Source organism: Bradyrhizobium sp. HKCCYLS1011, from assembly GCF_051167795.1.
Taxonomy (GTDB): Bacteria; Pseudomonadota; Alphaproteobacteria; order Rhizobiales; family Xanthobacteraceae; genus Bradyrhizobium.
The window spans coordinates 567,338-682,680 of record NZ_JBNPTT010000004.1; the positions used below are offsets into that span (position 1 = coordinate 567,338).

Annotated in this window: 98 protein-coding genes and 1 pseudogene (2 of these 99 running past the window's edge); 49 read left to right on the plus strand and 50 right to left on the minus strand. The window is 63.9% G+C overall.

The window, feature by feature from the left end; genetic code table 11:
• Both ACQR1W_RS15660 and ACQR1W_RS15665 read right to left on the minus strand, forming a co-directional pair.
• Positions 1–29, minus strand: the start of a protein-coding gene (locus ACQR1W_RS15660; protein WP_434851593.1) for a sugar ABC transporter ATP-binding protein. The gene continues 1,522 nt to the left of window position 1, outside the view; 29 of the gene's 1,551 nt are visible here — the first part of the coding sequence; it begins with the start codon at positions 27–29; its stop codon lies beyond the left edge, outside the window.
• The gene (locus tag ACQR1W_RS15665) at positions 26–877 is read right to left on the minus strand and encodes a DeoR/GlpR family DNA-binding transcription regulator (protein ID WP_434851594.1); all 852 of its coding nucleotides are present in this window, start codon (positions 875–877) and stop codon (positions 26–28) included. Before ACQR1W_RS15665 ends, ACQR1W_RS15660 begins: the two co-directional genes overlap by 4 nt.
• A gap of 145 nt (positions 878–1,022) precedes the next feature.
• Here ACQR1W_RS15665 and ACQR1W_RS15670 point away from each other — a divergent pair, with 145 nt between their 5' ends.
• Together ACQR1W_RS15670 and rhaI are read left to right on the plus strand one after the other, a co-directional pair.
• Positions 1,023–3,119 carry a bifunctional rhamnulose-1-phosphate aldolase/short-chain dehydrogenase gene (locus tag ACQR1W_RS15670; RefSeq protein ID WP_434851595.1) on the plus strand — a complete coding sequence of 699 codons (2,097 nt, stop codon included), beginning with the start codon at positions 1,023–1,025 and terminating at the stop codon, positions 3,117–3,119.
• The gene (gene rhaI / locus ACQR1W_RS15675) at positions 3,116–4,414 is read left to right on the plus strand and encodes an L-rhamnose catabolism isomerase (protein WP_434851596.1); all 1,299 of its coding nucleotides are present in this window, start codon (positions 3,116–3,118) and stop codon (positions 4,412–4,414) included. Before ACQR1W_RS15670 ends, rhaI begins: the two co-directional genes overlap by 4 nt.
• Here the strand turns inward: rhaI and ACQR1W_RS15680 are convergent.
• From ACQR1W_RS15680 to mdcA, 7 genes are read right to left on the minus strand one after another with little or no spacing between them, the layout of a single operon-like run.
• Positions 4,411–5,340, minus strand: a complete 930-nt coding sequence (locus ACQR1W_RS15680) for an acyltransferase domain-containing protein (RefSeq protein ID WP_434851597.1) — start codon at positions 5,338–5,340, stop codon at positions 4,411–4,413. The two genes, rhaI and ACQR1W_RS15680, sit on opposite strands and share 4 nt — an antisense overlap.
• Positions 5,340–6,188 carry a triphosphoribosyl-dephospho-CoA synthase MdcB gene (mdcB, locus tag ACQR1W_RS15685; RefSeq protein ID WP_434851598.1) on the minus strand — a complete coding sequence of 283 codons (849 nt, stop codon included), beginning with the start codon at positions 6,186–6,188 and terminating at the stop codon, positions 5,340–5,342. Before mdcB ends, ACQR1W_RS15680 begins: the two co-directional genes overlap by 1 nt.
• Positions 6,185–6,832: a malonate decarboxylase holo-[acyl-carrier-protein] synthase gene (mdcG, locus tag ACQR1W_RS15690; protein WP_434851599.1), complete on the minus strand. Its 648-nt coding sequence runs from the start codon at positions 6,830–6,832 to the stop codon at positions 6,185–6,187. The genes mdcB and mdcG overlap by 4 nt, the downstream gene beginning before the upstream one ends.
• Entirely contained in the window at positions 6,825–7,565 is a 741-nt protein-coding gene (mdcE, locus tag ACQR1W_RS15695; protein ID WP_434851600.1) for a biotin-independent malonate decarboxylase subunit gamma, read from the minus strand. The genes mdcG and mdcE overlap by 8 nt, the downstream gene beginning before the upstream one ends.
• Complete coding sequence (locus ACQR1W_RS15700; protein WP_434851601.1) at positions 7,552–8,469, minus strand: biotin-independent malonate decarboxylase subunit beta; 918 nt, start codon at positions 8,467–8,469, stop codon at positions 7,552–7,554. The genes mdcE and ACQR1W_RS15700 overlap by 14 nt, the downstream gene beginning before the upstream one ends.
• Complete coding sequence (gene mdcC, locus ACQR1W_RS15705) at positions 8,466–8,783, minus strand: malonate decarboxylase acyl carrier protein (protein WP_434851602.1); 318 nt, start codon at positions 8,781–8,783, stop codon at positions 8,466–8,468. Before mdcC ends, ACQR1W_RS15700 begins: the two co-directional genes overlap by 4 nt.
• A gap of 10 nt (positions 8,784–8,793) precedes the next feature.
• Positions 8,794–10,440 carry a malonate decarboxylase subunit alpha gene (gene mdcA, locus ACQR1W_RS15710; RefSeq protein ID WP_434851603.1) on the minus strand — a complete coding sequence of 549 codons (1,647 nt, stop codon included), beginning with the start codon at positions 10,438–10,440 and terminating at the stop codon, positions 8,794–8,796.
• A 190-nt stretch (positions 10,441–10,630) separates the two neighbouring features.
• Between mdcA and madL the strand changes: the two genes are divergently transcribed.
• The 12 genes from madL (at position 10,631) to ACQR1W_RS15770 (ending at position 22,105) form a co-directional block, all read left to right on the plus strand.
• The gene (gene madL, locus ACQR1W_RS15715; protein ID WP_434851604.1) at positions 10,631–11,071 is read left to right on the plus strand and encodes a malonate transporter subunit MadL; all 441 of its coding nucleotides are present in this window, start codon (positions 10,631–10,633) and stop codon (positions 11,069–11,071) included.
• Positions 11,068–11,832 carry a malonate transporter subunit MadM gene (gene madM / locus ACQR1W_RS15720; RefSeq protein WP_434851605.1) on the plus strand — a complete coding sequence of 255 codons (765 nt, stop codon included), beginning with the start codon at positions 11,068–11,070 and terminating at the stop codon, positions 11,830–11,832. The genes madL and madM overlap by 4 nt, the downstream gene beginning before the upstream one ends.
• Positions 11,833–12,528, plus strand: coding sequence for a GntR family transcriptional regulator (locus ACQR1W_RS15725; protein WP_434851606.1), 696 nt, complete (start codon positions 11,833–11,835; stop codon positions 12,526–12,528).
• 215 nt (positions 12,529–12,743) lie between these two features.
• A complete protein-coding gene (locus tag ACQR1W_RS15730; RefSeq protein WP_434851607.1) occupies positions 12,744–13,166 on the plus strand; it encodes a hypothetical protein in 423 nt (140 codons plus the stop codon).
• Positions 13,167–13,525: 359 nt separating this feature from the next.
• Positions 13,526–15,301, plus strand: a complete 1,776-nt coding sequence (locus ACQR1W_RS15735; protein WP_434851608.1) for a thiamine pyrophosphate-requiring protein — start codon at positions 13,526–13,528, stop codon at positions 15,299–15,301.
• Positions 15,301–16,398: an enolase C-terminal domain-like protein gene (locus tag ACQR1W_RS15740; protein ID WP_434851609.1), complete on the plus strand. Its 1,098-nt coding sequence runs from the start codon at positions 15,301–15,303 to the stop codon at positions 16,396–16,398. Before ACQR1W_RS15735 ends, ACQR1W_RS15740 begins: the two co-directional genes overlap by 1 nt.
• A gap of 8 nt (positions 16,399–16,406) precedes the next feature.
• Entirely contained in the window at positions 16,407–17,378 is a 972-nt protein-coding gene (locus ACQR1W_RS15745; protein ID WP_434851610.1) for a hypothetical protein, read from the plus strand.
• Positions 17,371–18,039: a gluconate 2-dehydrogenase subunit 3 family protein gene (locus tag ACQR1W_RS15750; protein WP_434851611.1), complete on the plus strand. Its 669-nt coding sequence runs from the start codon at positions 17,371–17,373 to the stop codon at positions 18,037–18,039. Before ACQR1W_RS15745 ends, ACQR1W_RS15750 begins: the two co-directional genes overlap by 8 nt.
• Positions 18,029–19,732: a GMC family oxidoreductase gene (locus tag ACQR1W_RS15755; protein ID WP_434851612.1), complete on the plus strand. Its 1,704-nt coding sequence runs from the start codon at positions 18,029–18,031 to the stop codon at positions 19,730–19,732. Before ACQR1W_RS15750 ends, ACQR1W_RS15755 begins: the two co-directional genes overlap by 11 nt.
• 27 nt (positions 19,733–19,759) lie before the next feature.
• Positions 19,760–20,140, plus strand: a complete 381-nt coding sequence (locus tag ACQR1W_RS15760; protein ID WP_434851613.1) for a sensory rhodopsin transducer — start codon at positions 19,760–19,762, stop codon at positions 20,138–20,140.
• A 155-nt stretch (positions 20,141–20,295) separates the two neighbouring features.
• The gene (locus ACQR1W_RS15765) at positions 20,296–21,093 is read left to right on the plus strand and encodes a Crp/Fnr family transcriptional regulator (protein WP_434851614.1); all 798 of its coding nucleotides are present in this window, start codon (positions 20,296–20,298) and stop codon (positions 21,091–21,093) included.
• Between the two features lie 79 nt (positions 21,094–21,172).
• Positions 21,173–22,105, plus strand: coding sequence for a c-type cytochrome (locus ACQR1W_RS15770; RefSeq protein ID WP_434851615.1), 933 nt, complete (start codon positions 21,173–21,175; stop codon positions 22,103–22,105).
• A gap of 6 nt (positions 22,106–22,111) precedes the next feature.
• Here the strand turns inward: ACQR1W_RS15770 and ACQR1W_RS15775 are convergent, their stop codons facing one another.
• The 8 genes from ACQR1W_RS15775 to ACQR1W_RS15810 are packed head-to-tail and all read right to left on the minus strand — an operon-like array spanning position 22,112 to position 28,972.
• The gene (locus ACQR1W_RS15775) at positions 22,112–22,513 is read right to left on the minus strand and encodes a c-type cytochrome (RefSeq protein ID WP_434851616.1); all 402 of its coding nucleotides are present in this window, start codon (positions 22,511–22,513) and stop codon (positions 22,112–22,114) included.
• Positions 22,503–23,396, minus strand: coding sequence for a cytochrome c oxidase assembly protein (locus ACQR1W_RS15780; protein ID WP_434851617.1), 894 nt, complete (start codon positions 23,394–23,396; stop codon positions 22,503–22,505). Before ACQR1W_RS15780 ends, ACQR1W_RS15775 begins: the two co-directional genes overlap by 11 nt.
• On the minus strand, positions 23,384–23,719 hold the full coding sequence (locus tag ACQR1W_RS15785) for a hypothetical protein (protein ID WP_434851618.1): 336 nt from the start codon (positions 23,717–23,719) through the stop codon (positions 23,384–23,386). Before ACQR1W_RS15785 ends, ACQR1W_RS15780 begins: the two co-directional genes overlap by 13 nt.
• A complete protein-coding gene (locus ACQR1W_RS15790; protein ID WP_434851619.1) occupies positions 23,716–24,318 on the minus strand; it encodes a cytochrome c oxidase subunit 3 in 603 nt (200 codons plus the stop codon). Before ACQR1W_RS15790 ends, ACQR1W_RS15785 begins: the two co-directional genes overlap by 4 nt.
• Positions 24,315–26,228: a cytochrome c oxidase subunit I gene (gene ctaD, locus ACQR1W_RS15795; protein WP_434851620.1), complete on the minus strand. Its 1,914-nt coding sequence runs from the start codon at positions 26,226–26,228 to the stop codon at positions 24,315–24,317. Before ctaD ends, ACQR1W_RS15790 begins: the two co-directional genes overlap by 4 nt.
• The gene (coxB, locus tag ACQR1W_RS15800; protein WP_434851855.1) at positions 26,225–27,193 is read right to left on the minus strand and encodes a cytochrome c oxidase subunit II; all 969 of its coding nucleotides are present in this window, start codon (positions 27,191–27,193) and stop codon (positions 26,225–26,227) included. The genes ctaD and coxB (ACQR1W_RS15800) overlap by 4 nt, the downstream gene beginning before the upstream one ends.
• Positions 27,194–27,231: 38 nt before the next feature.
• Complete coding sequence (locus ACQR1W_RS15805; RefSeq protein ID WP_434851621.1) at positions 27,232–27,792, minus strand: c-type cytochrome; 561 nt, start codon at positions 27,790–27,792, stop codon at positions 27,232–27,234.
• Between the two features lie 49 nt (positions 27,793–27,841).
• A complete protein-coding gene (locus ACQR1W_RS15810) occupies positions 27,842–28,972 on the minus strand; it encodes a DUF305 domain-containing protein (RefSeq protein ID WP_434851622.1) in 1,131 nt (376 codons plus the stop codon).
• 107 nt (positions 28,973–29,079) lie between these two features.
• Between ACQR1W_RS15810 and ACQR1W_RS15815 the strand changes: the two genes are divergently transcribed.
• Positions 29,080–29,895, plus strand: a complete 816-nt coding sequence (locus tag ACQR1W_RS15815; protein ID WP_434851623.1) for an SDR family NAD(P)-dependent oxidoreductase — start codon at positions 29,080–29,082, stop codon at positions 29,893–29,895.
• 4 nt (positions 29,896–29,899) lie between these two features.
• On the opposite strand, the gene ACQR1W_RS15820 is transcribed toward ACQR1W_RS15815, so the two are convergent.
• The 8 genes and pseudogenes from ACQR1W_RS15820 to ACQR1W_RS15855 all read right to left on the minus strand — a co-directional run bounded on the left by ACQR1W_RS15820 (position 29,900) and on the right by ACQR1W_RS15855 (position 38,330).
• The gene (locus ACQR1W_RS15820) at positions 29,900–30,880 is read right to left on the minus strand and encodes a cytochrome c oxidase assembly protein (protein ID WP_434851624.1); all 981 of its coding nucleotides are present in this window, start codon (positions 30,878–30,880) and stop codon (positions 29,900–29,902) included.
• Positions 30,871–31,311, minus strand: coding sequence for a hypothetical protein (locus tag ACQR1W_RS15825; protein WP_434851625.1), 441 nt, complete (start codon positions 31,309–31,311; stop codon positions 30,871–30,873). Before ACQR1W_RS15825 ends, ACQR1W_RS15820 begins: the two co-directional genes overlap by 10 nt.
• Positions 31,304–31,915: a cytochrome c oxidase subunit 3 gene (locus ACQR1W_RS15830; protein ID WP_434851626.1), complete on the minus strand. Its 612-nt coding sequence runs from the start codon at positions 31,913–31,915 to the stop codon at positions 31,304–31,306. The genes ACQR1W_RS15825 and ACQR1W_RS15830 overlap by 8 nt, the downstream gene beginning before the upstream one ends.
• Complete coding sequence (locus ACQR1W_RS15835) at positions 31,915–33,852, minus strand: cytochrome c oxidase subunit I (RefSeq protein ID WP_434851627.1); 1,938 nt, start codon at positions 33,850–33,852, stop codon at positions 31,915–31,917. The genes ACQR1W_RS15830 and ACQR1W_RS15835 overlap by 1 nt, the downstream gene beginning before the upstream one ends.
• Positions 33,853–33,860: 8 nt before the next feature.
• The gene (gene coxB / locus ACQR1W_RS15840) at positions 33,861–34,808 is read right to left on the minus strand and encodes a cytochrome c oxidase subunit II (RefSeq protein ID WP_434851628.1); all 948 of its coding nucleotides are present in this window, start codon (positions 34,806–34,808) and stop codon (positions 33,861–33,863) included.
• A gap of 162 nt (positions 34,809–34,970) precedes the next feature.
• A complete protein-coding gene (locus ACQR1W_RS15845; protein ID WP_434851629.1) occupies positions 34,971–35,597 on the minus strand; it encodes a c-type cytochrome in 627 nt (208 codons plus the stop codon).
• A gap of 1 nt (position 35,598) precedes the next feature.
• A pseudogene (locus ACQR1W_RS15850) lies at positions 35,599–36,451 on the minus strand (substrate-binding domain-containing protein).
• Entirely contained in the window at positions 36,435–38,330 is a 1,896-nt protein-coding gene (locus tag ACQR1W_RS15855; protein ID WP_434851630.1) for a PQQ-dependent dehydrogenase, methanol/ethanol family, read from the minus strand. Before ACQR1W_RS15855 ends, ACQR1W_RS15850 begins: the two are co-directional and overlap by 17 nt.
• 307 nt (positions 38,331–38,637) lie before the next feature.
• On the opposite strand from ACQR1W_RS15855, the gene ACQR1W_RS15860 reads away from it, so the two are divergent.
• Entirely contained in the window at positions 38,638–40,398 is a 1,761-nt protein-coding gene (locus ACQR1W_RS15860; protein ID WP_434851631.1) for an SDR family oxidoreductase, read from the plus strand.
• Positions 40,399–40,516: 118 nt separating this feature from the next.
• Here the strand turns inward: ACQR1W_RS15860 and ACQR1W_RS15865 are convergent, their stop codons facing one another.
• From ACQR1W_RS15865 to ACQR1W_RS15940, 16 genes are all read right to left on the minus strand, one after another.
• Complete coding sequence (locus ACQR1W_RS15865) at positions 40,517–41,071, minus strand: DUF4142 domain-containing protein (RefSeq protein ID WP_434851632.1); 555 nt, start codon at positions 41,069–41,071, stop codon at positions 40,517–40,519.
• 184 nt (positions 41,072–41,255) lie between these two features.
• Complete coding sequence (locus ACQR1W_RS15870) at positions 41,256–42,320, minus strand: UDP-glucuronic acid decarboxylase family protein (protein ID WP_434851633.1); 1,065 nt, start codon at positions 42,318–42,320, stop codon at positions 41,256–41,258.
• Positions 42,317–43,450 (minus strand): CgeB family protein, encoded by a 1,134-nt coding sequence (locus tag ACQR1W_RS15875; protein ID WP_434851634.1) that lies wholly within the window; start codon positions 43,448–43,450, stop codon positions 42,317–42,319. Before ACQR1W_RS15875 ends, ACQR1W_RS15870 begins: the two co-directional genes overlap by 4 nt.
• Positions 43,447–44,535, minus strand: a complete 1,089-nt coding sequence (locus ACQR1W_RS15880; RefSeq protein ID WP_434851635.1) for a CgeB family protein — start codon at positions 44,533–44,535, stop codon at positions 43,447–43,449. Before ACQR1W_RS15880 ends, ACQR1W_RS15875 begins: the two co-directional genes overlap by 4 nt.
• Positions 44,532–45,665, minus strand: a complete 1,134-nt coding sequence (locus ACQR1W_RS15885) for a CgeB family protein (protein WP_434851636.1) — start codon at positions 45,663–45,665, stop codon at positions 44,532–44,534. Before ACQR1W_RS15885 ends, ACQR1W_RS15880 begins: the two co-directional genes overlap by 4 nt.
• Positions 45,662–46,765 carry a glycosyltransferase family 4 protein gene (locus ACQR1W_RS15890; protein ID WP_434851637.1) on the minus strand — a complete coding sequence of 368 codons (1,104 nt, stop codon included), beginning with the start codon at positions 46,763–46,765 and terminating at the stop codon, positions 45,662–45,664. Before ACQR1W_RS15890 ends, ACQR1W_RS15885 begins: the two co-directional genes overlap by 4 nt.
• Positions 46,762–48,048, minus strand: a complete 1,287-nt coding sequence (locus ACQR1W_RS15895) for a TIGR04295 family B12-binding domain-containing radical SAM protein (protein WP_434851638.1) — start codon at positions 48,046–48,048, stop codon at positions 46,762–46,764. The genes ACQR1W_RS15890 and ACQR1W_RS15895 overlap by 4 nt, the downstream gene beginning before the upstream one ends.
• Positions 48,045–49,115 carry an SDR family NAD(P)-dependent oxidoreductase gene (locus ACQR1W_RS15900; RefSeq protein WP_434851639.1) on the minus strand — a complete coding sequence of 357 codons (1,071 nt, stop codon included), beginning with the start codon at positions 49,113–49,115 and terminating at the stop codon, positions 48,045–48,047. The genes ACQR1W_RS15895 and ACQR1W_RS15900 overlap by 4 nt, the downstream gene beginning before the upstream one ends.
• Entirely contained in the window at positions 49,112–50,224 is a 1,113-nt protein-coding gene (locus ACQR1W_RS15905; RefSeq protein ID WP_434851640.1) for an NAD-dependent epimerase/dehydratase family protein, read from the minus strand. Before ACQR1W_RS15905 ends, ACQR1W_RS15900 begins: the two co-directional genes overlap by 4 nt.
• A gap of 234 nt (positions 50,225–50,458) precedes the next feature.
• Positions 50,459–51,667 carry a phosphopentomutase gene (locus ACQR1W_RS15910; RefSeq protein ID WP_434851641.1) on the minus strand — a complete coding sequence of 403 codons (1,209 nt, stop codon included), beginning with the start codon at positions 51,665–51,667 and terminating at the stop codon, positions 50,459–50,461.
• A complete protein-coding gene (locus ACQR1W_RS15915) occupies positions 51,655–52,596 on the minus strand; it encodes a beta-xylosidase (protein WP_434851642.1) in 942 nt (313 codons plus the stop codon). Before ACQR1W_RS15915 ends, ACQR1W_RS15910 begins: the two co-directional genes overlap by 13 nt.
• The gene (locus ACQR1W_RS15920) at positions 52,593–53,360 is read right to left on the minus strand and encodes a TIGR04290 family methyltransferase (protein ID WP_434851643.1); all 768 of its coding nucleotides are present in this window, start codon (positions 53,358–53,360) and stop codon (positions 52,593–52,595) included. Before ACQR1W_RS15920 ends, ACQR1W_RS15915 begins: the two co-directional genes overlap by 4 nt.
• Entirely contained in the window at positions 53,357–54,166 is an 810-nt protein-coding gene (locus ACQR1W_RS15925) for a nucleotidyltransferase family protein (protein ID WP_434851644.1), read from the minus strand. The genes ACQR1W_RS15920 and ACQR1W_RS15925 overlap by 4 nt, the downstream gene beginning before the upstream one ends.
• 2 nt (positions 54,167–54,168) lie before the next feature.
• Positions 54,169–55,272 (minus strand): CgeB family protein, encoded by a 1,104-nt coding sequence (locus ACQR1W_RS15930; RefSeq protein WP_434851645.1) that lies wholly within the window; start codon positions 55,270–55,272, stop codon positions 54,169–54,171.
• Positions 55,269–55,865 (minus strand): histidine phosphatase family protein, encoded by a 597-nt coding sequence (locus ACQR1W_RS15935; RefSeq protein WP_434851646.1) that lies wholly within the window; start codon positions 55,863–55,865, stop codon positions 55,269–55,271. Before ACQR1W_RS15935 ends, ACQR1W_RS15930 begins: the two co-directional genes overlap by 4 nt.
• Positions 55,866–55,873: 8 nt before the next feature.
• Positions 55,874–56,968: an inositol-3-phosphate synthase gene (locus ACQR1W_RS15940; protein WP_434851647.1), complete on the minus strand. Its 1,095-nt coding sequence runs from the start codon at positions 56,966–56,968 to the stop codon at positions 55,874–55,876.
• Between the two features lie 584 nt (positions 56,969–57,552).
• On the opposite strand from ACQR1W_RS15940, the gene ACQR1W_RS15945 reads away from it, so the two are divergent.
• Positions 57,553–58,275 (plus strand): hypothetical protein, encoded by a 723-nt coding sequence (locus ACQR1W_RS15945; RefSeq protein ID WP_434851648.1) that lies wholly within the window; start codon positions 57,553–57,555, stop codon positions 58,273–58,275.
• Positions 58,276–58,283: 8 nt separating this feature from the next.
• Here the strand turns inward: ACQR1W_RS15945 and ACQR1W_RS15950 are convergent, their stop codons facing one another.
• Positions 58,284–59,147 carry a Crp/Fnr family transcriptional regulator gene (locus ACQR1W_RS15950; protein WP_434851649.1) on the minus strand — a complete coding sequence of 288 codons (864 nt, stop codon included), beginning with the start codon at positions 59,145–59,147 and terminating at the stop codon, positions 58,284–58,286.
• Between the two features lie 110 nt (positions 59,148–59,257).
• On the opposite strand from ACQR1W_RS15950, the gene ACQR1W_RS15955 reads away from it, so the two are divergent.
• Positions 59,258–59,461 carry a hypothetical protein gene (locus tag ACQR1W_RS15955; protein WP_434851650.1) on the plus strand — a complete coding sequence of 68 codons (204 nt, stop codon included), beginning with the start codon at positions 59,258–59,260 and terminating at the stop codon, positions 59,459–59,461.
• Between the two features lie 315 nt (positions 59,462–59,776).
• On the opposite strand, the gene ACQR1W_RS15960 is transcribed toward ACQR1W_RS15955, so the two are convergent.
• On the minus strand, positions 59,777–61,084 hold the full coding sequence (locus tag ACQR1W_RS15960; protein ID WP_434851651.1) for an MFS transporter: 1,308 nt from the start codon (positions 61,082–61,084) through the stop codon (positions 59,777–59,779).
• A gap of 164 nt (positions 61,085–61,248) precedes the next feature.
• Here ACQR1W_RS15960 and cyoA point away from each other — a divergent pair, with 164 nt between their 5' ends.
• The 19 genes from cyoA to ACQR1W_RS16055 all read left to right on the plus strand — a co-directional run bounded on the left by cyoA (position 61,249) and on the right by ACQR1W_RS16055 (position 86,148).
• Positions 61,249–62,424 carry a ubiquinol oxidase subunit II gene (cyoA, locus tag ACQR1W_RS15965; protein WP_434851856.1) on the plus strand — a complete coding sequence of 392 codons (1,176 nt, stop codon included), beginning with the start codon at positions 61,249–61,251 and terminating at the stop codon, positions 62,422–62,424.
• A 9-nt stretch (positions 62,425–62,433) separates the two neighbouring features.
• Positions 62,434–64,440 carry a cytochrome o ubiquinol oxidase subunit I gene (cyoB, locus tag ACQR1W_RS15970; protein ID WP_434851652.1) on the plus strand — a complete coding sequence of 669 codons (2,007 nt, stop codon included), beginning with the start codon at positions 62,434–62,436 and terminating at the stop codon, positions 64,438–64,440.
• Positions 64,437–65,066 (plus strand): cytochrome o ubiquinol oxidase subunit III, encoded by a 630-nt coding sequence (gene cyoC, locus ACQR1W_RS15975; protein WP_434851653.1) that lies wholly within the window; start codon positions 64,437–64,439, stop codon positions 65,064–65,066. The genes cyoB and cyoC overlap by 4 nt, the downstream gene beginning before the upstream one ends.
• Positions 65,063–65,449 (plus strand): cytochrome o ubiquinol oxidase subunit IV, encoded by a 387-nt coding sequence (gene cyoD / locus ACQR1W_RS15980; protein ID WP_434851654.1) that lies wholly within the window; start codon positions 65,063–65,065, stop codon positions 65,447–65,449. Before cyoC ends, cyoD begins: the two co-directional genes overlap by 4 nt.
• A complete protein-coding gene (locus tag ACQR1W_RS15985) occupies positions 65,446–66,243 on the plus strand; it encodes an SURF1 family protein (protein ID WP_434851655.1) in 798 nt (265 codons plus the stop codon). The genes cyoD and ACQR1W_RS15985 overlap by 4 nt, the downstream gene beginning before the upstream one ends.
• A gap of 101 nt (positions 66,244–66,344) precedes the next feature.
• Complete coding sequence (locus tag ACQR1W_RS15990) at positions 66,345–67,688, plus strand: ATP-binding protein (RefSeq protein WP_434851656.1); 1,344 nt, start codon at positions 66,345–66,347, stop codon at positions 67,686–67,688.
• Positions 67,678–68,211: a response regulator transcription factor gene (locus ACQR1W_RS15995; protein ID WP_035983749.1), complete on the plus strand. Its 534-nt coding sequence runs from the start codon at positions 67,678–67,680 to the stop codon at positions 68,209–68,211. The genes ACQR1W_RS15990 and ACQR1W_RS15995 overlap by 11 nt, the downstream gene beginning before the upstream one ends.
• Before the next feature lie 126 nt (positions 68,212–68,337).
• The gene (locus tag ACQR1W_RS16000; protein ID WP_434851657.1) at positions 68,338–69,561 is read left to right on the plus strand and encodes a cytochrome P450; all 1,224 of its coding nucleotides are present in this window, start codon (positions 68,338–68,340) and stop codon (positions 69,559–69,561) included.
• Positions 69,562–70,032: 471 nt separating this feature from the next.
• Positions 70,033–72,900, plus strand: coding sequence for an ATP-binding protein (locus tag ACQR1W_RS16005; protein ID WP_434851658.1), 2,868 nt, complete (start codon positions 70,033–70,035; stop codon positions 72,898–72,900).
• Positions 72,901–73,226: 326 nt separating this feature from the next.
• Positions 73,227–73,643, plus strand: coding sequence for a winged helix-turn-helix domain-containing protein (locus tag ACQR1W_RS16010; RefSeq protein WP_434851659.1), 417 nt, complete (start codon positions 73,227–73,229; stop codon positions 73,641–73,643).
• Positions 73,644–73,979: 336 nt separating this feature from the next.
• Positions 73,980–75,134 carry a glycosyltransferase gene (locus ACQR1W_RS16015; RefSeq protein WP_434851660.1) on the plus strand — a complete coding sequence of 385 codons (1,155 nt, stop codon included), beginning with the start codon at positions 73,980–73,982 and terminating at the stop codon, positions 75,132–75,134.
• Between the two features lie 43 nt (positions 75,135–75,177).
• Positions 75,178–77,430, plus strand: a complete 2,253-nt coding sequence (locus ACQR1W_RS16020) for a polysaccharide biosynthesis tyrosine autokinase (RefSeq protein WP_434851661.1) — start codon at positions 75,178–75,180, stop codon at positions 77,428–77,430.
• Positions 77,427–78,584, plus strand: a complete 1,158-nt coding sequence (locus ACQR1W_RS16025) for a glycosyltransferase family 4 protein (RefSeq protein ID WP_434851662.1) — start codon at positions 77,427–77,429, stop codon at positions 78,582–78,584. The genes ACQR1W_RS16020 and ACQR1W_RS16025 overlap by 4 nt, the downstream gene beginning before the upstream one ends.
• A complete protein-coding gene (locus ACQR1W_RS16030; protein ID WP_434851663.1) occupies positions 78,581–79,960 on the plus strand; it encodes an O-antigen ligase family protein in 1,380 nt (459 codons plus the stop codon). Before ACQR1W_RS16025 ends, ACQR1W_RS16030 begins: the two co-directional genes overlap by 4 nt.
• Positions 79,957–81,477, plus strand: coding sequence for a lipid II flippase MurJ (locus tag ACQR1W_RS16035; protein ID WP_434851664.1), 1,521 nt, complete (start codon positions 79,957–79,959; stop codon positions 81,475–81,477). Before ACQR1W_RS16030 ends, ACQR1W_RS16035 begins: the two co-directional genes overlap by 4 nt.
• A complete protein-coding gene (locus ACQR1W_RS16040) occupies positions 81,474–82,496 on the plus strand; it encodes a polysaccharide deacetylase family protein (protein ID WP_434851665.1) in 1,023 nt (340 codons plus the stop codon). The genes ACQR1W_RS16035 and ACQR1W_RS16040 overlap by 4 nt, the downstream gene beginning before the upstream one ends.
• A complete protein-coding gene (locus tag ACQR1W_RS16045; RefSeq protein WP_434851666.1) occupies positions 82,489–83,679 on the plus strand; it encodes a glycosyltransferase in 1,191 nt (396 codons plus the stop codon). Before ACQR1W_RS16040 ends, ACQR1W_RS16045 begins: the two co-directional genes overlap by 8 nt.
• A gap of 127 nt (positions 83,680–83,806) precedes the next feature.
• A complete protein-coding gene (locus ACQR1W_RS16050; protein ID WP_434851857.1) occupies positions 83,807–85,054 on the plus strand; it encodes a hypothetical protein in 1,248 nt (415 codons plus the stop codon).
• A gap of 191 nt (positions 85,055–85,245) precedes the next feature.
• Positions 85,246–86,148, plus strand: a complete 903-nt coding sequence (locus tag ACQR1W_RS16055; protein WP_434851667.1) for an acyl-CoA acyltransferase — start codon at positions 85,246–85,248, stop codon at positions 86,146–86,148.
• 31 nt (positions 86,149–86,179) lie between these two features.
• Here ACQR1W_RS16055 and ACQR1W_RS16060 read toward each other — a convergent pair whose 3' ends face one another.
• Both ACQR1W_RS16060 and ACQR1W_RS16065 read right to left on the minus strand, forming a co-directional pair.
• Positions 86,180–87,196 (minus strand): adenylate/guanylate cyclase domain-containing protein, encoded by a 1,017-nt coding sequence (locus tag ACQR1W_RS16060; protein WP_434851668.1) that lies wholly within the window; start codon positions 87,194–87,196, stop codon positions 86,180–86,182.
• A gap of 230 nt (positions 87,197–87,426) precedes the next feature.
• Positions 87,427–88,701 (minus strand): DUF2130 domain-containing protein, encoded by a 1,275-nt coding sequence (locus ACQR1W_RS16065; protein WP_434851669.1) that lies wholly within the window; start codon positions 88,699–88,701, stop codon positions 87,427–87,429.
• 266 nt (positions 88,702–88,967) lie between these two features.
• On the opposite strand from ACQR1W_RS16065, the gene ACQR1W_RS16070 reads away from it, so the two are divergent.
• From ACQR1W_RS16070 to ACQR1W_RS16080, 3 genes are all read left to right on the plus strand, one after another.
• The gene (locus ACQR1W_RS16070) at positions 88,968–89,960 is read left to right on the plus strand and encodes an NAD-dependent epimerase/dehydratase family protein (protein ID WP_434851670.1); all 993 of its coding nucleotides are present in this window, start codon (positions 88,968–88,970) and stop codon (positions 89,958–89,960) included.
• A gap of 127 nt (positions 89,961–90,087) precedes the next feature.
• Entirely contained in the window at positions 90,088–90,348 is a 261-nt protein-coding gene (locus tag ACQR1W_RS16075; RefSeq protein WP_008973765.1) for a hypothetical protein, read from the plus strand.
• A gap of 603 nt (positions 90,349–90,951) precedes the next feature.
• Positions 90,952–91,209 (plus strand): hypothetical protein, encoded by a 258-nt coding sequence (locus tag ACQR1W_RS16080; RefSeq protein ID WP_434851671.1) that lies wholly within the window; start codon positions 90,952–90,954, stop codon positions 91,207–91,209.
• Positions 91,210–91,221: 12 nt separating this feature from the next.
• Here the strand turns inward: ACQR1W_RS16080 and ACQR1W_RS16085 are convergent, their stop codons facing one another.
• Entirely contained in the window at positions 91,222–91,479 is a 258-nt protein-coding gene (locus ACQR1W_RS16085) for a hypothetical protein (protein ID WP_434851672.1), read from the minus strand.
• Between the two features lie 124 nt (positions 91,480–91,603).
• Here ACQR1W_RS16085 and ACQR1W_RS16090 point away from each other — a divergent pair, with 124 nt between their 5' ends.
• Positions 91,604–91,951, plus strand: coding sequence for a DUF7677 family protein (locus tag ACQR1W_RS16090; protein ID WP_434851673.1), 348 nt, complete (start codon positions 91,604–91,606; stop codon positions 91,949–91,951).
• A gap of 112 nt (positions 91,952–92,063) precedes the next feature.
• Here the strand turns inward: ACQR1W_RS16090 and ACQR1W_RS16095 are convergent, their stop codons facing one another.
• On the minus strand, positions 92,064–92,618 hold the full coding sequence (locus ACQR1W_RS16095; RefSeq protein ID WP_434851674.1) for a hypothetical protein: 555 nt from the start codon (positions 92,616–92,618) through the stop codon (positions 92,064–92,066).
• Between the two features lie 495 nt (positions 92,619–93,113).
• On the opposite strand from ACQR1W_RS16095, the gene ACQR1W_RS16100 reads away from it, so the two are divergent.
• The 6 genes from ACQR1W_RS16100 (at position 93,114) to ACQR1W_RS16125 (ending at position 100,172) form a co-directional block, all read left to right on the plus strand.
• Positions 93,114–94,550, plus strand: coding sequence for an IS1182 family transposase (locus ACQR1W_RS16100; protein ID WP_434851675.1), 1,437 nt, complete (start codon positions 93,114–93,116; stop codon positions 94,548–94,550).
• Positions 94,551–94,791: 241 nt separating this feature from the next.
• Complete coding sequence (locus tag ACQR1W_RS16105; RefSeq protein ID WP_434851676.1) at positions 94,792–95,091, plus strand: hypothetical protein; 300 nt, start codon at positions 94,792–94,794, stop codon at positions 95,089–95,091.
• Between the two features lie 1,496 nt (positions 95,092–96,587).
• Complete coding sequence (locus ACQR1W_RS16110; RefSeq protein WP_434851677.1) at positions 96,588–97,457, plus strand: secretin and TonB N-terminal domain-containing protein; 870 nt, start codon at positions 96,588–96,590, stop codon at positions 97,455–97,457.
• Positions 97,454–98,182: an energy transducer TonB gene (locus ACQR1W_RS16115; protein WP_434851678.1), complete on the plus strand. Its 729-nt coding sequence runs from the start codon at positions 97,454–97,456 to the stop codon at positions 98,180–98,182. Before ACQR1W_RS16110 ends, ACQR1W_RS16115 begins: the two co-directional genes overlap by 4 nt.
• A 186-nt stretch (positions 98,183–98,368) precedes the next feature.
• Complete coding sequence (locus ACQR1W_RS16120) at positions 98,369–98,911, plus strand: RNA polymerase sigma factor (protein ID WP_008973756.1); 543 nt, start codon at positions 98,369–98,371, stop codon at positions 98,909–98,911.
• Positions 98,912–99,176: 265 nt separating this feature from the next.
• Positions 99,177–100,172, plus strand: coding sequence for a FecR family protein (locus tag ACQR1W_RS16125; protein ID WP_434851679.1), 996 nt, complete (start codon positions 99,177–99,179; stop codon positions 100,170–100,172).
• A 34-nt stretch (positions 100,173–100,206) separates the two neighbouring features.
• On the opposite strand, the gene ACQR1W_RS16130 is transcribed toward ACQR1W_RS16125, so the two are convergent.
• The 3 genes from ACQR1W_RS16130 to ACQR1W_RS16140 are packed head-to-tail and all read right to left on the minus strand — an operon-like array spanning position 100,207 to position 105,276.
• Complete coding sequence (locus ACQR1W_RS16130) at positions 100,207–100,872, minus strand: hypothetical protein (protein ID WP_434851680.1); 666 nt, start codon at positions 100,870–100,872, stop codon at positions 100,207–100,209.
• Positions 100,873–100,884: 12 nt separating this feature from the next.
• Positions 100,885–103,245, minus strand: coding sequence for a type II secretion system secretin GspD (gene gspD / locus ACQR1W_RS16135; protein WP_434851681.1), 2,361 nt, complete (start codon positions 103,243–103,245; stop codon positions 100,885–100,887).
• 48 nt (positions 103,246–103,293) lie between these two features.
• Positions 103,294–105,276, minus strand: a complete 1,983-nt coding sequence (locus ACQR1W_RS16140) for a hypothetical protein (protein WP_434851682.1) — start codon at positions 105,274–105,276, stop codon at positions 103,294–103,296.
• Positions 105,277–105,745: 469 nt separating this feature from the next.
• On the opposite strand from ACQR1W_RS16140, the gene ACQR1W_RS16145 reads away from it, so the two are divergent.
• The gene (locus ACQR1W_RS16145; protein ID WP_434851683.1) at positions 105,746–106,270 is read left to right on the plus strand and encodes a hypothetical protein; all 525 of its coding nucleotides are present in this window, start codon (positions 105,746–105,748) and stop codon (positions 106,268–106,270) included.
• Between the two features lie 394 nt (positions 106,271–106,664).
• Positions 106,665–115,343, plus strand: the 5' portion of a protein-coding gene (locus ACQR1W_RS16150; RefSeq protein ID WP_434851684.1) for a filamentous haemagglutinin family protein. It continues 3,483 nt past the right edge of the window; 8,679 of the gene's 12,162 nt are visible here — the first part of the coding sequence; it begins with the start codon at positions 106,665–106,667; its stop codon lies off the right edge, out of view.

The following is a 115,343-nucleotide window of genomic DNA, read 5'->3' on the forward strand; positions in this document are numbered from 1 at the left end:
TCCCGGTGCATCTCCGTCGCCATCGTCATGCGGCCGCGTTGGATTCGGCGGCCGCGTCGACCACGATCACCTCCACGCCGTGTTGGCGCAGCATGTCGATGGCCGTATGCGGCGCCCCAGAATCGGTGACGAGCGCGTGAATGCGCGAGAGCGGGCAGACTACGAGACTGCCACGTGCGGCGAATTTGGAGGAATCGGCGAGCACGATCAGCTTCTCGGCGCGCTTGAGCAGCTTCGATTCGGCGCGGGCGAGCAGGGGATCGCCCTCGATCACGCCGAGCGGACCGATCGAGATCGCACTCATGAACATGCGCGTCGCCGAGTAGTGCTGGATTGCGTCCTCCTCGAACGGCGAGACGATGACGCCCTGCTCGCGATAGATCTCGCCACCCGGCAGAGCGACGCGGCATTTCGAGTGGTGGATCAGGATCTCGGCGAGCGGATATGAATTGGTCAGCACCTTCAGCCGCCGGTCGCGCAGATAGTCGCCCATCTGGTAGGTCGTGGTGCCGCCATTGATAATGATGGTGTCGCCATCGGCGCAGAGGGCGACTGCTGCCTTGGCGATGGTGCGCTTGGCATCGATGTTGAGTGTCTGGCTGACATCGAACGAGCGCGTCGCAAGCGTGACGATATCGCCTGGCGTCGGGTGCGGGGCGGCTAGCGCCTCGAGCCCGCCGCGCACCCTGCTGGCCACGCCCTGTGCGGCGAGGCTCGCGAAGTCGCGCCTCACGGAAGCTTCGGAGGCACCGGTCGCGCGACACGCATCCGCGATGCGCACCAGAGACCGCTCCCGCAACAGCGTCTTGATGACCTGCCAGCGTTCCCGCTCGTGCACGCCGTCATCCTCCCATTTTCTTTTCAGCAAGTAGGTCATGCGTTCGGCAACCGGTCAACTACAAACTTTCATGATCGATCAATATCGCGCTGCATCAATCAAGTTCCGATCTCGCAGCTCGCCGGAGTGATTGACCATGATCGAATGAGTGACATAAGCTGAAAGAAAAACAGGGAGGTTCCCAATGAGAGAGGCTTCGGTCGCGCCTTTGCCCAATCTGTGGGACGACACCGTCGCCGCCGCGCTCGATGAGCCCGGCCAACTGCTGTACCGGTCGAACCTGCTCGGAGCCGATCTGCGCATCACCAATTTCGGCGGCGGCAACACCTCGGCCAAGATCGAGATGGCGGACCCGCTGACGCGCGAGCAGGTTCGCGTGCTCTGGGTCAAGGGTTCCGGCGGCGATCTCGGCTCGATGAAGCGCGACGGCTTTGCAACCCTGTATCTCGATCGGCTGGAGAGTTTGAAACGCCTCTATCGCGGCATCGCGCACGAGGACGAGATGGTGGCATTGTTCAACCATTGCACCTTCGATCTCAATCCGCGCGCGACCTCGATCGATACGCCGCTGCACGCGTTCGTGCCGCGCCGTCATGTCGATCACGTCCATGCCGATGCCGTGATTGCGATCGCGGCCTCAGTCGACGCCGAGCGGCTCACGCGCGAGATATTTCGTGGTCAGCTCGGCTTCTTGCCCTGGCAACGGCCGGGATTCGACCTCGGCCTCAAGCTCGGTGAGATGGCCGCGCGCCATCCGGAATTGGTCGGTGTGGTGCTGGGGGGCCACGGACTCTTCACCTGGGCAGAGACGTCCAAGGCCTGTTATGAGCTGACGCTGCGCGTGATTCAGCAGGCGGCCGACTGGCTCGCTGCGCATGAGCAGCGACCGTCCTTCGGCGGCGCCAAGGTCGAGACGGTCTCGCCGGAGAAGCGCCGCATGGTCGCGGCCCGCATCATGCCGCTGATCCGCGGCAGGATCTCCGGCGACGAACGCAAGATCGGCCATTTCACCGATGCGCCGGACGTGCTGGAATTCGTCAACTCCAACGCGATGGCCACGCTTGCGCCGCTCGGAACATCCTGTCCGGATCATTTCCTGCGCACCAAGATCAGGCCGCTGGTGCTGCCCTATGATCCCGCGCGTGACAATCTCGACGAGGTGATCGCCGGGCTCGACGACGGTCTTGCCGCCTACCGGGCCGACTACGCCGGCTATTACCAACGCTGCAATCATCCGGATTCGCCCTCGATGCGCGATCCCAACGCGGTCGTGTACCTCATGCCAGGGATCGGCATGTTCACCTTCGCCAGAGACAAGGCCACCGCGCGCATCGCCGCCGAGTTCTATGTGAACGCGATCAATGTCATGCGCGGCGCCTCGGGCGTCAGCACCTATGTCGGCCTGGCCGAGCAGGAGGCCTTCAACATCGAGTATTGGCTGCTGGAGGAGGCAAAACTTCAGCGCATGCCCAAGCCGAAGTCGCTCGCGGGGCGCATCGCTTATGTGACCGGCGGGGCCGGCGGCATCGGTGAGGCGACCGTGCGGCGGTTGCTTAGTGAGGGTGCCTGCGTCGTCATCGCCGATATCGATGAGAAGGCGCTGGACGAGCGCGTCGCGGCGATCGTCAAGCGTCACGGCCGCGACGCGGCGATCGGCGTGAAGCTCGACGTGACCGATGAGGCCGCGGTGATCGCCTCGTTCGAAGAGACAATGCGTGCCTTCGGCGGTGTCGACATCGTCGTCTCCAATGCCGGCATCGCCTCGGCCTCGCCGGTCGAGGACACCAGTCTCGGGCTTTGGCAGCAGAACATGGATATCCTTGCGACCGGCTATTTCCTGGTCTCGCGCGAGGCGTTCCGGCTGATGCAGCAGCAGAAGATCGGCGGCGCGATCGTTTTCGTCGCCTCGAAGAACGGGCTCGCCGCGTCGGCGGGTGCTTCGGCCTACTGCGCCGCCAAAGCGTCGGAGATTCATCTCGCCCGTTGCCTGGCGCTGGAAGGCGCGGCGCATGGCATCCGCGTCAACACGGTCAACCCCGATGCGGTGCTGCGTGGCTCGAAAATCTGGGAAGGCGAGTGGCGCCGGCAGCGCGCGGCTTCCAACAAGGTGTCGGAGGATCAGCTTGAAGAGGTCTACCGCGAGCGGTCGATGCTGAAGCGGTCGGTGTTCCCCGAGGACATCGCCGAAGGTGTCTACTTCTTCGCCTCCGACCTTTCGGCCAAATCGACCGGCAACATCCTGAACGTCGATGCCGGCAACGCCCAGGCCTTCACGCGATGAGCGCGCCGTTTTCGATCAGCGCGGATTTCGTCGCAGAGCGCAATGCCCAGCTCGAAAGCGCGACATTGGAGGATTATCACGCGCTTGCGCGCAACCTGGCCCGGCGCGGGGTCGACACTGAGGCCATCGTCGACAAGGTCATGGCGTTCGGGGTCGCGATTCCGACCTGGGGAGTCGGCACCGGCGGCACGCGTTTCGCCCGTTTTCCCGGCCCGGGTGAACCACGCAACGTGTTCGAGAAGATCGACGATTGTGCCGTGATCCAGCAGCTGGCCCGCGCGACGCCGACCATCTCGCCGCACTTTCCGTGGGACAAGGTCGACGACTACGGGGCCTTGCGCGAGAAGGCCGGAGCCCATGGGCTGGCCTTCGATGCGGTCAATTCCAACACCTTTCAGGATCAGCCGAGGCAGCAGCTGTCCTACAAGTTCGGCTCGTTGTCGCATACGGACCGCGCGGTGCGCGACCAGGCTGTTGCTCACAACATCGACTGTATCGAGATCGGCCGCAAGCTCGGCTCGAGGGCGCTGACTGTCTGGATCGCCGACGGATCGAACTTTGCCGGCCAGTCGAACCTGACCGGCGCCTTGGACCGCTATCTTGATGCGATGGCTGAGATCGTCGCGGCGCTGCCCGAGGACTGGCGCGTGTTCATCGAGCACAAGCTGTATGAGCCGGCGTTCTATTCGACCGTGATCTCCGATTGGGGGACGAGCTTCGCCGTCGCTCAGGAACTCGGGCCCAAGGCGCATTGCCTCGTTGATCTCGGACACCACGCGCCCAACGTGAACATCGAACAGATCGTTGCCCGGCTGATCCGCTTTCAGAAGCTCGCCGGCTTCCATTTCAACGATTCGAAATATGGCGATGATGATCTCGACAGCGGTTCGGTCGAGCCGTTCCGGCTGTTCCTGGTGTTCAACGAGCTGGTCGATGCCGAGCGCCGCAAAGCGGCGGGCTTCGCTCCGGCCTACATGATCGACCAGTCCCACAATGTGACCGATCCGATCGAGAGCCTGATTCAATCGGCGATGGAGCTGCAGCGGGCCTATGCGCAGGCCCTGCTGGTCGACCGCACGGCGCTCGAGGCGGCGCAGACGGCGAACGATGCGCTCGGCGCGCATCTCGCATTGAAACACGCCTTCACGACCGACGTCTCACCGCTGCTCGCGGTCTCCCGTCTGCGTGCCGGCGGTGCGATCGCGCCGATCCAGGCCTATCGCGCGTCCGGCTATCGCGCCCAAAAGGCGAAGGAGCGTCCCAATATGGTCGGCAGTTCCGCCGGTATCGTCTAGGCCCGCTCTTCGGAGGCGACCCAGTTTCGCAAGCCATCCAGTGTGCGAAACGCATCCGCAGCATAGCACCGAATGGACGGAGCAAAGGCCTGCATCATGTCTGCAAGCGCATGTCCCGGTCCCAAGTCCAGCACCCTGGTTACGCCCAACTCTGCCAGGGCTTCCAGAGTCGCGCACCAATCGACCGGTCGCGCGATCTGGCGTGCGAGCTTTGCTGTTGCTTGGTTTGCAGAAAAGATGCGCTCGCCATCGCCCCCGGCAAGCAAAGTTCGTCGACTATCGACGGCTGTGCGTTGGCTGGCATCGAGCGCCTGTTGCAGCGGTTCGCAAGCCCGCTCAAGTCGAGACGTGTGCGAGGCCACTCTCACGGCGAGAAGGCCGGTGCGCGCGGCGCCTTCCGCTGCGGCCGCATCGCAAAGATCGATCACATCCTGCTCCGCGCCTCCGACCACGAAGAGCTGATCCGGATTCTTGATCGCGATCTCGCAGCGGTGTTTTTCAAGCAGTCGTTCCAGCCTGCTCCGGTCGAGCCCGCGGACATAACCTAGTCGGCTATCGGGTCCTGCCACTCGTTCCATGAGCCGGGCGCGAACATCCGTCAGTCGCAAGGCCTCTTCCGCCGTCCATATTCCTGCAATGCTCCACGCGGCCATTTCGCCGACGCTGTAGCCTGTGACGGCGGTCTGTTCGGCAAGCAGATCGGCAATGCAGACATGGATTGCCAAAGCTGACGTCACGGTCAGGACCTGGCTCGGTTGGTTCAGGGAGAGTTCGTCCGCGCTTCGCTGGCGGACAAACTCCCGCGGATCTTGTCCAAGATAGCCGGCAGCCGCGGCAAAGACCGGCTCTGCGGCGGGTTGACCTGCGATCAGATCGAAGATCTGTTGCGAAAGGGTCCCTTGTCCGCCGCAGAGCAGTGCAAGCATCAGTGATCCAGCCTATCGACAAACAGGGTCATGGCAAGCAGATCCGCTGAGCCGCCCGGGCTCAGATTGCGCGCCACGAATCCGCGATGGATGGCGACGGCTCGCTTGTGCCACCCGGGAGATCCGACGCCGCCCGTGGCAAGGAAATCAGATGTGCTGTCTTGCGCAAACCGCAATCCCTCCGCTCCGCCCCGATGCAAAAGGTTGGTGTCGGTGACATTGGCGATCAGCGTTATGCAGGCCTGAACGCGAATGGCTTCCTCGTTACCAGGAGCGAGCTTCCGCCCAACATGCAGAGCGGGAAGGCCGATGTCATAGACCGATGGAAAGCCGTGGGCCGCCTCCGCCCTGGCGCCGCCGGCGCCATAGCGGCGCGACGCCACGGCGCCATGGCTGCGAAGCGAGATCGGACCGGACAGGATGGCCTCACCCCAATGTTGTGACACCAAGGCGCCAAGCGGCTTGCGAATTCCGAGGGCGCTCCGACGTCCGGCTGCGGCGCAAAGCAGACCCAGTCCGAAGATCGCGCCGCGATGCGTGTTCACGCCGGAGGTCGCAGCCAACATCGCGCGCTCCGCAGCAACCCCGATCGCACGCAACCGGTTCATGCCGGCGCCTTCGGCGCCCGCGACCGCCAGATCCCGGAAATAGGGTGTCAGGGTGTCTGCACTTCGGCACAGCAGTTCGGCATCCATGTCGCTGTGCGAGCCGTTGTCGATATGGCTCACGAGCCCCGGTTTCGGATAGGTCTCGACTTCGAGCTTCAAGCAAAGCGATGCCAGATCGGCGAGCTGCTCCGCATGGAGCTCGGATCCCGGCAGCGATTGCCATCTCAGCGCAACGGTCATGGAAGCAGACCGCCGAGAAATGCCGCCTTGGTCATGGTGTGGACGACGGTCGGCGCTTTCACGAGCACCTCATCGCCGTCATCGCCCGCCAGCTCGCGCCATTGCACACCGCCCGCCGCCGCAACGATTTCGCCGTCCAGCCGCATCGGCGCGTGTTGGGCAATCTCGGCAATGCGGGAGGGCAGGGTGTTGGCCTGCATGAGTGCCGACACTGGCCAGAGCAGATCGAGGTCCGAGCCTTGCGACAGATACGGCAGGCCGGTGAGATATTGCCAGGCCAGGCTGCCGAAGGTGCGGGTCTCCGGGCAAAGCTCGAGAAGGCGATCGATCGTTGCTCGCCAGGCTGAGGGGGCTGCTGCTGCCGCCTCCGCCAGCAACGGCGGCGGCTTGTGTTCGATGATTTCGCTCGCAGCGAGCGCGATCGCGATGCGCCGCTTGCCGTGCGCGGGCGGCAGCGGCAAACCGAGCGGAATGGTTCCTGCGGTATCGCTGCAACCTGGCCGACGAACAATCAGCGGATGGCCGGCACGCGCCCAGCCCTCGATGACCGGCTCCTTGGCGAGCTCGTGATGCCGGATCATCACCGCATTCCATGCCGCTATCGACGCCTTCACCATCGTATGGCGTTCGAGAGCCTCAACCATGTTGTGACGCCTGCCGTGAGCTCGTTGCGAGTGCGACCACGCGATCAGCGATATCGGCCGCCTTGCGACGTCCGCCTCGTTCGGCCCCGAGTCGGCCGCGATCGTCCTGTGTCGCAGGCCGCTCCAGCACGGCCGCAAGCTGCGGCGCCAATGGCGCATCTGCGTCCCACACGACGTGAATGCCGCCGGTCCGCACCATGTTGTCGAGCCCCGGCGCGAACACCGGCGTCGCTTCCGCCTTGGCCTTCAGGACATCGATCGGAAGCTTGGTCACCCGCGCCATCGAGGGCAGATCCATCACCGCGGGATGCGCACCGGGAAGCGCCACCAGCGTGCCGGTGGCAAGGGCCGTGGCGATGAAGGCACCGGCCGCGCTGCCTCCGTAGAGCAGGCCGATCGTTCGATGTCCCTCCGCTTCCGCCAGCAGCAACGCCTTGGCCAGGTGAGACAGGTACTCGCTCAAGCCGAGCAGCTCGTCGCGCCGGCTCATCCGTTGACTGGCGGAATCCACCAGGAACAGGATCGGAGCCCGGTCGCCAGATCCGATGATCTCGATCACATGCCCTGCAAGCGCGATCGCTTCGTCGACGCCGAGAGGCTGACCGTGCGTGATGCCGAGCACATGGATCGGCCCTCCATCAGGCAGGATCGCCTGTCCGGTGATCGTCGCGCCGGTGGTTTCGATCTCACAGCCGTTCGGGAACAGTCCGGCCAAGATGTCATCGAGCGTCATCGGCATTCTCCCGTTTGTCAGCCGCGCGCCGCACAAACTCCTCGGTTGGAAGTCCAGGAATTTCCGTCGGATTCTCGATGCCGAGGGTTTGCCAGACGTCGATGGCATCGTTGGCGTGGGAAAAGCGCGTCAGACGCCGTTCAAGGCGCTGCTGCTCTGCCGTGAGAAGAGGGAGATCGTAGCGCCCGTTGATCTGGAATGCGCCGATCGCAGCCTGGCGAAACGCCTGCGCCTCATCGTCAACGAATCTGTCGGCGCCGCCGATCAGGTAGCGGTGCTTGCCGCCCATGGTGCGCCAGACCAGAGCGCGGTCGCGCGAGTCGAATTCCTCGACGCCCTTGTTGGTTTCGATGACCTCGGGGCCGCTGACACTGATGCGGCCTTGCTCCGAGATGATCAGACACGAACAGGTGCCGGCGATCAGGCTGCCGCCGCCATAGCATCCGGCGCGGCCGCCGATCAGTCCGACGACCTTGATCCCCGCTCGCCGGGCCTCGATCCCCGCGCGCATGATCTCGGCGATCGCGAGCTCGCCGGCATTGGCTTCCTGAAGACGCACGCCGCCGGTGTCGAACAGGACCAGTACGTCCTCCTTGAGCCTACGAGCCGCGCGCAACAGCCCGGTGAGCTTCGCCCCGTGCACCTCGCCGAAGGCGCCTCCCATGAAGCGTCCCTCCTGCGCGGCGACCAGCACCGATGATCCTTCGAGGCGGCCGCGGCCGATGACGATGCCGTCGTCAAACTGCTCCGGAAGATCGAAGATCGAAAGATGCGGACTGGCTTCGCGCTGCTCCGGCCCGATGAATTCGCAGAAGCTGCCGCGATCGAGCAGCGCCTCGATGCGCTGCCGGGCGCTCGCTTCATACCAGCTCAGTGAAGCCGCATTGGTTTGGGCGGTGGTCATGCTTCGGGCTCCTCGATCATGCGAACGCCTTGCGCAAGCCGTAGCGCCACCGTGTCGGGGCGGGCTCCGCCGTCGTTGATGGAAATGCGCAAGCCGCCGGCAGGGCGGCGGGCGACGAAGTCGCGGACCACGGCTTCCCATACGGCGCCGAACCCATGCGCGGCCGTGGCGATCTCGATCGTGCAGAGATCCGACGGCGCGGCTCGTTCCAGCAAGACCTCCAGGTTGCCCGAGGCAACGACGCCAACGATCGCCTGCTTGCGACTGCCGCCCGCGGATGTCGGCGCGTCCAGTTTGAAGCTGAGCTTCTCCATGCGAAACTCCTCACCAGTTACGGAAGCGGCTGGGGGGCCGATAAAGTCCGCCGGATGCCAGCATGAGATCCTTGATCGAGCGCGCCGCCAGCAGGCGGCGATCGGCATCGAGCGGATCAATGCCGAGATCTTCGGGCCGCCGGATCACGCCGCGCTCACGCAAGCGCTCGACCATTTTGGGATCGCGGGCTCGGCCGATATCGGTATATCCCGCAACGCCGCGGATCGCCTGCTCGCGCTCGTCGGTGTTGCGGCAAAGGAGCAGATTGGCGATTCCCTCTTCGGTGACGATGTGGGTGACGTCGTCGGCGTAGACCATGACCGGCGCGAGATCGAGATTGAGCTCGCGCGCCAGCGCGAGCGCATCCAGTTGTTCGACGAACAGCGGTACATTGTTGTCACCGAAGGTCTCACCGATCTGCACGACGAGCTTGCGGCCGCGGCGAAGCGCAGCGTTGGCGTCGGGCGCAGCCTCGGCACCCGCTTTGAGCCAGGGTTCGCTCGGGTGCCGGCGGCCGCGCGGATCAGAGCCCATGTTGGGCGCACCGCCGAAGCCGGCGATACGATTCGTCGTCACTGTCGAGCTGTGGCCTTCGAGGTCGATCTGGAGCGTGGATCCGATGAACATGTCGCAGGCGTAGAGGCCTGCCGTCTGACAGAAGGCGCGGTTGGAGCGCAGCGATCCGTCCGGCCCGGTGAAGAACATGTCCGATCGCGCCGCGACGTAGTCCTCCATGCCGACTTCCGATCCGAAGCAGTGGATCTGGTCGACCCAGCCGGATTCGATCGCGGGTATCAGCGTCGGGTGCGGATTGAGTGCGAAATGCGTGCAGACCTTGCCCTTGAGCCCGAGCCTCTCGCCATACGTCGGCAGCAGGAGCTCGATGGCGGCCGTGTTGAATCCGATGCCGTGGTTGAGCCGGCGAACGCCATAAGGCGCATAGATGCCCTTGATCGCGAGCATCGCGGTCAGGATCTGCGTCTCGGTGATGGCGGCAGGGTCGCGTGTGAACAGCGGCTCGACATAGAATGGCTTGCCAGCTTCGACCACGAAATGCACGAGGTCGCCGGGAATATCGACTCGTGGCACCTTGTCGACGACCTCGGTGACCTGCGCCACGACGAGGCCATTCTTGTAGCTGGTCGCCTCGACGACCGTCGGGGTGTCTTCGGTATTGGGTCCCGTATAGAGGTTGCCATCCTTGTCGGCACTCACTGCCGCGATCAGGGCGACATGCGGTGTGAGATCGATGAAATAGCGGGCGAACAGCTCCAGGTAGGTATGCACGGCTCCGAGCTCGATCTTGCGGCCGAACAGCATGCGCGCGATGCGGGCCGACTGCGGGCCTGAGTAGGAGAAATCCAGCCGTCGCGCGATGCCCTTGTCGAAGACGTCGAGATGCGCTGATAGCACCACGCCCGACTGGACCATGTGCAGGTCGTGAACCTCGCGGGGATCGAGCGCCGCGAGCGCCGAGGCGAGGATATCGGCCTGCTTCTGGTTATCGCCCTCGAGGCATACCCGGTCGCCGCTTCGGATCACCGCCTTCAGAAATGCGGGAAGGGCGGGGATCGGAACGATCTTCCCCTTGGCGTGCCGCTGTCCCGCGGCCAAGCGCTCCCTCAATGCCGTCCTTTGCATACCCCAATGGCCCATGTTCGCTCCTTGGCATGCCGGAAGTTCATTCGCTGGCTTCTTCGTATGCGTATTGCATTCGTTTGTCAATTAATGTATGCGTTGTTCCTGTAATAAGCATAAACCGCATACATAGGAGGAAATAAAAGATGCTGATGCATACAAAGCGTCCCGCCCCCGCTGGCGGCCAACTCGCAGAGAGGGGGCGGCCGTGACCATCTCCGGAGTGGCATTGCTTGCAATCTGCACCTTGCTCGGAGTTTGGCTGGGCGACCTGCTCGGGGTGGTGCTCGGCGTCAAAGCCAATGTCGGCGGCGTCGGCATCGCGATGATCTTCTTGATCGCAGCGCGGCTCTGCCTGGTGCGACGCGGCCTGCTCAGTCACGGGCTCAAGACCGGAGTCGAGTTCTGGGGCAGCTTCTACATCCCGATCGTGGTCGCGATGGCCGCACAGCAAAACGTGGTGGCCGCAGTCAAGGGCGGGCCGATCGTGATCATCGCGGGAGTAGGCTCTGTCGCGGTGTGTTTTGCGATGGTGGCCCTCATTGGCCGGCTCAGCGGTCCTGTCGAGACGATCGACGAGATTGAAGCGCGCGAGGCCGAGGAACTCGTCCGTCCCGTGCTCGGGCTCAAGTCCGGGAGGATCGGATGAACATGATGTCTCACGTGCTTGCCGCTAATACGCTTCTCACCGCGTTTGCCGCAGTGGGAATCCTGATGTGGATCTCCGGAGCGATCTCGAAATACCTTACGCTCGGGCGCATTCACGGATCGGCGATTGCGATCATGTTGGGCCTCGCGCTGGCCTTCTTCGGCGGCGTCGCGACCGGTGGCGAGAAGGGCGTGGCCGACCTGCCGGCGCTGGCCGGGATCGGCCTGATGGGAGGCGCGATGCTGCGAGACTTTGCCATCGTGGCCACGGCCTTCGAGGTCGATGTCGTTCATGCGCGCAAGGCCGGCCTGATCGGTGCGGTCGCGCTCGGGTTGGGAACGGTCGTTCCGTTCATTCTGGGCGTGTTCGTCGCCTTGGCGTTTGGCTACACCGACGCCGTCTCGCTGACGACGATCGGGGCCGGCGCGGTCACCTACATCGTAGGGCCGGTCACGGGTGCGGCGATCGGAGCGTCGTCGCCGGTTATTGCGCTGTCGATCGCGACCGGTGTATTCAAGGCGGTGATCGTCATGATCGGCACGCCGTTCGTCGCGAAGATGATCGGCCTCAACAATCCACGCAGCGCGATGGTGTTCGGCGGCTTGATGGGGACGGTCAGTGGCGTATCCGGAGGGCTGGCCGCAACCGATCGACGTCTGGTGCCTTACGGTGCATTGACCGCGACGTTTCATACCGGCTTGGGATGTCTGGTCGCACCGTCCGTCCTCTACTTCACGGTACGCGCAATCACGGGGAGCTGAATGGCAGGTCTGTTCAAAGTCGCAGCTGAAGCCGAAGACGATGGGGGACTGCTCTCCGATCGTATCCGAAACGCGCTCACGGACGAGATCGCGTCAGGCTCACTGGTTGCCGGCTCGGCTCTGGAAGAGCAACAGCTTGCGGATCGGTTTGGTGCCTCCCGCACGCCCGTGCGGGAGGCGCTTCGACAACTCGTGGTCAGCGGGTTGGTCGAAGTCCGAGGACGCCGCGGCGTGGTCGTTGCCCGGATGACGCCCGAGCGCATCATGGACATGTTCGAGACCAGCGCCGAAGTGGAGGCCATGTGCGTCAGGCTCGCGACCTATCGCATGACGCCGCTCGAGCGCAGTCATCTGATCGAACTTCATGAGGCCTCGCTGAAGATGGTCGAGGCGAACGACGTCGATGCCTATGACGCGTTCAACCGCGAGTTCCACGAAGCCATTTACCGGGCGACGCACAATTCGTTCCTTGCCGAGCAGGCGCAGGACGTTCGCGCCCGGCTTAGTGCCTTTCGCCGAACCCAGCTGCGCCAAGGCGACCGCATCCGTCGGTCGCGGGAGGAGCATGACGCGATCATGCAGGCGATCGCCGAGGGCGATGGCGAGGCCGCCGCGCGCCGCATGCGCGCTCACATGTTGAACGCGGCCGCCGCGCTCAGGCGCTACATCGACGATCGCTTCGGCCGAGAGGGATAGCGTCTGGCGGCCGCACCGCTATTTTCCATTCCGCATCACGCTCATCGTTTGTCGTTTTTCTATCGCGTTGGTTCTCGCGCTGACCATGTTCCAGTGGATTACTGAGCCGTCCGTCGGCGTACAAAGTTCGGCGCATCTGTTCGCGCGCGCGAGGAACGTTGCAGCGGGCTTCCTCGCTATAGGTCTGTAGTCTCCCAAGACGAAAGGACTTTCAGATGAGAAACGTGCTTGTGACCGCCTGCGCTATCGCGGCCTTTGCGGTCTCCGCCCCGACATTCGCCCAGGGTACGGGCCAAGCCACCACCCAGGGTATGGGGCAAACCACACCCCAAGGTACGGGGCAAGCCACGACCGGCGCGCAGAGCTCAGCGCAGCAATCGGGGCAGTCGGCGCAGAAGCTTGCGGCGGCGCAACAGATTCAACAGGATCTGAAGAATGCCGGCTTCACCGACGTCAAGGTGGTCGCCGAATCGTTCGTAGTTCAAGCCAAGACGAAGGATGGCAATCCGATCCTCATGACCATCGGGCCACATGGGATGTCGATGTTCGAGGCGACCCAGACGACGGGCTCGAACGCGGGAAACGCGTCTCACGCCACGACGGGCAGCAGCTCGGCGGCGCAAACTCCGTCGAAATGAACCGACGGTTCCGGCCGAAACGGACGGACGTTTGTGCTTGGCCGCCGTTTCCTTGCGCGAGCCCGTGACTGAGCATGCCTGCTTATCGGTGCGATCGGCGCCGATGAGCCTTTTCATCTCATCGCCGTTCGGATGAACGGTGTTCCAGCAGCTTTGAGTGATGAGCTGAGTTGGCGCATTGGCGCGCCGGTTCGGAAGATGCGGCTATCTCCTGTCGCGGAATTACGCCGCGGCAGCAATCATCTTCGCGATGCTGTTAGTTCGCCACGTCAATCTAAACAAACATTAAGGGCGCAACAATTGGCGCGGTCGCACGTTGGCTCGAGAGAGCAGCGATGCGGCTATCGAGGATCACGCCTATGAACGTCAGCGAATTCGTTTGGCACCGATTGTCCGAATGGGGATTGAACCGCGTCTACGGATATCCGGGCGACGGTGTGGGCGGACTGGACGTCGCCCTCGAGAAGGCCAAGGACACCATGACCTATGTCCAGGTACGGCACGAGGAGATGGCGGCCTTCATGGCCTCGGCACATGCCAAGTTCACCGGCCAGGTCGGATTGTGCTACGCGACATCCGGGCCCGGCGCGATCCATCTGCTCAACGGGCTCTATGACGCCAAAATGGATCATGTGCCGGTGGTCGCGCTGGTCGGCCAGGCCGCCAGAACATCGATCGGCGCCAGCTACCAGCAGGAAGTCGACCTCAAGACCCTTTTCAAGGACGTCGCCGAATATGTCGAACAGGCGAGCGTGCCGGAGCAGGTCCGGCATTTGATCGATCGCGCGGTCCGCATCGCGCATAGCAAGCGTGTGGTCACCTGCGTCATCCTGCCCAAGGATGTCCAGGAGCTCGACTACGAGGATCCGCCGCTGGCGCATGGTGCGACCCACACCGGCGTCGGCTATGCCGGGCCCGCGCAGCTTCCCGATCAGGCGCAGCTGCGCGCAGCGGCGGACGTTCTCAACAGCGGCCGCAAGGTCGCCATGCTGGTTGGCGCGGGGACGCTGGAGGCAACCGATGAGGTCATCGCTGTTGCAGAGCGGCTGCAGGCCGGCGTGGCCAAGGCGCTGCTCGGCAAGGCCGCGGTGCCGGACGATCTCCCCTTCGTGACCGGCTCGATCGGTTTGCTCGGCACCAAGCCGAGTTGGGACCTGATGAAGAACTGCGACACCTTCCTGATGGTCGGGTCGGCTTTTCCCTATAGCGAATTTCTGCCGAAGCCGGGCTCCGCGCGCGGCGTCCAGATCGATATCGACAGTAGCAGGCTTAGCCTGCGCTATCCGATGGAGGTCAACCTCGTGGGCGACAGTGCGACGACATTGCGCGCGCTGCTCCCGCTGCTCGAGCAGAAACAGGACCGGAGCTGGCGCCAGGAGATCGAGGAAGGCGTGCGAGACTGGTGGAAGACGCTCGAACGCCGCGCGATGGATTCGGCCGAGCCGCTCAACCCGCAGCGAGTGTTCTGGGAGCTGTCGCCGCGTCTGCCCGACAACGCGATCCTCACCGCCGACTCCGGATCGGTCGCCAACTGGTATGCGCGCGATCTGAAGATGCGGCGCGGCATGAAGGCCTCGCTCTCCGGCGGCCTGGCATCGCTCGGCGCCGGCACGCCTTATGCGTTGGCCGGCAAGATGGCCTATCCGGAGCGGACCGTGATTGCCTGCATGGGCGACGGCGCCATGCAGATGAATGGCCTCAACGTGATGATCACGATCGCCAAATACTGGAAGGAGTGGTCCAATCCCCGTCTGATCGTGCTCGTTCTCAACAACCGCGATCTCAACCAGGTCACCTGGGAAGAGCGCATCCAGCTGGGCTCGGGCAAGACGCTGTCGACGCAAAGCATCCCGGATTTTCCTTACCACCGTTACGCCGAGCTGCTCGGCTTGAAGGGCATCTTTGTCGATAATCCCGATCGCGTCGGCGCGGCGTGGGACGAGGCGCTCGCCGCAGATCGTCCGGTGATTCTGGAGGCCTATACAGACCCGAATGTGCCGCCATTGCCGCCGCATATCACGCTCAAAGAGGCCAAGAATTTCATCAGCATGATTCCGTCCGAGCCTGAGCTGACTAGCGTGCTGAAGAACAGCGCCAAGGAACTGGTGACCAGCGTTCTGCCCGGGAAAGACTGATGCCGACGGCTGTTCCAATCGGGAGAGTGCGCGCCCGGGCCTTCGAAATTCCAACCGATGCGCCCGAGGCTGACGGCACCATGCGGTGGAATTCGACCACGCTGATGCTGGTCGAGATCGCCGGCGGCGGCAAGGTCGGCACCGGCTATACCTATTCGCATCGCTGCATCGCCGGGCTGATCGAAGAGAAGCTCGGGCCATTGGTCGAAGGTCGCGATGCGTTCGCTCCGGAGGCAGCGTGGCTGACGATGCAGCAGGCGGTGCGCAACATCGGACGGGAGGGTCTGGCCGCGACGGCAATTTCGGCGGTCGACACCGCGCTTTACGATCTCAAGGCGCGGCTGTTGGATCTGCCCCTGGTCTCGCTGCTGGGGAGCTATCGCACCGAGGTGCCGATCTATGGCAGCGGCGGCTTCACCAGCTATTCGGACGAACAACTGCGCCAGCAACTCGCTGGCTGGGTGGCGGAGCAGGGCTGTCGGTATGTCAAGATGAAGGTCGGCTCCCAGCCGGACCGTGATCCGCATCGCGCCGAGGTCGCAAGGCGTGCGATCGGCGATCGGGCTCAGCTGTTCGTCGATGCGAACGGCGCTTGCACGGTCAAGCTGGCGCTTCAGCTCGCGGAGGTGTTTGCTGAACTCCGAGTGAGCTGGTTCGAAGAGCCGGTCTCATCCGACGATCTCGCAGGCTTGCGACGTGTTCGCGGGCGCGCTCCTGACGGCATGGAGGTGGCAGCCGGAGAATATGCCTATACGGCCGATTACGTCCGGACGATGCTCGACGCAGGAGCCGTGGACGTTCAGCAGGCGGACGTCACACGCTGCGGCGGTGTCACAGGCTTCCGGCAGATTGCGGCGCTGTGCGACGCCTTCCATATCGATATGTCCGGCCATTGCGCGCCGTCACTGCATCTGCATGCGGCGTGCGCGGCGCCACGTTTGCGGCATCTCGAATGGTTTCACGACCACGTGCGCATCGAGCATATGCTGTTCGACGGTGCCCCTGAGCCGAAGCACGGGGTGATCAGTCCTGACCTGTCCCGCCCGGGCCATGGGTTGACGTTCAAACATGCCGATGCGGCGCGGTACGCGGTGTGAGTAACGATATGAGCAGAGCAGTCGAGCGTGATGTGCTTGCCGGGGCCGGTATTGCGCTGTCGGTGCTGGCCGCAGCTGCGGTCCTGGCCCCAAAGGCCGGCAATTCGCGAATTCACTCACAAAGGATGCGGACGCTGCCAAAGTCCGGTCCGCAGCCGCGAACCGCAGTGCGGGCCGCGCGCCGGCTGAATGGCGCTGCGGGAATGCTGGCCGCTTCGGTGCTCGCCGACAGCAGCGTCGAACATTACCGAGGCTCATTCAAGAACCGGGCGATGTACACGCCGCTCGTCGTCTCGGCCCTGACCTTGGCGACGAGCCTGCACGGCACATCGGATATGCAGCCGCTTGCGCACAGGCTGCGCGACAGCTGTTATGTGCTTGCTGCGGCAACGGGCCTAGCGGGGACCGGCTTCCATTTCTACAATGTCACCAAGAAGGTTGGCGGCTTCAGCTGGCAGAACCTGTTCTATGGCGCGCCGCTCGGCGCGCCAATGGCGATCCTGCTGTCGGGGCTGCTCGGCTTTTGCTCGGAACGCGTGCGGGAAACCGCTCGGTCACGACGACCGGAGGTGTTCGGCCTGCCGGCCGCGCGCACCATTGCGGCGGTGACCGGGGTAGGGCTGCTCGGCACGAGCGGCGAGGCCGGGCTCTTGCATTTCCGTGGCGCATTCCACAATCCGTTCATGGCCGTTCCGGTGACGCTGCCTCCGATCGGCGCCGCGCTGCTGTTCGATGCGGCTGCGCGCGGCCAAGGCCGAGCACATCCGTTCACCCGCGCTTGGATGTGGCTGCTGACGGCAATGGGGCTCATCGGCGTTGGCTTCCATGCCTATGGCGTCTCCCGCAACATGGGCGGCTGGCGCAATTGGACCCAGAACGTGTTGAACGGGCCGCCATTGCCGGCCCCGCCGAGCTTCACCGGGCTTGCCTTGGCAGGGCTTGCTGCGCTCGGTCTGATGAGGGAGCATCGAGATGCATGACCGGTCGCGCAATCCCACCACTCAGGATCGGTATCCAGACTACGACGTGCTCGCCAAGCGAAATGGGCCGTCGTGGAACGACAAGACGCGTGAGGTCATCGCGCGGCGTCTCTCAATCGATTCGCAACCGCTTTTCTTCGCTGCGGACGAGTTCGAAACCTTGACTGCGGTCGCGGTGCGGATCGTGCCGCAGCCGGCCTCGCGGCCCCAGATTCCGGTGGCAGCGCTCATCGATCGCAAGCTGCACGAGGGCGTGTCCGACGGCTATCGCGTTGCCGGAATGCCGCGCGAGCGCGAGGCGTGGCGGCGTGGCTTGCACGCGCTCGACGCCGAAGCACGCCTCGCCTTCAGTGAACGCTTCGCCGGACTGTCTGACGCGCAGCAGGACGAACTGCTGCATCGTGCGGAAGCTGGACAGCTCAACGCGCCGGAATGGGGCAGCATGCGTTGCGGCGACTTCTTCAAGCGTCGTCTGCTGCATGACATCGTGCTCTCCTACTACTCGCATCCCATCGCCTGGAACGAAATCGGATGGGGCGGCCCGGCAAGCCCGCGCGGCTATGTGCGGCTCGACTACAATGAGCGTGACCCGTGGGAAGCGGCTGAAGCCAGGCCGGGGTACGAGGCTAAGGCCGCCAGGACCAATCGCCATGTCCGATGATCCGCTGCATATGCCGCGCGCGCGGCAAGGCCGGGCCCCCGACGTGTTCCGCCTCGGCGGCTGGGTGCCAATGCGAGAATACCGGAATGACGAGCCGGTCGACTTCGTGATCGTCGGCACCGGTGCCGGCGGCGGCACGCTGGCCTGCAAGCTCGCCGAATACGGTTTCACCGTCGTCGCCTTCGATGCCGGTCCGTACTTCCGCCCACTTGAGGATTTCGCGTCTGACGAAGCCGAGCAGACGAAGCTGTACTGGACCGATGATCGCATCGTGGACGGCGCCAATCCGTTGCAGCTTGGCAGCAACAACAGCGGCAAGGCGGTGGGCGGTTCGACGGTCCATTTCGCCATGGTGTCGCTGCGCTTCCGGCCAGAATGGTTCAAGTCACGCACTGTGCTCGGCTATGGCGCCGACTGGCCGCTCGATTGGCGCGAGATGTGGGACTACTACACCGAGGTCGAGCAGGCGCTCAAGATCTCGGGTCCCGTGACCTATCCGTGGGGACCGCCGCGGCCGCGCTATCCGTATCGCGCGCATCCGCTCAATGCCGCCGCGCGCGCGCTTGCGAAAGGCTGCGAGGCGCTCGGCATCAACTGGACCGAAACGCCGCTCGCCACGATTTCAGCTCCGCGCGGGCTTGCGCATCCTTGCGTCTATCGCGGCTTCTGCGTCACGGGCTGTTCGACCAATGCCAAGCAGAGCGCTTTGGTGACGTGGATTCCGCGCGCGCTCGCAGCGGGCGCGGAAATCCGCGATCTCGCCATGGTCGGGCGCATCGAGGTCGATGACAACGGTCTCGTCTCAGGCGTTCACTACCATCGCAACAACGGCTGGCATTTCCAGCGCGCGCGCAATGTGGTGGTTGCAGGCTACGCCATCGAGACGCCGCGGCTGTTGTTGAATTCGGCGACCGACCGGTATCGCGACGGCCTAGCCAACAGCTCAGGCCTGGTCGGCAAGAACCTGATGACGCAGTCCAACCAGGCAGTCTGGGGCGTTATGGACGACGAGATCCGTTCCTACAAGGGCCCGCCTTCGCTCGCGATCACCGAGCACTGGAACTACGCCGACAGGGGCAAGGACTTCTTCGGCGGCTACGCCTATATGAGCCAAGGCCCTCTGCCGCAACTCTGGGCCAACACCCAGGCCAGCGCGCACGGATTGTGGGGCGGGCAGTTGGTCGAGGAGATGAAGAACTACAACCACGTCGTCGGCCTGAAGATCGTCGGCGAGATGCTGCCGCTGGAGACGAACAGCGTCACGCTGGCGGACGAGGTGGACCAATATGGCCTGCGCGTCCCGCGCGTCACCTATTCCTGGTGCGACAATGACAAGCGGCTGATCGATCATTCGCTCAAATTCATGAGCCGGGCGCTGCAGGCCGCCGGTGCAAAGGATCTCTGGATCCAGGAGGATGACACCTGTCATCTCAACGGCACCGCCAGGATGGGAGACGATCCCGGAACCAGCGTCGTCAACGCGGACTGCCGCAGCTGGGACATTCCGAACCTGTGGATCTGCGACGGATCGGTGTTCCCGACCGTCGGTGGAGTCAATCCGTCGCTGACGATCCAGGCCATCGCCTGCCGCACCGCGGATCGGATTCGTGTGTTGGCGCGCCGAGGCGAGCTCAATCGTTCGGCCCGCAGAAGCTCCGCGCTGATATCGGCGACCACGGATGCAACACCATGATGAGAGGGCAGGCAGTGGAGGCGTGAGATGCAAGCGGTCGGATGCACAGTGTGGGCGATCCCGGAGGGGTACATTCCAAGTGGCAGCGTCAGCCAGGCGCATGACCTTGTCTCGCATGAGGCGGCCTGCTTCCTGAACGCGGGCGACCGGGACGCCGAGATCAAGATCACGCTGTTCTTTCGCGACCGCGAACCGATCGGCCCTTATCGGCTGACAGTTCCGAGCCGGCGGACCGTTCACATGCGCTTCAACGACCTGACCGATCCGGCGCCAGTGCCACGCGACACCAGTTACGCCTCTCTGATCGAGGCGAGCGCCCCGGTGGTGGTTCAGCATACGAGGCTGGACTCGCGCCAGCCCGCCATGGCCTTGCTGTCGACCGTCGCATACCCGGTCGCTCAGTCCTGAGTCGTTGGTCTCGCGCTGTCCGGCCCTCGCGGCGATGCGACAGAAGGAACCGAATCTGAAGCCAAAGCTTAATTTTAGGGGACTTCAGCGTCGCCCCGATCTGCGCTTGCGACCGCAGATGCGTCAGAGTGGTGATCGTGGGGAGCGTGCTTGAGATGACGAAAGCTCAGTCGGCAACCGTGCATCCGCGCCACGGCCAGCTGGTCGTGCCGGGTGTAGCCACTGCCGCCGTGCGCAACAGATTGCTGCAACTCGTGCCCGCGCGAGAGCTTGCCGTGGTCCTGCAGGCCGCAGAGAGGGTCGAACTCAAGCCACGTCAGGTGCTGCATCATTGGCGGTTGCCGATGGATTACGTCTATTTCGTCGAAAGCGGTCTGGTTTCGGTTTCGGCCAAGGTCGATGACGGGCGCTTCATCGAAGCCTGGCTGATCGGCGCCGAGGGGATGGTCGGTGCGCCATACCTGCTGGCCCCGGACGACACCAGCCCACCGCATCGTCGCGTGGTGCAAGTGGGCGGGACGGCACTGCGAATACGGACCGCCGCTTTCACCGCAATCATGGAAAATCTCCCGGCACTTCGTGAGGTGCTGCTGCGCTACATCAACGTCGTCCTGTTGCAGACCTCGCAGGCTGGCGCGTGCAACTCGTTGCATTCGGTGAAGCAGCGGTTGGCCCGCTGGCTGCTTCTGGCCGAACGCGCGTTGGACTCGCCCGAATTGCCGCTAACGCATGCCGTTCTCGCCCAGCTGCTTGGTGTTCGCCGCGCCAGCGTCAGCGAAGGCCTCGATGCGTTCGAGCGGGAAGGCGGCATCGTCAACGCGCGGGCGGCGATCAGGATTACGGACCAGGCCATGCTGGAGAAGGCCGCGTGTTCCTGCTTCGGTTTGATCCAGCGCGAATATGATCGGCAGATCGGAGGTTTTTCTTCAAAGCATGCGGGTGAGACCCGTTAGGCGAGCGTGCTAGTTCCTCTCTGGAACAGCTGGCTCCAAAGTGCGTTTGGCTCGGGAGCGTCAGGAGAGTACGGGCCACATGCGAAGCTGGAGATATCGGCTGGTCTGGCTGGTCGGCGCGGGTTGTGTGGCCGTCATCGTGGCCGCCGCGATCGCCTGGTGGACTGCAGCTCCGAGGCCCGCCTTCTCGTCCGACGCGACGTCCCTGTTCGATCAGGCCGGCGATGCCAAACGCGGTGAGCAGGTGTTTCTAGCAGGCGACTGCTCGTCCTGCCACGCCTCGCCCGGGCAGCCGGATCGGCTCCGGCTCGGCGGCGGGCTCGCGCTCGAATCGGCCTTTGGAACGTTCCGTGCCCCGAACATTTCGAGTGATCCCAAGGACGGCATCGGCGCCTGGACCGTCAAAGATCTCGCCAATGCCTTGTTGAGCGGCGTCTCGCCGGCCGGCAGCCACTATTATCCGGTGTTTCCCTATCCGAGCTTTGCGCATCTCACTGTCGAAGACGTCGCCGATCTGAGGGCGTACCTGCGGACCCTGCCGCCTGTCGCTGGCCGGGCCCCACCGCATGATCTGCATCTGCTCTACCGGGTCCGACGCTTCGTCGGGTTCTGGAAGCTGCTTTATTTCAGGCCGGGAGAGATCAAGCCCGATCCGGCGCGCGATGAGCAGTGGAATCGCGGGCGTTATCTGGTGGAGGCGGCAGGTCATTGCGCCGAATGCCACTCCACGCGCGATCTGTTCGGCGGCATCAAGAACAAGACCCGCTTTGCCGGGGGAGTGGATCCGGTCGGCACCGGCTTTTATCCGAACATCACGCCGGAGCACATTGGCAACTGGTCGCGAGCCGACATCGCTGAAGTGCTGATCTCAGGCAACACGCCCGATCATATCCGGGTCGGATCGTCGATGGCCGACGTCGTCAGCAACACTTCGAAGCTGCCACCAGAGGACCGGGAGGCGATTGCGACCTACATCAAGTCGTTACCGGCCCGGCCGACCGAGAAGCCGTGAGTCTGCTTATTGTGAATAGAGATAGGCGGCGACGTCGCGTGCCTCGGCCTCGGTGATGCCGGTTGCCGGCATCGCGGTGCGTGGCGAGAATGTCTGCGGCGATACCATCCACTGCACGAGATTGTCAGGCGAGTTGTTGGCTACGCCGCCGATATAGACGCGGCGGACGAGGCCGGTGAGCGGCGGCCCCACTTCGCCGTCGGCGCCGGCCAGACCTGGAATGGTGTGGCAGCCGCCGCAGCCGTAACGGCGCATGATCTCAGGCGCGTGCGTCGGATTGCCTCCGGTCATTGCGCGCGCGATCTGCTCGGTCTTCTGGCGGGACGACCAGGCCATGGTGCTGCCGACGGCAGTCGCCACGCAGGCCACCACGACGACGGCGCCGAGCCACATCGGTCTAGACAGCATTGAGGGCATCGACTTGCCTCGCTTTCTCGCTGGAGCGTCGGATCCACAGGGCCAGTAGCGTCAGTGCCGCGCCGGCGTAGATCGTGCCGGCCGGCACCCACATGATGATCCCGGCGAGCTGCTGGTCCTCGAGCGGTGTAAGGCCCCAGTCTGCTGCCGTCGCGGTCTGCACGCCATAGAGCACGCGCGGCGCGAGCGCCATCAACGCGCCCAGCACGCTGGTGTGAAACATGGTGACAATGACGTGCCAGGCGGTTTGCCCGGTCGGGCTGCGCCAGAGCACGGCCCACCAGAACAGCACGGCAGTCGCAAAGAAGCTCACATGCTGCAGCCGGTGCAGCGTGACGTTCTCGACGGCAGCATCGAACAGGATCGGCGCATGCCAGACCCAGATCGCGATGCCGTGGAGCAGGGTGGCCGTGCCACCGCTGGCAAGCGCGCTCCAGGTGGCACGCACCGGCGGACTGCGCAGCAGCGCGCCGGCCTGCCGCCGCGTGCGGCGTGGGAGCGCCCACAGCATCACGCCGACAGGCCGGGCCACGACGATCAGCGGCGCCGAGACCGCCATCAAGATCTCATGCTCGATCATGTGAAAGGTGAAGAGATGCTCGCCCAGCCAATGCAGGGGCGAGACCAGCGCAATCGCGAGGCTCACCCACCCCGACCAGAAGGCGAGCGCGCGCCAGCTTGCACGACGACGCTTGCGCCGCCTGGATAGAACCAGGCTTCCCGCAGCGTAGAATCCCGCGATTGAAAGCAGCGGTGTGAGGATCCAGGGATCGAACGTCCACGATGCGCTAAGTTCGTCCTTCGCAGCGCCATGCGCGAGCGCTGTGCCGCTCCAGGCGGCGGCAAAGAGCGCTATGGCAATCAGCGTTCGCATCCGCTCAGCACCAGCGATGCGGCGCCTTGCAACGCGACCGCAAAGGCAAACACGAGCGCGGAGAGCGCGCTCAAGCGCGAGGCAAACGGCAAGCTTCGATCGTCGCCGATCGACGGGCGGCTGTCGAGGCGCCAGGAGATCGCAGCAGAGCCAAGCACGATGAGCATGCCGGCGAAGGAGATGACGGCCGAGGGCCGCGTCGCCGCGATGCAGTCACGCGTCGAGAGGATATCGCCGAGCTGGGTATTTGCAGCCCAGATCACCCCGCCGATCACCATGCCGGCCCACGCCATCAATTTGGCCGATGTGCTTGGTAGTCTCATAGCCGTGCCAGCCAATAGATGCAGCCATAGATGGGAAGCCAGGTGGCGACGACAAAGTTCCAATACATCGCATTGTCCTCGACATCGCCGAAGCGACGCGGATTGTCGGCGTGCCGGCTGAACATCAGCGCCGCCAACACCAGCGTGTCGATCAGATCGGTCAGGATATGCGTGGTGTGCAGCCCGAGCAGGGTCCAGACGATCGAGCCATAGGCATTGGTATCCCATTGGACGTTGAGCGCGGGGAACTCGAAGGCGCGGACGATTAGCGGCACGATGCCGAGCACCGACATGATGATCATGCCGATCTGCACCTTGGGCAAATCCTGCTGCCTGGCCCAGCGCGAGATCAGCACATTTGGAATCACGCTGATGAGCAGGATCACCGTCAGCAGCGTTCCCGGCAGCAGGTCCGGCGGCGGCGCGTTGAGCGGCCAGATCGGCGCCAGGCTCATCAAATAGAGATAGACGGCGATGACGATGGCGAATCCCGTGCCTTCGATCAGCATGAAGCCGAGCGTGCCCCACCAGGTGACGCTGGCGCTGCCAAGCCCGTGGAGTGGCAGCTTGGAGAGATCGAGAACGACGCGCTCCCTCATGCCTCGTCCTCCGGCGTGCCGCTCGGCCAGAACCAGCCGATCAGGGTGATCGCGACCGGGATCGAGCCCCACACGACGGCCCATGGCGAGAAGATCGACCAGATCAGCATGATGCTGGTGGCGATCGCCGTGAGCAACGGCCAAATCGAGTTCTGCGGCGAGGACTCGCGTGCCTGCGGCTCCGCGATGGTGATGGTAGTGATCACGATCTCGCGCCGGTCGCTATGGAGGCCGCTCGCGACATTGAGCGATCCCGGCTGATCCCATAGGGGGTTGGCGCTACCGACGACCGGGATATGCGCGAAATTATAGGCGGGCGGAGGCGAGCTCGTCGCCCATTCCAAGGTCGGCGCGTCCCAAGGATTGTCGCCGGCCGGATTGCCGGATCGTGCGCTGATGATGGCGTCGATGAAGAAGATCAGGAAGCCGGCGGCAAGGATCAGCGCGCTCGCGCTGACGAACAGGTTGAGCCCATGCCAGGGCAAATCCGGCTGGTAAGTGTAGATGCGCCGCGGCATTCCTTCGAGGCCGAGGATGTGCATGGGGAAGAAGGTGAGGTGGAAGCCGATGAAGATCAGCCAGAACGCCCACCTGCCGCGGTGCTCGCTCATCATGCGGCCGGTGAATTTCGGAAACCAGTAATAGACGGCGCCGAGCAGCGGGAACACCGCGCCGCCGATCAGCACGTAATGGAAGTGAGCGACAACGAAATAAGTGTCATGAACCTGAGTGTCGAACGGCACAGAGGCCACCATGACCCCCGTCAGCCCGCCGATCACGAAGGTGACGATGAAGCCGATGACGAACAACAGCGGCGTCTTGAACACCGGCCTGCCGTCCCAGAGCGTGGCGATCCAGCAGAAGATCTGGATGCCGGCCGGAATCGCGATCGCCATACTGGAGGCGGTGAAGAAGCTCTCGCCAAGTCGCGGCAGGCCGGTCACGAACATGTGGTGGACCCACAGGCCGAAGGCGAGGATGCCGGTCGCAATCAACGCCATGACGAGGGCGAGATAACCGAACACCGGACGTCGGGCGAATGTCGCGATCAGGGTCGACACCATGCCGACCGCCGGCAGGAAGATGATGTAGACTTCGGGGTGGCCGAAGAACCAGAACAGATGCTGCCACAGCAGCACGTCGCCGCCTTCCGCCGGATTGAAGAAATGGGTGCCGACCAGACGATCCAGGATCAGGCTCGTGCTCGCCACCATGATCGCGGGCATCGCCATGATGACGACGAAGGAGGTGACCAGCATCGACCACACGAACAGCGGGATGCGGTCGAGCGACATGCCGGGTGCGCGCTGCTTGAACACGGTGACGACGATTTCGACCGCGACCGCCAGTGCGGCGAGCTCGGTGAAGGTGATCATCTGCGCCCAGATGTCGGCGCGCTTGCCCGGCGCATATTGCGGGCCTGACAGCGGTACATAGGCAAACCAGCCGACATCGGGGCCCATGTCGAGTGCGAAGGAGATCCACAGCAGCAGGCCGCCGGCGAGGAAGATCCAGTAGGAGAATGCGTTGAGCCGCGGGAAGGCGATGTTGCGGGTGCCGACCATCAGCGGCACCAGATAAACGCCCATCGCCTCCATCACCGGCACCGCGAACAGGAACATCATGTTCGCGCCGTGCATCGTGAACACCTGGTTGAAGCGATCAGGCCCCAGCACGCGCGCTTCCGGCTGCGCGAGTTGCAGCCGCATCAGCAGCGCCAGCACGCCGCCGAGCAAGAGGAAGACGAACGCCGAGACGATGTAGCGGCGGCCGATGATCTTGTGGTCGACCGTCGTCAGCGCGCCCCACAGCCCGCGTTCCGTCTTCCAGGTCTGCGCCAGCGCGGAGGCGAGCTTCTTGCCATCGAGCTCCGTGTCCAGTGTTTCCGCGCGCGCTATTGTCTCGGTCATTTCAGGCTCGCCAGATAGGCCGATATCGCGCGCAGCTCGTCTGATGTGAGCGGCACCAGCGGCATGTTGTTGCCCGGCTTCAACGTCTGCGGATCGGCGATCCAGGCCGCGAGCGAGCCGCGCGTGGTCTCGAACAGGCCGGCGCCGATGGTCTTGCGACTGCCGACATGGGTCAAATCTGGGCCGCTCGTGCCTGTTGCCTTTGTCCCGCGGATGCTATGGCAGGCGGCGCACGGTTTCGACATGAACGCATCGCGGCCGGCGGCGATTTCCTCGTCGGACGCCTGTGCCGCAGGCGCGCGCTGCGCGGCGGCCCACCGTTCGAATTCCTGCGGCTCATCGGCGATGACGAAGAAGGACATGTGCGCATGCTGCATGCCGCAGAACTCCGCACATTGACCGCGATAGATCCCGGGGCGCTCGGCGCGGATCGTGATCTCGTTGATCCGTCCGGGAATGAGATCCTGTTTGCCGGCGAGGCTCGGCACCCAGAAGGAATGGATCACGTCATCGCCTTCCAGAACCAGGTGCACGTTGCGTCCGGCCGGGATGTGGATCTCGTTCGCGGTATCGAACGCCTGCTTCGGATCGGGCCCGAGATATTGCACGCCCCACCACCATTGCATGCCGCTGATGCGGATGGTGAGATCGTCGTTGCCGGCGACACTGAGCGCGCGAGTAGTGGAGAAGCTCGCGAGCGTGAAGATGGAGATGATCACCACGGTCAGCCCGACGCAGGCGCTGACGATGCGGCCCATGCGGCGCTCGCGCTCGGGAATGAGCTCCATCGGTGCTCGCCAAGCGGCACGCCGGCGCGACAATGCGTAGATCATGGCCACCATCACCAGCGCCCAGGCGATCGAGCACACCGCGACGATGAAGATGATCAGATGCTTCAGGCTGATCGCAGACGCCCCATGCGCCTGCAAGGCAGACTGCCAGTTCTCGCAGCCGGCGAGCGACATCGCCGTGAGCAGAGGCAGGAGCCGCGGAACGCGCCGGATCACGGCGTCGGCCCTTGATCGGGATGAACGGGGGTAGGACCCTGGTCGAACAGGATCGCAGCCGGCGCGCGATTTTCGGACGGGCGCACCTGCTTGTCGTCGTTCCGGGAGGGCGCCGCGGTCTTGGCCGAGTAGGCGCCGATGGTCTGAACATAGCCGGCAAGCTGCCAGATCTCGTCGGTCGTCATCTTGTTCTTGAATGCCGGCATGCCATGCGGGCGACCATCTCGGATCGAAGCGAAGATCGAGACCATCTCCGGGCCGTAGTACCACCAGCCGTCAAGGAAAGATGGACCGATGCCGCCTTGGCCGTCGCCATGGCAACCTTTGCAGCCGAACCAGGTGTAAAGCCGCTTGCCCTCGCTGAGATTGTAGGCGTTTGTCTCGAAAGATCTGTCGAGCGCGAAGTAAACCTGCGGCGGCGCACCGGCGATGCGGTTCTGCATCAGCGCGATCCTGTCCAACGCAGCCGCGACCGGAGGATCGAGCCTCAGCTCGCGCTTCTCCCGCTCACATCCTCCCAACGTCACGATGCAGATCAACAGCACGACCATTCGCATGGTGCGATCCTGAAACGGAACGTACAATCTTTGAACAGCCCATGGGTTCCTACCGGGTTCCAGGTTGATCCATTCCGTTCACATTGTCGGAGACCATGTTGCTGATCGCGGCGCGGACCGCCTCGACGCCGCTGACCCCGTGCATCAGTGCGATCTCGCCTTGCTGTTCGTGGCGGATCGCATGCGCCATGATGCGCAGCCTGAGGTCACCGTGGCTGTGCCATTCCTGATCGGCCATCAGCACCGCGCCCTGGTGATGAAGGCTCATCAGTCGGATGAAGACGGCATCGAACTGCTCAGGCGCGGTGGTGTGCGCCTCCTGCATCTGCGCTTGCGTCAGATAGCCCGGCATGTCCGCCCGTTCCTGCGCGCTGCAGTCCGGCATCAGCGTGCCGAACCAGCTTTGCCACCAATTGTCGAAGATGCGGTTCTCGCCCGCTTGGCTCGCGACCATCAGGCGCGCAAGCGATTGCAGAGAGGGATCGCGTGCGCGTTCAATGCCGAGCTGCGCCAGCACGATGCCCTGGCGGTGATGCGTCGTCATATGGCGGATGTAGTCCTGGTCCGCCACGCGATCCGTTCCAAACCACGGGAACTCGCGCCCCGCTGCGTCGAGGCCAGCCACCGCACCGAGCATCGCGACCACGGCGAGACCACCGAGAGCCCAGGCCTTGGCGAAGCGAACCTCAGGCGATCGCGGTGCGGCGCCGAGCGGGAACCGCAACCATGCGAACAGCGGATACATCGCGGCGGACGAGGCGTGGACGAGCAAGCCGATCCAATAAGGCTGCTGCAGAGTGAAGATCGGCTGAAAGAACGGAAACAAAGGCACCAACAGCAACCATTCGGTTGCCGAGGTGAAAATGGCCCATGGCATCGCGACCGCGAAGATCGTGAGTGGCCGAAGCTCTGCAGTCCAGCGGCCGAACAGGCCGAAGAACACCAGCGCCCAGGAGAAGTCGGCCCATTGATGGAAAGCGATCCCGCCTGCGATCGCACCCCAGCTCGGCTCTGCCGTGATGACGCCGTCGCACAACGGAATGGCGGCCACCGTCATCCAATCGACCGCGGCATCGCGCCCGATTCGCGCCGCAGCGAGCTGGCTGACCAGCGTGGAGAAGGTGCTGCTGACCAACCCGAGCTTGGCGGCCGCGATCCAGTTCGATTGTGCTGACGGCATGTCGATGACAACGGATCAGTTCGGAACCAGAGCTCCAAGCCGACATGCATCAAAACGTTCCGATGCGCAGCCGTCAGGAACGATCGCGAGCGGCGGCGATTGCACCGATGTTTGCTAACAGTCACAAGGAGAATGTCGTGGCATCACAAGGTCAATTCGCAATCGTCACCGGTGCGTCGACCGGTATCGGTCTGGAACTGGCGCGCTGTTGCGCCGAAGACGGTTTCGACCTCCTGATCGTTGCCGACGAGCCGGAGATCGAGCAAGCGGCAGCATCGTTGCGCGCAAACGGAGCAAGCGTCGTGGCGATCCAGGCCGACCTCGCGACCTCCGAAGGTGTCGAGAAGCTCTATGCCGCCACGCAGGGGCGGCCGGTCGACGCCCTGCTCGCAAATGCAGGCCGCGGCCTTGGACGCGCGTTCCTCGACCAGGATCTCGGCGAGATCCGTCGGGTCATCGATACCAATGTCACGGGCACAGTGGAGCTGATCCACAAGTTCGGCAACGACATGCGCCGCCGCAATGCAGGCCGCATCCTCATCACGGGCTCGATTGCGGGCTTTACGCCCGGTTCGTTCCAGGCGATCTACAACGGCACCAAAGCATTCCTCAACTCATTCTCCTTCGCGATCCGTGAAGAACTGAGTGACACCAAGATCACCGTCACCTGCCTGATGCCCGGCGCCACCGAAACCGAGTTCTTCCGCCGCGCCGACATGATGGACACCAAGATCGGCACCGAGAAAAAGGACGATGCCGGCAACGTGGCGCGGCAGGGCTTTGATGCGATGATGGCGGGCGAGGGCGACGTGGTGACCGGCTTGAAGAACAAGGTCCAGTCGTCGATTGCGAATGTGACGCCGGCCGCTGCACTCGCCAAGCAGCATCGCAGCCAGGCCGAGCCCGGAACGGCGAAGCATTAGCGGATCATCGAGGCAGCGAATGCGGCGACGCGCTGGCCGCGTCGCTTGCGCGCTGCTGCAGCTCGGCCGCTCGCAGGACACGAAACTCCGCTTCCTTCAGCCAACCCAAGAACACCAGCGCGGCGGCAAGTAAATAGGCGCCACCGGCGGGAATCCACATGATGAGGCCTGCGAGCTGCTGATCCTCCATCAGAGTCAGGCCCCATTTCATCACGCCAGCGGCATGAGCTGGATAGAGCGGGCGTGGCGCGAAGATCATCAATGCGCCTGGCAAGCCGCTCAGCACCGCGGTTGACACGATCAGCAGCAGGGTCGGCCCGTGCGCCAGGCGTCGCGCGTGCTGATGGGGCGGCAGCACGATCGACCAGAACATCAGCGATGTCACGAAGAAGCTCAGGTGCTCGACGATGTGTACGGCATTGTCATCAAGCGCCCATTGGTACGGTCCGGGCGCGTGCCAGAACACGAATGCGCCTGTGAACAGGACCCAGACCAGGAGCGGATGCATCAGCATATGGTAGGCGCGGCCGAAGCCGAGCGTGATCCACAGCCGCACGATACGCTTCCGCGCCAGGCGCGGGAACGCACGCAGGAAAATGGCTGGGCAGTTGCTCCAGACCAGCAGCGGTGGTGCCGCCAGCATCAGCAGGAGATGTTGGATCATGTGCACCGAGAACAGGTCCTCGCTGATCTCGTCGATGGGCGAATTCAGTGCCAGCAACAGGATCACGATGCCGCCGGCAAATGCGATGGTGCGCGCAGGTGAGAGCAGCTCGGTTTTGTTCTCGCGCATTGCGCTGACAATGCCGAGAGCGTACCAGCCGGTGGCCAGCGCGATCGGAATGATCGTCGACCCATCCAGGCTCCAGCCGGCCGCCGCCAGCCGTTCCGGAAAGCCTGGCGCAGCGCCTGAACTATGCGCCATGGCTGGTATCGGCAGCGCCATCGCGACCAGCGGCAGACCTGCGCGCAGGTTCAGCTGCATGTCTTTAATATCCAGAGCGCCGCGCTGTCGGATGCGACGGTCAGAAAGAACAGGCTGCCAATCAGCAGCGCCCAGATCGCCAGGAAGCGCGTGCGGTCTTCGCCGGTTTCGACCATGGGCGATTCATGTTGGGCCATTTCCCGGATACTGGCCTGCCAGGCGCGGTAGGCGAACACGATTGCGGCCAGCGATATTGCAAGGCTGAGGACGTCGATCGCGGTCAGCAGCGCCCAAAGTCCTTCCGGCCATGTCGGCGATTGTGGCACGTCGCCGGGATAGCAGCTGCGGCTTGCCAGCGCGTAGTTCGTGATCAGGTGCAGCGCCCAGCCGATCGGTGGCGCGAACAGAGCGGCGAGCAGCCAGCCCATGCTGACGCGGTCGCGGTGCGGGGCGGGATGTCCGGCGTGCCGGAGTGAGGCTTCCTCAGCCATGGCGCAGCCCCAGATATGGCGTGATGTAGAGGCTGAAGAACACGACCAGCCAGACCGCATCGACGAAGTGCCAGTAGATGGCGCCGATCGAGATCGGCGCGTCGCGGCCGGGACCGAAATAGCCGAGCGCCGACCAGAGCGTGAGCGGCAGCAGCATGATCAGGCCGAGCACGACATGGCCCATGTGGAAGCCGGTCACGACGAAGAAGATCGAGCCGTAAGGACCTGAATTGAGGCTGAACGATTTCGCCTTCCACTCGAACACCTGGATGGTGACGAAGATCACGCCGAGGATGAAACCGATGCCCATGCCGGCGGCCTGCTTCCAGCGCGCGCCCTCGCGCCCGCCGCGCTCGCCGAACCACACGGCGACGCTTGAGACCAGCAGGATGACCGTATTGGGCGCCGCGAGCTTGAACGTCGGCATTTCCGCCGGCCACATCTCCCCGCGGGGCTGCACGGCTACATAGAAGTAGGCGAACAGGAGGTAAGCAAACAGCGACGCTTCAGTGATGATGCCCGCGATCATGCCCCACCAGCCGACGGTGCAGGAGGTGACGCTGCCGATCGGCAGATCATCACGGGATGTGGCGACGATCGTCATCAGGGCCTCCGTTCGGCAAGCTTGGCCCGCGGCCACAGCCAGATCAGCTGAAAGATGAGGCCGACAACGAGGGAAGCGATCACCAGCCACCACAGCTTGGCGATCAGGCCGGCGAACAGGATGGTGAGTGCTAGCGCCTGCAACAGCGGCATCAGCGAATCCTCCGGCATTCTCAGGATCGCTTCCGGCTGGGCATCCAGCGTTGTCGTTGCCAGCGTCTCCTTGCCGAGATCGAGTGGAAAGCCCTTGCCGAGATCGGAATGGTACGGCGATTCATTGAGCCGCGTTTCCCACAGCGGGGTGCGAGTCGCCAGCGTCGGCAGGACGACGTAGTTGTAGGGCGGGGGCGGCGACGGCGTGGTCCATTCGAGCGTCGCCGCGTCCCAGGGATTAGGCCCGGACTCCTGGCCATGCCTGAGGCTGAGCACGACATTGATCATGAAGAGCAGGAAGCCGACCGCAAAAACATAGCTGCCGATCGTCGTGATCAGATTGATGGTGTCGAGCCCCATGCCCTCGGGGAAGGTATAGATGCGGCGCGGCATGCCCAGCAGGCCGCTGATGTGCATCGGGAAGAAGCCGACATTGAAGCCGATGAACATGAACCAGAAATTCCAGCGGCCGAGCCGCTCGTCGAGCAGCTTGCCGAACATTTTTGGAAACCAAAAATAGCTCGCGCCCATCACCGGAAACAGGTTCCAGCCGATCAGCACGTAATGGATATGGGCCACGACGAAATAGGTATCGGTCAGCTGCCAATCGACCGGGACCGAGCCGGTCATGAAGCCGGAGACGCCGCCGATCACGAAAACGACGATGAAGCCGGCGAAGAACAGGAAGGCGGTGTTGAAGACGGGGCGTCCGGTCCAGATCGTGCCGAGCCAGGCGAAGGCCGAGACCGCGCTTGGAATAACGATAAGGATCGACACTGCGCTGAAGAACGACAGCGCCAGTCCGGGCAGTCCCGTCGCGAACATGTGGTGCAGCCAGACGCCGAAGCCGAGTACCATGGTCAGCACGGTCGCCAGCGCCACCGCAGTGTAGCCGACCAGAGGACGGCGACATAAAATCGGCAACGCTTCCGACACCATACTGATCGCCGGCAGCACGATCACGTAGACCCAGGGATGCCCCCACATCCAGAACAGGTGCTGCCATAGCAGCGGCTGCCCGGTCGGGGGTCGATAGAAATGCGTTGCGAACTGACGGTCCATCCACAACAGGAAAAACGCCAGCGTGACGCTCGGCATCGCGAACAGGTTGCCGACCGAGATCGTCAGCGTGCCCCAGCTCAGAATCGGCAGCCGGTTGATCGACATGCCCGGTGCGCGCATGTGCAGGAGGGTGACAACGAAATTCAGCGATCCAAGCGTGGTCGAAATTCCCAAGAGAATGTTCGACAGCGCATAGAAATCGATGTTGAGACCCGGATTGAACGGACGCGAGGCGTAAGGCACGTAGTTGAACCAGCCAGCGTTCGGCGCTTCCCCGATCGCGAACCCCACGTAGAGATAGATGCCGGAAAAGAGAAACAGCCAGTACGTAAAGGCGTTCAGCCGCGGCATCGCCATGTCTCGGGTGCCGATGACCAGCGGCTGCAGGAACACGCTGAAGCCGGTCAGGATCGGGAAGGCGTACCACAGGATCATGGTCGCGCCGTGCATCGTGAACAGCTCGTTGTACTGCTCGGGCGTCAGCAACGTCTCGTTTGGTTGCGTGATCTGGAGCCGAAAGATCAACGCCTCGATTCCACCCACGATCAGGAAGATGAAGGATGTGACGATGTAACGGAGCCCGATCTCCTTGTGATCGACGGAGGACAGCCAGCCGATCACGCCCGGCTTTGTTTCCCATAATGCGTTGAGCTTCTCGGCGAGCGGCGACGCATAGTCGCGTACAGCGACCCGGGGAACGCGATCATATTCCGTCGCGGTCATGCCTGCTCCTACTTTAGCGTCTCGACATATTGCCGGATCAGCGTCAATTGCGGCCCGGAGAGATCGAGGCGCGGCATCAGGTTGCCAGGCTTGGTGTGCTGAGGATCGGCAATCCAGGCGGCGAGATTGCCGCGATTGTTCGGCAAGGTCGCTGCACCGATCGCGCGCCGGCTCATGATGTGGGTGAGATCAGGCCCGACAATGCCGCCGGCGATGGTCCCGCGGACCCGGTGGCAGATGCCGCAGCGACTGTCGAACAGCGTCTCGCCCTGCTGGAGGGCGGCACCGGACGTTGCTGGCGCCGATTGAAGCTGTTGCTGGCGCCACTGCTCGAATTCGTCCGTCGAGGACGCCACCACCTCGAAGGCCATGTGCGCGTGCTGCTGTCCGCAGTACTCGCCGCATTGGCCGCGGTAGACGCCCTCCCGATCGGCCTGCAGCCAGGTCTGGTTTTCCTGCCCGGGGATCATGTCCGTCTTGCCGGCGAGCTTCGGCACCCAGAACGAATGAATGACGTCGTCGCCGCGCAGCTTGACCTCGACCACCTTGCCGACAGGGATATGGATTTCATTCGCGGTGGTGAATTCATCGGAAGGCGTGTCGGCGAGATAGCGCACTTCCCACCACCATTGGTGACCGGTGATCAGGAGCCGCACGGCCGCGGGGCCAGGTTGCGGTCCGGTCCTGGCGAGGGTGGCGAAGGTCCAGAAGGTGGTGATCAGCAGCACGACGGTCGTGATGCCGACGCCGACATAGATCCACGATATGCCGCCTTGCGGTCGGGCGATCGCAGCCATTCCGGGAAGCGCCGGCGGCGGGAGGTCGCGGCGACGAAATATGCCGACCAGCAGCAGGGCTGTCACGATGAGGATCACCAGCACGGAGACCGCGGTCGAAAACCAGGCCAGGTGCGCGATGGAGTCGGCGCGGGCGCCGTGGGTAATCAGATAGTCCAAGGGCGTTTCGGCCGAAGCGGCCTTGGTCGGCAGCAGGAGGCAAGGCAGCGCAAGCGCGAGGATCGACCGCCTAGCCGCGATGTCGCGACCTTGGGCCGTCCTCTGGGTCGGCTGTATTTGTTCTCCACTCGACACCGCGCACTCCGATGGCTTGCGCATTTGCTATGGTTTTTGGCCTTGCTTGAAGGTCGTGGTTGCCGCCCATGGATCAGGTGTGGCGGCCTTTTCCGCAGGGATTTGTTCGACGGCCGGCGACAACGGTGACGCCGAGAAAGTGCGTCCCCAGTCGGTGGTGGGCTCGTTGCTGATCTTGCCGATGTAGGTGACGAGATCCCAGATCACCGTGTCGGGCAGGGCGGCGCCCCAAGCTGGCATGCCGTTCGGACGGCCCTGATAGATCGACAGATAGATGTTGGCGGGCTGCGACCCGTAGATGAAGAAGCTGTTGCTGAGCGCGGGACCCATGCCGCCGCCGCCGGCCGGTGCATGACAACCGACGCAGTTGAACTGGATGAAATAGCGCATGCCGCGCTCGGCCGACTTCGGATCGCCTTGCGCCGGGTTCTTGATATCGGGCACATTGCGGACCCCGTTCGGGGAGAGATGGCTGACCGGCACCTGCATGAATCGTCCCGGCTCGCCACCGCCGATCGTCGCACCCACGTCGGGTTGTGGCTGTACAGATGGCACCTGCGCTCCCTCCGACGGTGGCTGTTGCTGCGCCAGCGCGGCGCCGCCGACCGCAGCGAGTGTGAGGACAATCAGCGCAGTTCGACCGCTTGCATCCATCTTAGCGTCCCCCGGATGCGGCCTGCGCCTCGTCGACGAGCGGAACGCCAAATTCACGCAGCAGTGCTGCAATCTCGAGGCGATTTCCGTCGATGAATGCCTGCAGCTGATCGCGTAACGTGTCGTCGCCTTTGCGCACGCCCATCGCGATCGCGAACTGGAACCGTTGCGGCGCAAAAGCGGCCGGCATCATCGATCGGCGTGATCGTCAGCGGAACGGCGGACTGCTTGGCGAAATAGCCGGCCAGCGGTCCCCAGGCTGCGGCGACATCGATATCGCCATCGGTAACCGCTTCGATCAAGCGCGCCGGCGGATTGGGCTCGCGGTAGTCCCCATAGATCGGGAAGCCCCTGACATTATCGATAATTCCTTCTTGCCCCAGCGCATGCGCTGGTGGCGGATTGTTGCCGTCGTCGCCGATCAAATGCACGCCGATCGTGAGCGAGCGCAATCTCGGATCATCGAGCCCGCTGAGATCGAGGTGCCGGTCGGCGCGGCTGACGAGGACATAGGTCGAGCGGTAATAGGGCTGGGTGGTCTCAACCAGGTCATAGTGTGCAGGCACGCCCATCACGACGTCGCAAAGTCCGGCTTTGAGCGTGTGCCGGATGAAGCCGCGCCGCTGCGCAAACCAAGTGTAGCTGACGGTCTTGCCGATGCGCTGCGCGATCATCTCGGCGAGCTTGTTTTCGAAGCCTTGGCTCGCCTGATTGGAAAACGGCAGGTTGTTCGGATCGGCGCACACACGAAGCTCGTCGGGGGCCGTTTGCGCACGCACAGGGACTGGGACGACGGTCGCAAGCGCCGCCGCGAGTGCGAGCAAGAAGGCCCATGATTCAGTGCGAAGGCGCATTGGTCGTGCCTTGCTTAGTCGTACCTTGCGGGTTGGCGCCATCAGTGCCGGGCGCAAGCCTGAACACCAGAAGCTCGCTGCCACCGGCGGTATAGAACGGCAGATCCTGGGTGGCGCCGGTGAAACCGAGTGCACCGTTGCGCACCCGCGGATCGACTTCGGCGTTGGCGACCACGCCGGGCCAGCCGCCGACGCCGGAGAGGATCGCGATATATTGCTGTCCGTCGGTGCCGCGATAAGAGACCGGCTGGCCGATGAAGCCGGAGCCGGCGCGGAATTGCCAGAGCACCTCGCCTGTTTTCGCGTTCACCGCCTTGAACACGCGATCCATCGTGCCGTAGAACGCGACGTCGCCGGCGGTCACCAGCGCACCGGACCACACCGGAAGCTTCTCGTGGATTTCCCAGGCCTTTTTGCGGGCGATCGGATCCCAGGCCATGAACTCGCCGCGATAGCCGCCGGGGCCGGCATACATGTCGACATCGGCGCCGACGAACGGCGTGCCTGCGATGTAGCCGACCTCCGATGCCTTGAAGTCCATGCAAAGATGCTGATGCGGCACGTATAGCAGTTTCGTGCGCGGTGACCACGCCGTCGGCTGCCAGTCCTTGGCGCCCGGGGCGCTCGGGCAGATGTTCTCGATCGTCTTGCCAAGAACCGGAGTCTTGTCCTCATTCGGGATGATCTTGCCCGTCTTGAGATCGACGCCCTTGGAGGCGTTGACGAACTCATAAGCATCGGCCGAGAGCACTTCGCCGCTGGTGCGATCGATCACATACATGTAGCCGTTGCGGCCGGGATGGATCAGAACCTTGCGCGGCGCGCCGTTGATGTCGAGATCGACCAGCACGTTCTCATTGATCTCGTCATGGTCGAACAGATCGTGCGGGTTGACCTGGTAGGCCCATTTGGCACGGCCCGTGTCGATGTCGCGGGCGAAGATCGTGGTGCTCCAGAGATTGTCGCCGCTGCGCTGATTGGCGTTCCACGGGCTCGGATTGGCCGTGCCGTAATAGATCATGTTCAGCGCAGGATCGTAGGAAATCCAACCCCACATCGTGCCGCCGCCGACCTGCCAGCGATCGGCGGGCCAGGTCTTCACGCCGAGATCCTTGCCTTTGAGACTGTCATAGAACGGTTTGAAATCGTCGCCGATCAGGACATCCTTGTCGGGGCCGGTGGCATAGGCGCGCCAGGCGATCGCTCCGGTGCTCTCGTCGAGCGCAATCACCCAGCCGCGAACACCGAGCTCGCCGCCGCTGTTGCCGACCAGAACCTTTCCCTTGGCGACCACCGGCGCCATGGTGATGGTCTCGCCCTTGTTGATCTCGCCGAGCTTCGTGTGCCACAGCTCCTTGCCAGTCTTGGCATCGATGGCGACGGTGTGGTCGTCGAGGGTGTTGAGGAAGACCTTGCCGTTGTCGAAGGCGAGCCCGCGGTTGACGACGTCACAACAGGCCACCCCCGCTGCCGCCGGCTCCGGCTTCGGCGCATAGGACCATTTCAACTCGCCGCTGGTGGCATCGAGCGCGAACACGCGGTTCGGATAGGGCCCGGCATAGGGCCCTACGACATACATGGTGCCGTCGACGATGATTGGTGCCGCTTCCTGGCCGCGATCGGCTCCGACCGAAAACGTCCAGGCGAGCTGCAACTGTGAGGCGTTGGAGATGTTGATCTGATCGAGATCGCTGTATCGGGTGTTGGCGTAATCGTGCGCCGGCATCGGCCATTGCGCAGGGTCCTTCATGCGCTCGGCCAGATCACTGGTACCGGCTGCAGGCGATTGCTGTGCATCACATGGATGAAGCGGCGAGATCGTACCGGCGATCGCGACGAGACTGATGGCCAGGGACGTGCGACGCGCCAGTGCTAACATAGATGAATCGTTCCGCGACAATTGGCACGCGGGCGTGAAGTGACTTAGGCCCGGCGACCTGCGACGTACAAACGTCGGTGCGGAGGTTGGTTCCTAATAGCCTGGGAGCGCCATCTGTCCGGGACCGTACGGTTGCTGACGCGCGCGAGATCACACATGGGACGAGATCACATGGGATCAGCGGCGCGGATCCGATGTCGGCCTATTCGGCACCTGCGATGGTGCGGGAAGCGACCAAGACGGCCTTGAAACCAAGCCCTCGCAAACGGGTTCTCTGCGGAAACATCCAGCGGCAGCGGACGGGTCCATGCATAGCAAACAAGAGCAGGTGAAGCCGGTGGCGGAGGGCGTCTGGATTGTCGACGCCGGGCGCATTCATGCGGCCGGCCTGCCGCTTCCGGTTCGGATGACCGTGATCCGACTGAAGAGCGGCGACCTGCTGTTGCATTCGCCGACCCAATATTCCGATGACTTGCGGCGAGAGCTCGAGCGGCTCGGCCCGATCAAATATCTGGTGGCTCCCAACATCGCCCATTGGATGTTCCTGCCGGAGTGGCAGGCCGCACTCCCGATTGCGAAATTGTTCGCCGCGCCTGGGCTCGCCGAGCGGGCCCAGGTGCGCCGCTCCGGGCTGCGGATCGATCATGAGCTCGGCGAGAGGAGCCCCGATGAGTGGGCCGAGGATATCGAGCTCGTTCTGGTCAGTACGCTGTTGTTTTCGGAGGTAGAGCTCTTTCATAAGCCGAGCCGGACCTTGGTCCTGACGGACCTCGTGCAGAACCTGGCGCCGGAGGGGCTGTCGCCATTGTCCCGTGCAGCGGCAAGCCTGCTTGGGATCACGGCGCCCAATGGCAAGGCGCCGGCCTATCTGCGGCTGCTGTTGCGTTTGGGAGGCCGCCCGGTCGAAACCGCGGTGTCGCGGCTGATCGAGCTCGCGCCAGAGCGCGTGATCTTCGCGCATGGCCGGTGGTTCGAAAGCGGCGGCACCGAGCAGCTCCGTCGCTCATTGGCCTGGCTGAGGCGTTCCACAGGCGCGCGCGTTGCGTTGCCTGCTTCGCGGGAGCTGAGCGCGGTGCGCGTCGTGGTGACGGGCGCCTCCAGCGGCATCGGCCGCGCGACCGCGCTGGCGCTCGCGCGCAGAGCCGCACGCGTTGCGCTCGCCGCCCGGCGCGCCGATGTGCTCAACGACGTCGCGGCCGAATGCGATGCGCTGGGTGGGCATGCGCTTGCCGTGCCGACCGATGTCACGGATGCACAAGCCGTGCAGCGGCTGGCGGATGCCGCGGAGAAGGCGTTCGGCGGCATCGACGTCTGGATCAACAATGCCGGGACGGGCGTATTCGGCGCCTTTAGCGAGGCCGACATCGCCTTGCACCGGCGGACGATCGAGGTGAATCTCTTGGGAACGATGAATGGCGCCTATGCCGCGCTTCCGATCTTCCAACGCCAGCGGCGCGGCATCCTGATCAACAATATTTCACTCGGTGGCTGGGCGCCGACGCCGTTCGCAGCCGCCTATACGGCGAGCAAGTTTGGCCTGCGTGGCTTCTCGGCGAGTCTGCGCCAGGAGCTGACAGCACATCCGGACATTCACGTCTGCAGCGTGTTTCCGGCGATGGTCGACACGCCTGGCTTCGTCCATGGCGCCAACATGTCCGGTCGTCACCTCGATCCAGGGCCGCTGTTGTATCGCCCCGACGACGTGGCCGAGACCTTCCTGCAGCTGATCCGGTCCCCACGCGACGAGGTCGCGGTGGGATGGCCGGCGCGTCTGGGACAAATTTCATATGCGCTGGCGCGAGGACCGACCGAGCGTCTGATGGGAGCCGGCTTCCGCTTCCTGCTGGCGCGCGCGAGACCTGCGCCGCGCAGCGAGGGCGCACTGCTTGCGCCCGTGCCGGCAGGCAAATCCGCCAGCGGCGGATGGCTGGCACGCAAGCGGCTGCCGCCGGCCGACCAGTTGAGCAAGATCGGACTCGTCCTTGGCATCGTCGTTGTTGCATTCACTGGATTAGCCATGGCGCGCGGGCCGAGCCGCCGCTCGCGCCATCGACACCGGCGCGCCTGAGCCGCGGTTCTCTTCGCCCGTCATGCGTCATTCTCGTCGACCTCGACACCGTGCGGCTTCATCAAACGAAAAATGCCGGCGAGAACGCCGGCATTTTTGATCCGATCGTCCGGGTGCTTTATTTGTTGGACTGGCCCACGCTCGGCGCCTTGTTCAATTCTTGCGCCATGTCCAGGTGATGCCGCAGCGTCGGCAGCGTTTTGCCGGCCCAGTCCTTCAGCTCGGCGTCGTCGCCGCCTTTGGCATAGCGCTCGAACAGGGAGACCGCATCCTTGTGCGCACTGACCTGGTCGGAAGCGAAATCCGAGCTGAAATCTTTGCCGGTCTCGCCCTTGAGCTTGTCGAGCTTGCTCTGATGCGAGCTGTCGAGCGCGGTCGGCAGTTCGGCCTTGACCTTGCCGGAAGTGACCATGCTCTTCAGTTCGGTGCTGGTCTTGGTGTGGTCGGTGACCATCTGCCTCGCGAAGGTCTTCTCCTGCGCGTTGCCTTTCTCTTCGCCCAGCTTGTTCGATTCGATCTCGAACATGTCGCTGATTGCGACCTCCTTGATGAAATCGGCGGTCGACGGCGCCACGCCGAGTGCGGAATTGACGCCGGTCTTTTCTCCTACCGATTGAGCAAGAGCAGGACCTGCAAGGAGAATGCAGCCCGCAACAATCATCAAGCGCTTCATGATGTGGTCCCTCCGGGTTTTCACTGCCGGCCCACTGAAATCGCCGGCCGTAGTCCGCACTCCAACCATTGGCGGAGAGCGTTTGTTCCTACAGCGTTGGTTCCAACCTCCGGGGATGGCGTTCGCGACCGGGAACTAGTCGCGGACCCACAACGTGGTCCGCGCGCTCGACGCCGTAGTTGCATCATCGCATCTCCGCCGCGGCGGTGCTGATTGGACGCCGGACCTGCTTCCGGCGCGCCGGCGCGGCGCTCGGCTTCGAGTCCTGCGCTGCCAGCGACAATGTGAAATAGGCGATGGTTGCCTCGATGCCCTTTTCGATCGGAATGGACGGTTGCCAGCCGAGCACCTGGCGCGCCGCCTCGATGGTGGGCTTGCGACGCTTGGGATCATCCGCCGGCAGAGACTTGAACTGCAAGGGTGAGTTCGACTTGGTCCGTGCCAGCACTTCGCGCGCGATCGCTTCGATGGTCATCTCCTGCGGATTGCCGAGATTGAAGGGGCCGGTGACCGCGGCAGGGCTCTCCATCAGCATTTCGAGGCCGCGGATCAGGTCGTCGACGAAGCAGAAGCTGCGCGTCTGCTGCCCGGAGCCATAGACCGTGATCGGCTCGCCGCGCAGCGCCTGCACGATGAAATTGGAGACGACGCGCCCGTCGTTTTCGAGCATCCGCGGCCCGTAGGTGTTGAAGATCCGGGCGACCTTGACCTCGAGCCCATGGAGCCGGTGGTAGTCGAAGATCACGGCCTCGGCCGCGCGCTTTCCCTCATCATAGCAGGCGCGAGGTCCGATCGGATTGACATGGCCGACATAGGATTCCGGCTGCGGATGCACTTCGGGATCGCCATAGACTTCGCTTGTCGACGCCTGCAGGAAGCGGGCGCTCTTTTGCCGCGCCAACTCCAGCATGTTGATGGTTCCGACCACGCAGGTGCGCATCGTGCCAACTGGGTCCGCCTGGTAGTGCGGTGGTGAGGCGGGGCAGGCGAGATTGTAGATGCGATCGATTGAGCCTTGAAGTCGCAGGGGTTCGCGGATGTCATGCTCAATGAAGAAGAAATTGCGGTGATTCAACAGTGGACGGACGTTACGGACCGAACCGGTATAGAGATTATCGACGCAGATCACCTCGTCGCCATGCTGCAGCAGGGAATCGCAGAGATGGGAGCCGATGAATCCAGCGCCGCCGGCGACGATGACGCGGCGAGCTCGCCGATTGAAGGAGAGGGCCGGTTTCTGCATATTCATGAGCTGACCTGCATCTCTGCAACTTGAAGATGGCGACTTGCGACGCGCGGGTCGGATGGGCGACGCTCGTTCTTGGCTTCGAGGACGTAGGATTCGAGCTGGCGGGCGCGATGGTCGGGCGTGTGCTCCCGCAGGATCCGTTTTCGTGCCCGCTCCGCGATATCGCGCCGCGTGTCCTCTGGCATGTCGCGCAGGATCTCGATAACGTCCTCCGGCTTGGAGACCAAAAGGAGCTCGCTGCGCGGTGTGAAGATGGTTTCGATCCCCGGCCAGCGGTCGGAGATGATCGGTGTTCCGCAGGCGGCGGCCTCGAAGAGCCGGACGCTCGGCGAAAATCCGAGCGCGCGCATGTCGCTGCGGGTGAGGTTGAGTGTAAATCGCTGCGCTGCGTAGAAGGCGGCATGGTCCTGCGGCGGCACGTGATCGATACGATGCACATTGGCGGGCCATGCGATCTCAGCAGGATACTGTGCACCGGCAACGACGAATTCATCGGAGGTACGCGTCCGGGCCGGCCCGAGCAGAAGCGCCTCCAATTCCGGCTGCCGGTCGGCACTATAGGTTCCGAGATAGCCGAGTGCCCACCGCGGCTCGGCCGGTTGGGGCCGATACAGATCGATATCGGCACTACAGTAGAGCGCGCGCGCGAGCGGACTTCCATAGATGTCTTGAATCATGCCGGGCACCGGCCCGCCCGAAAAGGACAAATAAAGGTCGAAGCGCGGAATCATCTTCGCCGAGAGATAGTCCAAGCCCTTGTCGAGGCCGGCGAGCGTCACGGGCGTGTCGATGTCATAGAAGGCGGTGATTCCGCGGGCTTGCGAGGTGACCCATTCGGCGATCGCGATCCCGTCAGGGACGTAGGAGCCGATCATCACGAGATCGGCGTCGCGGATGTCGGAACCGAACCGGCGCGGGATATCCTGCAGCGAACTATAGAGCTTTACGTTCCAGTTCTTCGGCGGCTTCAGATCACGATGCGCGCGATACCAGGGCACGTCGCGTTCGAGGAAGGTGACCCGATGTCCGCGCCTGGCGAGGGCTTCGATCAGCGCTCGATAGGTGGTGGCATGTCCATTCCCCCATGAGGAGGTCACCGACAGTCCGATAACGACGACGTCAAGTTTCATTCCGCGGCCTCTGTCTTCGTGCTGATGCCTTCGATCAAATGGCTGAACTGGAGCGCGCGATGGCGATAGGTGTGATGTGCCAGAATGCGCTTGCGCGCACGCTCGGCGATTGCGCGGGCCCGGTCGAGCGCGAGCGCGGCGAGATGCTCGGCCACCTCATCGCCGCTGGCTGCGACAAGGACTTCCTGGCCTGGTTCGAGAAATGAATCGATGCCGACCCAGGCATCGGTGATCAGGCAGGCGCCGCCGCCGGCTGCTTCGAAGACGCGGGTCGGCGGCGAGAAGCCGTAGCGCGCCATGCTGTCCCGGTTGACGTTCAAGGTCGCAAGACCGGAGGCGAAGAACGCATTGTGGTCGCCGGTACCGACATGTCCGACCTTGCGCACATTCGACGGCGTCCCCTTCGACTCCCAGCCCGATCCGCCCAGCACGAATTGCCGTTCGGGCATGCGTGCGGCGACGTCGAGAAAGAACTGCTCGATGCGGGCTTCGCGATCCGGCAGCCGGTTAGCTAGCAAGCCGAGATCGCAGCCGAGCTTGTCGACCGGCGTGACCGGGAAGTGAGTCTGCGGATCAAGCGCGTTGTAGATGGGCACGCAGTCGCGCGCGCCGACGCCCCTGTAGGCGGTGACGACGGGATCACCGCCGCCATAGGTCAGCACCAAGTCGTAGCGCGGAATGGCGCGGCGCAGATGGTGGTCCGGGCGGGCGGCAATCGCATCCAGCGTGGCGGGGGCATCAACATCCCAATACAGGCGCAGGGCTTTCGACGGGACATCGATGACGGCCGCCTCGAGCTCGGCATCGAACACGCCTACGCCGCTCGCCTTGACCAGGAGATCGGCGGAGCGCGCAGCTTTGTCGAGCGCGCTCTGCCAGCCGTCGCTGGTGGCGGGATAGACGCGCACGCGTGCCCAGGGCGGATCGGCGATGTCGCGATGCGCCTGCCGCTCGAACGCATCGGGCTCATAGAAGGTGATATCGTATCCGAGCCTGGCGATCTCCTTCAGTAGCCCGCGATAATAGGTCGCGGCGCCGTTCCAATAGGAGGAGACCAGACTTGAGCCGAAGAAACAGAGCTTCATGAAACTGCTTCCTCATTCAGGGCAGGTGCGGGCGGCTCGAAGCGCTGATCACGGACGATATCGACGATATCGAGCAGTTCGCGCACGCGATGCCGGCAGCTGTGCCGCTCCCGGATCAGGCGCAAGCCTTCAGCGGCCATCTCCCGGGCGAGCTCGCGATCCTCGATCAGGCGGCGAAGACAGGCTCGCATTTGCGCGCCACTATCGGCGCGCAAATAGGAGCCGGCGGTAAACAGCTGTTCGCAATCGTCCCAGGGCGCGGATACGATCGGAATGCCGCAGGCCATCGCCTCGAACATGCGGATGGTGGGGATGCCGGGCAGCGTGCGCGCATAAGGTCCGCGCGGTACGTGCACCGTCACCTGCGCACCGGCAAAGGCTTCGGGCGCGCGATGCGCTGGCAGCCAGCAGCCATAGTCGATGCCGGCCGCCTGGATTGCATCCAGCGCGTCCTGCGGATAGCGCACGCCGTAGATCTTCCCGCGCAGCTTCAACGCGGCAACCGGCGTGATCAGATATTCGCGCAATTCGGCGCTGCGCTCGTCGTCGCCCCAATTGCCGATCCACACCACGTCGTGCCGTTTCTCGATCTGTGGCAACGGTCGATAGAGCGCTGTATCGGCGCCTTCGTGCCAGGTGAAGGCGCGGTCGGCCCAGCCGAGGCGCAGATAGATTTGGCGTAGCACCTCGCCGAAGGCGAGCACGCCGTCGAAGCCGTCGAGATCGAACCGCGCCATCTCGTCCGGTTTGCTGACGGCGCGGTGGTGCGTATCGTGGAAGAGCAGGGTGAAACTCCTGCCGCGGCGACGGCGCGCGCCGATCTGCGCGATCAGTTCGGGCGGATTCCATTCGTGAACCAGGACCAGATCGGCACCGTCGAGCGCGCGATCGAGGTCGATGGATTGCTCATACGACCGGATGTCGACCTGCGGGAACAGGGCAGGGACCTGGCGCAGCGCGTCCTCGCCGCCTTCGGCGAGCGCATTGACGCGGCTCCAGCCATCAGCGGGTTCATAGACGATAACCTCGTGGCCCAATTCGGCAAGCTCGCGCGCTACGCCGCGCAGGAAATGCGCATTGCCGTTGTTCCAGCAGGACGTGAACGCGTGGTAGAACAGGACGCATTTCATGCGACGGCTCCCATTTTCCGCGGGCCGCTCGCCGTCGCGCCTCTCAATGCTGAATAGAGCTGCTGATAGCCGTCCACCATTCGGGTGAGCGAATAGGTCTTGGCGCGGGTCAATGCCGCACTCTGGAGATCCAGCCGCAGCCTCTCGTCTTCGATCAGCGAATCGAACGCGGCGCCCAGCCGATCGGCGTCGCCGGGCGGAACGAACAGCGCAGCGTGATCCCAGAGTTCGCGGAAGCTCGGGATATCAGACAGCACCAGCACGCAGGCGGCCGATGCGGCTTCCAGCACCGCGAGCCCGAACGGCTCATAGAGCGCGGGACTTGCGAAGATCGCGGCGCGCCGCATCAGGCTGTGGAGATCGGCCTGCGGCAGGTCGCCAAGGAATTGAATGCTGCCTGCCTCGTGCTTCCCGGCATCACCAGCCACGAGAATGGGCCAGCTCACCTTGTTCGCCGTCTTGGCGAGCGTCGACAGGCCTTTTGCCTTGTCCCACATCCGGCCGGCCGCAAGGATCACGTTCTGCTTCGGCTCCGGCTGCAATGGTGTGGCGATGCCGTTCCATATGACGGCGCCAGCACGGCGCGGATGGTGGATCTCCTCGACAGCAGCGCGATGGGCCGCGCTGGGGCAAACCCACGTGGTCGCCGCGTCGAGGCTGGCGGCGACCAGCTCGCTGTAGCGGCGCCATCGCGGCTCACGGAGCCATTCGCTGTCGTCGCAGGCGCGGCCCCAGGAATTGACACAGGAATGCGCGGCGACAATGACGGGCGCGATCCAACCGAAGATCGCCTCACGATAGCTGTTGAGATGGATGATTTGGGGCCGCAGCTGCACCTCCAGTTCCCGCAATTTGCGCCGCGCCCGTCCGATGTCCTCTGCCTCGGGATCCTGCCACTCGAGCGCAAGATCCGTCTCGATGACATTGACCCTGTCATGAACCATGCTGCGCTGGTCAGGGCGCGGCGCAGGGCCCATGGTGACGAGGGTGACACCAGCGCCGCGATCGGCCAGTGCTGCCGACAGCGCGGTCGCATAGGTCCAGACACCGCCGACGGCGTCCGTGGTCATCATGATCCGAAGGTCGAGCGAGCGGGTCACGACGCCTCCCGCAATTCCAGTGCGCTCAGCGGGACCGGGCGCGCCTCCTGCACGTCACTGAAGCGATCGAACAGTGCGAGGTAGTGTGTGTGCGCGCGCTCCCAGGCGAGATCATCGGGCTCGCCCCAGAGCTTCCGGTAATCCGGCGATCCCGGATAGGGATAAAGCGGCACGGGATCGTTGGCCCAGACGCCGGCGTCGAGCATGCGTCGGCGCCATCGCTGCACGACCGGATCGTCGTCCTGCGGCATTTCGATCAGATTGGCCTGCACGAAGGGAACGTGTTCGCGGGCCTCGATGAGCCGATCCGCGAGCTGATCGGTGTCCATCTTGCAGTTCTTTTCCAGCGCGGCCCGGCCTTCGACGGTCAGGCTCTCGATGCCGGCCTCGATCGACACGCAACCGGCGCGCCCGAGCAGCTCAAGCATATCGGGCTTCCATAGATCGATGCGGGTCTGCACGCCGAATTTGAGCCCGCGAGCTACCAGGCCTTGCAGCAGCTCCTTGTTCGGCAGAAAGATCTCGTCGATGAAATAGATATATTCGGCGTTCTGCCGAGAGAGATGATCGACCTCATCGAGCACCGCAGCGGCCGGCCGCCTCCGATAGGCATTGCGGAAATTGTCCTTGGCGCAGAACGTGCAGTGATAGGGGCAGCCGCGCGATGCTTCCACCTCGGCACCGGGCCCGATCGGCTCTGCGTCAAAACGGTGGTGATGATGATGGTGACGGCGCACCATCTCGTCAGGCCAGACCAGCGCGGGCTGGTCGATGAATTTGGCAGCCTGCGGGCCGCCATTCACACGAATCTCGCCGTTCTCCCGGAATGCCAGGCCGGAGAAGTCGCGTTCGCCATTGGCGAGCCGCAGCAGCGACTGCTCGCATTCGCCCATGACCACGATGTCGACGTCGAGCTTCCTCAGCGCCGACCGTGGCGTCGTGGAGCCATGCGGCCCGACGGCAACGAGGGTGGGAGCGAAATCGCTGATGGCGCGGGTCAATTGTTGCGGCACCCGCAACTCGGGCGGCGCGCAACGCCAGAACAAATAGGTCGGAGCCGTCGTGATCACGATGAGATCCGGGCGAAAGGCCCGCAGCTCCGCCTCGATGTCGCGCAGCGACAGCGCAAACATATGCGCATCAAGCAGCAGTGTCGCGTGTCCGGCTTCGCGCAGGTCACGCTCGGCAATGCCGAGCTCGAGCGGCAGATGCGGAGAGCGGCAACCGAAATAGATGCTGCCGTCGAAATTCCAGTGCGGATTGATCAGCGCGACGCGGGTCATGCCAGCGCCTCCTGCCCCCCTGCCACGCGCCCGAAGCGGCCTTCCAGCCAGCCGTGCAGGTGCTGCAATCCGTCCGCCAGGGGCGTGGCAGGCGTCCAGCCGATGGCGGCGCCGAGCGAGCCGATATCGCTCACATACCAGGGCTGGTCGCCGGGCCGCCACTCTGCAAAGCCGAACGCAGGCCGCTTGCCGCTGATCTGTTGGATCATCGCGATGAGTTCGATCAGGCTGATCGAATTGGAGGGGCCGCCGCCGAGATTGAAGATGCGTCCGCTGATCCGTTCGATGTTGTCGAGCACGCCGATCCAGGCCTCGGCGGCATCAGCAACGTAGAGCGCGTCCCTTACCTGCATTCCGTCGCCATAGATCGTCAGCTTTTCGCCGCGGAGCGCTGAGAGCAGGAAATGCGCGATCCAGCCCTGGTCCTCGTTGCCGAATTGCCGCGGCCCATAAATGCAGCTCATGCGCAGCACGGCCGTGTTCAGGCCGAAGATCCGCGCGTAATCGCGGACATATTGGTCGGCGGTGCCTTTCGAACAGCCGTAGGGACTGTAGAGGTCGAGCGGGGTGTCTTCAGTGATGCCCAAAGCGAGGCCGGCATCGCGCGGAACATGGCGCGTGCCGTCGCGCCGGATCTGTGAATTGTCGATCAGCCGGCCATAGACCTTGTTGGTCGATGCGAACACGACCGGAACCGCTGGATTGTGCAGCCGGACCGCTTCGAGCACATTCAGGGTGCCGCGCGCGTTGATCTCGAAATCATCAATGGGCGTTTGTAGGCTACTGGTCACGGCAACCTGAGCTGCCAGATGCAGCACGGCGCCGGCCTCGCGAACCACGTCGATCACGGTGATGGGGTCACGCACGTCTCCAACCACGACGCTGATCCGGTCGGCATGCCGCGACTTGAGCCATTGCGCATTCTCGCGAACACCGGCGCGGACGAGGTTGTCGAGCACGACGACCTGGTCGCCGCGCGAGGCGAGCCGGTCGGCGAGATTGCAGCCGATAAACCCACAGCCGCCCGTGATCAGGACAGATTTTTTGCCAGCAGCACTCAGTGTCATGCAACCAATCCTCGCCGCAGCAATTCTTCGGTGGCCTGCTCGGCCTGATCGTCCGCAATCTGGCCGGCCAGATAGCGCGCGAGCTCGTCCAGCCCGTCTTCAAAGCGAACGCGGGGCTCGAAGCCGAGCATGGTTCGGCTCTTGTCCAGGTCGGCAAAGCAGTGGCGGATATCGCCCGCGCGATATTTTCCGGTGATGGTCGGCGCAATATCGCCCCGGCCCATGACGCCAGCGAGATCGCGTGCAACCGACACGATACTCCGGCTCGTGCCGGAGCCGATGTTGAAGGCCTGATTGGCGTGGGAGGTCTCCAGCGCAAGTCGGCAGGCGCGCGCGACATCGTGAACGTGCACGAAATCGCGCCGCTGCAGGCCGTCCTCGAACACGAGGGGCGATCGGTTGTTCAAAAGGCGCGCTGCGAAAATCGCGAGCACGCCGGTGTAAGGGTTCGACAGCGCCTGGTGCGGTCCGAATACGTTGAAGAAGCGCAGCGCAACCGTCGGGATGTTATAAGCCTTGCCGATGATCAGGCACATGCGCTCCTGAGCATATTTGTTCAGTGCGTAGATCGAGCTCAGCGCCGGCTGCTTGGTCTCTGGCGTTGGAACGGGCTGCAAGGCCTCGCCGCGGGAACCATAAAGCTCCCAATCGGCGCGCTTGAGCTGATTGAGGGTGCGCTCTTCCGGCGCAACATCTGCGCCAGCAGTGGTGTGGCACAGGCCTTCGCCATAGATGCTCATCGAGGACGCAACCACCAGGCGTTCGACCGGATGCTTGGCCAGAGCCTGCAGCAGAACGGCCGTGCCGAGCTCGTTGGTGCGGACGTAATCATCGATGTGGTACATGCTCTGGCCGACGCCGACCACGGCGGCGAGGTGCAGAACCGTATCGGCTCCGCGCAATGCGCGTTCGACAGTGAGGGGATCGGCAACATCTCCGACAATGAGCTCGGCGTCGTGGCTCAGATAAGAGGGCCGGTTGCGCTCGGGCCCATGAACCTGCGGTGCGAGATTATCGAGGATCCGAACATCGTATCCCGCGCCGAGCAGCTCATTGGCGGCGTGAGAGCCGATAAACCCAGCCCCTCCGGTAATCAGGACTCGTGCCATTCGCCGGCTCTCCTCTCCCAGGTTGAAATGATCTCGGATCGATCAACGACGCTGGGTGTCGCGATCCGCGGGCGGACTCGCCGCACTCTTTGAAACGCATGTGCGTCGGTCACTCCCGGAGAGAAGCGGCGGAAGGAATGTTGGTTCCTGAATGGGCCTACAAACAAATATTTCCTAATTGGAATTACTAACTTAGGTGAATTCCGAATCGGCGGAGCACTTCAGGCAAACGGCTTAGAATGGCGTCCCGCGACGCATTGCTGGCAGCTCGAGATGCCGCGCGACCGTTGCGGCGATATCGACGTAGCCATTGCGTCGGCCGATAGGAGCCGTCGTGGCGTAGCCGAGTGTCAGGACAGGAACTTGCTCGCGCGTGTGGTCGCTGCCGGGCCAGGTCGGATCGCAGCCATGATCTGCTGTGATGATGAGGAGGTCGTCGGTCTTGAGACAGCTAATGAGGGCCGGCAGTCGTGCGTCGAATGCTTCCAGCGCCGCGGCGTAGCCGGCGACGTCGCGGCGATGTCCGTAGATGCTGTCGAAGTCGATGAAATTGGCGAACAGCAGGCCGCCGTCGTCCAGCTCGTTCCAGCCCTCGATCGTGCGATCGAACAGTTCGGCGTTGCCGTCGCCCTTTTTGTTCAGGCCGGTGCCACGATGCGCGAAGATGTCGTCGATCTTGCCGATCGTGATGATGTCGCGGCCCTGAGCCGAGGCGATATCGAGGATGGTTGGCTCCGGCGGGGGCACGGCATAGTCGCGGCGATGGGCGGTGCGCCTGAAACTGTCAGGGCCGGTGCCGATGAAGGGGCGGGCGATGACCCGGCCGATGTTTATTCCCTCCAGCAGTTCGCGCGCGATTGCACAGACCTGATAGAGCCGATCGAGCCCAAAAGCCTGCTCGTGGGCGGCAACCTGAAACACGCTGTCGGCCGACGTGTAGCAGATCGGCTGTCCGGTCCTCAGATGGAGTTCGCCCAATTCTGCGATGATCTGGGTTCCGGAGGCATGCCGATTGCCAAGAATGCCGGGAAGCTCCGCGTCCCGGCACAGCCGAGCGGTCAATTCATCCGGAAAGCACGGAATGGTTTTGGGGAAATAGCCCCACTCGAACGACACCGGCACACCGGCAATCTCCCAATGGCCCGACGGCGTGTCCTTTCCCTTGGATTGCTCGATGGCGCTGCCATAGCGCGCCAGCCTGGCGACGAGTCCTGTCAGCCCCGACGGGCAGCGCCCGGTGGCGAGACGACAGGCCTCGCCAAGGCCAAGCTTGACAAGATGGGGCAGCGATAGCGGACCGGCGCGGATGTTGCTGTCGGCTTCGCCGCGCGCGCAGGCTTCCGCAATATGACCGATGGTATCGGCGCCTTGATCGCCGTAGTGGGCGGCGTCAGGCGCGCCGCCGACCCCAACGGAGTCCATGACGAGGATCATGGCGCGCATAGCGGCTCTCTGTGGTTATGAGTTGAGGGCCTGCTCGCGGGCGCCGGGCAATAACGCCGGATCATGGTCGCGCAGAAATCGGCGAATTCCTGCGCGTCGAGCGGGGGACTGGTGTGGTGCGGCGCGATGCCGCGATGTTCAGGTGTGAAGCAGAACGTCACGGTGACTTGGAATTCGGCCAGCGCGTCCATCTGGCGGTCGAACCAATCGCGCGCGTTCGGACGGAAGCTGTCGGCCCAGGACAGGCCAGTCCTCAAGTGCCTGACCCCGAGCCGGCGCATCCAGCGAACGGCGTCATCGAGCCGATGATCCTCGAAATGAAACCATTGGCACAAGCCCATCGTGGACGCATACTCGGCATAGACGTCGAGCGCCGGTTTCGGCGTTCCATCCTCGCGCAACAATCCCATGTGGAAATGCCGATAGTAGGACGAGCCCTCGGCTTCGCGATGGCGCGTCGTCGCCTCCCATGTCTTCGGCAGATCGTAGAGACTGTACCAGTGGATGCGCGACGCGCGGCCCGCGAGCAACTCTGCCGTTCGCTTCACGCCCCAGGCCTGCACCTCGTCGGCCCCAAAGGAGGAGACGCCGACTTCGGTCACCCATACCGGATGCGGGACGAGCGCCTCGATCTCGCCGAGCTTGTCGGGCCATTCCTGGATCTGCCACAGGTTCCAGTCGAGTGGAAAGCCGTGAACCGCGACGACATCGACGTGGTCGAGCACGCCGCGGGTTTTCATGTTCTCCATGAAGCGCGGGTCGATCGGCGAGAGACCGCCGAGCACCCGCGGCAGGGTGGGGTGGACCGCGCGAATGGCTCGGCCGGCCGCGATCGCCATCGCGGCGAATTTGTCCCATTCGGGATCGATCAGGATATCCCAGTGAGACTTGTTGTTGGGCTCGTTCCAGATCTTGGCGGCTTCGATCATCGGCCGTTGCCTCGCGATGGATAGACCGGCCCTTCGTTTTGCGGTCGGTTGATGCGCCGGCAGAGATAGACTTCCTCTTCGGGATGCGCCGTGACGCGAAATCCGGCGCTGCGCAGCATGGACTCGACGCAGGCGCGGTTCGGGATCCACCAATTGGTGGGATCGTCGGCGTATTTGTGCTCGACGAAATGAAGGCGGGGATAGCCGGGACTGTCGAACGGCTCGGTGGTCCAGAAATCGTAATCGTCCTCGATCGGATCGACCCGGCTCTGGCCGCGCTGCATCGACTGGAACAGCAGAAGGTCGCGCGCCACGTGCTCGTGAATGAGATCGAGCGCCAGCAGCGGATGCCGTAGATGATAGAGGACGCCCATGAAGATCACGAGATCGAATGTCTCGTGGAGGTCGCCGACGTCATAGGCCGACATCTTGCGAAACTCGATGTTCAAGCCCTCCACTTCGGCAGCGAAGCGCGCCTGCGCCAGATATTCGTCCTCGGTATCGAGGCCGAGCACGCGATCCGCGCCGCGCCGCTTCATCTCCATCGCGTAGAAGCCGGCATTGCAGCCGATGTCGAGCACGGTCATGCCGCTGAGGTCCGCAGGGATAACCGATGAAAAGCGCCGCCATTTCACCTTGGGGTAGTCGCCGAGAAAATGGCGCGGCGCCGTCGGCACGCCCTTCAGATCGAGGTTATGAAACCACGGTCCAAGGGCATCGACCCGCGCGCGGATTTCCTCGGTCGACAACCTGTCCGCGCTCATGACGCACCTCCGGCCAGTTCGTGAGCCGACGCATCCTGAAGCTCCGTGGGCGATGCCGCCCATAGCCTGGCGCATTGCTCGCCCGCATCGCGCGCTGCGAGCAGCGCAATGGCCGTGCGGTAGCCGTTGATGGTGCCGACATCCACGTAGGATTCACCGGCCTTGACGCCGATGCCGCGGCCACCGGATGCGAGATAGAAGTTGACCAGCGTGCCGAAATATTCGTCCCGAGGGTCGCGCCGCTTCCAGAGCCGGTGCAGATCGCGAAAGCCTTGGGCCGACATTTTGAAGGCGCCCCAGATCCAGTTCGAGCGCGCGTCCTGCTGCTTGACCTGGATCTCGCGGACCTCGGAACCGTCGAGCACGACGGCGTCGAAGAATTCCGGATGCTCGACCGGAAACAGCAGAAATGACAGCTCCGCCGACGGCAGTGCGCCGAGCGCATCATTGGGAAACCAGACGGTATCGGGAAGACCGACCAGCACGTCATCAGTGTCGCCGACCACGGTTGCAGCACGAAAGACCGCGTCACACAGTCCCGCGGCCCGCGGCTGGACCACATAGGCGAGCTCGGCATCCTGATAGCGGTCGCCGAAATATTCCAGGATGTCCGACTTGCCGGGAGAAATGACGAAGCAGATCTTCGTGGCGCCGCCAAGGATCAGGCGTTCCAGCAGATATTCGGAGACGGCGCAAGGCCGGTCGACACCGTTATCGCTGCGGCTGCCGACCGGCAGCAGCTCCTTCGAGAACGCCAATGGCTGAATGCGGCTGCCGCGACCGGCCGCGGGAACGATGCCCCACATGATCAGGCCTCCAGGGTTGCGCGCATGGGTGATGGACGCGATCGCGTCTGTGAGAACAGGGCGATGAGCTCCGTTGCACGTTGGGCCGAGCTATGCTGCGCGAGCACCCGTTCGCGCGCCCGCCGCGCGAGGCTGTGCAGTTCGGCGTCGTTCAGATCGACTGCACGGAGCACGTCATCCGTGTCCTCGGCGAGCAGAATCTCCTCTCCCGGAATGAAGAAGTGCTCAAGGCCCTCCCAACGGTCGCTCAGGATCGGAACGCCGCAAGCCGCGGCTTCGAACAGGCGTCCCGACGGACACCAGCCCATCTCCGCCATGGCCCGTCGCGTCACGTTCAGCGTCAATCGGGAGGACGCATAGAAAGCCGGGTGTTCTGCGGGCGGAAGATGCCTGACGAAATAGATGTTGTTCGACCAGGGGAAGTCCTGCGGATATTGCGCGCCACCGATCAGAAAGCGCAGCTCGGGACGACGTCGCGCCGCTTCGACAAACAGGCGTTCGAGCGTGTCCTGGCGGTCTGCGGCGTAGGTTCCGAGATAGGACAACGCGGCGCGATAGTGCGGCTGCGGCTCGCCGGGACGGTGAACATCCGGGTCGACATGGCCGTAGAAAGGGACGACATCGGCCGCGCCGAGCCGCTCTGCAAATTCGCGCCGCACCCGGTCGCCGCCGGTGAAGCTCAAGACCAGGTCGAACTCGCCAAGCCCACGCGGTCCGATGTAGGAAACCGGCTCTCCGGCGCGCAACGCCTGCAGCGTCACCGGCGTATCGAGATCATAAAACACGCGCAATGCGTGGTCCTGATCGAGCACGAGGTCAGTGGCATCGATGCCGTCAGGGCAATAGGAGGTGACGATCGCTGCATCGGCGTCACGCAGCTCCGCCCGCGCCGTCGTTTTGATGTCCTGCCACCGCGAGAACAGCACCAGCCGGCCGCCTGCCAGCTCATGGAGATCGCGCGCACCGGCATAATAGGGAACATCCCGCTCGAAGAAGGTGACGTGATGTCCGGCGCGGATCAGATGCTTGCAGAGACCCCGCCACAGCGTGGCGTGGCCGTTGCCCCAGGAGGACGAGATGGTGAGGCCGAAAATGACGATCTTCACGCCGGTACCTTCTGATTGATTTCGACGACGCGCAGGCGCCCGCGGTCTCGCGTCAACGTGCTGATGCTCGCAGGCGCAACCTCGATCGAGAGGAAATCGTCGAGCGGAATGCCTGCAAAATGCAACAGCGCAGCGCGGATCGGTTCGGCGTGGCTGACGATCGCCACGACTTGGCACGGCGCCTCCCGGGCAAGATTCATGAGATGCCGCACCGCCCGCACCTGCAGCGCCTGCATGCTCTCTCCGTTCGGTGGCGCGGTAGAGCTGCGCCGCGCATTCCAGCGCTGCCAATGCGGATCGCGATCGAGCTCCGCAAAGGACGCGGAGGTCCAGTCGCCGACATCGATCTCGTCCATGTCCGAGACGACCTCGACCGGCAGCCGGAACGGCTCGGCGAGAATGTTTGCCGACTGCAGTGCGCGAAGCCGCGGGCTCGACTGGATCATGGACGGACTGGGCGAGAGCCGGCTTGCGCATGCCGCCATCTGCTGCCGCCCGAAGTCATCGAGCCCGATCCCGGCCATCCGGCCGCACAGCATGCGGCCGAGCAGGGCATGCTCACCATGACGAATGAGATGAATGATGTCGGCCATTATAGGCCTCAAGCCTTGTCGTCGATGAAGGCGCGCGTCCGCCGCCGCGCTTCCTCATCGGTGAATTGTTGCGGCGGCGATTTCATGAAGTAGCTGGAGGGGCCGGTCAGCGCGCCGGCCACGCCGCGGTCCATCGCCAGCTTGGCGCAGCGGACCGCGTCGATGACGACGCCGGCCGAGTTTGGCGAATCCCACACTTCGAGCTTCAGTTCGGCGGACAGGGGCACGCCGCCGAAGGTCGTCCCTTCCAGGCGGATGTAGGCCAGCTTTCGGTCCGTCAGCCACGGCACATGATCGCTCGGCCCGACATGGATGTTATCAGTCGCAAGCGGCACATCGAATTGGCTGGTGACGGCCTGAGTCTTCGATATCTTCTTCGAGGTCAGCCGCCCCCGCTCGAGCATGTTCTTGAAGTCGGTATTGCCGCCGACGTTGAGCTGATAGGTGCGATCCAGCCGCACCCCACGTTCCCGGAACAGATTGGCGAGCATGCGGTGCACGATGGTGGCGCCGACCTGGCTCTTGATGTCATCACCGATGATCGGAAGTCCGGCCTGCTCGAAGCGGCCGCGCCAGGCGGGATCCGAGGCGATGAAGACCGGAATGCAGTTGACGAAGCCGCAGCCGGCCTCGATGGCGCGCTCGGCATACCATTCGGTGGCGTTCTGCGAGCCGACCGGCAAATAGGACACCAGGATATCGGTCCGCGACTTCGTGAGCACGTCCGCGACGTCGGCTTGGTCCACCGGCGCGATCGGGATGTCATCCTTCAGATACTGCCCGATCCCATCGAGCACGGGGCCGCGCTGTACGATGACGCCGGTCTCGGAAACATTGGCGAAACGGTGCGTGTTGTTCGGGGTGGCGTAGATCGCCTCCGCAACGTCGCGTCCGACCTTGCTGGCGTTGACATCGAAGGCCGACGAGATCTCGATGTCGCCGATATGATAGCCGCCGATCTCGGCATTCATCAGCCCAGGGACGGGTTCGTTGGATTTTGCATCCCGGTAATAGGTCAATCCTTGGACGAAAGAGCTCGCGCAGTTTCCCACGCCGACGATGCCGACGCGAATGCGGCGCCGATCTTGAAGACGTGAATGCATTGCGCGCTGTCCTTTCAACCGTGCCCTGAACGTAAGTACGTTCGCGAACGTGGACAGGGACGGGTTTGTTCCTGGCGAAAGGCGGCGCGGGTGCACGGAAGGCGCGGCTTGGCGCGCAAACAAGCAAAACACCTAACATAGTATAACGTATCGCACTGCGCTGATGGAACGACCTAAGAAGTAGAAGAAGATGATGATGGCCGGTCTAATCGGTCTTGCGAACGAACCGAGCCTATGTGCGTTGAGCGCAACGATTACGCCTCGGTGAGAGCACATAACGAGGGACTGCCACATGATCAGAAAATTGCCTGGCATTTGAGATGGGGATCGCCAACACAGTCGAACATTCCGTCTCAGAAGAGACGAATGGACGCGATTGGGTCGCAGCGATGCGCGCCGGAGACTTTGCGCGGGCCTGGGAGATTTCTGATGCCGATCTATCAGCCCAGCCGCGGGCGGGGGCCGACAAGCACGTCGGGCCGCGCCATCTGCAGCGGATCTGGTGGGGTGAAGAGCTGAGAGGGCGCCGCGTGCTCGTGCGCTGCTATCACGGTCTCGGCGACACCATCCAATTCATTCGCTTCATGGCGCCGCTGCGGCGGATCGCGCGCGAGGTGACCGTCTGGTGCCAGCCCGAGCTGGTCAGGCTCGTCGCAAACGTGGACGGCGTGGATCGGGTCGTCGCCCTTCACGATAGGACGCCGGAGGTGGAGTTCGACGCAGATATCGAGATCATGGAAGTGCCGCACGCGCTGCGCGCCAGTATGCGCGAGGTCGCGATGCCACGCCCTTACTTGAGGCCCAAGACGGATATCAAGACCGAACTCAAGTCCGAAGATGCCGAATTTGTGCTGCCAAGACAAAGCCGGCTCGCTGTGGGCCTGGTCTGGCAAGGTGGCGCGTGGGACGTCAGGCGCGCGGTGCCGCCTGCGCTGCTCAAAAATATCCAGGCGCCGGACGTCCAGCTCTATTCTCTTCAGCGCGGCGAGGCGGCTGCGGCCGGTTCCGATATCGGCGCGCTCGATATCAGCACAGCCGACCTGAACGAGCTCGGCTGCCGCATGCGACGGCTCGACCTCGTCATCTCAGTGGATACGATGGTAGCCCACCTGGCCGGAGCATTGGGTGTCGAGACTTGGGTGATGCTGCATTCGGAGTGCGATTGGCGCTGGCCGGTGATCGGCGAGCGGACCTATTGGTATCCGAGCGTGCGTCTATTTCATCAGAACGTGGCGCGTGACTGGAGCGGAGTTGTCAGAAAAATCCATACAGCACTTCAGAACCGGTTGAGACATGAGCGGGTCTGATGCCCAGGTTAGACACGGATTTCAGCCATATGTGAGTCGAAATCCTTCGCCTCCTGCAGCGGCGGCTTGCGCAGGCCGAGATAGTCCGGCTGAAATCCGGCAAGTCGCACGAGGCCGGACCAGTCGGTGATCTCGATCGTTCGCGAGTTCCACTGCAACAATTTCCGGCGCCGCAATTCCTGAATGGTCCGATTGGCATGGACGGCAGAAATCGCACAAGCTGCGGCAAGATCGGTCTGCGTGAAGGGTGAGAGAAACCGAAAGTCCCGGGCTTGGCCGATGGCTTGCAGTCGGACGGTAAGCTCGCAAAGCAGATGGGCGACGCGCGCCAGTGCATCCCGCGTTGCAAGATTGCAGATCCAGTTTCGCAGACACCAGACATCCGTCAGCATCAGTAACGACAAGGCGCGGGACAGCCGCGCCGAGGCCTCGCTTAGTTCGCGAAAAAAACGGTGCGGCACGAAGGCGACAACGACCGGGCCGAACGCGGTGAGATCGAATTGCAGCAGCGGGGCGGAGAGGGCCTGAAGATCAGGGATGTCGCCGGGAACGTGCAGCGAGGTGATCTGCTGCTGGCTTTCACAGTCGACGGTCCAGCAAAGATAGCCCTGCAACAGCAGACAGCAGACCGTGGGGCGGTCGCCTTTGCGGGCCACGATGTCACGGGACCCGAAATGGCCGATGGTCGCGGGCATCTTGGCAAGCAGATCGACGTCGTCGGAGGAGAGTTCTACAAGGCTGGCGAGTCGGTCGGCGAATTTGGTGAATGGAAACCCACTTTGCATACTCGGACCTGTTTCATGCGATGTCCTGCCCGACGGGATGCTACGGGGTAAGTACGATTCGTCTTTAACCTTTGTTAGATAGCGCACCGCAGCGCCTCCTTTTAGAGCCGGAACCGACTACATCTATGATCCGGAACATCTCTGGAACCTCGACGGGTCTTCCGCGTTGCATCCGGCTTGAGCCCGAGGAGGTCGGAATGGGTGTCGCTGAATACGCGATCGTGTCGGTTCGGGACCAATGGGGCGTGCTGCACGACGGCGAGATCAAGGGAGAGTACGCGACGAAAGAAGCCGCCTTTGAAACTGCGGCCGCTGCGGCTTCGCTGGCGATCCGCCAGGGTCATGAGGTTCGTTTGACCGTACCGGCTCGCGAGGCGGGTGAATCTGCGCTTGGACATTAGCCAGGATAGTATGCGGCCAGCGCGGCGAACCTGACGCTCCCCGATCATTTTATTCGCGGTCAGGGCGCTCCTCGATCGAGTGACAAGATCAGTCGATCGGATCGGCGCCCTTGCGACATTGCCTGTGAAGGCAACAACTTCAACCATGTGCACGTGATCGTGGATGGCATGGACTGCCAGTGCAAGATCACGTCCTAGGCCGGCGCCGGGTGCCGGCCTTTCTCCTGCCCAGCGTTCTTTGCGAGACGCGCAAGGCATCTAGCGGATCGCTTGTCCGCCGCGGAGTAGGCTAGCGAAGCCATCCGCCGCGTCGTTTTAGCGCTGAATTTTCTCCGGCCCGCTGAGCCACAGTGCAAGCACGGTCCAGATCGCGCCCGACAGCAGGTAGGCACCGGCGGACATTAGCCCGAAATTGGCGGCAAGGAGCAGCGCAGCGAGCGGGGCGAATCCGGCGCCGAACAGCCAGGCGAGATCGGAGGTCAGCGCCGAGGCAGTGTAGCGATAGGCGCGCGCGAAGTTGGAGGCGATCGCACCTGACGACTGGCCGAACGACAGCCCGAGCAGGATGAAGCCGAGCACCATGTAGATGGACTCGCCGACGGCGCCGGCATCGAGCAGCTGCGGAGCAAAGCCCGAAAACACCGCGATGGCAATTGCCGAGCCCATCAGCAGCGGCTTGCGTCCGATCCGGTCCGCGAGCACGCCGGAGGCGATGATCGCGATCACGCCGACCATGGCGCCGATGGTCTCGATCACCAGGAAGCGCGTCGGGCTCTCGCGCGTGAACAGGAACACCCAGGAGAGCGGAAACACGGTGACCATGTGGAACAGGGCGAAGCTCGCCAGGGGAGCAAACGCGCCGATCACGATATTGCGGCCCTCATGTCGGATGGTGTTGGAGACGCGGGCCGGCTGCAACTCGCGGCTCTCGAACAGCCCGGCATATTCAGGCGTCGCCACCATGCGCAGCCGCGCAAACAGCGCGACCACGTTGATCGCAAAGGCGACGAAGAACGGATAGCGCCAGCCCCAGTCGAAGAAGTCGGCGGCAGACAGATAGCCAGCAAAGAACGCAAACAGTGTGCTGGCGACGATCAGACCCAGCGGCGCACCGAGTTGCGGGATCATCGCATACCAGCCGCGCTGGCTTTCCGGCGCATTCATCGCAAGCAGCGAGGCCATGCCGTCCCAGCTGCCGCCCCAGGCCAGGCCCTGGCCGATACGCGCCAGCGCCAGGAGCCAGATCGCGGCGGCGCCGATGGTGTGGTAGCTCGGCAGGAAGGCAATTGCGACCGTCGACGTGCCGAGCAGGAACAGCGCGGTGATCAGCTTGGCGTTCTTGCCGTGCCGCCGGTCGATCGCCATGAAGATCACGCTGCCGACGGGCCGGGCGATGAAGGCCAACGCGAACAGTGTGAAGGAATAAAGAGTCTGGTGCAGATCGTCGGCGAACGGAAACACCAGCCGCGGGAACACGATCACCGAGGCGATGGCGTAGACGAAAAAGTCGAAGAATTCCGATGTGCGCCCGATGATGACGCCGATGGCGATCTCGCCCGGATTGGCCCCGTGGCCGTGGGAAGCGCCAGGGATCGCATCAGCCGTTGCCGCCGCCTGTGTCATCACGATTCCAGTCTGCCTTGAAGTGGTCCTGCCGGGCCTTGCGCCCAAGCTGTGTTTGGCCGCGCGGCCATCGGCCCGGTATTGGACAAATTGTCCAATGTTGGATGCGCTGCAGCATGGGTACCTCTCGGGCGGAAAAAATCCGTCGCTTGATGGGGTTAAGCGTGCGCTATCTGAAACTATTGGCTTTATTGCCGCTTGGCCTCGCCCTTGGCGGGTGCGACTTCGTCGTTCTCGCGCCGGCGGGCGATGTGGCTGCGCAACAGCGTGATCTCGTGGTCATCGCCACCGTCCTGATGCTGCTGATCGTGGTGCCAGTCATGGTCGCGACGGCCCTGATCGCCTGGCGCTACCGGCAGTCGAACACGACAGCCCGTTACGCGCCGGATTGGGATCACTCGACCCAGCTCGAGCTTTTGATCTGGGCGGCGCCGCTTCTGATCATCATCTGCCTGGGTGCGGTGACCTGGATGGGCACGCATCTGCTCGATCCCTATCGCACGCTCGGCCGTATTGCCGCCGATCATCCGACCAACCCGGATCTCAAGCCGCTGGAAGTCGACGTCGTCGCGCTCGACTGGAAGTGGCTGTTCATCTATCCCGAATACGGCGTCGCCAGCGTCAATGAGCTCGCAGCGCCCGTCAATCGGCCGCTCGATTTCAAGATCACGGCCTCCTCGGTGATGAACTCGTTCTACATCCCGGCGCTGGCTGGCCAGATCTATGCGATGCCGGGCATGCAGACGCGGCTGCACGCCGTCATCAACGCGCCCGGCAACTATCGCGGATTCTCCGCCAATTACTCCGGCGCCGGCTTCTCGCATATGCACTTCACCTTCCAGGCGCTGGCCGACGGCGATTTCGACCAGTGGATCGCGAAGGCGAAGTCCGCCGGTGCCAGCCGGCTCGGCCGGCAGGAATATCTGGCGCTCGAGCGTCCCAGCGAGAACGAGCCCGTCCGCTTCTATACGCCTGTCGATGAGGAGCTGTTCCCGGCGATCCTCAACATGTGCGTCGAGACCGGCAAGATGTGCACCAGTGAGATGATGGCGATCGACGCCAAGGGCGGCATGGGTCTTGCCGGCATCGGCAACACGCTGCCGCTGACCTACGACAAGTTGGCCGCGCGCGGCGCCGTGTTCGGACCCGAGCCCAGCTATGTCGCCGGCGGCGTCTGCCTGCCGGGCGATCAGGTCGGCCGGATGTCCGACGCCTCGACGATTGTTCCCGCGCCGATCGATGGGACGCCGCTGCGCGGTTATGGCCTGGCGCGTCCCGGCTCCGCGCGGAAATCCTCGACCTCATTCTTGTTCGGACGCAGCTCCAAATCGGATTCGTGAGATAGCACCATGGTTGATACGCACGATCTCACCAGGCTGATCTTCGGACGGCTCACGCCGGAGTCGCTGCCGCTGCACGAGCCGATCATCGTCGGCACCTTTGCCGTGGTTGCGCTCGGCGGCCTCGCGCTGCTTGGCGCCATCACCTATTTCCGGCTCTGGGCCTATCTGTGGCGCGAATGGTTCACCAGCGTCGACCACAAGCGCATCGGCATCATGTACATGGTGCTCGGCATCGTCATGCTGCTGCGCGGCTTTGCCGACGCGCTGATGATGCGCATGCAGCAGGCGATGGCCTTCAACGGCTCGGAAGGCTTCCTCCCGGCGCATCACTACGACCAGGTCTTCACCGCGCACGGCGTGATCATGATCTTCTTCGTGGCGATGCCGCTGGTCACCGGGCTCATGAACTTCGTGGTGCCGCTGCAGATCGGCGCGCGCGACGTGTCGTTCCCGTTCCTGAACAATTTCAGCTTCTGGATGACGGTCGGCGGCGCGGTGCTAGTGATGGCGTCGCTGTTCATCGGCGAGTTCGCGCGCACCGGCTGGCTCGCTTATCCGCCGCTGTCGAACCTCGCCTACAGTCCGGACGTCGGCGTCGATTACTATATATGGGGACTGCAGGTCGCAGGCGTCGGTACGACATTGTCGGGCATCAACCTGATCTGCACCATCGTGAAGATGCGCGCGCCCGGCATGACCATGATGAGGATGCCGGTGTTCACCTGGACCTCGCTCTGCACCAACGTGCTGATCGTGGCGTCGTTTCCGGTACTGACCGCGGTGCTCGCGCTGCTGTCGCTCGATCGTTACGTCGGCACCAACTTCTTCACCAACGATTTTGGTGGCGATCCGATGATGTATGTCAACCTCATCTGGATCTGGGGTCATCCGGAGGTTTACATCCTGGTGCTGCCGGCCTTCGGCATTTTCTCCGAGGTCACCTCGACCTTCTCGGGCAAGCGGCTGTTCGGCTATACCTCGATGGTCTACGCCACGGTCGTCATCACCATCCTGTCCTACCTGGTCTGGCTGCACCATTTCTTCACGATGGGATCGGGCGCGAGCGTCAACTCGTTCTTCGGCATCACCACCATGATCATCTCGATCCCGACGGGCGCGAAGATGTTCAACTGGCTGTTCACGATGTATCGCGGCCGCATCCGTTTCGAGCTGCCGATGATGTGGACGGTCGCCTTCATGCTGACCTTCGTGATCGGCGGCATGACTGGCGTGCTGCTGGCGGTGCCGCCGGCCGATTTCGTGCTGCATAACAGCCTGTTTTTGGTCGCGCACTTCCACAACGTGATCATCGGCGGGGTGCTGTTCGGCCTGTTCGCCGGCATCGGCTACTGGTTCCCGAAGGCATTCGGCTTCAAGCTCGACGTGTTCTGGGGCAAGCTGTCGTTCTGGTTCTGGGTGGTCGGCTTCTATTTGGCCTTCATGCCGCTCTACGTGCTCGGCCTGATGGGCGTGACGCGGCGGCTTCGCGTATTCGACGATCCATCCTTGCAGATCTGGTTCGTGATTGCCGGCATCGGCGCAGTCTTGATTGCCTGCGGCATCGCCTGCTTCCTGATCCAGATCGCGGTCAGCGTGCTCCGCCGCGAGAAGCTCGCCGATGTCACCGGGGACCCGTGGGACGCCCGCACCCTGGAATGGGCGACGTCGTCGCCGCCGCCGGCCTACAACTTCGCCTTCACGCCGGTGGTGCATGACAACGACGCCTGGTGGGACATGAAGCGCCGCGGCTATGCGCGGCCGCTCGCCGGGTTCAAGGCGATCCACATGCCGAGCAATACCGGCACCGGGGTCATCCTCGCCGGGCTTGCGACCGCGATGGCGTTCGGCCTGATCTGGTACATCTGGTGGCTGGCGGGGGTGAGCTTCATCGCGCTGCTCGCGGTCGCGATCCGCCACACCTTCAACTATCACCAGAGTTTTAACATCCCCGCCGACGAGGTCGTGCGCACCGAGTGCGCCCGCACCGAGCTGCTGGCAGGAGCGAAGTCATGACCATTGCCATGGGATCGATGAAGGCCGGCGAGCCGGTCTTCTACGTCGTCGACGAGCACGAGCACGCGGAAGGCCACAGCACCATGCTGGGCTTCTGGATCTACCTGATGAGCGACTGCCTCATCTTCGCGATGCTGTTCGCCGTCTATGGCGTGCTCGGCGGGAAATATGCTGCGGGTCCGGCGCCGAAGGATCTGTTCGACCTGTCGCTGGTCGCGGTCAACACCACGTTCCTGCTGCTGTCATCGCTGACTTACGGCCTCGCGATGCTGGCCATGGGGCAATCCCGCGTCGGGGCGATGATGGCCTGGCTCGTCGTGACCGGTTTGTTCGGCCTCGGCTTTCTCGGCATCGAGCTGTCCGAATTCGCCCACATGATCCATGAGGGTGCGACGCCCCAGCGCAGCGCGTTCCTGTCGTCGTTCTTCACGCTGGTCGGGACCCACGGTCTGCACGTCACCTTCGGCCTGATCTGGCTGGTGACGTTGATGGTGCAGGTCCGGCTGCATGGGCTGATCGAGAGCAACCGTCGCCGGCTGTTCTGCCTGAGCATGTTCTGGCACTTCCTCGACGTCATCTGGATCGGCGTCTTCACCGTTGTCTACCTCATGGGAATGCTGCGATGAGCACGGACGTCCACGCCGAAGCCCAGGTACACGACCACGACCACGGCACCGCCGGGGACCATAGCCACGGCACGCGTGCCGACCTGTGGATCGGCTTTGCCGCCTCGGTCGTCCTCACGGCGCTGCCGTTCTGGCTGGTGATGAGTGGAACCCTCGATAAGCAGGTGACCGCGCTGGTGATCATGGCGGTGGCGGCTCTGCAGGTCGTGGTCCATATGGTCTACTTCCTGCACATGAACACCCGCTCGGAAGGCGGCTGGAGTATGATGGCTTTGATCTTCACCATCATCGTGGTCGTGATCGCGCTGAGCGGTTCATTGTGGGTGATGCAGCATCTGACCACCAACATGATGCCGATGCACGAGATGAGCCCATCGCCGTGACCGAGCCTCCCACGGAGGGGGCTGAGCCAGAGGGGACCGATCGCGACCGCCGCAACACGTGCCGGCCGGTGTCCTTGCTGCTCGGTCTCGCGTGGGTCGCCTGTGTTGCCCTGCTGCTGGCGCTGGGCGTCTGGCAGATCGAGCGACGCGCCTGGAAGCTCGATCTGATCGACCGGGTCGAGCACCGCGTCCATGCCGATCCATCGCCGATGCCGGGACCGGCGGCTTGGCCGGCGGTCAACCGCGCCGACGATGAATACAGGCGCGTCACCGTGACAGGGCGTTTCTTGCACGAGCGCGAAACCCTGGTGCAGGCGCTGACGGTCGACGGCTCTGGCTATTGGGTCGTCACCCCGCTCGAGACACCCGATCACGCCATTGTGCTGGTGAATCGCGGCTTCGTCCCGGTGGAACGGCGCGACCCGGCCACGCGAGGCGAGGGGAACCCGGCTGGGACGGTGGACGTCACGGGGCTGCTCAGGATCTCCGAGCCCGGCGGCGGCTTCCTGCGCCGGAACGATCCCGCCGCCAATCGATGGTACTCGCGTGATGTAACAGCGGTCGCCGCATCGCGCGGCCTGCCACAGGTTGCGCCGTTCTTCATCGATGCCGATGCCACGCCCAATCCGGGCGGCTGGCCGCGGGGCGGCCTGACCGTCATTTCCTTTCCGAACAATCACCTGGTCTATGCGCTGACGTGGTTTGCGCTTGCCGTCATGCTGGCCGGCGCCGGACTGCACCGTCTTTTCGGCACGCGCGGTTCTCCCGACCATGCCGCGCAGGGCGTAAGCTAGCCAACAGCCTTAGGACGAGTCTTGGGACAAGCTCAGTGTCTTCTGCTAGGCCAGCTCTCGGGTTGACATGTTGTCGACACGATCTGATCTCGGGAATGGTCATGAGGAACGAAGCCGCGGCCCTGCCGGCCGCAGCCAATGCCGCAGATGCATTCGGGCCACCGCCGCTGGCGGCGGATGCGACCAACCGCAAGAACATGGCGCTGCTGATCCAGCTGCGCTGGATGGCGGTGCTCGGACAGGTGGCGACTATCGCGTTCGTCTCCTGGTGGTTCGATATCACCCTGCCGCTCCCGCCGATGGCTGCTGTCATCGGCGCGCTGATCGCGTTGAATGTGGCGAGCCAGATCTGGCTGCAATATCGAGATGACGTCAGCAACCGTCACCTCCTGATCGCCCTGATGCTCGACGTGGTGGCGTTGACGGCTGAACTTCATCTCGCCGGCGGCGCCTCCAACCCCTTCACCTGCCTCTATCTGCTGCAGGTGACGCTCGGCGCCGTGCTGCTCGACGCCCGCTCGACCTGGTCGCTGGTGGCGTTGAGCTGCGTGAGCTTCATCTGGCTGATCGTCTCCTATCGGCCGCTGTTGCTGCCGCATCATAGCGCCAGCGATGTCTTCAGCCTGTATATCACCGGCACCTTCGTCGGCTTCGTGCTCGATGCGGTTCTGCTCGTCGTGTTCGTCACCCGCATCAATCGGAACCTGCGCGAGCGCGACGCCAAGCTGGCCGCCTTGCGCCAGCACGCCGCCGAGCAGGATCACATCATCCGGATGGGCCTGCTCGCCTCGGGCGCCGCGCATGAGCTCGGTACGCCGCTGGCCTCGCTCTCGGTGATCCTCAATGACTGGCGGCGCATGCCGGCGATCGCATCAGACCCGGCGCTTGCCGATGATTTCGCCGACATGGAAGCTTCCGTGCAGCGCTGCAAATCCATCGTCACCGATATCCTGGTGTCGGCCGGGCAGGCGCGCGGCGAAGGATCGGCACCGACCACGTTGAAGACCTTCCTTGCGGGCCTTGTCGACGAATGGCGCGGGGCGCGGTCAGCGCGCAATCTGATCTTTCGGAATGAGTTCGGTGACGACATTGCGATCGTTTCCGATGTCGCGCTGAAACAGGCGATCGTCAACGTGCTCGACAACGCCCACGAGGTGTCGCGCGACTGGGTCGAACTCGTGGTCGAGCGCGACGGCGACATGCTGCTTCTGAGCATCAGCGATCGCGGCCCCGGCTTCGACCGGGGGATCCTCGCCCAGCTCGGCCGGCCGTATCAGAGCAGCAAGGGGCGGCCGGGCGGCGGGCTCGGCCTGTTCCTGGTCGTCAATGTGATCCGCAAGCTCGGTGGCGTCGTTTCGGCCTGGAACCATCGCGGCCGCGGCGCCACCGTGCGGCTGTCCCTCCCGCTGTCGATGCTTGCGATTGGAGAGCGTGGTGGTGAGTGACCGATCCCTGCTGATCGTCGAAGACGATGAAGGTTTTGCGCGCACCCTGAAGCGCTCGTTCGAACGGCGCGGCTACGACGTCGTGGTCGCCGCGTCGTACGACGAGGTCGGCGAGATCCTGAAACTCAGATCACCCGAATATGCCGTCGTCGACCTCAAGCTCGGTGGTGCATCGGGGCTCGTCTGTGTCGAGATGCTGCACGCGCACGACCCGCAGATGCTGATCGTCGTACTGACGGGATATGCGAGCATCGCGACGGCGGTCGAAGCCATCAAGCTCGGTGCCTGCCACTACCTGGCGAAACCCTCCAACACCGACGATATCGAGGAGGCGTTTCGCAAGGCGCAGGGCAATCCGCAGGTCGCGCTTGGAGATCGTTCGACCTCGATCAAGACACTGGAGTGGGAGCGGATTCATCAGACCCTGATCGAGACCGATTTCAACATCTCGGAAGCCGCAAGACGGCTCGGCATGCATCGCCGCACTCTGGCCCGCAAACTTGAGAAACGCCAAGTCAAGTAACAGGTGAAGTAGCGCCACGACAGCCCTGACGTCCTTGTTACGGGCGTAATGGGAATCTCGCTCATCGAAATCATTGTGTGACACGACTTTCTCAAGCTCGCAGGCCGAGATGAAGCGAGGCCGCCGATGTCACACGCAAACAGCACCGTCTCTCTTTCCACGGGCGCGCCGCCCACCATCGCCGAGCTGGAGGCGGATCCGCATGGTGTGATGCGGCATTGGCGTGCGCTCACGCCGGCGATCCCGCACGACGGATACGGGTTCCTGATCCTGCGCGCGACGGATGTCGACCGCCTGATAAATGATGCGCGGCTGCGGCCTCTCGGGACCGAGCTGGCGCGCCTGCGCGGCATCACCGAGGGCACGCTGTTCGAATTCTTCAGCGAAGGCATGCTGACCGCCGACGGCGCCGTGCATCGCCGCCGGCGCTCACCCTTCACCCGCGCCTTTGCCGCGCGTCTGATGACGGAGCTGCGGCCACAGCTGCGTCGAAGCGCCGAGAGCTTGATCGAGGCCTGGGAGCCGGGCGAGACGATCGATTTCGTGGCTGGCTTCGCGAGCCGGTTGCCGGCGCAAGCCATTGCCGGCCTGCTCGGCCTGCCGCTACGGGACATCCCGCGCTTCACCGAGCTCGCCTATAGTGCTTCCCGCCTGCTCAGTTTCAGCTACGCGCCCGAGGATATTCCGGGCATGGAGGCGGACATGACCGGCCTGAGGACCTATGCCGAAGAGCTTCTGGCCGACCGTCGAGCCGCACCACGGGACGATTTCCTCTCCACCTTCCTGCATGATGCGGAGCAGGAGGGCGAGCTCTCGCCGGCGGAAATCGTCGTGCAAGTCATTACAATGATCATCGGCGGCACCGACACGACGCGTGGTGCGATGGCGTCTCAGCTCGCGTCGCTGCTGCAGCATCGAGCCCAGTGGCAGGCCGTCTGTCGGGATCCTGCGCTCGTGCGCCCCGCGGTCAACGAGGCGCTCCGCTACGAACCGAGCGTCGCTTCGACCAGCCGGCTGGCCCAGGAGGACATCGATCTCGACGGGGTCAAGCTGCCGGCTGGACAACTCATCACGTTCGCGCTGATCTCGGCATTGCGCGACGAACGCGTCTACAAAGATCCTGACGTATTCGACATCCACCGAACCGATCATGTCCGCCTGCATCCGGTGTTCGGCGCTGGCCCGCATCGCTGCCTCGGGGAGGCGCTGGCGCGGGCTGAGCTGGAGGAAGGCCTGGCGGCGCTTGCCGCGCGCGTGCCGGACCTTGAGATGGTGGGCGAGCCGTTCAGCCTGCGTGGACATTTCGGCATCCGCCGCGTCGGAGCCATGCGGGTGAGGCGGCCGCATTAGGCGCAGCCAGGGCTGGAAGCCGCATTTGCCGTCGTCGAGAAGCTCCAGGTTAAGCAGTGGATATCAACGCGCGAGCTGCGTCAGCTCCGCGTCGTTGATGGATGCTTCGTTACAGTTGTAACCGGAATTTGACAGATCGAAATCTTGTCGTGATGCCGTTCCCACAAGCTCCGTTGCAGATATGAAGTGGGCCGTCGATTGGTTGATATCGAATGGTTTTGGTGGTCCGGCGCTGCCGCGGCCGATATTGTGAACAGATAAGTTGCCTCGATAGGCAGAAATCCGACGATAGTTTGATCGCCTCGTGCCAAAGCACGCGATACCACCGTCTTGTGGTCACATTCCAAATGCTTTGTCCGAGCATCGGCGCGACGGACCGACCACATGTGACCGTGTCGTAATCTGTCTTCAACCGCCTTGCGCGTTCGGACCTGCATGAGATCAGCAGACCGGAGAATTCAAGGACCATCCATGATCGGGCCGCACGAGCTCAAGGAGGATGCGGGAATTGAATTCGGCCCGTTCAGCCTGTATCCGGCGCGGCGGCTGTTGCTCAAAGAGGGGGTGCCGCTTCGGATCGGCGACCGCGCGCTCGACATTCTCGTTGCACTCGTCGCGCGCTCCGGTGAAGTGGTCGGCAAGGAGGATCTGATCGCGAAGGTTTGGCCTGGCCTTGCCGTCGATGAGAGCTCGCTCCGCGTGCACATCAAGGGCCTGCGCAAAACGCTCGGTGATGGCCAGAACGAAGCGCGGTACGTGGCCAATGTTGCGGGTCGCGGTTATTGCTTCGTCGCTCTGATCAAGCCGATCGAGGCCCGACCGGAATCTGCGCCTGAACGCCAGCTCGAGGCGGCCAGGCTGCCGGCGGCCGTCAAGCGCATGGTCGGCCGGGATGCCGTCGTCAAAACTCTCGCCGACCAGTTACTGGCGACACGGTTCGTTTCCGTGGTCGGTCCCGGAGGCGCAGGAAAGACGACCGTTGCGCTGGCCGTTGCTCATGCGCTCTCCCGGACGTTCGCGGACGCCGCCGTGTTTGTCGACCTCTCGGTGCTACGCGAGCCGCAACTGGTGCCGGCCAGCGTTGCCTCGGCGCTTGGGCTCCGTATCCACGAACCGGATGTCACCAACGCGCTGCTCGCGCACCTCGCAGAGAAGCGCCTTGTCCTGCTGTTCGACAATTGCGAGCACGTGATCTCCACGGTCGCCGCGCTCGCCGAGCAGATCGCAAGCCAGTCGACCGAGGTGCACATCCTTGCAACCAGCCGGGAGGCGCTTCGGGTCGAAGGCGAACATGTTCATCGGTTGCTGCCGCTCGATGTCCCGGATGGCAAGAGGCGGTTGACGGCGGAGCAGGCCAAGACATTTTCCGCAATCGCGTTGTTCGTCAATCGCGCGGTGGCGGCCGGCGCAGAGCTTGAGCTGTCGGACGACAACGCGGAGATGATTGCCGGGATCTGCCGTCGTCTCGACGGCAACGCGCTGGCGACCGAACTCGCCGCCAGCCAGGTCGCGATTCACGGCCTGCGCGGCCTGACCAGGCTGCTCGACGATCGTTTCCGCCTGGCGTGGCCCGGACGACGCACCGCGAGCCAGCGCCACCAGACGCTGAACGCGCTGATCGAGTGGAGCTACGATCTGCTGTCTGACGAAGAGCGCCGCTGTTTCTGGCGGCTGTCAGCCTTCGTCGGCAGTTTTGATCTCGCTGCGGCGCATGCCGTGGTCGCCGAACCCGGCGATGCCGAGGCCACGACACTTCGTCTGATCGAAAGCCTTGGCGCGAAATCCCTGCTGACGATGTCGACGGAATGGAGCTCGCCCCGATACAGGTTGCTGGAAACCACGCGCGCCTTCGCCTTGGAGAGGATGGTCCAGGAGGGAGAGGACGCGACGATCCAGAGGCGTCATGCGGTCTACATCGAAGCTTTGCTGAATCCTGGGAACGGACGCGAAGGAGACGCAACGCTCTGTTGCGGGCGTGAGGTGGCGATCGAGAATCTCGGCAATATTCGTACCGCGCTCGGCTGGGCATTCTCCGACACCGGTGATCCCGCCATCGCCGTGCCGATGGCGGCAGCCGCGGCTCCGGTCTTTATCGAGCTGTCCTTGCTCGCCGATTGTCATCACTGGTGCGCCCGGGCGCTTGACGTCCTCGGCAGCAGCGTTCGCGACAGCCGGCTGGAGTTGAAGCTGCGCGAGGCCCTGGCCATCGCCGGGATGTTCACGCGCGGCAACGGCGCCGATGTCCAACACGCGGTACGCCGGGGACTGGAGCTCGCCGAAGCGGCGGGAGATCCGATGTCGCAGCTGAGGCTGTTGGCGGGGCGTCATATCCTTCTCACCCGGATCGCAAATTTTCGCGGTGCGTTGAAGATCGCCGAGCGATATGAGGAAATCGCGAAATCCCTGGGTGATGAGTCCGGCCTGGCCACGGCCGATTGGACGCTGGGCGTTGCCCATCATCTGCTTGGCAACCAGGCCAAGGCACGAGTCTATTTTGAATGTGGCTTTGTGAGAGCCGAAGCCAATCCTGACATCAACACCAAATTGTTCGGTTACGACCATCGCATTCGCGCCATGGTCGGTCTGGCCCGCACGTTTTGGCTCCGTGGCCGGCCTGAGCACGCGGTGGAAATCGCCGAGAAAGCGATCGAGGAAGCCAAGCTACTCGGCAATCCGGTCAATGAGTGCATTTCTCTGATCTACACGGCCCAGGTATTTCTTTGGCGCGGAGACTGGACGGAGGCCTCGCATCGGGTCGAGCAGCTCATTGCGAAGGCGGAGCAGCATCATCTGCGGCCCTACCACGCAGTCGGGTTGGGATTCCGTGGCGAATTGGCGCTGAGGCACAATCCGGCGCTGGGAGTCGCTTTGCTCCGGAAAACACGGAGCGCTCTGCAGGCGGAGAATCACCACGTTCAGGATGCCTCATTCAGGCGGGCGCTCGCCGAAGGCCTGCTGCAACTGGATCGGGTCGACGAAGCGCGCGAAGCGATCGAGGAGGCGATCCGTCAGGCGGAACTGAGCGGCGGAGGCATCGACCTGCCTGAATTTCTCCGCATCAAAGCAAGGATATTGCTCGCGGACGGCACGTTCAGTGTCGATCAGGTGGAGTCCATCCTCACCGCCGCGCTCGATCTGTCCCGAAGCCAATCCTCGCTCGGATGGGAGTTGCGGGTGGCCATGGATCTGTTCCTGCTGTCGCGTTCTTCGTCGGCGCAGGCCAGGCAACTTCTTGCCCAAACCCTGCAACGTTTCGACGAAGGTTTCGACACCGCAGACTTGCGCGCTGCGCGGCATTGTCTCGAAGGTGTTCCGTTTATCGGAACACGACGCGCGTAGAGCAGCGCGATTTTCATCGAATAGAGGCCGCGGCGTCGCCGATTCGCGTCTTTCCGCGGCAATTCGTTCATGCGGAGCCGCCCTTGCGCTGCGGCCCAAGCCGAGTCCCAACACTTCACAACACTTAACGAGCGCCGGTCACGTCGAGGCGCTAAATGGGGCCGAACCGAGGCTGGCGGGTGTGTCGTGGAGGTGAGCATGTTGAGGCTGCATTCTGTGCCCGTCGACGGACGATCGGCCGCGCGCCCGCGAGGCGACCGCTGATGACGAAGCTTGAGAGCGAAGCGAGCCATCCGACAGGGCCGGGTGAGAAAGCGAGAAACATCATGAGTACCGTGCACGCGTTTGCGGCCCGGGTCGTGCCGATCGATGTCGGCCGTGCGCAGGGCGAGCTTGCAGCAGGGACGCCTCGCCGGAATTCAGACCATGGTTGCTACCGCTTCGGCGATTGGCAACTCGATCTGCAGAGCGAGCATCTGATTGCGCCTGACGGTGCGTCCGTTGCGCTCACGAGCGGAGAATATTCCTTGTTGGTCGCATTCCTCGACGCCCCGTACCGAGCACTGTCGCGGGACCATCTCGCGCAGGCAATTTGCGTCCACGACTGTGACCGCGAAGCTTGTATCGACGTCCATATCCTGGGTCTCCGTCGCAAGCTCGAGGCCGACCCCCGGACACCGGAGATCATCTTGACCGAGCGCGGCGCAGGCTACCGGTTCGCTCTGGCAGTCGAGCGGGCCTGATACGAACGACGCGTCATTGAGCTTCGCGTCCGCGCATCTTGCGCGTGGTCCGTGTGCTGAAGGTCCACCGCAAGCAATGGGCCGTTAATCTAAAAATTCTATGATGAGCAAGGCGTGTCAGAACAGGACCGTTCCTTGCGCCGGTCTGTTCTCGGCACAGAAATGTTCCAAGATGATGCGAGCTCCTGCTCAAGTCCTTTCCATTTCCTTACCTGCTAACTCCAAGAAAGCAGATGTGAAGCCAAGAGCGATTAACTAGGAATTTAGGATTGGGTTGTGCGCGTGGGTACCTCCATTAAGGGTTTTGTTAAATTGCCCTGGAATTCGGAGTCCGCGATGCGCGTCGCTATCGTTCACGACTGGCTATACGTCCTGGGCGGTGCTGAGCAGGTGTTGCGCGAAATCCTCCGCTGCTATCCGAATGCAGACGTCTTCACGCTGTTCGACCTTCTCCGCCCTGAGCAACGTCGCAAGTTGGGCTTCGAGAGCTCGCACACCAGCTTCCTCCAGAAGATGCCGTTCCTGCGCAAGCACCACCGGTCCTATCTGCCGCTGATGCCGCTTGCGATCGAGCAATTCGATCTGTCCGGTTACGACCTCGTCATCTCGAGCAGTTGTGCGGTTGCCAAGGGCGTGCTGACCGGCCCAGAGCAGCTTCATATTGCCTATGTGCACTCGCCGATGCGCTATGCCTGGGATCTGCAGCACGTCTATCTGAACGAAAGCGGTTACGCGACCGGCCTGAAAGGGATCGCCGCGCGTCTGCTGTTGCACAAGATGCGGATCTGGGACGCGCGCACCGCCCACGGCCCCGATGCGATCTTCACAAACTCGCAATTCGTCGCCCGCCGGATCAAGAAGACCTATGGGCGTGAGGCCAAGGTGATCTATCCGCCGGTGTCCATCGCCAATCGCGATGCCATCCTGCCGGTCGGCAATCACTTCCTCGCCGCGAGCAGGCTCGTTCCGTACAAGCGCATCGAGCCGATCGTTCGGGCGTTCAATGAGCTGCCCGATCTGGAGCTGATCGTTGCCGGAGACGGGCCGGAAGCAGAAAAGCTGAAGGCGATCGCGCGGCCGAATATCAAGTTTGTCGGCTTCGTTCCGGATAGACAGCTGCGCGATCTCATGACCACTGCGCGGGCCTTCGTGTTTGCGGCGGAGGAGGATTTTGGCATCGTTCTCGTTGAGGCGCAGTCTGAAGGCGCGCCGGTGCTGGCGCTCGGCCGCGGCGGCGCACGCGAGTCGATCCTGACAAATGGAGCGCGGCCGACCGGAATGTTCTTCGACGCGGCCGATCCGAGCTCGATTGCTGAATGCGTGCGTACGTTCCTCGGCAAGGAAAAGACGATCTCGCGGCTCGACTGCCGGCAGCGGGCCGCCGTGTTTTCCGCTGAGCGCTTCCGCAGCCAGTTCGTCGCGGCCGTGAATGAAGAGCTCGAGCGTTTCCATGCGGGGGACCAGCGTCGCGCCGCGCGGCTGATCGCGTAAACGGTGTCGTCGGAGCGAGACCAGGAAGATGAGGCACGCGAGCATGTCCGATAGCCTGTCCGGTCTTGCGACCCTCGGCAGCCTGTGGCGGCGCCGTCGCGTGTTGGGCGCGGTGGCCGCGGCGGTCCTCGGACTTGCCGTCCTCGCACTGATCGTGCTGCCGGTGCGCTATCTTGCGACCGCGTCCGTCATCGTCGCCGAACAGGAGCCTGGCGCAGCCGCCAGCATGTCTCCGGCCTGGGCTCAGAAGGTCGGCGATCCCGCAGACCTCGAGAGCCAGCTGCTCGTCATCCGCTCGCCACGGCTGCTGAGGCTGGTGATGAGCGCGCCGGGTGTCATCCCGGCGGTGGTCAAGGAGTGTGAACGTGGCCGATGGATGGGCGGTGGCGGGAGCTGCGACAAGCTTGCCACCGATCCCAGCGCCTTCATCGACCACGTCGACAACCGTTTCAGCGTCGCGTCGGCGGGCCGCTCGCGCGTCATCAACATCTCCTACCAGTCGAGCCTTCCCGAGACGGCGCAGACGCTCGCCAACGCGCTGACCCAGGTATTTCTCGACGACCAGCGCAACGAGGGCGCCAACAGCCGCGAGGTCGCGAGCTCCTGGATTTGGCAGGAGCTGAAACAGCTCGATCAACAGCTTCGCGCGGCCGACGAGAAGATCCAGCAGTTCCGCAGGACCAAGGGCCTGATGCGCGGCGCCAACGCCCCGATCTCGTCGGAGCGGTTGACCAGCATCGGCCAGCAGCTCTCGCAGGCCGAAGCCGCGCGCGCTGAAGCTGCTGCGCGGCTGCAGGAGATCAAGTCGGAGCAGGAGCGGGGGCCGACAGATGCGCCCTCGGTGCTGGCGAGCCGCACCATCGCGGATCTGAAGCAGCAGCTCACTGCGGTCAGCGCGCAGCTGGCCAGTGCGGCCACCATGCTCGGGCCGAAACATCCCTCGATCCTGTCGCTGAGCCGCGAACAGGCGATGGTCCAGCAACGGCTGGTCGACGAGATGCAGACCATCGCCGCGAGCGCCAAGAAGGCCTACGACGCCAACGATGCGCTGGTGAATTCGCTGAAGAAGCAGATGGACGCCGCGAAGGCCGAGGCCGGTTCGGCGACGCTCGATGAAGCCTCGATCGAGAGCATGGTGCGCGACACCGAGATCAAGCGCCAGCAATATGCCGAACTGTACAAGAAGGCGAGCGAGCTCGAGACCGAGCGGCGGGTTCTGCGCGGCAGCACCCGGCTGGTCAGCCTCGCCGAGCTGCCGAACAAACCCTTCTTCCCGAAAAAGATCCCGTTCCTGGCGGCCGGCGCGACGCTGGCGTTGATCTTCGGCGTCGGTGCGGCTTTGCTGGCGGACCGGGTCGCGCCACGTGCGAGCGGAGAAGCGGGGCCAGCTGTGCCCGAACCCGTGCAACCGCCTGCGCGCCAGGTTGCAGAGATCGCGCGGGGGCCGGCGCTCGCGCCAGAAGAGACCGCGCGCGTGCCTGATCCCTCTGCTGCTGCGGATGCGCAAAGGCCGGATTTGCCTGAGATCGCCGGCGTGCCGATCCTTGCGTGCTTGCCGCGGCTCAAGTCGTTGCGGCAGTTATCGACCGTCGGCGCCATCCTCCAGGATTATCGCAACCTCGCCATTCCACAGGCGCTGCGGCTCGCTTCGGAGGATGCCGAGTTTCAGGCGAGCATTCATGCGCTGGTGCAGGAAATGGCAATCGGCGTACCCGGGCAGACGCGGCGGATCGTCGTGACGTCGCCGGAAAGCGGCGAGGGTAAGACGACCAGTGTATGCGCACTCGCCGAGCATCTTGCTGCTGCAGGCCGCCGGGTGCTGATCGTCGAATGCGAGCCGCTCCACCCGAATGTCGCGCAAGTGTTGTCGCTGCCGCCCGGCCCCGGATTGATCGGCGTGCTGTCCGGAGCGACCGCGGTCACCGACGCCGTGATCAGGACGGAGCATCCGAATCTGGATGTGCTGCCGCTGGGGCAGGGGACTGTGCCGACCGCGGACCTGCTGTTTGGTGCGAAGCTTGCGGAGCTGCTGTCCGGACTCTGCTCCTATGACGTGGTCCTGATCGACAGCGCGCTGCCCGCGCCGAACAGCCCATATCTCTCCGGGATGGATTGGGCGGTGCTTTGCGTCAGGAACGATCGGCCGGTCATTGAGCCAGTGGTCTCGGCGATCAGCCGCATCAAGGCGTTGGGCGCCGGCCATGTGGGCGTCGTCGTCACGATGACCGAGGCAGAACGCACTTGTCCGCCGCAAGCGACATTCACCGCAACAGACGCTTATGCCAGGGCAGGGTGATGTCGAACGAACGTGTGCTGTTCGTGGATCATACCGGCCAGATCGGCGGCGCCGAGCTGATCCTGCTTGATGTCGTCACCAGCCGGCAGAACGCCTCTGCATTCCTGTTCGAGACCGGCCCGTTGAGCGCGGCGCTGGCCGCGCGCGGATTGAAACTCATCATCTCACAGCATGGCAGTGGTCTGTCGCGCTTCCGCCGCGACAGCTCCGTTCTTTCGGCGCTGCCGCTCGCCGGCCGGCTTGCGGCCATTGTCGTGGAGATCGCGAGAGCCGCGTGGGAGCATGACTTCGTCTACGCCAATTCGCAGAAGGCGTTTGTGCTGGCCGCCCTCGCCAATGTGCTGGTGCGCCGGCCGCTGATCTGGCATCTCCACGACATCATCAGCAGCGCGCATTTCGGCGCCGCGCAGCGCCGCATGCAGGTTCTGCTGGCGAACATGTGCGCCATGAGGGTGATCGTCCCTTCGGAAGCGGCGGCGGCGGCCTTTGTCGATGCGGGCGGGCGGCGCGGTCTGGTCGAGGTCGTGCCCAACGGCATCGACCTGAAGTCCGAGCGGACGTTGCGTAGCGAGCTCAGGCAGCGGTTCGGCCTCCCGGCCGGTCCGCTGGTCGGCGTGTTCAGCCGGCTCGCGCCATGGAAGGGACAGCATGTGCTGCTCGAAGCGCTCGCGCGCCTTCCCGATGTCGGCTGCATCATTGTCGGCGATGCTCTGTTCGGCGAGCAGGACTATGCGGCGCGTCTGCGCACGATGACCGCTGAACTTGGCCTGGTAGATCGCGTGCATTTCCTTGGTCATCGCAACGACGTGCCGAGCTTGATGCAGGCGGTCGATGTGATGGTGCATCCCTCGATCGATCCCGAGCCGTTTGGCCGGACGCTGGTGGAGGCGATGTTGTCGGGCGTGCCTGTCATCGCGACCGATGCCGGCGCCGCGCCGGACATTCTGGAGCGCGGTCGCGCCGGCACGCTGATTCCGTCTGGCGATCCGCGCGCCTTGGCGGCTGCGATCGCCTCCGTGCTGACGACGCCGGAGCAGGTCGCAACGCAAATCGACTATGCCGCGCAGCGCGCACGTGCAGAGTACAGTCTCGGGCGGATGCTCGATACGATCGGGGCGGTCATCACCAAGGTCCGCCTGGGAGCGGTGGCGTGAGCACAAGTCTCGCCGCATCATCGGCCGCACGGCCCTGGCAGTTCCCCGGATGGGGCGTGGCGGTGCTCGTTCTGCTCGGCACTGCCGTGCTCGGCGGCTCGCTCGGCGGCCTGGCGCGGCTTGGTTTCGTGATCGCCTGCGGCGGCGTCGGCTGGTACGCTTGGCGGCAGGGACCGGCCGCGCATCTGCAGGCGGCGCTGATGCTGTTCGCGTTCGCGCCGTTCGTGCGACGAATGGTCGATATTGCCGCAGGCTTTGATCAGCTCGGCCTGATGCTGATCGGACCGCTGGTCGCGATCCTCATCCCCGCGATCCATTTGCCGCGATTGCTGGGGCAGCGCGAGGAGCGGGCAGCCTGGCTCTGGCCGCTCGGCATCGTTGCGGCCTGCGTCGTCTATGCGGGCCTGCTGTCGCTCGCCCAGGCCGATTGGACCAATGCGGCTTCCGGTCCGCTGAAATGGCTCGCGCCGCTGCTCTATGCCGCTGTGCTCATGCTCAGCGCCGATCGCAGCGCACTGCTCGAGGCGGCCGCGTCGGCGTTCCGCATCATCCTCCCCGTCACGGGTCTCTACGCGATCTATCAATATGTCGATCCGCCGGAATGGGATCGCTACTGGATGGAGTTCGCGCCGATCCTGTCGATCGGCCAGCCGGTGCCCTACGGCGTCCGCTCCTTCAGCACCATGAATGCGCCGGCGGTCTATGCGAGCTTCACCGCGACCGGGCTGCTGCTGATCGCCTTCTCGAAGCGGCCGTGGCCCGCCATGCTGCTGAGCCTGCCTGCGGTGCTCGGCTTTCTGCTCTCGATGTACCGCACCGCGTGGATCTCGCTTGCGGTGGGAATCCTGTTCTGTCTCGTGTTCGCGCAGACCCGGCGGCGCGCCGGCATGATCCTGCTCGGCATTGCGGTCGCGGTCGTGCTCGCGGCGACGCTGACGCCGTTCGGCGACGTGGTCGCTGAGCGCCTGTCTTCGCTCGGCGAGGGGACGAAGGACGGCAGCGCGCAGGAGCGGCTCGAGGAATTCATGACGCTGTGGAATCTGCCGGACAGCTCGCTGTTCGGATCCGGCTTCACCATCACTGATGTCGGCTCGGCCGGCGCCATGCCGATCGACGGCATGATCATCACGTGCTGGGTTTCGATGGGCATCGTGGTCGGCGGCGTCTGCCTCGCCGCTTTGCTGTGGGCGATCGGCAATGCGGTTGGCGCTGCGCTGTCGGATCGCACCACGGAGGCCGTCATCGTCGGTGCGCTTGCGCTCGGCGCGCTGGCACAGCTGCCGCTCGCCAACATCACCTCCGGCGAGAGCGGCTTCCTGTTCTGGACCTTTGCTGTCCTGCTGGCGCCGAAGCGGCCGGAAGAGGGGGCCGCATGAACGCGAGCGGCCGGTCATTGCGGCGCTTCAGCGCGCTTCTGATCAGCGGCGCGCTGGCGAGCAAGCTGCTCGGCTTCGCGCGCGAGGTCATGATGGCGCATGTGCTCGGCGCCTCGCTGATCGCCGACGGCTTCCGCTCCGCGACAACGGCCGTGCTGATCCCGCTGGCGTTCCTGCAGAATGAGAGCGTGCCGGCAATCATGATCCCGATGCATCGGGAGGCGCTGCAGGGCGAGAACCCCTCGCGCAACCTCGGCGCGCTCACCGTCGTCATCGCGCTGATCTCAGCCTTGATCATGGTGGCCGTTCTGTTGCTCGGCGAGATCTGGGTCAATGCGATCGTCGGCGGCTTCTCCGTCGAAGGCCGTGAGCTGACCTTGCGCTTCGTGCGCATGATGGCGTTCGGCATGCCGGCGTCTGCCGTCCTCAACGTGCTGGCCGCAGGCGAAATCGCGCTCGGTCGCACCCGGCTGACCAATGTCCGCGCCAGTCTCCTGAACGTTGCCGTGCTCGCCGGCATCGGGCTGCTGATGCTCACGGGCGACGCCTACTTCCTGGCTTGCTCCTTCACCATCGCCTTCAATGCGCTGGCGCTGTGGGGTCTGCATACGATGTGGCGTGAGGGCGTGCTCAGCTTCTCGGGCTTGACTGTGCCGATCATCCTCGCCAAGGCCGCCGACTTCTTCCGCAGATTGCGCGTGCTGCTCGCGCTGCCGCTCGCCGAGCAGGGCAATATCTGGATCGAACGGCTCACGGCGTCGCGGCTGACCACTGGCGCGGTGGCTTCGCTCGACTATGCGCGATCGCTGACCGAGAGCGCGCTGCTGCTGATCAGCCAGCCGCTCGGCATGGCCGTGCTCTCGCATCATGCGCCCCGCGATCCGCGCAGCCAGCTCGATGCACTGCTTCGGCCGTTATTGGCCTTGACCTTGCCGGCGTCTGCGTTCCTGCTGATGTTCGCGACCGACATCGTGCGGCTGATCTATTTCCGCGGCGCCTTCGGCGACGAGGCGCTGCTCCTGACCTCGCATGCACTGAAAGGGATTGCCTGCGGCGTCTGGGCCGCGACGCTCGGCTGGATTCTGATCCGCCTGCTCAACGGCGCCGGCCGCAACGGTGCGGCCGCGCTGATCATCGTGTGCGGATACCTCGTCAATATCGGCTTCAACCTGCTCGCCCCACTGTTCGCGCCCGGGCCCGCCGCCGGCATGCAGCTGCTTGGCATCGGTGAGGCGCTCCGCAGCATCGTTCTCCTGCTCGGCGTGGTGCTCGTGCTCGGCGAGCGCAGAAAGATCCTGACGCTGATCGGCACCGCGCTGGTGCCGGCCCTGCTGATGATGGCGCTGGGGCAACTGATTCAGAGTTCGGTCGCCGGCTTGCTGCCGCGTCTGCTGGTCGGCGGCTGTGCCTATCTTGTTTGCCTTGCTCTCGCCTTAGCTCTTTTGATGCCGACGGCACTCGGCATTGCGCTCAGGCAGATCCGGAGATTATCCAACGTGAAGGGGCAGTTGAGTTGAGCCTCCTAGCTGTTGCGACCACAAAGGCCATGATGGCCTCCAGCGCCTTCGTCCTGCCATTCACCAAGGCGGCCGATCGGGTGCTGGGCCCGCGCGGCTGCTTTTTGACTTTCCATCGCGCCGCTCCGTCTGAGGTGTGGGAGCGGCTGCCGAACCGCGACTTCCATCTCGACCTCGGCTTTCTCGATCAGTTCCTGACCTACCTGCGCGCCCAGCGCTGGGACGTCGTGACCGTCAGCGAGGGGCTGCGTCGCGCGGCCGATCGCCATGATCACAGCCGCTACGTCAATTTTTCGATCGATGATTGCTATCGCGACAGCTTCGAAAGCGTGGTGCCGCTGTTCCGCCGGCACAATGTGCCGATCACGCTGTTCGTGACCACGGGAATTCCCGACGGTACGCTGCCGCTGTGGACGGCCGGGCTCGAGGACGTGCTACTGCATCGTGACCGCGTCGATGTCGACGGCGAAAGCCTCGCGCTCGGCACGCCCGAACAGCGGCGCGGCGCGTTTGCGCGCATCGCTGCGTCCTGGGATGGTCCCGACGCGGGCAGGCTTTACGCCGATTTCTGCGCGGCCAACGCCATCGATATCGAGACGATGCATTGGAAGCATGCGATCTCCTGGGACATGCTGCAGGAGCTGGCACAGGATCCGCTGGTCGAGATCGGCGCCCACACCGTGACGCATGCGCGAATTTCGGCGGTGACTGCTGAAACGGCCTTGGCCGAGCTGTCCCGGTCGCGCCGCCGCCTGAGCGAGCGGCTCGGCATCGAGGTGCAGCATTTCGCATTTCCATACGGCCGCGCGACCGATTGCGGCCCGCGCGAATTCGCGCTGGCGTGCCAGGCGGGATTCGCCAGCGCCGCAACGACGCGCAAGGGGCTGCTGCGTCACGGGCAGGATGCGTTCTCGTTGCCGCGCAACACCATCAATGGCGCGCATCGTCATCTCGCGGCCATGGAAATGCATCTCACCGGCCTGAGCGGCACGGCAGCCAGGGTGGTTGGCCGTGTCTAGTCGCGCGCGCTTACGAATCGTGTCGATTGCGCATCCGGCCGCGAGCAGCGAAGCCGGACGTCTGCGCTACCGCCATCTTGCGGCCAAGGCCAACATCGACCTGCACCTGGTGATGCCGGCCATCTGGAAGGAGTTCGGTCGCACCATCGTCGCCGAGCCGCCGCGTGCCGACGGCTTCTCTGTCCATGTGCTGCCGATCCGTCTGCCGCGGGCCGGCCCGATGAAATGGTACCTGCACTTCTATCCTGCGCTGCGGCGGCTGCTGGCCGAGATCGATCCCGACGTGATCCATTTGTGGGAGGAGCCGTGGAGCATCGTCGCGCTCCAGGCGCAGCTCTCGCGGCGCCGCGCGGCCGTCGTGCTCGAGGTCGATCAGAACATCCTCAAGCGACTGCCGCCGCCATTCGAGACCATCAGGCGCTTCGTGCTTGCACGCACCGACCACATCCTGTCGCGCAGTCTAGATGCGACATCAGTGGTGCGCGCGCGGGGGTATGCCGGGCCGGTGACGCCGATCGGTTACGGCGTCGATCTCGCGACCTTTGTGCCCAACGCCGAGCCGGTCAGCACGCCGCGGACCCGGCCGCTCACGATCGGCTATGTCGGCCGGCTGGTCGAGGAAAAAGGGTTAGACGACGCGTTGGAGGCGATCGCGCACAGCGCGGCGCCCGTCGTGCTCGACATCATGGGCGAGGGTCCTGACGACGCGCGGCTGCGCCAGCGCGTCGAGATGCTTGGGCTTGCTGATCGCGTGACATTCCGCGGTTGGGGTCCGCCGCAACAGGTCGCCGCCTTTCTGCAGAGCCTCGATGCGCTGGTGCTGTTGACCCGCACCACCAACGTGGTGCGCGAGCAGTTCGGGCGGGTGATCATCGAAGCCCAGGCCTGTGGCATTCCGGTGATCGGATCGACCTGCGGCGCGATTCCCGACGTCGTCGGCGACGGCGGCTGGATCGTGCCGGAGCACGATCCGGATAGCTTGCGCCGGCTGCTCGATATGCTGGCCGCCGACCCCGCCATGCTGCGGGCGAAGGCATCCGCGGCGCGCGCCAACGTGTTGTCGCGCTTCACCTATGATGCGGTCGCAACCGCGATCGAGACCGCTTGCCGCGCCGCGGCCAGCGACAGGGAGGCCACGCGTGTCAAGCCGCTGCAGCCGCTCGGCATCGGTCGTCCGTCGTAATCTGCAAGCGCCGGCATTGCCGATGTGAGGCCGATCAGTGCGACGTCGCTCTCAACAGCTGCTGATCAGTACGGTCCTGTTGGGGCTGGTTTTGCCGGTCGCGACACGGACGGCCTTCGCGAACGACATGATCGGGCTGCGGCTGCGCGACCGCGTCGGCGGTGGCAATCTTGTGACCCATCTCGCTGGCCAAAGCGCCCAGCTCTACCAGGCCCTGCATGGGGTCGGCGCCGGAATGGGCCGGATGGACTCCTATGGCTGGCGGACGCGCGAGCGCGTGCCGACGCCGCACGATTTCGACGCGGCGATGCGGGAGGCCTATGCCAACGGCATCACGCCGGTGATCCTGCTGGAATACGAAGGCAGCTATCAGTTCCTCGATCCGCCGCAGCCGATCGGCTCCTACCAGGATTGGTTCGCTGCCGGCCAGGCGATGGCGCGGCGTTTCCGGCCCAACGGTGATTGGGGCCTGGAGAACGGCATCGCCAATTTCGGTGCCACGATCTTCATGGCGATCAACGAACCGGACGTGCAGGCCACGATCCCGCAAAAGGCCTATCATGACGCGCTCGCCGGCCTCGCCGACGGCGTCCATAGCGTCGATGCCGGCTTGCGCGTGGTGCCCGGCGGCTTCGCCACCTGCAACTCGCATGGCGATGCGAAGTTGCGCGGCTATGGACCTGCAATCGCCGACCTGCTCGAGGACGGCCGCCTCGACGGCATCGACCTCCATACTTACTACACGGATCGCTGGTATCCGATGACGCGCGGCCGCGCCTTCTCGGTGCAGACGTGCTTCGATCGTATCAAGCAGGCGATGGGCCTAAAGCGTGACGTCAATTTCTACACCACCGAATTCAATGTGGCGCGAGCCGGCGCCTGGGAGGAGGCCGACGTCGCGGCAAGACTGTTTCTGAGCGCGGTGTGGGACCAGATCGCCGTGGTCGGCAATGACGGTCATTCGCCGCGCATGATCCTGGCCTTCCCATGGAATCTCGGCGATACGCCGCGCGTCGACGGCCCGCATTATGCGATGGCCAAGGGCGAAAATCCGTGGGTGCCCGAGGCGCGCGGGCGCGTGTTCGAGACGGTGCTGAAGCTGGCCGGCGACATGAGGATCACATCGATCGACCGCACGCGCGGGCTCTATCGGCTGTCCGGTCCGGACGCCGAGCTGATCGTCTGGCAGAACATCGCCGGATGGACCGGCAGGCCGGGCCGCGCCGTCGAGATCGAGCTGCCGGAATGGGCGACGCGGATCGAGGTCTGGGGCTGGGATGGACTGCGGCGCGCCCTGCCTGCGACGGGCGGCCGCTTTGTGGTCGACGATCTCAATGAGAACGAGACCTACATGATCCGCGTGCCGCGACGCTAGAGCGGCCGGTTCGTCGTAAATGTCTGGTTATCAGGATCAGGACAAGTGGCGGGTGCTGCGCAAGCTTGGATTAACGCAAACATCAGCGCCGGGAGTGATTGCGCACGAAAGATCGGCATCTTTGATTAGAATTGCTGATAACGCCGTAGTCCGTCGGTGATGTCAGCGGAATCGAATTGAGCGCCACTGCAATGCAACTCGCTCGTGGAGCAGATAGCGCCGATGGCGCGCAGAGGTCGCGCGCAGGCGTCCGCGTGCGCGAGATCGCGCAAGCCGATCTCGCCGCGATCGCCGCGCTGTTGTGCCGCGGCTTTCCGTTCCGCGACGAACACTATTGGCTGCGCGGCCTGCAGCGCCACGCAGCGCGGCCGCGCCCGCAGGCCTATCCGGCATTCGGCTATTGCCTCGACCAGGGCGGCACGCCGGTTGGCGTCATCCTCCTCTTGTATTCCGAGGTGCTTGCGGGGCGTGAGACGATCGTCCGGTGCAATGTCTCGAGCTGGTATGTCGAGCCCGCGTTTCGCGCCTTCAGCTCGCTGCTGGTGCGGGCGGCGACCCGCGACAAGAGCGTGACCTATTTCAACATCACGCCGGCGCCGCATACTTGGCCGCAAGTCGAGGCGCAGGGATTTCAGGTCTATTGCCGCGGGCAGATCTATGCGGCGCTGACGCTGTCGAAGCCCGTGCCGCGCGCCAGCGTGCAGCTGTTTGCTGACGGCGAGAGCGCGGGGCTTTCCGACTTCGAGACCGACGTGTTGCAGCGGCATGCCGGGTTCGGCTGTTTGAGCCTGGTGGTGCATGACGGTGTGGACCGCCATCCGTTCGTGTTTCAGAGGCACCTCGTGAAGAAGGTCGTGCCGGTATATCGGCTGCTCTATGCCCGGGAGATCAGCGATCTCGTGCGCTTTGCCGGCAATATCGGTCGCTTCCTGGCGCGGCGCGGCGGTCTCTTGGTCCGCTTCGATGCGAACGCGCCCGTGCCTCGCCTGGCCGGCTGGTACTCCGAACGGCGCGGCCGCAAATACGCCAAGGGCCCGCATCCGCCGCGGCTCGGCGATCTCGCCTTCACCGAAGCTGCGTTGTTCGACGGCTGACGCCTGCGGGTTGCATCTCGGTCGGCCTTGTTCAGCTCGCCGCAAGGCATGTTGCGGGTGTCTGCTCGGCCAGTGCGCATAGCCCGATCGCCTGTTCCTTGCCGCGCAGGTGGACGAGCCCAAGTGAGCGCGCGGCAATGCCGGCTGGAAGCTTGAGGCGATCGAGAAGTTCGGCGGAGGCGATCACCGATTCGCCACGGTCGCGGCAGGCATCGACCAGGCGTGCCGCAGTGTTCAGCGTGTCGCCGAGCAGCGCGATTTCCTTCTTGATCGATCCCATTTCGCCCGCAACGACCGGCCCGCAATGCAGACCGGCGCGAACCTGCGGAGTCATGCCGAAGGCGCGCTCGTAGTCCGCGCCGTGCGCGACCAGCCGATCGCGCGCAGCGAAACAGGCACGCACGCAGGCTGCGTCCTTCAGCCCCCGGGCCAGCGGCCAGGTGGCGATCAATTCGTCGCCGACATATTTGTGGATCTGTCCACCGCGCAGCACGATCGGCCCGCTGAGATCGGTCATGAGCCGGTTCAACAGCATATGGAACTTGACCTCGCCAAGTCGTTCGGCAGCCGCGGTCGAGTTCTTCATGTCCATGATCAGGAAGATGCGCTGTTCGACCCGAGGCCGATGGTAGCGTCCCGTCATGAAGGACAGCAGCACGTTCTGGCCCAGAAGACCGTTCACCTCGAACAGAAAGGTGATCACAAAAGTGGCGCCGAAGCAGAACAGGATATCGTCGCCCGAGATGCTGACCACACGGGCCGGCGGACGGTTGGGCACGAGCAGTTGCCCGACGGCGATGGCCAGCAAGAACACCAGCAGATAGACGACAGAGCGCACCGCGACGGTGACCATGAATGGCGTGCGCGCAAGCGGCGATCCGGGTGCCTGCAGGACGAACAAGCCGAGCCAGCTCACGGCGGCGCCAATGATGACGCCGCTCACGGCGCCTCGGAGCAGGCCGCGCAACGGAAAGCCGACGGTCGTCGCATAGCTGTAGCCGGCGCCGACGACCGCGCCGATCACGACGAAGCTCAGGATCCTCGGCAATTGGAGACGTATCCGCTCGTCGACCACCATGACCCATCTGCCAAAAGGAACGGGCGTGAATGGCCGATCTTAGCAGACCGGCAGGGGAGCGGACACCGTCGGATAGGCGAATGCGGCCGCGACCATGCTCTGCATCCCGCGGAGCGCGGTGCCCAGCGAGACGGAGCGATCAACGACGCAGTGGGCACGCGCTTTGCGTTTTGCCCACCCTGCGCGTTGGTGACGCTGAGCTACTCCGCCGCCTCGCTGCTCGCCTCGATCAGCAGCACGTCGAGGCTCTCGATCTCCTGCATGGCGCGGCCGGCGATGCCTTGGAGATCGCCATAGAGGCCGGCGGTGGAGTCGAGCACGCCGCGGAGCTGCTCCTCGCGCTTGGCCCACAGCCGCATCATGGTCTTGCGCTCGCGATCGAGATCGGACTGCATCTCGGTGAAGCGCTCGACGATCGCGTCGATCCGGTGACGGAATCTGGGACCGGTGAGATAGGCATAGACCAGCTCCATCTTGCTCTGCTGGCCCTCCTGGGCCAGCCGGCTGCTGGCGAGATCGATCAGCGACTGCCGCAGTGCCAGCGACAGCGGAACCGCAAAGCGCGGCTCCGCCACCCAGACGCCGTCGATCAGGTCGAAACCGTCGACCCCCTTGGGCAGGGCGGTCGAGATGATCATCGCGATCTCGGCTTTCGCGGCGCGCTGATCGTCACGCAGCTTGGCGAGCCAGCCGTCGCTCCAGTTCTTGGTGCGCTTGGATTCCCACAGGATCGTGCCGCAGGGCTGGCCGTTCGGCGCGACCACCCGGTGCAGCACGTCGCCGCCAAATTCGCCCTTGGGCACCGGCTCGATCAGGTCGCGGGGAAAGCGCGCGCGCAGCTGTGATTCCAGCGCGATCTCCAGCGTCTCGCCCTGCAACTGCTGCGAGCCCTGTTCGGCCTTGCGGCGCAGCTCCTCGATCTGGCGCTGCATGCCGGCGATCTGGGTTTCCTTCTCGGCGACCTTCGCCTTCAGCCCGTCCTCCGCCTCGAGCCGCGCCTTGTCGCGTACGGCCGTGAGTCCCTCCTGCACCTTCTTCTCGACCGTGAGCTCGAGCTCGCGCCTTGCTTCGTCGAGCTCGCGCTGCTTGCGCAGCATCTCGGCCTGCGCCTTCTGCGCCTCGGCCAGCTTGGCGTCCTGGCTGGCGAGAGCCTGCTGCAGCTCGGCCAGTTTCTGGTCGCGATCGCCGATCTCATCCGCCAGCGCCTGGCGGGCTTTCGCGGCCTCAGTCTGCGCGATCGCCGCCCGCTCGGCCTTCAGCCGGCTCGCCACCTGCTCCTCGACCGCAGCGCGCGCCTTCGCAAGCTCATCCTGCGCCTTTTTCAGAACCTGCTCGCGACGGCCGAAATCGGCTTCTTTCGCAGCGAGCTGGGCCTGGAACCTGCGCCGCGTCTCCTCGATCAGCGGCGCCGCAAGCTGCTCCGTCAGATGGATTTGGGTGCGACAATTCGGGCAGACGATCTGGGGATCGGTCACGATGCGAATCCTGTGGTCATTGGCTAACGAGTCTATCGCGCGAGTCGGCGTCGTTTAACCCCATGTCCAGCCTGAACTCCCAAGGAGTTGTGGACGATGCGGCGGTTTTGACGGCGTGCGGCTTGTTCCAGGGCCGAGAATCCCTCCTGCGGCAGCCGGCGAATCGCGGCGCAAGCAAGGTCAGGGCTTGCGGACGGTGGCGCTGGACTCCAGAGTCCGTGAAGTCCACTGCAGCGATGTGGTGCGAGTTTGGGAGCACAAAGCGCATGCGTCTGTTGATTCTCGGCGGCAGCCAGTTTCTTGGGCGGGCGATCGCGGCTTATGCTTGCGCAGCCGGTCATGAGGTCACCTGCGCTGCGCGCGGGCTGTCAGGCCCGATTGCGGCAGGCGCCCGCCTGGTCGTCGTCGATCGAGATGTCGTCGATGGTTTGGCGCCGCTGGTCGATCAGGACTTCGATGCCGTGGTGGATGTCTCACGCCATCCGGGCCAGGTGCGTCGGGCGGTGGCCGCGCTGAAGCCGCGCGCCGCGCACTGGACCTTCGTCTCAACCGTCAGCGTCTATGCCGACAACCGTACGCCCGGGCAGCGCGCGGACACCGCTCCGTTGCGCGAACCGACCGCGCCGGATGTCGAGCACAGCAGCGAGGCCACCTATGGCGCCGCCAAGCTGGCCTGTGAGCAGGCGGTCGGCGAGGACGCGTTTATCTGCAGGGCGGGTCTCATCGTCGGTCCGGAGGACCCGACCGGGCGGTTCAGCTACTGGCCGGCGCGGCTCGCCAGGGGCGGCGAGGTGCTTGCGCCGGGAGCGCCCGACGATGCCGTCCAGTTCATCGACGTGCGCGACCTCGCGCGCTGGATCGTCCACGCCGCTGAAGTCGGCCTCACGGGCATCTATGACGGCATCGGGTCGACGATGACGCGCGATGCGTTGTTGGTGGAATGCGCAGCGGCGGTCGGTGCCTCCTGCACCTTCACCTGGGCCGATCGTGCCTTCCTCGAGGCCCACGATGTCAGGCGATGGGCAGGCCCGCGATCACTGCCATTGTGGTTGCCGCTGCCGGACTACGCCGGCTTTGCCACCCGCGACACCACGCCGGCCCGCAACGCCGGACTGCAGGCGCGGCCGCTGGCCGAGACCGCGCGGGATACGTTGGCCTGGCTGCGTCAGGCCAACAGCCACGTCGATGGATTAACCATCGACGAGGAGCGCGGCGTGCTGGCCGCCTGGCATGCGAGGCGCGGAGCGACGGCGACATGATCCAGCGCCGCCCGATGCCTACCTGATCGTTGAAAATCCAGACTGGCATCCCGCTTGCTGATCTCGGGGCAGGGGTCACGGAGTGGTTCGTGACCTGTGCCAAAGCCGGACAATCGAGGTCAATGACATGATGCCTTTGCTCCGTTCCGCGACAATCGACCAGCCGACGTTCAACGATGCCACGCGCGTCCGCGGTCTCATCGACAGCCTTAGGGTTAATCTCGAGGCTATGACTGCCGACATCGAGGCCGAGGAGCGCAAGAGCCAGATCTCCGATGTCGCCGCAATCAGCTATCCGATCCTCGCCAGGTCGCTGCGTGCGCGCCGTGACAATCTGGAAGCGACCATCAATCTGCTGTCGCAATCGCTCGCGCGTTTCGAGGGGTGATCGAAATCTAGCAGGCTGACTCCAGGCGGCGGCAGGCAAGGCCGACGGTCGGCTTTGCCAGTCGGCGTGCCATATCGTTAATGCAGTGGAGCAGATCTGCTGACACTGAGTTCTTCGCATCCTGGCTCGCTTCGGACCTTCCGGTCCGTGCGCGCATGCCCGCTCGCAGGGATGAACCGGAAGATCTCAGTCGGAGCGCCGCAGGGTCGATATGGGTCCAACAAGTAGACGTAAAGGCATTGTTTGCAAAGGTCTGCGTCGGGCAACAACGAACTCATACATCGCAGCAAAAATCTCTTTTCGCTCACTTCGTTGGCGCGCGCGAGCCAGGCGACTGGCAACGCCGGTTTGACGACCCAATCCCGCTGCCCGATGGGAGTTCTCCCGATCGGATCGCCGTTGAGAGAGCCGGAGAACGGCTGCACGTCAGGCGGATCGCGGCCGGTCCCGAAGGTCGCGCAAACGCCGCCCTTGTTCTGACCGTGTGTGACATCACACGCCGATCGCCGAAGCGTGATTGCGCCGGCCCTGCGCGACGGAATGCCAACGCCTAAGTGTCAGTCATATCGATGAATAGCACATTGGCAGCAACAAGAGGATCGCATGACCAGCTTGAAATTTTTGGGCGTGACGCTCGGTCTTTCCGCGCTCCTCGCGACGCCCGCCTCGGCATGGCCGGCAGCCTCGGAGCCCGCGGCGGCCGCAGCGGCGGACCCGACCTTCTCCATCTATTCGAACGATGGGCGCGGATACTCCGCGTACGGGATGGTCTCGCAGGTACCGTTCGGCGAAGCGTCGGGGCCGCATAGGTCAGTACGGCCGCATCACCGAAATCACGCAGCCAGCGTCAAGCGCTACTGAAGGGCTTCGAAATCACCGGCCTTCCCGATGCGGGCCAAGGCACGCCGTGCATAGGCCGAAGCCTTGTCGGGCGTCGAGACCCATCTCAACATCAGCTGCATTCATTTGCACCGGCTCGCCGATGATCCGGCACAGCTCGACAGCCCAGGCATCGAGCACCTCGCCCTTTTTCGCTACCCAGGCGCGCGTGGCGACGTTGTAGACTTTGCGGGCGACGGCTGGCAGCGGCTTGCCGTTCTGCGCGCGCTCAGACCGTCCGTGGTCTGCCATGCTTCAGACAGCCGACATGCTGGCTGAGCCGCTGAATAGCCGCCTCGGGCCAACAGACGACATCGGAGGCTTAGCCTGATATGAGAGGCGGCCGACCGAGGCGACTTCGTTGCGAGAGGCATGAATGGCTAAACTTGGAGATTCGGTTAGCGGCGCACTCCGCACGCTCGGCTTCTGGCTGGCAAACGGAACTGTCGGTTATCCGCTTCTAGAGGGTATCGATTATTCCTGCATATTCCGAGAACCATCGGCGCTCGAAGCAGCCATGGCTATTTATGCCAACGTCCTACGCATGGATGAGTCGGGTCAGGTGCTGAACGCCAGAGCCGCAGAGAGACGGGCTGCCCAGTGGATTCGCAGGTACGTCGATCCGACATACGTAGTCGATCCGCCATTTGAAAGCTGGGAAGTTGCCCTACATGAGCCTCCGGGTCGTGCCGACAAAGACCCTGACGCAGAATTAGGCCAATGATCGCTGCCGTCGCTTTCGCCGGATGTCCGCTTTGGGCCCATTGTCAGACGTCAGAACAGGTCAGCGACACCGCCTGATCACTGCGTGACTCGACCAAGAGCCGAGGCCAGATCTATTGCCGATCGGATTCGCTACTGTCAGCCACGACAATGCGAACCGATAATTTGATCTGCATCTCGCCAAGCTGGCCGAGCAGTTTGGGCTTAAAAGTTTCCTGGGGCCACGCGCCCCCGATCCTCCACATGACCCTAAACTCGATGGAGCCGCCGTCGGCGACGAATTGCTGCAGGTATCGATGTGCCGGGCTCAGCTGCTGGATCAGGCCCGATAGGCATCGGGCGAGACCGATATCGTCGGAATCGCCGGCGGCTAAAACCTTCATCCAACAATTTTCTTGGTGAAATCCTCCCAGCATGGCTCCGTCAGGCGATGTTCGCGCATGACCTTTGCTCCAGTAGCGATCTGGATCCAACGTCAGCGCGCCCGACACGTCATCCGGCTGCCGCTTCGGATGCGTCAGCACCAATTTGACGGTGTATCCTGATGGTGTCAAAGCGTACCCCCGATTTCCGATCTGAAGCACATGCGGAAAGGCCCGAACGATGGTCGCACCAACAGCCTTAAGACTAGGTCTGCTGCCATCACGCATATCATTGGCGCGCTTCATCTCTCGGACAAGATCATCGACGACTTGCGACAACGAGCGACCGTCGCTGGTTGTCAATGACTTCCGAACCTGTCGCGCGTGCCAAGGCAATAGCACAGATCAAAATTTTAAACGGAAGCCAAGCAACAAACAAACTTACATACCACGGCACGTCGTTAGTCATACTCGAACTCTCCACCGTCTTTAGAAAAGTCTCAAGATGCTCACCGAGCACACTTATCGTCGCAACTATGCCGCAACCATTAAGGGTTTCGCTCCAGCACAGTGTATAGCGTTGTTCAAATTGAGCCGACTTGGTCATATTTCGTCTGTAGGATGTCCGCTCAGGCTCAAAAGCGGCCTATCAGTCGCCCGACTGCTTACTTCCGGTCGAGGCTCGGAAGCCGACATCGCTGGTGCAGACCGGAAGGTCCGGGACGGGCCCAGGCTGTGTGAAAACGTTCTATTTAAAGTGATTCGCGCGGTAAGATTCTCGGCGATTTCGCGGGGAATCTGATGAAGCGCTTTGTCGAAGGGGCTGCTCGCGGGCAGAGCACACTGTTTCCGGCATCTCTCGATGACTATGTGGCCGAGGATAACCCGGTGCGAGTGGTCGACGTGTTCGTCGATGGTCTCGATCTCGACAAGCTCGGGTTCGTCGGGGTTCAGCCATTCGATACCGGCCGGCCGAGCTATCACCCCGGCACTATGCTCAAGCTCTACATCTACGGCTACCTTAATCGGATTCCGTCTAGCCGACGCCTGGAGCGGGAATGTCATCGCAATGTCGAGATGATCTGGTTGACCGGGCAGCTGGCGCCGGACTTCAAGACCATCGCGGACTTCCGCAAGGACAATGGCAAGGCCATTCGTGAGGTCTGTCACAAGTTCGTTGCGCTTTGCCGCAAGCTTGATCTGTTCAGTGAAGCGAGCGTTGCCATCGACGGATCAAAGTTCAAGGCTGTCAACGCGCGGGACAAGAACTTCACCGAGGCCAAGATGAAGAGGCGTCTCGAGCGGATCGATGAGAGCATCGCCCGCTATCTATCTCAGCTTGAAGCCGCCGATCGGCACGGCGACGCCGTGCCGGAAGCGAAGGTTGAGCGGCTGAAGGGCAAGATCGAGAAGCTTAAGGAAGAGATCGTTCGACTCAACGCGATCAACGCCGAGATGATGAAGAGCGAGGACAAGCAGATCTCACTGTCCGATCCTGACGCACGCTCGATGGCGACAAGCGGCAAGGACACCGGCATCGTTGGCTACAATGTGCAGATCGCCGTTGATACGCAGCATCATCTCATTGTGGCTCACGATGTGACCAACGTGGGCAGCGACCGTCACCAACTTTCTAACATGGCCGGGCAGGCTCGTGCCGAGATGGCTGTCGAGACGCTCGAGGTTGTTGCGGATCGCGGCTACTACGACAGCGAAGAACTTCGCGCCTGTGAGCAGGCTGGCGTCACGGTCACATTGCCGAAACCGCTGACCTCAGGCGCGAAAGCCGCCGGCCGCTTTGGCAAGCAGGACTTTGTCTATGTTGCGGCCGAGGACGTCTATCGCTGTCCTGCCGGAGCACGGCTCACCTACCGCTTCACTAGCCAAGAAGATGGTAAGATGCTGCGTCGTTATTGGACAATCGCTTGCGGAGGCTGCGCGCTCAAACCTCAGTGCACGACTGGCCCCGAGCGGCGCATCGCCCGTTGGGAGCACGAGGCCGTGCTGGAGAAGGTTCAGCGGCGGCTCGACCAAGACCCCAACAAGATGACCTTACGCCGTCAAACGGCCGAGCATCCGTTCGGAACCATAAAGGCCTGGATGGGGGCGACGCACTTCCTGATGCAAAGACGACATAAGGTTGCGACCGAGATGGCGCTGAATGTGCTCGCCTACAACATGAAACGCGTCATAGCAATTCTGGGTTGCCGAACACTGCTGGAGGCGATGCAGACGTAAGGGATCTTTGCACGCCCAGATCGGCGGCCTTCAGGTTCAGAAGCTTCTCGTCGCGCATCCGAACCGTCCAAATGGAGCCGCCGCCGGACTTCCGACCCGCACAAAGAGGTTCTCACACAGCCTGGGCCAGAAGCTGACATCGGTCTGGCTCTTAGCAGGGTGTTTCCGCCATTTCCGGCCACAGTGATCGTTCTGCCTGATATAGAAGAACGTCCAACTATGAAGGCAACTAGGATGCTCAATGTTGCGACGCGCAAAGATTTATATCGGAGCGACGGTACGGGAAGCGATTATCGCGGCGCTACATCATAACAACGCTGGCATTTGCTTCGAGCAAGATAACCCTGAAGTTGTCGCCGATTGGCGTCAAGGCTCGGGACTTGCGGTCGCGCTACGCTCGGCTTTGGAGCGTTTCTCCGCACAAGAACGCAATCTCCGCAGCTACAAAAAAAAACAGAATGGCCCAGCTATCGGGCCTCAAATTCTCGCTCTGTCCGCACGTTTGAAGCCGCTTATCTCTGCATTAGCATTCAAGCATTAGATGAGGCGGAGTTTTTCTATGATGCCGAAGCCTACCCTAGGGGTGAAGAGGACATTGCGCTCGATGTCACGCTGAATCGGCATGGGCCTAACGAAGAGATCGACCGAAAACTCTTGAAGCTGTTCAACGCCTGCCTTGACTGGCCGAAATACGAACGACTGGCTGGGAGCCGTTGGTCTTGAGCTCGAAGGTTCGCTTCGGGGCCAACAGCGGACGTCGCGGCTGGCAATCCCTCAAATGAGCTGATCGAGATTGATCCACTCCAGGCGGGACCACCGCGATGGTCGGAGTGATTGCGTGGCAACTGCTGGGTCTGGCACGCCTCCATACCCCCCGCATGCATGGGGTTGGGGGGGCATGCATGCAGGGGGCGTTGGCTCAGCACGCGCCCTCCTCACCGCGTCGCGTACTCAGCCCTGCGGTCGATCATGTCGATTTCGGAATCGTGGCGCCATTGTCCTCAGGGGCAATCGACATTCGGCGTCGCCGCGCCTCAAGAATCCGCGATTTTGACAGATGAGGTTGAGAATGAATATTCCGGATCGCCTGTTCACCGTTGCCATCGTTTTGATAGGTTCGGTCGCAATCGCCTTGCTGACAATGAGGCTATTTCCAGTTTGAGACGTTGCCGCGACGAAGTTTGTTGAACCATGCCCCTACGCCATGCCCGAGGCGAGCGGGCGGCCCATTCGTTCGTGTTGCGCCCAGTCGTCGGCAAATGAGCGAGCGCGGTCGGCGCGCATGTGTCGATGCGCTGTCCCAACCGACAAAATCAGTTGCACCGAAGAACGAATTTCATCTGCGCATTCAACCCGATCACCCCTGTCCAGACCTCGCGCGAAAAATATTCCTGTTTCTATTTTTCAGAAATCGTGGTTGTCTATCGCCATCCCGCCTCGATGAAGAGGGACGTACGCGTCGTCACGATACGTGGAGTGCGGGGAGCGGTGGCCGCGATGGCGTCGGGCGCGTTCTGCGCAAGACGACCGATGCTGTTGCGGACGGCCAAGCCGTGTGGTCCTGACACCCCGACGCTGGTGTCCGTGAAGACCATCGCGCAGGGAAGGCCGGGTCGTCCGGCTGAACCTGTGGTACCTGCCGCCTGCATTTTCTTTCGCAGGCGGGCCACGGGCCTCAGTCGAGGTCCGGCCTTCCCTGCGCCCTCTCGTTGCGAGAGGGGTCTATCTCCACAGCTCGGGCGCCATGCGCTGCGAGGAGGCGGAGTCATGTCCGTGCTATCCCATGCTGTCGCGCGTTGCGCGGCCGATCTCCATCTCGCATCGCTTGACCGGTGCGAACGATCGCCTGTCAAGTTCGAACTCATGTCCTTTTCGCTGATCCACACCCGGCGCTTCGTATTACCTCCAGTTAGACAGCTGTCACATTTGCGAGATACGACAGCGGGAGCCCCCGATGGCAAGCGAGCCGCTTCGGCAGGAGCATCGTCTGACCGCACAAGTCATGCATAACGAAAACCAGAACGGCGCCTCGCTGTCATGACAGGACTTCACTTCCGCGCCAAAGACCTGCACGCCAGGGTCGGCATTGTGGCGCTGCCATCGACCAGACGGCTCGCCGGTGATGAAAACCTCGCCGGGCGAGCGGCGCGGCTGGAGCAGGGGCGGGACACAGGCCGTCGCCCGCCATTCGCAGCCATCCGCACGTGCAAGCGCCTGCTCGCAGCAGTCCAGGGCTTGGCGGCGGTGATCGGGATCTCCGCCGCAGCCGCGGAGAACGCGTCAGCTCCGAACGTGAAGCAGGTGCTGATCGCCTTTCATATTCCGTCGCAGCCGCTTGCCAATGCTCTGCAGATCTATGGCGAAAAGGCCGGCGTTCAGGTGCTGTATGAGAGCCATTCCGCGGTCGGGCGCACGTCGGCCGCCGTCGAAGGCAACTACACGCCCACAGAAGCGCTGACGATGCTCTTGAGCGGAACCGACCTGAAGGTTCAATACGCACGCCCGAACGCCATCACGCTGGCGTCTCGAAACACGCCATCCGATCTCGGCGTGATGGGCACCCCTGCGGCCACGGAACTCTCATTGGGCACGTTGCGGGTGCGTGCAACCGATGAGGCGGAGGATGTCGGCCGGCTGCATGATTACAGCGAGAGCCTGCAGGCTGATATCCAGAAAGTGCTGCACAACAATTCCGGCACTCGCGGCGGCAACTATCGCGCCACGCTCGATCTGTGGATCGACCCGCTGCGCATCATTCAGCGGGTCGAACTGGTCCGCTCGACCGGCAATCAGGATCGCGACGCGGCGGTCGAGGCGGCGCTGCGCGGCTTCGCGGTCAGCCGGCCGACGCCGGCGCGCGCGCCGCAGCCGGTCCGTGTCGTCATCGTCGTGAGGTCGATGCAATGAAGAGCAATGCCGGATTTGGACGGGATGACAGCCGCGCCATGTCCGCCGCCCCCTTTGTCGTCCCTGCGGGGAGCGAGACCTGGACCCAAAGCGAGGCGCTCAAGCTGGTGCTGGTCCCGACGGTTGCCACCTTGCTCTACGTCGGCGGCATCTATTGGATCCGTTCGCAATTGGCGGCCGAGCCTTCGGGCCGCGAACGAAGCGCAATGATCCAGGTCCAGCTGCTGCCCCGGCCGTCGCCGGAATCCATCCCCGTTGCTGCGACCGAGGAGCCCTCGGCCGGCGATGTGGCTAATCGCCTTGATCATTCGATCAGCGACGCGGATGCCGCCACGGTCGATCTCGCCGCCTTGACGCCGATCAAGCCATCGGGGCCGACCGAGCGTCCGGCGCCGGGAGCCGCCGCTCTGCCGGCACCGATCGACGCGCCGCCAAGCGGGGTCACCGCGCGTTTTCAACAGACGTTGCTGCGTCATGTTGCCCGCTATCAGCGTTATCCGAAGACCGCACGCTCGGCGCGGCTGCACGGCGCGGTTGATGTGCTGTTTTCGATGCGCCGGGACGGCACCCTGCTCGGGGTCTGGATCAAGACCAGCTCCGGCCAGGCCCTGCTCGACAAGGAGGCGTTGGACGCCATCCGCCGTGCTCAGCCGCTGCCGCCGATTCCGCCGGAAATGCCGGATCTGATCAATGAGCGGATCACGCTCGAGTTCGATCCGTCATGATCGGCCAGCTGAACTCACTACTGAGCCCGGTGCGGCCACTGCACGTGTGTTTCTACACGCGCTCTACCCGCGTCACAAATGTGTCGTACGCGGCCGCTACCTCAAGAGGCGCTGCGGACTTGGCTCGCGCGAACGCGCTAGCCGGCCTTGACGTGTCCTTCGACGTGTCCTTGGGGGGCGGCCGACGTGGCTGACGCCAATCATATCAGGCTGCGGGGGCAGCTCGTCGATAACTATGAAGGCTTGATCAAGCGGTTGACGCGGTGTCTCGGCTCCGCGGACTTCGCCTATGAGGTCTTGCACGAGACGTTCCTGCGGCTTGACCGGGTGACGGACACCGTGACGGTGCGCAGCCCGGCCGATTATATCTTTCGCGTCGCCGTCAACATCGCCCATGATTACCGCAAGGCGCAGAACTACCGGGTCAGCACCTCGGAGATCGATGCGCTGTTGGATTTTTGCGACGAGGGGCCGGATCCGGCACGGGTGGTCGAGGCGCGCTCCGACATCGACGCCTTGAAACGCGCGCTTGCCGAATTGCCCTCGCGGGCCCGCGACGTGCTGCGCAGCATCGCGATCGAAGGACAATCGCCGCGCGCGGTCGCCTCGCGCCTTGGAGTGAGCCCGCGCACGATCGACAATGATTTGAGACTGGCGCTGAAGCATTGTGCAACGTTTCTTGACTACACTCTGGTCCGTCGGCTGGGCGGTCCGCGGCCGCGGTCGTGAGCCGTATCCGGAGGCCTCGGGGAGGGAGGGCTCAGGTATTTTGGTAAGCCAGCGTGACATTTCCGTCATGCCTCGGCTGAATTTTGCAGTTTTGACGTGTTTCTTCTGCGGGATACCGAATCTCCAACCGTCTATCGGATAAGGGCCCATCGCGCTGGAAGCGCTGGACGCGTTTTGCGGTTCCCGGCGCAAGCGTTGCCATCGGCAGGATTGGCCGCGCGGGCGGAGCCTCGAAGCTGGCGAAATTGGATATGAGCGATCGATCGTGACCGTGCCGATGTGGACCTCCGAGTTCGATCCGTTATTGGACGAGGCCCTTGATTGGGTCATTCGTCTGAAGACGGGTGCGCCACTCCGGTCCGATCTGGACGCGCTGCAGCGCTGGCGCGAGCAAAGCCCGGCGCATGATGAGGCTTTCAAGAAGGCCGCGCGGCTGTTTCGGCAGGCCGGCCTCGCCGCGCGAGAGCTCGCTCATGAGCAGCAAAGCGAACCGGCGGCGGCCGCTCGCGATAGCCAGTCACCGCGATCGCCGGGGGGCGCGATCACGCGCCGCCTGGTCCTGAGCGGCGCGGTCGCCGCCGCGGCGGCCTATCTGGTCGTCCGTCCGCCATTCGGCCTTTGGCCTTCGATGAGCGAGCTCTCGGCCGATTATCGCACCGCCAAGGGCGAGTATCGCAAGCTCATGCTGACACCCGACATCGCGCTCGAGCTGAGCACCCAGACCAGTGTCGCGTTGCGGTCAGCGCCGGGGGAGGTTCGCATCGAACTGATCGCCGGCGAAGCTTCGATCACGGCAAAGCTGGTATCGCAGGCGCCGGTCGTGCTTCTTGCCGGCAATGGGCGGATCAGCGCATCGCATGCGGATTTCAATACGCGTTGCCTCGACGGTGTCGTCGCGGTCACCTGCCTCGACGGCAGTGTTGCCGTCGAGCAGGGCGGACATCTCGTGCAGCTTCGGGCGTCCGAGCAGGTCAGCTACTCGACCGCGGGGCTGCAGGCCGCCACGCCCGTCGATACGACGCAGGTGTCGGCGTGGCGAACCGGGTTGCTGATCTTCCGCGATCGGCCGCTCGCCAGTGTCGTGGATGAGGTGAACCGATATCGTCCGGGCAAGATCATCATCACGAATGACGATCTCGGCCAGCGGCTCGTCAACGGCACGTTCCAGGTCGACAGGCTCGACCATTTCGTCGCGCAGGTGGAGCAGCTGTTCGGCGTCCACGTGGTCTCGCTGCCCGCCGGTGTCGTGCTGTTGAGCTGAGTAGCGTAGCCATGATCACTTGCCACGAAGGCCGCTACGGATCATCGGTGGAATGCGGCGCCCGCACCAGCCATCGCCGGATCGGTCCGGCTGGCTTGCCGGCCAAGACCGGCGGCGCCGGGGGTTCTGCGCGATCCGTGATGATTGCACCCATGGAACGGAGGTCCTCCGGCGAGAGCCAGGCGATATCGTCCGGCCGCGTGGTGATCATGCGGCCGACGATGCGCGGCGGAACGCCGAATGTGCTGGCGATACGGGCCATCGACAATGTCGCAGCTTCGGTTTGCGCGGTCTGGTGACCATATCGGTCGGAGACGCCATGCACCCCGATCGCCGCGGCGTGGCTGGCAAACTTCTCGATGCCGGATGCGAACACGATGAAGCAGGCGGAGGCGCAGCGCGATCCAGCCGCCACGACGGTCGGCAGCTTGGCTCTGCGAATGAGCTCGGCAAGCTTGATCCCCTCGGCGAGACTTCCCCCCGGTGAGTCGAGCCGTACTGCTGTCACCAGCCGTCCATCATCATTCACCGCCTTGATCAGTGCCTCGGTGCCGTCGGCATCGCCTTCCTCGATGTCTCCGCTCAGTGCAATAACGGCAGCGTTGTCCTCGGCCATCACGTTGGTCAACTCGGCGGCGGCGACCGCATGGCCCGCAGCCGCCGCTCCCAGAACGCCCAGCAGGGATCTGCGGAGACACATCGGCGGGCTTCGCTATTTGCGCGCGATCGGTGCTGGTGCGGCTGCCTCGAAGCGCGATGGGTTCCGGCGCATCGTATCCAACCGTTCGCGGAATTCTTCGGCGACCACTTGCGCATCCCCGCTGTTGCGAATGAGCTTGGTGGTGACGAACACGATGATCTCCGAGCGGCTCTTGCTGTCGGTCTTTTGGCTGAGCAGGTCACCGAGATATTTGATCTCGTTCAGCCCCGGAATGCCTTCCACCGTCCGCTCGTCGTCTTCCTTGATCAAGCCGCCCAGCAGCACGGTCTGCCCGCTGCTGGTGCCGATCGTCGAGTGAATGCGCCGCTGCGAGATGGTTGGCGTGAGATTTTGTGCGCTGGTTCCGCCGGGATTGACCACGTTGGAGATCTCCTGCTCGATCTCGAGATCGATCGCTCCGTTCGGATGGACATGCGGCAGCACCTTGAGGATGATTCCGGTGTTGTGCAGCGTGATCGTGTTGACCACGGTGTTCGAACTCGAGAGCACGGTGGCCGAGCCGGTCGAGATCGGAACCTGATTGCCGACTTCCAGGATTGCCGGCTGATTGTCCGCGACCACGAGCGAAGGAGCCGAAAGCACCTTGACGGTCGTCAGCGTGGACAGGGCGCTCAGGATCAGCTTGGGATTGGCTTCGGCCCCGAGCAGAAGGTTGTAGCCGGGTAGCACCCGCGCAAGCAGGGCCGATTGCGCCGAAGATTGTGCAGCGTTGAACAGTCCGACCGAGCCTTTGTCGTTGCCCAGTCCGGCATTTGAGCTCGTCAAATAGGCCTGCACGCCATATTGCAACTGGTCCGTCAGCGTGACCTCTGCGACCATGGCATCGACCGCGACCTGAAGCTTGGGTCGGTCGAGCGACTCCAGGGCGCGTTCGATCACGCGATAGTCCTCCTGATTGGAGTAGATCATCACCGAATTGCTCGTGGTGTCGGCCGTGATCCGGACATTCTGGAACAGCCCGCGCGGCATTGCGCCGGCGCCTGAGCCGCCGAGCGTGTTTGCATCGTCCTGCTGCGCATCCTTGTGGTCGCCAAAACTGTCGAACGCCGCCTGGATCGGGGTGCTGCGGTTTCCGGACGTTCCGGAGCTATCGGCGCTTGCCGTACCCGAGTTGTTCTGACTGGTCATCGTCCCGCTGCCGAGCGAGTCGATGCGCGAGGTTGCCGCGGCCTGACCGGGCGCGGTCGCGCTTTGCTGGCCGCTATCCGCGACGTTCTGCCCCGAACGGCCGACGAACATCTCATTGAGGATCCGGGCAATCGTGCGTGCACTGCCGAAACGCAAGCCGTAGGTCCGCACCGTCGTGCCGCTGAGATCGGAGCGGTCCAGCCGCTGCACCCATTGGGTCGCGCGCTCGAGGACCTTGCTGTTGCGGCTCACGGCCAGCACGGCATTCATGCGCGACACCGGCTGGAATTTGATGACACCCTGACCCTGGCCGCCATCGGCCGTATCGAACACCTTGTCGAGCTCGCGGATCATGGTCTCGGGCGCGGTCGATTTCAGCGGATAGAGCGCGACGGATTGATTGCGCAGCCATTCGACGTCGAGCGTTGCGATCACGCCGAGCACGGCCTGGCGTTCGGAGGTGGTGCCCTGGATCAGCAGCAGGTTACGCGCCTGATCAGCGCGCACCGCGCCCGGCCGTGAGAGGAAGTTTTCCGCCGTCTTCGCGGTCGCGGCCGCCGACACATAATGGAGCGGAATGATCGACACGCCAAAGCCGGGTTGTCCTGCACCGTAACTGGCCGCGCCGGCACCGGACGCCTCAGGCAGCGGCACGATGCGGATCAGGTTGTTCTCACGCAGGACCGCGACGTTCGTCATGCGCAGAACGCTCTCGAATACCGGCAACACATCCTTGCGCGGAATGGCCTGGGCCGAAGCGAGCGTGATCATGCCCTGGACGCGCGGATCGATCACGTAGTTCAGGCCGAGGCTGTCGCCGAGCACGGATTTCGCAACCGATTGGATGTCGGCATTCTCGAAATTCAATTCAACATCGCCGGCTTTGTTCGGGAGATCGCCGTCGACGGTGGTTGCCACCTGCGTCGATCCTGTCGCCTCCCGCAACGTGGACGGGGTGGCGGGAGCCTGTTCGATGCCCGGGTACACCATGGGCTGCATTGAACGTTGCACAGCAGGCGCGGCGGCTTGCGCGTCGACCGGACCATTCCAGTGGGCACGAAGGTCGGCGTCACGGATCGGATCCGTCACCTGGTCGCGCGCCGGCAGGTCAATGCTCTTGTCGATCATGCAGCCGCAAAGCAAGCCGCCGACCACAATCCAAAGGGTGGCCGCGGCGCCGAGCGTCGCGGTGCGGCTTCGGCGGGACTGTTCGGTGAAGGGCATCACTGCTCCCCATTGTATGGCGCGCCGTTCAGATCGGCAGGTCTGACGTCAGTGCACATCGCTTGCCGCCTTCCACGGACGATCCGCGGGTCCCAGGCTGCGGCCTGCGAGATTTTCAACGTCGTTGATCAGCGTGGTGGCGCGGCCGATCAGCCTGTCCGCATCAGCAGAGGCGATCGGAAGCTGCGCGAATGCAGCGCCATCGAGCAGGGTCTTCATGTCTCTCGCCAGCGCATCGCGCCTCATCTGGATGGCGCCGATCGCGTCGAGATAGCGTTCGTAGGCAAGGTCGCTGCCTCTGATCGCCTGCGTGGCAAGTGCGAGGCTGGCACGGCCAAGCGGCCCGAATGGCGCGTTCAAATTCCAGTAGGCCCGCGCCATTCTGGTGTAGGCATCGCGCGACCTCGCGATTGCCGGTGGTAGCGCCTGGTCTTCGAGCGCCTCGACCAGCACGACGCCATCGTGGACGTAGGTATCCTTGAGCCCGAGCAGCGCGAGCTGCGTCGGTCGCAGATCCGCTGGGTAGGAGACGATGTCGGCCTGCCCGCGCTTTGCAACGCCGGGCCCGGCGAGGCCGAACCAGCTGCCGCGGTCGCCTTGCTGGATGTCTCCGGCGCCCCGGAGGACCACCGGGTCGATGGCGACACAAGCAGGTGGCGTGGCGCAATCGGCATGACTATTCGCCGTTCGATAAACATAGTTCGAATCGCCGAACATGAGGAAGCTCGGCGTTCGCGCCGGACTGCCGGTGGTCAGATGCATGAGTTGCATCTGCGCGCGGTCGGCAAGCAGGGCCGCGAGCCGATCTGTCTTCGCCGTCGAGGGATTTTGAACCGTAAGTTTGCCGACGTCCTGTGCGAGCGTGCGCGTCAGTGGATCGCTGGGCTGTGGGTTGCCATGGATATAGAAGGCGGGTGCGCTACCCGGCTGAATGTCAAACCTGGTCACGTTGCGACGTTCGGAGGCGACCAGGCGATCGAGCGTGGCGTCGATTGCGCCGACCGCGCCGTAACGACATGGCAGCTGAAAGCCGTCGCATGTCGGCGGTTGCGGTGGCCCGCCGGTAAAACGGTCATTGCCAGTCGAGATTGCTATAAAGAGCGTGTTGCGTTTGCTGAGTCCGTCGGCTGCAAGTCGATCGACAAATGATCCGAATGCGGCGTCGTATTCGGCAAGCCTCGCCAGGTCCTCCGGCTCGCCCGGGCCGGAGTCGCGCATGCCGCTGCGATGATGGGCGTTGCCGATCGAGATGTAGACCACCTGCACACCGGCCTCCAGCATGGCCGCGGCGTAGCCGAGCGCCTGTGCTGCGACAGGTTGGGAATCCGGAAAGCCAGGGTGGCCGGCGGCGTCGGCAACGACTTTGCCGTCGAGCGTTCTCACCGGGCCTCCGGGCGATATCACTGGCTGCACGTGGCGATTGCCAAACAAACCGCTGAAGCCGACATAGCCGCCGGGCTCGTCAGGCAGCAGGTCGGGCCGCGCTTGGGCGCTGCTACACAGCGTGCTGCTGCGCGCACAATGAATGGCGATGCCGAAGAGATCCGCCTCGGCTGCGATGGGATCACGTGCCGCTGCTTCCGCTTCCGAGGCGCTCAATATGTTCGTGACCGTGGCATCGAGCGCTTGAAGCGTGAGGCCAGTGGTCGCGAATGCGCCCACGTCACAGCCGGCCCGCGTGAACGGGACCCACGGCGCCGCGACGGTTCTGCCGGTGTCGGCCAGCATCAGCGGCCTGCCGTCACCTCCGCTTGCGGTCCAGTAGCCGAATGATGAGGAAAAGCCGACGGTCCCGTCGCTCCGAAACGTGCCGTAGCTGTCGCCGACGGGAACGCCCGTGCGGTCACCGAGCAGTCCGGTCAGGACAGTCAGGAGATCGGGCGCCTGCTGCAAGGGGAGAGCGCTCGGCCGATTGTTGCCGATCGTCCCATCGGCAAAGAACTCGCGTAGCCGCGGCATCTGTTCCAGATCCGAAGGGACCAACGGCTCGTCGCGAGCGAGATGCACATTGTCGAGTTGAATCTGCACCACGTGGGTGATCGTTCTGGTCGGCGAATGCAGTTCGCAGGCAGCGTGCGCTTGGCCGAGACCCACTGCGCACCCAATCATCAAGCTTGAGGCAACGATTACGCCGCTGCGCAGCAACGATGCGAGGCCGGCCGAGAGGCCGGCGGGATTGCGACGCGGACGCATGACGCGATTTGTCTTTGGTGCTTGTCGTGGTGCCGATTGTGGTTGCAACGTCAGCGACGCCGCTTCCGCCGAAACACGCGGAATGTGTTCGACTTCGATGACGCGCTGTTAACGGCGGTGACCGCTTCTCGCGCATAGCGAGAATGTTCAGTTGTGATTCGCCTTCATCGATTTGACGCAAACAAGCTGCGACAGATATCCGCTTGCGCTGGAACTGCATCGTGAGCCTTGCCTGGCCGATTCATTTGACGCAGGTTACCGTCGCATTTTCGGATGACGCTGATGTCGACGGGCGATGGAGAATGGCATGGTCAGGCTGACAACGCGCAGGCATGGCTTGCGCGATCGAGCGTCGATGTTGGCCGTTCTCATCCTCGGCGCTGCGCTGGTTGCAACAATCGGCGCCGCCCGAAGTGGCGAAGTTGCAGTCAACAATCCGGTGGAATTGCAGTCGTTGCAGGAACTGACCGCCACGCATGAGCGTCCGCTGTTTTCACCGACCCGGCGGCCGCCACCCAAGATCGTAGCTCCTGTTGTGATGAGACAGGAGGCGCCACCACAACCGCCGGCGCCGCCGCCCAGCCTGGTTGTGCTCGGCATCGTCAGTGAAAACGGAGAGGGGCGGGCGGTCATCCGCTCCGCCGACAAACGGCCGGTCGACAAAGTGATGCGGGTACGGGCGGGCGATGACGTTGGTGGCTGGAAAGTCGATAAGGTCGAGCCGCGGCGGCTGGTGCTGACCCAGGGCGAGCGCTCGGTCGACTTCGTCCTGTTTGGGGTTGTGGACAAGAACATCCGGGCGGCGGATGCCACGGTGCGAGGTCGGCGCTAGCGCTCGCGTGATGTTGCGGTTCCGCCCGGCCCGGTGAGGTGAATATTTGACGAATTTTCACCGCGGGCTTGCGCGTTAGCCGTCGTCAAACCGTCTTAGGGATGAGGAGAGGCGTATCCCCGAGTCATCGGGCGCTTCCGCTTGGGCGCAGGCGGGGGGCGGTGGTTAGGTGAGGGCCGATCATTTGACCTGTTGCCGTTGATCTGGCGGTGTCGAGTTGTCGGCAGCGCCATAGATGGCTTGCGCTGGCGGCTGCCTGCGTGGGTCTGGTTCGTTGTCTGCTTTGAAAGGCCCCTGCATGCCCGCGCTTTTTGGTACTCGCCTCGCTGCACGTCGTGCCTTGCTGCTGTTGGGTGCAAGCACGATCGTTATCGCGATTGCAGCGAGTTCGGGGGTGAGCGCGCGTCCATTGGGCGCCGTGGGACAATCCGCGTCAGCGACCGCTGCCGCAGCCGCGGCCGCCGCAGCAGCCGCGCAGCAGGCCCAGCAGGCGGCGCAATCGAGCCAGCAATCCATGACACGGGCCTTGAGCGCCATTCAGGCTATGCAGGCGGCGCAGAACGCGGCGCGCGCGGCCGCCGCGGCCGGGCAGAGCGCGATCGCAAGCGGTCTGGCGGCCGGCGGATTGGTCCCGGACAGCGGCCTCGCCGCAACGGGCGTGGCCAATCCCGTCACCACCTGGGTCGGAGCGAACACCCCGACCCAGAGCACCGGCAATGGCCAGACCACAGTCAGCATCGACCAGACCCAATCGCACGCGCTGTTGAACTGGCAGACCTTCAACGTGTCCCGCGACACCACCGTCGTGTTCAACCAGCAGGGACACACCGACTGGTCGGCGCTGAACAAGATCGCGCCGGGCATCGCGCCGAGCCAGATCCAGGGCGCGATCAAGGCGGATGGCGCGGTCTACATCATCAATCAGAACGGCATCATCTTCACCGGCACCAGCCAGATCAACGTTCATACGCTGGTGGCATCCACGCTCGATCTCTCGACCGCTCTCAGCAATAACAACTATCAACAATATCTTCAGAACGGGCTGTTTTCCGATACGGTGCCCGACAAGACGACATCGATAGGGCCGCAAATCTGGCCCTCCAACGGCAGCGGCGCTGCGAGTTTCGCGATCGGCACCGGCGGCTCGGCCACTGCCACGGTCAGCGTCCTGCCGGGAGCACGGATCGATACCACGGGCAATCTCAGCACGAGCGGCGACGGCGGCTTTGTCGCGCTGCTCGGAACGGGCGGTGTCAGCAACGCCGGCACGATCACGACCCAGAACGGCCAGATCATCCTGGCGGCCGCGGGCGCAGTGAATGGCGGAGGAAACTCAATCACCCTCGTCACGCCGCCTTCCAATGTGGTCGGCGTCGACACCGCGCTGCAGGTTCAGGTCCAGGGCGCGCCCGCACCCGTCACCAATGCCGGAAACGGTCTGCTGATCGCCAATGACGGCGCGGTCACGGTGGTCGGCAGCCAGATCAGCCAGTTCGGCGGGATCGCATCGACCACCAGTACTACGCGCACCGCCTCGATCGTGCTCAGCACCAGCGGCACCACGACCGGCAGCGGAGATATCGTGCTCGGTGCGGACAGCCTGACGACGATCCTGCCCGACGAGAGCAGTGGAACGCTGCCGACGTCGACCCTCACGTCCCCCACCAATGCGAACGGCACCAACAACGCGAAATATTTTCAGACAGTCCTGCAGCCGGTGCTCACCATTCAGGCCCAGGGCAGCGTGGACGTCCAGGGCCATGGGTCGGGTCTTGGCGGTGCCTTCATCAAGGCGCCGGGTGCGGCGCTGAGCATCAGCAGCGCCAACGCCAATGGCAGCGTTCTGCTCGAAGCCGGCAGCACCGTCGATCTGTCCGGGATTGCCGGTGTGACCCTGCCGATGTCGATGAACCAGATCGACATCCTGGTGACCCAGGCCGAGGTGGCGGACTCACCGCTCGCGGCCGCCCTGATCGGCAAGACCGTCAGTATCGATGCGCGCCTCGGTGGGACGCGCGCCGACGGCCTGCAATGGGTCGGCTCGCCGCTGCTTGACGCCGCCGGCTTTGTCGGCCTGATTCCGCAAAGCATCGACCAGATCCTGACCGCGGGCGGCAGCTTCACGTCCTCGGCCAAGAACGTCGTGCAGATGCCGGGCTCGAGCATCAACGTCTCGGCGGGCTATGTGCAGTACACCGGCGGCGTCATCACCACCACGCGGCTGCTCGGCTCGAATGGGCGCATTTACGATATCGGCAGCGCCGATCCGAGCCTGTCATATACGGTCTATAATGGCTTCACGGTCGATCATTCCCGTTGGGGCGTGACCGAAACCTGGGCCGGCCTCGCCGGCAACGGCGCGCATTACGAGCAGGGCTACGTCGCGGGTGCCAATGGCGGCGCGATCAATGTCACTGCGCAGGTGCCCGTGCTCGACGGCGACATCGTGGCCAACGTCATCGCCGGGACGCGCCAGCGTGCCCTGGCAGGATCGTCGAATCTCGCCACTGCCGACAAAATGCCGAATGGCGCATCGCTGAGCATCAATCTGAACGGCGGAGCCGGCATCCCCAGTACACTCAATGTGACGCTGGAGTCGCAGGACAATGCCGGTGCAGATCCTTATGGCCTCTCGGGGCTGACCTTCGCGAATGCTGCGAGCTGGACGCCGACGCTGGCGAACGGCGTGCTGCCGATCTTCACCGACACGCTTTCCAGTCCCGGCTTCGGCTCGGTCTCGATCAAGGGCGCGTACACGCTGAGCATGCAGACGGGGGCGTCACTGTCCGTGCGTGCCGGCGGCAGCATCACGCTCGACGGCGTCACCACCATCGACGGCACGCTGTCGGCACCTGCCGGCAGCATCAGCCTCACCGGCTTTACTTATGCGACCAATATCCCGCAAGCGCCGCCGGTTGCGGCAGTGGTGATCGGCTCGCACGCCGTGCTCGACGTGCACGGGCTATGGGTCAATGACAGCGGCCTGTCGGGTGACGAGGTGCAGGGTGCCGGCTTCGCCAATGGTGGCAGCATCAGTATCTCCACGCTCGCTGCTAGTAATGGGCCGCGCAGTGGCCCAGGCGTGTTCACCGACGTCACGCAGAGCATCGTGATGGCGCCGGGAAGCATCGTCGATGTCTCGGGCGGCGGCAATGTCGGTACCACTGGAAAGCTGAAGACAGCATCCGACGGGCTTCCAGTCGGCAAAGGCGGCAGCCTGTCCGTCGTGACTTATAGCGGCGGTTTCACTAGTGGGATTGCACTGCCGAATTCAGGGAACAACAACGGCTTTAACGTTCCGCCCCAGGGGGCTGACGGTACTTTGAAGCCTGTAAACTACGCAAACGTGGTGCTCGGCGGCAACATTTACGCCAACGGGCTCGACGGCGGCGGAACGCTGACCCTTCAGGTGCCGACTGTGACCGTAGATGGCAACGCCGCGCAGGTCACGTCCTATGTGTCCAGCGCGACTGCGACCGCGCTGGCGGGGACCGGCGCCTCCTCGGCAGCCAGCTACGCGGTTTCCGACACACGTGCCGGCGAACTGGTGCTGCCGAACTCGTTCTTCACCAGCGGCTTCTCGCAGATCGTCGTCAATGGTGCTTATGGTGGCACCACAGTGACGTCGGGTACGCAGGTGACGCCGCGCCAGACGAATGCGATCGTGAACGCCAACCTGCTCGCTGCGCCGACGGGGGCGCGGGTGCGCGACTATGCGTCGGTCGGGCTGCTTCCTGAGGGGCTGCGCCACCCCGCGGGCCTGACGCTAGCCTCAGCGACTGCCGGCGTCCTACTTGATATCGGCGCCAGCATCCAGGCCGACCCGCAGGCCACCGTCACGGTGAACGCCGGAGCAACGGCCGACATTCGCGGCAGCATCGTCGCGCCGGGCGGCACCATCAACGTGTCGGGTGGCAATGTCCTGATCGAATCCACGGCGCTGCTCGATGTCAGCGGCACTTTCGTGCCGAACCCCAAGGTCGTCGCCTATTCGACCGGGACCGTGCTCGACGGCGGCACCATTGCGCTGACTGCCCTCGGAACCATTATCGCACAGCCCGGTGCGCAGTTCGATCTTCAGGGAGCCGCAGTATCGGCCGCGAGCGGACTGATCCGCTTCTCGCCGCGCGACGGCGGGCAGGACGCCTGGAGCAATGGCGGCAGCCTGCAGCTTTACGGCAACAATATCTACTTCGCCAGCACGGTCGATGCGGCCGGTGGCGCGCCGCTGGCCACCGGTGGCAGCTTGACCATCGGCGCTCTTGTTCCAACCGTCGCGACGCCGACTCCGACCGCCATCGTGATTGAGCGGGCCGGCATCGTCGCTGCAAACCTGCCGGCGCTCGGTGCAAGCGCGCCGGCGGGCGGCTTCATCGGCGCCGATACGCTGAGCAACGGCGGCTTCGATTCCGTCACGCTCAATTCCCCGACCGTCGCGTTCGGCGGTTCGGTGAACGTGACGGTGCCCGGCGCGCTGACCCTCGGTGGTCATATCATTCTGCTGCCGCAGAGCAGCGGCCTGCTGCCGGCCGGGGTGACTGATCCGAGCAAGTACACCGCCTCCAATTGCGGAGCGACTTGCATTCCGAGCATCGGCGGTACGACCGTCAACCTGAAGGCCGGCTATATCCGTTTCGCGGGATCGAACGGACAAGTCCTCGCACCGAAGCTCGCGGACGGCACCTTGAACGTGTCGGCGAAATGGATCGATCTCCAAGGCGGAATCACGCTTGATAACATCGCAAACGCAACGTTTGCGAGCCGCAGCGCCATTCGGCTGCTCTCCCCCGACTATGGCAATGTTGGGAGCACGACGACGTCGAACCTCGTCGGGGCCCTGCTCGCGCCGGGCAATCTGACCCTGCGGGCGGCTGAGATCTATCCGGTGACCGGGACGCAGTACCTGTTGGCCTCCACAGGGACGCTTGCCTCAGCCAGCATGCTCACGATCCTGCCGAACGGCCCGGCTGCGGCGCCGCTGTCCGCCGGTGGCGAAATCATCCTGAGCGCGCAGACCATCGATCAGGAGGGCACGCTGTGGGCGCCGCTCGGCACCATTGTGGTGGGCACACCCACGACCATGCCGACAGCAATTACAAACCTGTTCAGCGGGTTTGGCCTGACCCCGCCGCAATTCGTAACGACCCAGACCGTGACGCTCGGCAAGGGCAGCCTCACCTCGGTGTCCGCCGCCGGTCTCGATATCCCCTATGGTACCACGGTCGACGATACTACCTGGAGCTTCGGTTCGAGCACGCTGCCGGCGCCACCGAACAAGTCGATCAGCCTGAACGGCAACAACGTGACCACGCAATCCGGCGCGGTGCTCGATCTCAGCGGCGGCGGCGACATCTATGCCACCGAATTCGTCGCCGGCAATGGCGGCACCCGCAACGTGCTGACATCGTCTCAGCAGTCGACGTCCCCCGGCGCCACTGTAACGACCTATTCGTCGACCTATGCCGACGGGCGCCAGGTGTATGCGCTGGTCCCGGCCTATGAAGCGTCGGTTGCGGCCTACGATCCGGCCTTCGCGTCCTCCACCTATTATTCCGGCGTCACCGTGGCGGCAGGGTCGACCTCGGCCAGCTCCGCCGTTCGGCCGAACGCGATCGCTCCCGGCCAGACCGTGACCATCTCCGGAGGCAACGGCATTCCCGCCGGCACCTATGTGCTGCTGCCCGGCATGTACGCGACCTTGCCTGGTGCGTACCGCGTGGTCCAGGTGGCGAGCAACGTCAATCCCGGCACGACCCGGAGCGCGACGGGCTTGGACGGCTCGCAATATGTGGTCGGCACGCTCGGCAATGCGTTAACCGGGGCGAGCTCGTCGCAATCGGCGCTGTTCCAGTTGCAGTCGAAGTCGGTGTGGTCCAAATATTCGCGCATCGACATCACCTCCGGCACCACGTTCTTCCGCAACCAGGCCATCGCCGCCGGCCAGACCCCGCCGCCGCTGCCGATCGACGGCGGCACGCTGGTGCTCGGCGCTGTCAATTCCCTCAACCTCGCGGGGACCAACCTGTTCGGCCCTGGCACCAGCGATCTGGCGGCCGGACTGGTCGGCGGCGGCGGGCAGGTGCAGATCGGCGGCAGCAACATCGTGGTCCTCGCGAGCGACCAGACGCTGCCGGCTGGCGATTGTCGCGTCAGCAGCGCGTCCGGCTGCATCAACTATCTCGTGCTTGATGCCGACCAGATCAGCAATCTCGGCGCCAGCTCGGTGCTGATCGGCGGCACCGCATCGATCGTGGGCGGCGTCGAGAACATCACCGCCACCGCCACCAATCTCGAGATCAAGACCGACGCTGCGCATGCCCTGACGGGGCCCGAATTGCTGCTGGTGTCGCTCGGCGGCGGCAGCGGTCTCGTCGTCGATGCCGGCGGCGTGATTCAAGCCAAAGGCGCGGTGCCGAGCGGCACCGAACGCGACATCTCGTTCGGCGCCAATCCGGTGGCGAAGACCGACACTAACGGCAATGTGACCTATACCGCTGGCGTCAGCGGCGACGGCGCGATGCTGCGGGTCTCCAACGGCACGCTCGTCAACGTCACGCGCAACTATGTGCCGGGCCAATATAGCGGCCCGGGTCCGCTGCCGACCGCCACATCGCCTCAAGGCACGTTCTCGATCGGCGCCGGTGCGGTGATCAATGGCGGCAACGCGCTGACGCTCGACACCAGCGGCAGCGGCGCGCTCGCTTCGACAGCTTCCCTGATCGCGCGGAACTACGATATCGCGGGTTCGGTGATCAACATCGGCGGTGGCAGCTCCGGCATCACGCTGAACGCGGCCGCGCTCGCCAACTTCAATGGGGCGGATTCGGTCCGGCTGCGCAGCGCGACCGTCATCAATCTTTACGACGCCGTCAGCGACGGCGGCAATCTGGCCATCGGCGCCAATTCGGCAAATCCCATCAACACGCTGATCTTCGACAGCGCCGGCCTGTTCAGTCATGGTGGCCAGACCACCGTCAATGCGACCAACATCCGCCTCGCCAACAGCCGCGGCGTCACGGCAACCAGCACCGCGATCAGCGGCAGCGGCGGCACGGTCACGCTGCATGCCACCAATACTCTCACCGAGGATCTTGGCGCCAAGACCATCGGGGGCGTCAGCCAGGTGTTCTTGAATGCCGACCGGGCGATCGCCTTCAGCGGCACCGGCAGTCTCAACGCCGGCGCCGCGAGCATGCAGCTCTCGGCCCCGGTTCTCCTCGTCAACAGCGGCGCGACCCAGGCCGTCACCACCACGGGCACCGTCACGCTTCTGACCGGTGCAGGGACGGCGCCAGACGCTGTCGCCAGCAATATCGGCGGCGCGCTCTCGATCACCGGTGGATCGGTCAATGACTACGCGAACATCCAGGCGCTGTCGGGCAATGTCAGTCTGATCGCGACCTCCGGCGATGTCGAGCTCTACAATGGCGCTGTGATCGATGCCTCCGGCTCCGAGGTCACGGTGCTCGACATCGTCAAGGACGCGCCGGGCGGCAAGGTCCGGCTGGTGTCGAACACCGGCAACGTGCTGATCGACGGCGGGGCGAGCGTCAACGTCTCGGGCGTTGGCATCGGCTTTGCCGGATCTCTGACCATCCAGGTCCAAGGCAAGGCGAGGCTGTTGGGCACGCTGGACGGACACGCCGCCTTCAAGGATCTCGGCGGCAACTTCACGCTCAACGCCGGCACGCTCGAGCCCGGCAGCCTGCTGCCGACGAGTTTCACCGGCAGCATCGCGGTGACCTTGCAGCAGGGTGATATCGTCATTGGGCAACACGCCGGCTCGCTGGCGTCGGCCCTGAGTGCCGGCCAGATCATGCTCGATGCCGAGAATGGCAGCGTGCAGATCTATGGCAGCGGCGACGCGAGCAATCCGGCCAACCAGCTCACCGTGCTCGATGCCAGCGGCCTCAACGGCCAGATCTCGCTTTACGGCACCAACGGGGTGAGCATCGGGGCCGGCACACGGCTGACCGCGGCCTGGGTCGCGGATGATCCGCGCAACCCGAATTATGCCAAGGGCAGCTCGCTGCTGGTGCAGAACGGCGGCACCATCAAGCTCGGCACCTCGGGCACGCCCGATGGCACGCTCACCACCGCCGGCACGTCCGCGGCGCTTCCAAATGGCTACGGCTACGAGAACGTGACGTCCTCGGGCGCGATTTCGGTCGCCACCAACACCACGTTCGACGTCAGCGGCGGCCCCGGCGGCGCCAACATCTCGAACACCGGCGGGCAGGTGATCCTGCGGGCGCCGATCCTGACCGGCAGCGGCTTCAATGCGCAATTCCACGGCACCATCGTCACCAGCGCGGACGCCAGCGGCAAGCCGAGCGGCGGCGGGCTGGTGCTCGACGCCTATGCGGTGTGGAGCACCACCGACGGATGCTCGCTGATTCCCGCCGGCTGCAACTCCATCACCACGGTGGCCCAGTACAACGCGCTGACCGCGGCGCAAAAAGCGCAGATGGACCAGCATTTCGACGGCATCATCGATCCTGCCGGCTTCTTCAATGCGACGGGCACGCAGGTCGTCACTCCCACCGCCGTGACTGGCTCCACGGGTATCTATCCGACGTCGTACTACAATGCTGCGACGGGCAATGCGACCGCGGCCGCGGGCGCCTATCTGGCGCATCTGGATTTCTATCAGAACACGCTGGTCAAGTTCGTCCAGCAGACCAGCCTGACCGGCTATGATCTGTCTGGCGCGGCGATCAAGACCAACGTGCCGGGAGCGACGGCCCAGAGCCTGACGAACAGCGCTGTGGCGCAGGCTTCCGGCACGCCGCAGACGCTGCACGTGCGGCCCGAGATCGCGCTCGTCAATCCCTCGAACGCCATCAACGGCGGCAACATCACGGTCGCCAGCAACTGGAATCTCGGCGGCATGGTGCCTACCACGGCGACCGTCCCGACCTCGAGCCGCAACGCGCCGTTGACGAGCTACACGCCGGCCTATCGCTCCACGGTGAGCGCCTTTGCCGGCGACGCCGGCATGCTGGCATTGCGCGCTGCCAACAACATCGCCATCAATGCCACCATCAGCGACGGGTTCTACGAGCCCTTCGAC

What these genes read in the sequence shown, in the direction of transcription:
- ACQR1W_RS15665 (WP_434851594.1), bottom strand. Translation starts at nt 877, where the DNA reads ATGACCTACTTGCTGAAAAGAAAATGGGAGGATGACGGCGTGCACGAG.
- ACQR1W_RS15670 (WP_434851595.1), top strand. Translation starts at nt 1,023, where the DNA reads ATGAGAGAGGCTTCGGTCGCGCCTTTGCCCAATCTGTGGGACGACACC.
- rhaI (WP_434851596.1), top strand. Translation starts at nt 3,116, where the DNA reads ATGAGCGCGCCGTTTTCGATCAGCGCGGATTTCGTCGCAGAGCGCAAT.
- ACQR1W_RS15680 (WP_434851597.1), bottom strand. Translation starts at nt 5,340, where the DNA reads ATGCTTGCACTGCTCTGCGGCGGACAAGGGACCCTTTCGCAACAGATC.
- mdcB (WP_434851598.1), bottom strand. Translation starts at nt 6,188, where the DNA reads ATGACCGTTGCGCTGAGATGGCAATCGCTGCCGGGATCCGAGCTCCAT.
- mdcG (WP_434851599.1), bottom strand. Translation starts at nt 6,832, where the DNA reads ATGGTTGAGGCTCTCGAACGCCATACGATGGTGAAGGCGTCGATAGCG.
- mdcE (WP_434851600.1), bottom strand. Translation starts at nt 7,565, where the DNA reads ATGACGCTCGATGACATCTTGGCCGGACTGTTCCCGAACGGCTGTGAG.
- ACQR1W_RS15700 (WP_434851601.1), bottom strand. Translation starts at nt 8,469, where the DNA reads ATGACCACCGCCCAAACCAATGCGGCTTCACTGAGCTGGTATGAAGCG.
- mdcC (WP_434851602.1), bottom strand. Translation starts at nt 8,783, where the DNA reads ATGGAGAAGCTCAGCTTCAAACTGGACGCGCCGACATCCGCGGGCGGC.
- mdcA (WP_434851603.1), bottom strand. Translation starts at nt 10,440, where the DNA reads ATGGGCCATTGGGGTATGCAAAGGACGGCATTGAGGGAGCGCTTGGCC.
- madM (WP_434851605.1), top strand. Translation starts at nt 11,068, where the DNA reads ATGAACATGATGTCTCACGTGCTTGCCGCTAATACGCTTCTCACCGCG.
- ACQR1W_RS15725 (WP_434851606.1), top strand. Translation starts at nt 11,833, where the DNA reads ATGGCAGGTCTGTTCAAAGTCGCAGCTGAAGCCGAAGACGATGGGGGA.
- ACQR1W_RS15730 (WP_434851607.1), top strand. Translation starts at nt 12,744, where the DNA reads ATGAGAAACGTGCTTGTGACCGCCTGCGCTATCGCGGCCTTTGCGGTC.
- ACQR1W_RS15735 (WP_434851608.1), top strand. Translation starts at nt 13,526, where the DNA reads ATGAACGTCAGCGAATTCGTTTGGCACCGATTGTCCGAATGGGGATTG.
- ACQR1W_RS15740 (WP_434851609.1), top strand. Translation starts at nt 15,301, where the DNA reads ATGCCGACGGCTGTTCCAATCGGGAGAGTGCGCGCCCGGGCCTTCGAA.
- ACQR1W_RS15745 (WP_434851610.1), top strand. Translation starts at nt 16,407, where the DNA reads ATGAGCAGAGCAGTCGAGCGTGATGTGCTTGCCGGGGCCGGTATTGCG.
- ACQR1W_RS15750 (WP_434851611.1), top strand. Translation starts at nt 17,371, where the DNA reads ATGCATGACCGGTCGCGCAATCCCACCACTCAGGATCGGTATCCAGAC.
- ACQR1W_RS15755 (WP_434851612.1), top strand. Translation starts at nt 18,029, where the DNA reads ATGTCCGATGATCCGCTGCATATGCCGCGCGCGCGGCAAGGCCGGGCC.
- ACQR1W_RS15760 (WP_434851613.1), top strand. Translation starts at nt 19,760, where the DNA reads ATGCAAGCGGTCGGATGCACAGTGTGGGCGATCCCGGAGGGGTACATT.
- ACQR1W_RS15765 (WP_434851614.1), top strand. Translation starts at nt 20,296, where the DNA reads ATGACGAAAGCTCAGTCGGCAACCGTGCATCCGCGCCACGGCCAGCTG.
- ACQR1W_RS15770 (WP_434851615.1), top strand. Translation starts at nt 21,173, where the DNA reads ATGCGAAGCTGGAGATATCGGCTGGTCTGGCTGGTCGGCGCGGGTTGT.
- ACQR1W_RS15775 (WP_434851616.1), bottom strand. Translation starts at nt 22,513, where the DNA reads ATGCTGTCTAGACCGATGTGGCTCGGCGCCGTCGTCGTGGTGGCCTGC.
- ACQR1W_RS15780 (WP_434851617.1), bottom strand. Translation starts at nt 23,396, where the DNA reads ATGCGAACGCTGATTGCCATAGCGCTCTTTGCCGCCGCCTGGAGCGGC.
- ACQR1W_RS15785 (WP_434851618.1), bottom strand. Translation starts at nt 23,719, where the DNA reads ATGAGACTACCAAGCACATCGGCCAAATTGATGGCGTGGGCCGGCATG.
- ACQR1W_RS15790 (WP_434851619.1), bottom strand. Translation starts at nt 24,318, where the DNA reads ATGAGGGAGCGCGTCGTTCTCGATCTCTCCAAGCTGCCACTCCACGGG.
- ctaD (WP_434851620.1), bottom strand. Translation starts at nt 26,228, where the DNA reads ATGACCGAGACAATAGCGCGCGCGGAAACACTGGACACGGAGCTCGAT.
- coxB (WP_434851855.1), bottom strand. Translation starts at nt 27,193, where the DNA reads ATGTCGCTCGCCGGCTGCGAGAACTGGCAGTCTGCCTTGCAGGCGCAT.
- ACQR1W_RS15805 (WP_434851621.1), bottom strand. Translation starts at nt 27,792, where the DNA reads ATGCGAATGGTCGTGCTGTTGATCTGCATCGTGACGTTGGGAGGATGT.
- ACQR1W_RS15810 (WP_434851622.1), bottom strand. Translation starts at nt 28,972, where the DNA reads ATGCCGTCAGCACAATCGAACTGGATCGCGGCCGCCAAGCTCGGGTTG.
- ACQR1W_RS15815 (WP_434851623.1), top strand. Translation starts at nt 29,080, where the DNA reads ATGTTTGCTAACAGTCACAAGGAGAATGTCGTGGCATCACAAGGTCAA.
- ACQR1W_RS15820 (WP_434851624.1), bottom strand. Translation starts at nt 30,880, where the DNA reads ATGCAGCTGAACCTGCGCGCAGGTCTGCCGCTGGTCGCGATGGCGCTG.
- ACQR1W_RS15825 (WP_434851625.1), bottom strand. Translation starts at nt 31,311, where the DNA reads ATGGCTGAGGAAGCCTCACTCCGGCACGCCGGACATCCCGCCCCGCAC.
- ACQR1W_RS15830 (WP_434851626.1), bottom strand. Translation starts at nt 31,915, where the DNA reads ATGACGATCGTCGCCACATCCCGTGATGATCTGCCGATCGGCAGCGTC.
- ACQR1W_RS15835 (WP_434851627.1), bottom strand. Translation starts at nt 33,852, where the DNA reads ATGACCGCGACGGAATATGATCGCGTTCCCCGGGTCGCTGTACGCGAC.
- ACQR1W_RS15845 (WP_434851629.1), bottom strand. Translation starts at nt 35,597, where the DNA reads ATGGATGCAAGCGGTCGAACTGCGCTGATTGTCCTCACACTCGCTGCG.
- ACQR1W_RS15855 (WP_434851630.1), bottom strand. Translation starts at nt 38,330, where the DNA reads ATGTTAGCACTGGCGCGTCGCACGTCCCTGGCCATCAGTCTCGTCGCG.
- ACQR1W_RS15860 (WP_434851631.1), top strand. Translation starts at nt 38,638, where the DNA reads ATGCATAGCAAACAAGAGCAGGTGAAGCCGGTGGCGGAGGGCGTCTGG.
- ACQR1W_RS15865 (WP_434851632.1), bottom strand. Translation starts at nt 41,071, where the DNA reads ATGAAGCGCTTGATGATTGTTGCGGGCTGCATTCTCCTTGCAGGTCCT.
- ACQR1W_RS15870 (WP_434851633.1), bottom strand. Translation starts at nt 42,320, where the DNA reads ATGAATATGCAGAAACCGGCCCTCTCCTTCAATCGGCGAGCTCGCCGC.
- ACQR1W_RS15875 (WP_434851634.1), bottom strand. Translation starts at nt 43,450, where the DNA reads ATGAAACTTGACGTCGTCGTTATCGGACTGTCGGTGACCTCCTCATGG.
- ACQR1W_RS15880 (WP_434851635.1), bottom strand. Translation starts at nt 44,535, where the DNA reads ATGAAGCTCTGTTTCTTCGGCTCAAGTCTGGTCTCCTCCTATTGGAAC.
- ACQR1W_RS15885 (WP_434851636.1), bottom strand. Translation starts at nt 45,665, where the DNA reads ATGAAATGCGTCCTGTTCTACCACGCGTTCACGTCCTGCTGGAACAAC.
- ACQR1W_RS15895 (WP_434851638.1), bottom strand. Translation starts at nt 48,048, where the DNA reads ATGACCCGCGTCGCGCTGATCAATCCGCACTGGAATTTCGACGGCAGC.
- ACQR1W_RS15900 (WP_434851639.1), bottom strand. Translation starts at nt 49,115, where the DNA reads ATGACACTGAGTGCTGCTGGCAAAAAATCTGTCCTGATCACGGGCGGC.
- ACQR1W_RS15905 (WP_434851640.1), bottom strand. Translation starts at nt 50,224, where the DNA reads ATGGCACGAGTCCTGATTACCGGAGGGGCTGGGTTTATCGGCTCTCAC.
- ACQR1W_RS15910 (WP_434851641.1), bottom strand. Translation starts at nt 51,667, where the DNA reads ATGCGCGCCATGATCCTCGTCATGGACTCCGTTGGGGTCGGCGGCGCG.
- ACQR1W_RS15915 (WP_434851642.1), bottom strand. Translation starts at nt 52,596, where the DNA reads ATGATCGAAGCCGCCAAGATCTGGAACGAGCCCAACAACAAGTCTCAC.
- ACQR1W_RS15920 (WP_434851643.1), bottom strand. Translation starts at nt 53,360, where the DNA reads ATGAGCGCGGACAGGTTGTCGACCGAGGAAATCCGCGCGCGGGTCGAT.
- ACQR1W_RS15925 (WP_434851644.1), bottom strand. Translation starts at nt 54,166, where the DNA reads ATGTGGGGCATCGTTCCCGCGGCCGGTCGCGGCAGCCGCATTCAGCCA.
- ACQR1W_RS15935 (WP_434851646.1), bottom strand. Translation starts at nt 55,865, where the DNA reads ATGGCCGACATCATTCATCTCATTCGTCATGGTGAGCATGCCCTGCTC.
- ACQR1W_RS15940 (WP_434851647.1), bottom strand. Translation starts at nt 56,968, where the DNA reads ATGCATTCACGTCTTCAAGATCGGCGCCGCATTCGCGTCGGCATCGTC.
- ACQR1W_RS15945 (WP_434851648.1), top strand. Translation starts at nt 57,553, where the DNA reads ATGGCGCCGCTGCGGCGGATCGCGCGCGAGGTGACCGTCTGGTGCCAG.
- ACQR1W_RS15955 (WP_434851650.1), top strand. Translation starts at nt 59,258, where the DNA reads ATGGGTGTCGCTGAATACGCGATCGTGTCGGTTCGGGACCAATGGGGC.
- ACQR1W_RS15960 (WP_434851651.1), bottom strand. Translation starts at nt 61,084, where the DNA reads ATGACACAGGCGGCGGCAACGGCTGATGCGATCCCTGGCGCTTCCCAC.
- cyoB (WP_434851652.1), top strand. Translation starts at nt 62,434, where the DNA reads ATGGTTGATACGCACGATCTCACCAGGCTGATCTTCGGACGGCTCACG.
- cyoC (WP_434851653.1), top strand. Translation starts at nt 64,437, where the DNA reads ATGACCATTGCCATGGGATCGATGAAGGCCGGCGAGCCGGTCTTCTAC.
- cyoD (WP_434851654.1), top strand. Translation starts at nt 65,063, where the DNA reads ATGAGCACGGACGTCCACGCCGAAGCCCAGGTACACGACCACGACCAC.
- ACQR1W_RS15990 (WP_434851656.1), top strand. Translation starts at nt 66,345, where the DNA reads ATGAGGAACGAAGCCGCGGCCCTGCCGGCCGCAGCCAATGCCGCAGAT.
- ACQR1W_RS16000 (WP_434851657.1), top strand. Translation starts at nt 68,338, where the DNA reads ATGTCACACGCAAACAGCACCGTCTCTCTTTCCACGGGCGCGCCGCCC.
- ACQR1W_RS16005 (WP_434851658.1), top strand. Translation starts at nt 70,033, where the DNA reads ATGATCGGGCCGCACGAGCTCAAGGAGGATGCGGGAATTGAATTCGGC.
- ACQR1W_RS16010 (WP_434851659.1), top strand. Translation starts at nt 73,227, where the DNA reads ATGAGTACCGTGCACGCGTTTGCGGCCCGGGTCGTGCCGATCGATGTC.
- ACQR1W_RS16015 (WP_434851660.1), top strand. Translation starts at nt 73,980, where the DNA reads ATGCGCGTCGCTATCGTTCACGACTGGCTATACGTCCTGGGCGGTGCT.
- ACQR1W_RS16020 (WP_434851661.1), top strand. Translation starts at nt 75,178, where the DNA reads ATGTCCGATAGCCTGTCCGGTCTTGCGACCCTCGGCAGCCTGTGGCGG.
- ACQR1W_RS16035 (WP_434851664.1), top strand. Translation starts at nt 79,957, where the DNA reads ATGAACGCGAGCGGCCGGTCATTGCGGCGCTTCAGCGCGCTTCTGATC.
- ACQR1W_RS16050 (WP_434851857.1), top strand. Translation starts at nt 83,807, where the DNA reads ATGATCGGGCTGCGGCTGCGCGACCGCGTCGGCGGTGGCAATCTTGTG.
- ACQR1W_RS16055 (WP_434851667.1), top strand. Translation starts at nt 85,246, where the DNA reads ATGCAACTCGCTCGTGGAGCAGATAGCGCCGATGGCGCGCAGAGGTCG.
- ACQR1W_RS16070 (WP_434851670.1), top strand. Translation starts at nt 88,968, where the DNA reads ATGCGTCTGTTGATTCTCGGCGGCAGCCAGTTTCTTGGGCGGGCGATC.
- ACQR1W_RS16075 (WP_008973765.1), top strand. Translation starts at nt 90,088, where the DNA reads ATGATGCCTTTGCTCCGTTCCGCGACAATCGACCAGCCGACGTTCAAC.
- ACQR1W_RS16080 (WP_434851671.1), top strand. Translation starts at nt 90,952, where the DNA reads ATGACCAGCTTGAAATTTTTGGGCGTGACGCTCGGTCTTTCCGCGCTC.
- ACQR1W_RS16085 (WP_434851672.1), bottom strand. Translation starts at nt 91,479, where the DNA reads ATGGCAGACCACGGACGGTCTGAGCGCGCGCAGAACGGCAAGCCGCTG.
- ACQR1W_RS16090 (WP_434851673.1), top strand. Translation starts at nt 91,604, where the DNA reads ATGGCTAAACTTGGAGATTCGGTTAGCGGCGCACTCCGCACGCTCGGC.
- ACQR1W_RS16095 (WP_434851674.1), bottom strand. Translation starts at nt 92,618, where the DNA reads ATGAAGCGCGCCAATGATATGCGTGATGGCAGCAGACCTAGTCTTAAG.
- ACQR1W_RS16100 (WP_434851675.1), top strand. Translation starts at nt 93,114, where the DNA reads ATGAAGCGCTTTGTCGAAGGGGCTGCTCGCGGGCAGAGCACACTGTTT.
- ACQR1W_RS16105 (WP_434851676.1), top strand. Translation starts at nt 94,792, where the DNA reads ATGTTGCGACGCGCAAAGATTTATATCGGAGCGACGGTACGGGAAGCG.
- ACQR1W_RS16110 (WP_434851677.1), top strand. Translation starts at nt 96,588, where the DNA reads ATGACAGGACTTCACTTCCGCGCCAAAGACCTGCACGCCAGGGTCGGC.
- ACQR1W_RS16115 (WP_434851678.1), top strand. Translation starts at nt 97,454, where the DNA reads ATGAAGAGCAATGCCGGATTTGGACGGGATGACAGCCGCGCCATGTCC.
- ACQR1W_RS16130 (WP_434851680.1), bottom strand. Translation starts at nt 100,872, where the DNA reads ATGTGTCTCCGCAGATCCCTGCTGGGCGTTCTGGGAGCGGCGGCTGCG.
- gspD (WP_434851681.1), bottom strand. Translation starts at nt 103,245, where the DNA reads ATGCCCTTCACCGAACAGTCCCGCCGAAGCCGCACCGCGACGCTCGGC.
- ACQR1W_RS16145 (WP_434851683.1), top strand. Translation starts at nt 105,746, where the DNA reads ATGGTCAGGCTGACAACGCGCAGGCATGGCTTGCGCGATCGAGCGTCG.